General features: G+C 51.7%; 102 protein-coding genes and 2 riboswitches (1 of these 104 running past the window's edge). Of the genes, 57 read left to right on the plus strand and 45 right to left on the minus strand.

All coding sequences use genetic code 11. From position 1 onward, the window contains the following. The 6 genes from IAG03_RS14330 to srtB all read left to right on the plus strand — a co-directional run. Positions 1–1,278 (plus strand): GNAT family N-acetyltransferase (locus IAG03_RS14330; protein WP_346726087.1); only part of this gene is annotated, 1,278 nt, incomplete at its 5' end. Next, positions 1,275–1,793, plus strand: a complete 519-nt coding sequence (locus IAG03_RS01390) for an adenylate kinase (RefSeq protein ID WP_249317894.1) — start codon at positions 1,275–1,277, stop codon at positions 1,791–1,793. The genes IAG03_RS14330 and IAG03_RS01390, both read left to right, overlap by 4 nt. Before the next feature lie 134 nt (positions 1,794–1,927). Beyond that, positions 1,928–2,080: a hypothetical protein gene (locus tag IAG03_RS01395; RefSeq protein ID WP_249317895.1), complete on the plus strand. Its 153-nt coding sequence runs from the start codon at positions 1,928–1,930 to the stop codon at positions 2,078–2,080. A gap of 31 nt (positions 2,081–2,111) precedes the next feature. Further along, on the plus strand, positions 2,112–2,627 hold the full coding sequence (locus IAG03_RS01400; RefSeq protein ID WP_249317896.1) for a hypothetical protein: 516 nt from the start codon (positions 2,112–2,114) through the stop codon (positions 2,625–2,627). 420 nt (positions 2,628–3,047) lie between these two features. Continuing rightward, positions 3,048–4,349 (plus strand): Na+/H+ antiporter NhaC family protein, encoded by a 1,302-nt coding sequence (locus IAG03_RS01405; RefSeq protein ID WP_249317897.1) that lies wholly within the window; start codon positions 3,048–3,050, stop codon positions 4,347–4,349. An 80-nt stretch (positions 4,350–4,429) separates the two neighbouring features. After that, positions 4,430–5,254 (plus strand): class B sortase, encoded by an 825-nt coding sequence (gene srtB, locus IAG03_RS01410; RefSeq protein WP_249317898.1) that lies wholly within the window; start codon positions 4,430–4,432, stop codon positions 5,252–5,254. Between the two features lie 395 nt (positions 5,255–5,649). On the opposite strand, the gene IAG03_RS01415 is transcribed toward srtB, so the two are convergent. Both IAG03_RS01415 and IAG03_RS01420 read right to left on the minus strand, forming a co-directional pair. Then, positions 5,650–7,248 (minus strand): fibronectin type III domain-containing protein, encoded by a 1,599-nt coding sequence (locus IAG03_RS01415; RefSeq protein WP_249318141.1) that lies wholly within the window; start codon positions 7,246–7,248, stop codon positions 5,650–5,652. 53 nt (positions 7,249–7,301) lie between these two features. After that, a complete protein-coding gene (locus IAG03_RS01420; RefSeq protein WP_249317899.1) occupies positions 7,302–8,519 on the minus strand; it encodes a tRNA(Met) cytidine acetate ligase in 1,218 nt (405 codons plus the stop codon). Between the two features lie 143 nt (positions 8,520–8,662). Here IAG03_RS01420 and IAG03_RS01425 point away from each other — a divergent pair, with 143 nt between their 5' ends. After that, positions 8,663–9,961 (plus strand): acetate/propionate family kinase, encoded by a 1,299-nt coding sequence (locus IAG03_RS01425; protein WP_249317900.1) that lies wholly within the window; start codon positions 8,663–8,665, stop codon positions 9,959–9,961. 233 nt (positions 9,962–10,194) lie between these two features. On the opposite strand, the gene IAG03_RS14475 is transcribed toward IAG03_RS01425, so the two are convergent. The 5 genes from IAG03_RS14475 to IAG03_RS01450 all read right to left on the minus strand — a co-directional run bounded on the left by IAG03_RS14475 (position 10,195) and on the right by IAG03_RS01450 (position 13,298). Beyond that, entirely contained in the window at positions 10,195–10,362 is a 168-nt protein-coding gene (locus IAG03_RS14475; RefSeq protein WP_430472430.1) for a GNAT family N-acetyltransferase, read from the minus strand. Continuing rightward, positions 10,284–10,559, minus strand: a complete 276-nt coding sequence (locus tag IAG03_RS01435) for a GNAT family N-acetyltransferase (RefSeq protein ID WP_249317901.1) — start codon at positions 10,557–10,559, stop codon at positions 10,284–10,286. The genes IAG03_RS14475 and IAG03_RS01435 overlap by 79 nt, the downstream gene beginning before the upstream one ends. A 114-nt stretch (positions 10,560–10,673) precedes the next feature. Then, positions 10,674–12,194 (minus strand): glycosyltransferase family 39 protein, encoded by a 1,521-nt coding sequence (locus IAG03_RS01440; protein ID WP_249317902.1) that lies wholly within the window; start codon positions 12,192–12,194, stop codon positions 10,674–10,676. Between the two features lie 183 nt (positions 12,195–12,377). After that, positions 12,378–12,587, minus strand: a complete 210-nt coding sequence (locus IAG03_RS01445) for a DUF378 domain-containing protein (protein WP_249317903.1) — start codon at positions 12,585–12,587, stop codon at positions 12,378–12,380. 90 nt (positions 12,588–12,677) lie between these two features. Further along, a complete protein-coding gene (locus IAG03_RS01450) occupies positions 12,678–13,298 on the minus strand; it encodes a flavodoxin family protein (protein WP_249317904.1) in 621 nt (206 codons plus the stop codon). Positions 13,299–13,508: 210 nt separating this feature from the next. On the opposite strand from IAG03_RS01450, the gene gltX reads away from it, so the two are divergent. Both gltX and IAG03_RS01460 read left to right on the plus strand, forming a co-directional pair. Further along, entirely contained in the window at positions 13,509–14,966 is a 1,458-nt protein-coding gene (gene gltX / locus IAG03_RS01455; protein WP_249317905.1) for a glutamate--tRNA ligase, read from the plus strand. 19 nt (positions 14,967–14,985) lie between these two features. Then, positions 14,986–16,683 carry a glutamine--tRNA ligase/YqeY domain fusion protein gene (locus IAG03_RS01460; RefSeq protein ID WP_249317906.1) on the plus strand — a complete coding sequence of 566 codons (1,698 nt, stop codon included), beginning with the start codon at positions 14,986–14,988 and terminating at the stop codon, positions 16,681–16,683. 262 nt (positions 16,684–16,945) lie between these two features. Here the strand turns inward: IAG03_RS01460 and IAG03_RS01465 are convergent, their stop codons facing one another. Next, positions 16,946–17,557 (minus strand): uracil-DNA glycosylase, encoded by a 612-nt coding sequence (locus tag IAG03_RS01465; protein ID WP_430472424.1) that lies wholly within the window; start codon positions 17,555–17,557, stop codon positions 16,946–16,948. 126 nt (positions 17,558–17,683) lie between these two features. On the opposite strand from IAG03_RS01465, the gene pduL reads away from it, so the two are divergent. After that, entirely contained in the window at positions 17,684–18,259 is a 576-nt protein-coding gene (pduL, locus tag IAG03_RS01470; protein ID WP_346726088.1) for a phosphate propanoyltransferase, read from the plus strand. Positions 18,260–18,514: 255 nt separating this feature from the next. Here pduL and IAG03_RS01475 read toward each other — a convergent pair whose 3' ends face one another. The 8 genes from IAG03_RS01475 to IAG03_RS01510 form a co-directional block, all read right to left on the minus strand. Continuing rightward, positions 18,515–19,021 carry a hypothetical protein gene (locus tag IAG03_RS01475; protein ID WP_249317909.1) on the minus strand — a complete coding sequence of 169 codons (507 nt, stop codon included), beginning with the start codon at positions 19,019–19,021 and terminating at the stop codon, positions 18,515–18,517. Positions 19,022–19,115: 94 nt separating this feature from the next. Next, complete coding sequence (locus IAG03_RS01480) at positions 19,116–19,907, minus strand: amidohydrolase family protein (protein WP_249317910.1); 792 nt, start codon at positions 19,905–19,907, stop codon at positions 19,116–19,118. A 509-nt stretch (positions 19,908–20,416) separates the two neighbouring features. After that, a complete protein-coding gene (locus IAG03_RS01485; RefSeq protein ID WP_249317911.1) occupies positions 20,417–21,559 on the minus strand; it encodes a glycerate kinase family protein in 1,143 nt (380 codons plus the stop codon). Between the two features lie 236 nt (positions 21,560–21,795). Continuing rightward, entirely contained in the window at positions 21,796–22,041 is a 246-nt protein-coding gene (gene rpsR, locus IAG03_RS01490) for a 30S ribosomal protein S18 (RefSeq protein ID WP_249317912.1), read from the minus strand. 48 nt (positions 22,042–22,089) lie between these two features. After that, a complete protein-coding gene (locus tag IAG03_RS01495; RefSeq protein ID WP_249317913.1) occupies positions 22,090–22,539 on the minus strand; it encodes a single-stranded DNA-binding protein in 450 nt (149 codons plus the stop codon). Between the two features lie 53 nt (positions 22,540–22,592). Then, positions 22,593–22,976 carry a 30S ribosomal protein S6 gene (rpsF, locus tag IAG03_RS01500; RefSeq protein WP_249317914.1) on the minus strand — a complete coding sequence of 128 codons (384 nt, stop codon included), beginning with the start codon at positions 22,974–22,976 and terminating at the stop codon, positions 22,593–22,595. A 202-nt stretch (positions 22,977–23,178) separates the two neighbouring features. Further along, complete coding sequence (galU, locus tag IAG03_RS01505) at positions 23,179–24,057, minus strand: UTP--glucose-1-phosphate uridylyltransferase GalU (RefSeq protein WP_249317915.1); 879 nt, start codon at positions 24,055–24,057, stop codon at positions 23,179–23,181. Between the two features lie 24 nt (positions 24,058–24,081). After that, entirely contained in the window at positions 24,082–25,197 is a 1,116-nt protein-coding gene (locus IAG03_RS01510; RefSeq protein ID WP_249317916.1) for an RING finger protein, read from the minus strand. A 255-nt stretch (positions 25,198–25,452) separates the two neighbouring features. Here IAG03_RS01510 and prfB point away from each other — a divergent pair, with 255 nt between their 5' ends. Continuing rightward, positions 25,453–26,580, plus strand: a complete 1,128-nt coding sequence (gene prfB, locus IAG03_RS01515; RefSeq protein ID WP_249317917.1) for a peptide chain release factor 2 — start codon at positions 25,453–25,455, stop codon at positions 26,578–26,580. Between the two features lie 160 nt (positions 26,581–26,740). Here prfB and IAG03_RS01520 read toward each other — a convergent pair whose 3' ends face one another. Beyond that, entirely contained in the window at positions 26,741–28,099 is a 1,359-nt protein-coding gene (locus IAG03_RS01520) for an MATE family efflux transporter (protein WP_249317918.1), read from the minus strand. 150 nt (positions 28,100–28,249) lie between these two features. Beyond that, complete coding sequence (locus IAG03_RS01525; protein ID WP_249317919.1) at positions 28,250–28,918, minus strand: Crp/Fnr family transcriptional regulator; 669 nt, start codon at positions 28,916–28,918, stop codon at positions 28,250–28,252. Between the two features lie 99 nt (positions 28,919–29,017). Here IAG03_RS01525 and IAG03_RS01530 point away from each other — a divergent pair, with 99 nt between their 5' ends. The 15 genes from IAG03_RS01530 (at position 29,018) to IAG03_RS01600 (ending at position 43,443) form a co-directional block, all read left to right on the plus strand. Beyond that, positions 29,018–29,581 carry an ECF transporter S component family protein gene (locus IAG03_RS01530; protein ID WP_249317920.1) on the plus strand — a complete coding sequence of 188 codons (564 nt, stop codon included), beginning with the start codon at positions 29,018–29,020 and terminating at the stop codon, positions 29,579–29,581. 1,107 nt (positions 29,582–30,688) lie between these two features. Then, positions 30,689–30,886 carry a DUF951 domain-containing protein gene (locus tag IAG03_RS01535; RefSeq protein ID WP_249317921.1) on the plus strand — a complete coding sequence of 66 codons (198 nt, stop codon included), beginning with the start codon at positions 30,689–30,691 and terminating at the stop codon, positions 30,884–30,886. Positions 30,887–30,942: 56 nt separating this feature from the next. Continuing rightward, a complete protein-coding gene (prfA, locus tag IAG03_RS01540) occupies positions 30,943–32,031 on the plus strand; it encodes a peptide chain release factor 1 (protein ID WP_249318145.1) in 1,089 nt (362 codons plus the stop codon). Then, entirely contained in the window at positions 32,024–33,070 is a 1,047-nt protein-coding gene (locus IAG03_RS01545; RefSeq protein WP_249317922.1) for an L-threonylcarbamoyladenylate synthase, read from the plus strand. Before prfA ends, IAG03_RS01545 begins: the two co-directional genes overlap by 8 nt. Then, on the plus strand, positions 33,067–33,663 hold the full coding sequence (gene coaE / locus IAG03_RS01550) for a dephospho-CoA kinase (protein ID WP_249317923.1): 597 nt from the start codon (positions 33,067–33,069) through the stop codon (positions 33,661–33,663). The genes IAG03_RS01545 and coaE overlap by 4 nt, the downstream gene beginning before the upstream one ends. Then, positions 33,660–34,253, plus strand: coding sequence for a lytic transglycosylase domain-containing protein (locus IAG03_RS01555; protein WP_249317924.1), 594 nt, complete (start codon positions 33,660–33,662; stop codon positions 34,251–34,253). Before coaE ends, IAG03_RS01555 begins: the two co-directional genes overlap by 4 nt. A 12-nt stretch (positions 34,254–34,265) precedes the next feature. Beyond that, on the plus strand, positions 34,266–35,693 hold the full coding sequence (locus tag IAG03_RS01560; RefSeq protein WP_430472425.1) for an aminopeptidase: 1,428 nt from the start codon (positions 34,266–34,268) through the stop codon (positions 35,691–35,693). Further along, complete coding sequence (locus IAG03_RS01565) at positions 35,635–36,540, plus strand: M15 family metallopeptidase (protein ID WP_249317925.1); 906 nt, start codon at positions 35,635–35,637, stop codon at positions 36,538–36,540. The genes IAG03_RS01560 and IAG03_RS01565 overlap by 59 nt, the downstream gene beginning before the upstream one ends. Positions 36,541–36,626: 86 nt before the next feature. Next, positions 36,627–36,830, plus strand: a complete 204-nt coding sequence (gene rpmE, locus IAG03_RS01570) for a 50S ribosomal protein L31 (protein WP_249317926.1) — start codon at positions 36,627–36,629, stop codon at positions 36,828–36,830. 87 nt (positions 36,831–36,917) lie between these two features. Continuing rightward, a complete protein-coding gene (locus IAG03_RS01575) occupies positions 36,918–37,553 on the plus strand; it encodes a YigZ family protein (RefSeq protein WP_249317927.1) in 636 nt (211 codons plus the stop codon). 69 nt (positions 37,554–37,622) lie between these two features. Then, positions 37,623–38,609 (plus strand): deoxyguanosinetriphosphate triphosphohydrolase, encoded by a 987-nt coding sequence (locus tag IAG03_RS01580; protein WP_249317928.1) that lies wholly within the window; start codon positions 37,623–37,625, stop codon positions 38,607–38,609. A 37-nt stretch (positions 38,610–38,646) separates the two neighbouring features. Next, positions 38,647–40,413, plus strand: coding sequence for a DNA primase (dnaG, locus tag IAG03_RS01585; RefSeq protein ID WP_249317929.1), 1,767 nt, complete (start codon positions 38,647–38,649; stop codon positions 40,411–40,413). A gap of 12 nt (positions 40,414–40,425) precedes the next feature. Then, entirely contained in the window at positions 40,426–41,523 is a 1,098-nt protein-coding gene (gene rpoD / locus IAG03_RS01590; protein ID WP_249317930.1) for an RNA polymerase sigma factor RpoD, read from the plus strand. Between the two features lie 28 nt (positions 41,524–41,551). Next, positions 41,552–41,959: an RrF2 family transcriptional regulator gene (locus IAG03_RS01595; protein WP_249317931.1), complete on the plus strand. Its 408-nt coding sequence runs from the start codon at positions 41,552–41,554 to the stop codon at positions 41,957–41,959. A gap of 227 nt (positions 41,960–42,186) precedes the next feature. Then, the gene (locus tag IAG03_RS01600; RefSeq protein ID WP_249317932.1) at positions 42,187–43,443 is read left to right on the plus strand and encodes a chloride channel protein; all 1,257 of its coding nucleotides are present in this window, start codon (positions 42,187–42,189) and stop codon (positions 43,441–43,443) included. A gap of 449 nt (positions 43,444–43,892) precedes the next feature. Here the strand turns inward: IAG03_RS01600 and IAG03_RS01605 are convergent, their stop codons facing one another. Then, a complete protein-coding gene (locus tag IAG03_RS01605) occupies positions 43,893–45,806 on the minus strand; it encodes an elongation factor G (protein WP_249317933.1) in 1,914 nt (637 codons plus the stop codon). A 189-nt stretch (positions 45,807–45,995) separates the two neighbouring features. Between IAG03_RS01605 and IAG03_RS01610 the strand changes: the two genes are divergently transcribed. The 3 genes from IAG03_RS01610 to IAG03_RS01620 all read left to right on the plus strand — a co-directional run bounded on the left by IAG03_RS01610 (position 45,996) and on the right by IAG03_RS01620 (position 50,001). Next, positions 45,996–47,756, plus strand: coding sequence for a Na/Pi cotransporter family protein (locus IAG03_RS01610; protein ID WP_249317934.1), 1,761 nt, complete (start codon positions 45,996–45,998; stop codon positions 47,754–47,756). A gap of 225 nt (positions 47,757–47,981) precedes the next feature. Beyond that, positions 47,982–48,668, plus strand: a complete 687-nt coding sequence (locus IAG03_RS01615; protein WP_249317935.1) for a response regulator transcription factor — start codon at positions 47,982–47,984, stop codon at positions 48,666–48,668. Next, on the plus strand, positions 48,643–50,001 hold the full coding sequence (locus IAG03_RS01620) for a sensor histidine kinase (protein ID WP_249317936.1): 1,359 nt from the start codon (positions 48,643–48,645) through the stop codon (positions 49,999–50,001). Before IAG03_RS01615 ends, IAG03_RS01620 begins: the two co-directional genes overlap by 26 nt. A gap of 198 nt (positions 50,002–50,199) precedes the next feature. Here IAG03_RS01620 and IAG03_RS01625 read toward each other — a convergent pair whose 3' ends face one another. After that, entirely contained in the window at positions 50,200–51,144 is a 945-nt protein-coding gene (locus IAG03_RS01625) for an alpha/beta hydrolase (protein ID WP_249317937.1), read from the minus strand. Positions 51,145–51,396: 252 nt separating this feature from the next. On the opposite strand from IAG03_RS01625, the gene IAG03_RS01630 reads away from it, so the two are divergent. Further along, positions 51,397–55,473: an efflux RND transporter permease subunit gene (locus tag IAG03_RS01630; RefSeq protein WP_249317938.1), complete on the plus strand. Its 4,077-nt coding sequence runs from the start codon at positions 51,397–51,399 to the stop codon at positions 55,471–55,473. Positions 55,474–55,587: 114 nt separating this feature from the next. After that, positions 55,588–56,361: an SDR family oxidoreductase gene (locus IAG03_RS01635; RefSeq protein WP_249317939.1), complete on the plus strand. Its 774-nt coding sequence runs from the start codon at positions 55,588–55,590 to the stop codon at positions 56,359–56,361. A gap of 242 nt (positions 56,362–56,603) precedes the next feature. Here IAG03_RS01635 and gcvPB read toward each other — a convergent pair whose 3' ends face one another. From gcvPB to gcvT, 4 genes are read right to left on the minus strand one after another with little or no spacing between them, the layout of a single operon-like run. After that, positions 56,604–58,025, minus strand: coding sequence for an aminomethyl-transferring glycine dehydrogenase subunit GcvPB (gene gcvPB / locus IAG03_RS01640; RefSeq protein ID WP_249317940.1), 1,422 nt, complete (start codon positions 58,023–58,025; stop codon positions 56,604–56,606). A gap of 1 nt (position 58,026) precedes the next feature. Continuing rightward, positions 58,027–59,343 (minus strand): aminomethyl-transferring glycine dehydrogenase subunit GcvPA, encoded by a 1,317-nt coding sequence (gene gcvPA / locus IAG03_RS01645; protein ID WP_249317941.1) that lies wholly within the window; start codon positions 59,341–59,343, stop codon positions 58,027–58,029. A gap of 5 nt (positions 59,344–59,348) precedes the next feature. Next, positions 59,349–59,729, minus strand: coding sequence for a glycine cleavage system protein GcvH (gene gcvH / locus IAG03_RS01650; protein ID WP_249317942.1), 381 nt, complete (start codon positions 59,727–59,729; stop codon positions 59,349–59,351). A gap of 27 nt (positions 59,730–59,756) precedes the next feature. Beyond that, the gene (gene gcvT, locus IAG03_RS01655; protein ID WP_249317943.1) at positions 59,757–60,842 is read right to left on the minus strand and encodes a glycine cleavage system aminomethyltransferase GcvT; all 1,086 of its coding nucleotides are present in this window, start codon (positions 60,840–60,842) and stop codon (positions 59,757–59,759) included. A gap of 291 nt (positions 60,843–61,133) precedes the next feature. On the opposite strand from gcvT, the gene IAG03_RS01660 reads away from it, so the two are divergent. From IAG03_RS01660 to IAG03_RS01690, 7 genes are all read left to right on the plus strand, one after another. Next, the gene (locus tag IAG03_RS01660; protein WP_249317944.1) at positions 61,134–61,577 is read left to right on the plus strand and encodes an ACT domain-containing protein; all 444 of its coding nucleotides are present in this window, start codon (positions 61,134–61,136) and stop codon (positions 61,575–61,577) included. Positions 61,578–61,615: 38 nt separating this feature from the next. Beyond that, complete coding sequence (locus IAG03_RS01665; RefSeq protein WP_249317945.1) at positions 61,616–62,863, plus strand: homoserine dehydrogenase; 1,248 nt, start codon at positions 61,616–61,618, stop codon at positions 62,861–62,863. A 62-nt stretch (positions 62,864–62,925) separates the two neighbouring features. Beyond that, complete coding sequence (locus tag IAG03_RS01670; protein WP_249317946.1) at positions 62,926–64,149, plus strand: aspartate kinase; 1,224 nt, start codon at positions 62,926–62,928, stop codon at positions 64,147–64,149. A gap of 101 nt (positions 64,150–64,250) precedes the next feature. Then, the gene (locus tag IAG03_RS01675) at positions 64,251–64,436 is read left to right on the plus strand and encodes a hypothetical protein (RefSeq protein WP_249317947.1); all 186 of its coding nucleotides are present in this window, start codon (positions 64,251–64,253) and stop codon (positions 64,434–64,436) included. Positions 64,437–64,611: 175 nt separating this feature from the next. Then, positions 64,612–65,382, plus strand: a complete 771-nt coding sequence (locus IAG03_RS01680) for an SDR family oxidoreductase (protein ID WP_249317948.1) — start codon at positions 64,612–64,614, stop codon at positions 65,380–65,382. Positions 65,383–65,429: 47 nt separating this feature from the next. Then, positions 65,430–66,473 (plus strand): NAD(P)-dependent alcohol dehydrogenase, encoded by a 1,044-nt coding sequence (locus tag IAG03_RS01685; RefSeq protein WP_249317949.1) that lies wholly within the window; start codon positions 65,430–65,432, stop codon positions 66,471–66,473. Between the two features lie 313 nt (positions 66,474–66,786). After that, a complete protein-coding gene (locus tag IAG03_RS01690; RefSeq protein WP_249317950.1) occupies positions 66,787–67,518 on the plus strand; it encodes an HAD family hydrolase in 732 nt (243 codons plus the stop codon). Positions 67,519–67,887: 369 nt separating this feature from the next. Here IAG03_RS01690 and IAG03_RS01695 read toward each other — a convergent pair whose 3' ends face one another. Continuing rightward, a complete protein-coding gene (locus IAG03_RS01695) occupies positions 67,888–68,265 on the minus strand; it encodes a hypothetical protein (protein ID WP_249317951.1) in 378 nt (125 codons plus the stop codon). Between the two features lie 344 nt (positions 68,266–68,609). Between IAG03_RS01695 and rpoB the strand changes: the two genes are divergently transcribed. From rpoB to IAG03_RS01730, 7 genes are all read left to right on the plus strand, one after another. Next, entirely contained in the window at positions 68,610–72,311 is a 3,702-nt protein-coding gene (gene rpoB / locus IAG03_RS01700; RefSeq protein WP_249317952.1) for a DNA-directed RNA polymerase subunit beta, read from the plus strand. Between the two features lie 16 nt (positions 72,312–72,327). Then, positions 72,328–75,873 (plus strand): DNA-directed RNA polymerase subunit beta', encoded by a 3,546-nt coding sequence (gene rpoC / locus IAG03_RS01705; protein ID WP_249317953.1) that lies wholly within the window; start codon positions 72,328–72,330, stop codon positions 75,871–75,873. Between the two features lie 205 nt (positions 75,874–76,078). Next, positions 76,079–76,504 carry a 30S ribosomal protein S12 gene (gene rpsL, locus IAG03_RS01710; protein WP_249317954.1) on the plus strand — a complete coding sequence of 142 codons (426 nt, stop codon included), beginning with the start codon at positions 76,079–76,081 and terminating at the stop codon, positions 76,502–76,504. Positions 76,505–76,649: 145 nt separating this feature from the next. Beyond that, on the plus strand, positions 76,650–77,120 hold the full coding sequence (gene rpsG, locus IAG03_RS01715) for a 30S ribosomal protein S7 (protein WP_249318147.1): 471 nt from the start codon (positions 76,650–76,652) through the stop codon (positions 77,118–77,120). Positions 77,121–77,215: 95 nt separating this feature from the next. Further along, on the plus strand, positions 77,216–79,297 hold the full coding sequence (gene fusA, locus IAG03_RS01720; protein WP_249317955.1) for an elongation factor G: 2,082 nt from the start codon (positions 77,216–77,218) through the stop codon (positions 79,295–79,297). Between the two features lie 96 nt (positions 79,298–79,393). Then, positions 79,394–80,596, plus strand: coding sequence for an elongation factor Tu (tuf, locus tag IAG03_RS01725; RefSeq protein ID WP_249317956.1), 1,203 nt, complete (start codon positions 79,394–79,396; stop codon positions 80,594–80,596). Positions 80,597–80,829: 233 nt separating this feature from the next. Then, a complete protein-coding gene (locus IAG03_RS01730; RefSeq protein ID WP_249317957.1) occupies positions 80,830–82,020 on the plus strand; it encodes an IS256 family transposase in 1,191 nt (396 codons plus the stop codon). Positions 82,021–82,445: 425 nt separating this feature from the next. On the opposite strand, the gene IAG03_RS01735 is transcribed toward IAG03_RS01730, so the two are convergent. From IAG03_RS01735 to rbsK, 9 genes are all read right to left on the minus strand, one after another. Then, positions 82,446–83,285, minus strand: coding sequence for a carbohydrate ABC transporter permease (locus tag IAG03_RS01735; protein WP_249317958.1), 840 nt, complete (start codon positions 83,283–83,285; stop codon positions 82,446–82,448). 12 nt (positions 83,286–83,297) lie between these two features. After that, a complete protein-coding gene (locus IAG03_RS01740; protein ID WP_249317959.1) occupies positions 83,298–84,185 on the minus strand; it encodes a carbohydrate ABC transporter permease in 888 nt (295 codons plus the stop codon). 1 nt (position 84,186) lies between these two features. Beyond that, positions 84,187–85,128, minus strand: coding sequence for a carbohydrate kinase family protein (locus IAG03_RS01745; RefSeq protein WP_249317960.1), 942 nt, complete (start codon positions 85,126–85,128; stop codon positions 84,187–84,189). Continuing rightward, entirely contained in the window at positions 85,125–85,988 is an 864-nt protein-coding gene (locus IAG03_RS01750) for a class II fructose-bisphosphate aldolase (protein WP_249317961.1), read from the minus strand. Before IAG03_RS01750 ends, IAG03_RS01745 begins: the two co-directional genes overlap by 4 nt. A gap of 17 nt (positions 85,989–86,005) precedes the next feature. Beyond that, complete coding sequence (locus IAG03_RS01755; protein WP_249317962.1) at positions 86,006–86,860, minus strand: class II fructose-bisphosphate aldolase; 855 nt, start codon at positions 86,858–86,860, stop codon at positions 86,006–86,008. 18 nt (positions 86,861–86,878) lie between these two features. Continuing rightward, positions 86,879–88,384, minus strand: a complete 1,506-nt coding sequence (locus IAG03_RS01760; RefSeq protein WP_249317964.1) for a glycoside hydrolase family 32 protein — start codon at positions 88,382–88,384, stop codon at positions 86,879–86,881. Between the two features lie 56 nt (positions 88,385–88,440). Then, positions 88,441–89,955, minus strand: coding sequence for a glycoside hydrolase family 32 protein (locus tag IAG03_RS01765; protein ID WP_249317965.1), 1,515 nt, complete (start codon positions 89,953–89,955; stop codon positions 88,441–88,443). Positions 89,956–90,032: 77 nt separating this feature from the next. After that, positions 90,033–91,451, minus strand: coding sequence for an ABC transporter substrate-binding protein (locus IAG03_RS01770; RefSeq protein WP_249317967.1), 1,419 nt, complete (start codon positions 91,449–91,451; stop codon positions 90,033–90,035). 261 nt (positions 91,452–91,712) lie between these two features. Beyond that, a complete protein-coding gene (rbsK, locus tag IAG03_RS01775) occupies positions 91,713–92,639 on the minus strand; it encodes a ribokinase (RefSeq protein ID WP_249317968.1) in 927 nt (308 codons plus the stop codon). Positions 92,640–93,028: 389 nt separating this feature from the next. Between rbsK and IAG03_RS01780 the strand changes: the two genes are divergently transcribed. Beyond that, complete coding sequence (locus IAG03_RS01780; RefSeq protein WP_249317969.1) at positions 93,029–94,822, plus strand: cache domain-containing sensor histidine kinase; 1,794 nt, start codon at positions 93,029–93,031, stop codon at positions 94,820–94,822. A 2-nt stretch (positions 94,823–94,824) separates the two neighbouring features. Continuing rightward, positions 94,825–96,333, plus strand: a complete 1,509-nt coding sequence (locus IAG03_RS01785) for a response regulator transcription factor (RefSeq protein WP_249317971.1) — start codon at positions 94,825–94,827, stop codon at positions 96,331–96,333. Positions 96,334–96,475: 142 nt separating this feature from the next. On the opposite strand, the gene IAG03_RS01790 is transcribed toward IAG03_RS01785, so the two are convergent. The 5 genes from IAG03_RS01790 to IAG03_RS01810 all read right to left on the minus strand — a co-directional run bounded on the left by IAG03_RS01790 (position 96,476) and on the right by IAG03_RS01810 (position 100,238). Then, positions 96,476–97,102, minus strand: a complete 627-nt coding sequence (locus IAG03_RS01790) for a DUF47 domain-containing protein (protein WP_249317972.1) — start codon at positions 97,100–97,102, stop codon at positions 96,476–96,478. 18 nt (positions 97,103–97,120) lie between these two features. Beyond that, a complete protein-coding gene (locus IAG03_RS01795; RefSeq protein ID WP_249317974.1) occupies positions 97,121–98,173 on the minus strand; it encodes an inorganic phosphate transporter in 1,053 nt (350 codons plus the stop codon). A gap of 156 nt (positions 98,174–98,329) precedes the next feature. Then, entirely contained in the window at positions 98,330–98,983 is a 654-nt protein-coding gene (locus IAG03_RS01800) for an ECF transporter S component (protein WP_346726089.1), read from the minus strand. Positions 98,984–99,103: 120 nt separating this feature from the next. Continuing rightward, positions 99,104–99,220, minus strand: a riboswitch (FMN riboswitch). Positions 99,221–99,382: 162 nt separating this feature from the next. Beyond that, positions 99,383–99,919, minus strand: coding sequence for a hypothetical protein (locus IAG03_RS01805; RefSeq protein ID WP_249317976.1), 537 nt, complete (start codon positions 99,917–99,919; stop codon positions 99,383–99,385). Beyond that, positions 99,888–100,238, minus strand: coding sequence for a hypothetical protein (locus tag IAG03_RS01810; RefSeq protein WP_249317977.1), 351 nt, complete (start codon positions 100,236–100,238; stop codon positions 99,888–99,890). Before IAG03_RS01810 ends, IAG03_RS01805 begins: the two co-directional genes overlap by 32 nt. A 301-nt stretch (positions 100,239–100,539) precedes the next feature. Next, a riboswitch (SAM riboswitch) is annotated at positions 100,540–100,637 on the plus strand. 53 nt (positions 100,638–100,690) lie between these two features. Here IAG03_RS01810 and metK point away from each other — a divergent pair. From metK to IAG03_RS01860, 10 genes are all read left to right on the plus strand, one after another. Next, positions 100,691–101,881 (plus strand): methionine adenosyltransferase, encoded by a 1,191-nt coding sequence (metK, locus tag IAG03_RS01815; protein WP_249317978.1) that lies wholly within the window; start codon positions 100,691–100,693, stop codon positions 101,879–101,881. A 3-nt stretch (positions 101,882–101,884) separates the two neighbouring features. Beyond that, positions 101,885–102,340, plus strand: a complete 456-nt coding sequence (locus IAG03_RS01820; protein WP_249317979.1) for an S-ribosylhomocysteine lyase — start codon at positions 101,885–101,887, stop codon at positions 102,338–102,340. A 111-nt stretch (positions 102,341–102,451) separates the two neighbouring features. Next, positions 102,452–102,778: a glycosyltransferase family 2 protein gene (locus IAG03_RS01825; RefSeq protein WP_249317980.1), complete on the plus strand. Its 327-nt coding sequence runs from the start codon at positions 102,452–102,454 to the stop codon at positions 102,776–102,778. A gap of 80 nt (positions 102,779–102,858) precedes the next feature. After that, complete coding sequence (gene recD2, locus IAG03_RS01830) at positions 102,859–105,069, plus strand: SF1B family DNA helicase RecD2 (RefSeq protein WP_249317982.1); 2,211 nt, start codon at positions 102,859–102,861, stop codon at positions 105,067–105,069. Beyond that, complete coding sequence (locus IAG03_RS01835; protein WP_249317984.1) at positions 105,066–105,749, plus strand: ComF family protein; 684 nt, start codon at positions 105,066–105,068, stop codon at positions 105,747–105,749. The genes recD2 and IAG03_RS01835 overlap by 4 nt, the downstream gene beginning before the upstream one ends. A gap of 96 nt (positions 105,750–105,845) precedes the next feature. After that, positions 105,846–106,871, plus strand: coding sequence for a rod shape-determining protein MreB (mreB, locus tag IAG03_RS01840; RefSeq protein WP_249317986.1), 1,026 nt, complete (start codon positions 105,846–105,848; stop codon positions 106,869–106,871). A gap of 194 nt (positions 106,872–107,065) precedes the next feature. Beyond that, the gene (locus tag IAG03_RS01845; protein ID WP_249317988.1) at positions 107,066–107,695 is read left to right on the plus strand and encodes a TetR/AcrR family transcriptional regulator; all 630 of its coding nucleotides are present in this window, start codon (positions 107,066–107,068) and stop codon (positions 107,693–107,695) included. Between the two features lie 70 nt (positions 107,696–107,765). Next, positions 107,766–108,617 (plus strand): pyridoxamine kinase, encoded by an 852-nt coding sequence (locus IAG03_RS01850; RefSeq protein ID WP_249318149.1) that lies wholly within the window; start codon positions 107,766–107,768, stop codon positions 108,615–108,617. 226 nt (positions 108,618–108,843) lie between these two features. Further along, positions 108,844–109,773 carry a cysteine synthase A gene (gene cysK, locus IAG03_RS01855; RefSeq protein ID WP_249317990.1) on the plus strand — a complete coding sequence of 310 codons (930 nt, stop codon included), beginning with the start codon at positions 108,844–108,846 and terminating at the stop codon, positions 109,771–109,773. Then, entirely contained in the window at positions 109,773–110,276 is a 504-nt protein-coding gene (locus IAG03_RS01860; RefSeq protein ID WP_249317991.1) for a DNA-deoxyinosine glycosylase, read from the plus strand. The genes cysK and IAG03_RS01860 overlap by 1 nt, the downstream gene beginning before the upstream one ends. Positions 110,277–110,733: 457 nt before the next feature. Here the strand turns inward: IAG03_RS01860 and IAG03_RS01865 are convergent, their stop codons facing one another. The 6 genes from IAG03_RS01865 to IAG03_RS01890 form a co-directional block, all read right to left on the minus strand. Next, positions 110,734–111,450 (minus strand): SDR family NAD(P)-dependent oxidoreductase, encoded by a 717-nt coding sequence (locus tag IAG03_RS01865; protein WP_249317993.1) that lies wholly within the window; start codon positions 111,448–111,450, stop codon positions 110,734–110,736. Between the two features lie 31 nt (positions 111,451–111,481). Next, entirely contained in the window at positions 111,482–111,934 is a 453-nt protein-coding gene (locus IAG03_RS01870) for a VOC family protein (RefSeq protein WP_249317994.1), read from the minus strand. An 18-nt stretch (positions 111,935–111,952) separates the two neighbouring features. After that, positions 111,953–112,402, minus strand: a complete 450-nt coding sequence (locus IAG03_RS01875; protein ID WP_249317996.1) for a VOC family protein — start codon at positions 112,400–112,402, stop codon at positions 111,953–111,955. A gap of 241 nt (positions 112,403–112,643) precedes the next feature. After that, positions 112,644–113,360, minus strand: a complete 717-nt coding sequence (locus IAG03_RS01880) for a carbohydrate ABC transporter permease (protein ID WP_249317997.1) — start codon at positions 113,358–113,360, stop codon at positions 112,644–112,646. A 159-nt stretch (positions 113,361–113,519) separates the two neighbouring features. Further along, on the minus strand, positions 113,520–114,446 hold the full coding sequence (locus IAG03_RS01885; protein ID WP_249317999.1) for an ABC transporter permease subunit: 927 nt from the start codon (positions 114,444–114,446) through the stop codon (positions 113,520–113,522). 99 nt (positions 114,447–114,545) lie between these two features. After that, on the minus strand, positions 114,546–115,343 hold the 3' portion of the coding sequence (locus IAG03_RS01890) for an ABC transporter substrate-binding protein (RefSeq protein WP_249318000.1). 597 nt of this gene lie beyond the right edge of the window; the window shows 798 of its 1,395 coding nt (coding positions 598–1,395); its start codon lies beyond the right edge, outside the window; the stop codon is at positions 114,546–114,548.

A 115,343-nucleotide genomic window follows, 5' to 3' on the forward strand; every position in this document is an offset into this window, starting at 1 on the left:
AAAAAACGAATTGATGTTAATCTTATTTCAACATATTTTAACCGTGCCAATTTTGAAAAGTTTATAGATGAAGCAAAGGCAATGGAAAATATCGGAGATATAGGATTCTATTATCTAAACAAAAAAAGAGCCATCCGAGATGTAAAGGGTCTCGGGCAACAATTGCCCGCCAGCCTTTCCCGCGATAGCTTTAACATTATTATACGCAGGATCGATGAAAAAATCAACAGAAACAAATCCGAAAACTCCGTAGATTGGGAGCGCGAAATCATCGATTATGTAAATCAAAAGGTGCGGAACGGTCAGGATGTTTCTATCCCCATGACCGACGGAAGCGAACTTTTGATTACCGGCAGAACCGCATGGAAGCTGGGATATCGAAACGGAAAAAATGAAGGAAACCCAATTTCTGATAAGATTTATCTGGTAAAAGGAACTGCAGCCGGGGTAATTGATGAGATTGTACAGACCTCAAAATATCTTGGGGAAAAAGGCGTTCTAAAACCGCGAAAGAACGACTTTGCCCAAAACGGGTTTGAATATCGTTCTGCGTATTTCCGCGATTTGGATGGCGGGTATTACCAGTTGCAACTTTCAGTAGGTCTGAATGCGGAATCAAAAGAAGTGTATAACATAGGTGTAATAAAAAAGGTGCCATTCCCGGTAAACGGCTCAAAGGCCAGTACAGGAACAACACCTTACAGCCAAAGCATAACACAGAACGCAGCGGCTGTCAATACCAGTATATCCAAAAATGCAAAAAATGATACGCATGAAAAGAAATTCAGTCTCAATGACACCACAGATGCGAAGGGTGCGCAACTTATCTTACCTTATCGATACAGAACTTCTGACTGTGAGAAATTGGCAGAATTGTTTTATAATTCAGTCCACAGCGTCAATGCAAAGGATTATACAGAGGAACAGCGAAATGTCTGGGCAACAGGCAAAGTGGATTTTCAAGCATGGGATCAGTCTTTCCGGGAGCACAAAACGATAGTCGCCGTAGAAGGTGACGAAATCGTCGGCTTCGGGGATATGGACCATACCGGTTATTTGGATAGGTTGTTTGTTCATAAAGACCATCAGCGGGAAGGAATAGCATCTGCAATTTGCGATGAATTGGAATGTGCAGCGAATGGGAAACGAATTTTAACGCATGCTTCCATTACGGCAAGACCTTTCTTTGAGAAAAGGGGATACTCTGTAATAACAGAACAGCAGGTTGTTAGAAATGATGTTTCCTTGACAAATTATTTGATGGGGAAAGAATTATGATTGTGTTGATTACTGGTGCTTCTCATACGGGAAAAACCCTGTTGGCGCAAAAGCTTCTCGAAAAATACAAATATCCTTATTTATCAATAGACCATTTGAAAATGGGACTAATACGCAGCGGGAATACGAAACTTACACCAACGTGTGATGATATCGAACTGACAGAATACCTATGGCCGATTGTTCGAGAAATGATAAAAACTTCAATAGAAAATAGGCAAAATCGCATAATTGAAGGTTGTTATATTCCGTTAGATTGGAAAAAAGATTTTTCAAATGATGATCTTGAGAATATCAAATTCTTCTGTATTGTTATGAGTGAAAATTATATACGGGCACATTTTAACGATATAAAGCAATATGCAAGCGTTATAGAAAAACGAATGCATGATGAGGACTGCACTTTGAAAAATGTATTGGAAGAGAATGCACACACTTTAGCGCTCGCGCAAAAGAATAAAATAGACTATATTCTGATAGATCATGATTATAAGATAGATATTGATTTGCAGTGACAGTTTCCAGTTTTTCGCAATGTTTCAGCCGGGAAACACGGTGTCGAGATGATGATGCCCCTTGACAGGAAGCGTGTTGGATTTTTTCAATAAGGAAAGACGCCTGACGATTGTTTTGGGATGGGAGTTTGACTATGGATACGGTTCGATTTACCATTCAGCGAAAAGCCGCGTTTTCCGGAGCGTTCCTGCTGTATCGTATGAGCATCAACGGGCAGGATGTTGGTACAGTTCGGAATGGGAAAGAGATCACGGCAGATGTTCCCAGAGTAGCTGTTTATAGATAGGGCAGACGGCATTTTTTCGGAAAGAAATGCAATGCTATACGATTCTGGCAGGCAGAAGTATGAGCTTCTTCTGAAAAGAGCCGGCGGATGGCGTACCGAATCGTATAACGAATTCTATACGAAACAAAATTGTGAATGGGTACAGGTACCGTCCTTTCATTTTGATAAGATTTACAGCGCGATTTTTCAAAACAGGGTCGAGCTTCTTCCTCCGGATGCACAAGTGCTGGCTTTTTGTATGGAATTTGAGTATGAAATCCGGGATGGTCTGCAAGAGGTGCTTGCTTCGAGCAACCAATTTCATATGATAGAAGCGTTGCGCCAAATCGAAGCACAGCAATACGCGGATCTTCTCCTGCATATTATGCAGAATGATTTTCACAACGAGCAATTTCCTCTCAGCGATGAACAAATAGAGCGAATGCAGAATCAGATAGAAAAAGCAGATAAAGTGCTTTGGAACAACAAAAGTGCATATGATGTGTTTCATAAAGCGGTGGTCACGCGTTTGATCATGAGACTGGATTACGCGTCCTATATTTTTTAGTGTCAAAAGAAATTGGGCTGGGTTTTTGAACATCGGTGGTGTAAAAAACACAAAAAGGATGAAATTGCTTGTCAAAATCCAGAAAAAACACTATAATAAAAGACAATTCCCTTGATGCCATATCGAATGAAAAGCGATCTGGAACAACAAAAATGTGACGAAATCAAATCAGCATGCAAAATAGTGTGCAACGAAAATCCGATGAGCAGAATGTCCTGACCCGATAGAAAGAGAAATGCGGCAGTTTTCTATCGGGTGCTTTAGATTTTTACGCGCAGCGCAGAGCCTTTATCAGGTTACTGTGGGATTTGGCGGGTTCTTTGCAATTTTGCGGCGATGAACACAAGGCGCAGCCGCTGGGGACCGGACGGCAAGAACGCGATATCGCAAGAGGAATGACAAAAATTAGGAGGGGTATTCTTGGAGCAGAAACAAAAGGGGAACGCGTGGGCGCTTCTCCCAATTCTCGTCTTTTTGGTGATCTTTATTGGCAGCGGTGTGATTTTAAAGGATTTCTACAGCATGCCCGCGATTGTCGGATTTCTGATTGCTTTGTTTGTCGCATTTTTGCAGAACCGCAAACTGAAATTTGAAGAAAAATTCCGCGTTGTTGCGCGTGGAATCGGCGACGAAAACATCATTACCATGTGCATGATCTTTTTGGTGGCCGGCGGTTTTTCCGGCGCGGTAAAGGCAGCGGGCGGTGTGGAAAGTACGGTGAACCTCTGCCTTTCCATTTTGCCGTCGAATGTTGCGGTTATGGGATTGTTTTTGATTAGCTGCTTTATCTCGATCTCTATGGGAACCTCGGTCGGCACCATTGCGGCGCTTGCCTCGATTGCGGTTGGAATCAGTGAGAAGGCGGGCTTCCCGACTGCAATCTGCATCGCGGCAGTTGTCAGCGGCGCGATGTTCGGAGACAACCTTTCCATGATTTCGGACACTACGATTGCGGCTGTCCGGACACAGGGATGCCAGATGAAAGACAAATTTAAAGCCAACTTTTTAATTGTCCTTCCGGCGGCAGTAATCACCGCAGTGCTGTTCCTTGTTTTAACCATGCATGGAGATTATCAGGTCAGCGGAAATCTGGAATACAATCTTTTTAAAGTCCTTCCGTATATCATCGTTTTGGTCGGCGCATTGATTGGGTTTAATGTGTTCCTGGTTTTGATTGCAGGAATTGCGGCCTCCTTAATTGTAGGGGTTGCAACCGGGTCGATCCTCCCGGCTGAAATCTTTACCGCTGTCGGAAGCGGCGTTACAGAAATGTACGACATCACGGTCATTTCCATTACGGTTGCGGGAATTGTCGCGCTGGTGCGGGAGTATGGCGGAATCCAGTTTGTACTGCAGTTCATTAAATCAAAAATTCGGACCAATAAAGGCGGCCAGATCGGAATCGCGGCGCTTGCGTCCGTTGTAGATATGGCGACCGCGAACAATACCGTGGCCATCGTGATTGCCGGCCCGATCGCAAACGAAGTGCGCGAGGAATACGATATTTCTGCGGAGCGTTCCGCGTCGCTGCTTGATATTTTTACCTCTGTGTTCCAGGGGCTCATTCCGTATGGTGCGCAGCTGTTGTCTGCGGCAACGCTCACGGCGCTCACGCCGTTTGACATTATTCCGTACATGTTTTATCCGATGCTGATGGCGGTCAGCGCGCTGTGCTTCATTTTATTCGGAAAAGGCCGGAAGCAAAAAGCCGCAGCAAAATGAAAATTGTGGAAATCAGTATTGACAATTTTGAAAAATTGGCCTAAAGTGTAGATCATCAATCCGGGAAAGATGGAATGTTCATGGCAGGAAAACGGTTTGAAAAAAAGAAGCAGAGAAGAAAAGGCGGCAATGTTCTGCTGAATCTTCTGATTGTACTCTGTATTGGCGTGATGCTTTTTTGCGGGTACAAACTGGTGACTTCCTATTTGGAGTACAAAGTTGGAGACGACGCCTATGCGTCGATCACGGCCGGCGCTGTGAAAAAGAAACAAGCGGTTTCTCCAAACAGCGGCGAAAATTCAGCGTCGTCGGGGGATTCCGAACAGGATACTGATGAGCCTTTGGATGTCGATTTTAGCGTGCTGTCTGCGATGAATGCGGATGTAGCTGCCTGGATTTACAGCGCCGATACGGTGATTGATTATCCGGTCGTGCAGGGGTCCGATAATGTATATTACCTTGACCACATTTTCGACGGCACCTACAATAAACTGGGAACGCTTTTTGTGGATTGCCGGAATGCACCGGGGTTTTCAGACTGGAATACCATCATTTACGGACACAACATGAATAACGGCTCGATGTTTGCGAGCTTGACCAATTACACAAAACAGGCGTATTATGAGGCGCATCCGGAGATGTTTCTGGTGACGCCGGATGGTACGTTCCGATTGGAGCTTTTCAGCGGATACGTCACGCCGTCCGATTCCGACGCGTACACGTTTTCTTTTGCAGACGCGTCCGCATTTTCAGAATTTTTGGAGAACATTCGCGCACGCTCGGATTTTGACTCATCGGTGCCGGTAGAGGTCTCCGACCGGATCGTGACGCTGTCGACTTGCACCTATGATTTTGAGGATGCCCGGTACGTTGTGCACGGAAAGCTGGTGCCGGTGGCCGACTGAAACATTGCAGGTGCGCTTCCGGCGCTCTCGTTTTCGCTCGCTTTGGCAGAGCCCGGAAGCCCCAGAACCTGAAACGGGAATTATTGGAAAACCCGGTATCGCTTGGATGATGCCGGGTTTGTCTTTTTAAAAGCGCTTGATGAAAAGGCGGAAAATCCGGCTCGATGCCGAATTGCCGGTTTGCAACAGATCCTGCATTCGCGGCCATTTGAAGGAATTGCGCAGCAGACCAATCGATTGCCGGAAACAGAGAAATTTTTATGAGAAAGAAAGAGGCAGACATCCGGGTAGATTCCCAGATATCTGCCTCTTTTCTGTAAGAAGTTTTTTGATTTCTTGTTCGTATTCCAAAGACCCAAAACACAAAAATTACCTGTGGCCCTCCAAAGCATACATTAGTGATAACAGTTTTTACAGGCGGCAGTTTTTCCGGACTCGGAAACCAGTCCGTACAAAACGGTTTTGGAGTTCTTTAACGAACGGCAAATGGTTTTATGGTAGCAATTTCCTTTCTGCGTCCAATAAACCAGCTGCGCGGAAATTCCGGCCTTTTTATAGCTGCTCAGGACCTTTCCATTCTGGCAGTAGGCGCGGACAGTGTAGAGGTACTCGACACCGTTTTTCGCGGTTTTGTCGGTGTAGCTGGTCGTTGCCTGGCCGGAGACGTCCCGCAGTGTTTCCCAGCTTCCTCCGGCTATTTTACGATAAATGCGATAGCCCTGTGCGCCTGGCACCGCAGACCACTTAAGGACAATGTTGTTGGGCTTTTTGTTAGAGGAAACGCTGCGAAGCTTTGGCGCCGGGAACGGAAGCTTCATGTTGGCACCGGAGCTGGAATACCCGCTGTAAACCTTTTTCTGGCCAACTTTGCGGTAGGCCTTGACCGTATAGCTGTAGGACACACCCGGATCGCGGCGTTTGTCCGTATAAGACAGGGTTTTGCCGCCGGAGACAGAGCCGATTTTTTTCCAATCACCGGCGGCATTTTTCCGATAGATGAGATATCCGTTTGCGCCGGAAACCTGTTTCCAGGAAACTTTGATTGCAGTGTCGCCAGCTTTGGAAACGCTGACCTTCGGCGTCCCGAGCCGCGGTTTGGCAGAAGCTCCGGCGGCATGATAAGCGCCGGACAATTTTTTTCCGTCTATCGTGCGGTAGGCTTTTACCGTGTAGGTGTAAGAGGTTCCGCAATTGAGTCCGGAATCTGTATACGAGAGAGTCTTTCCGCCGGTAAGGGTGGCGATCTTTTTCCAATCACCGGCAGCGTTTTTCCGATAGACAAAATATCCGTTCGCGCCGGAAATCTGGTTCCAGCTGACTTTGATTTTATGATAGGAAGCGGATGCCGCTTTTGGAGACGGTGTTGCCGGGACAGGCTTTACAGAAACGCCGGTCTTGTTGTAGGCGCTGTAGAGATTGTCTGCATAGGCTTTTACAGTATATGTGTAAGAAACGCCGCAGGTAAGACCAGTATCGGTATAAGATGTTTGCGCTGCTGCAACTGTGGCAAGTTTTTTCCAATTGCCGGAAGCGTTTTTTCGGTAAATGAGATACCCGTCCGCGCCGGGGATTTTCTTCCAGCTGACTTTTACGCGGTTATAGGAGGCAGACGCCGCCTTGACAACGGGTGTCGCCAGACGGACTGTTACCGTGCAGGACGCCTGCGAATTCCCAGCAGCGGCGGTAATCACGGCAGTGCCCGGAGAAATGGCATCGATTCTGCCATCCGCATCAACCTCGGCAACTTCCGGATTGGAAGAAGACCAGACAATCGATTGCGCGGCGGAAGCCGGACTTACAGTGAGAACTGCTTGTTCGCGGACAAACAGCGAGAGCTTCGTATCAGAAAGCACAAGCGGTTCTGCGGGTTCTTCCGTTTCTGCAAGAAGGCTCGGTACAGCTTGCGCAGGATCGGCCTCCTCTGCAAAAACAGAAACAGGCAAGCTGGTCAGTGTGAACAGGAGAAGCATGCAGACCGATACGATAATTTTCACCTTTTTCAATCACAAATCCCCCAAAATTTCAAGCCGTTTCCACTACTGCCATTTTAGCGTATGGATGCCTGAAAATCAACAATCCGGACGCTGGTGCGCTGTTCTGTGCCGCAGGGCTGCAGCACCGGAGAAGCGAGCGCGTAGAGATCGGACGCCCGGCATTCTTCTTCAAAAACACGTGCAGCCTCGCCGTGCAAACGCGCTGCGTCCGTATAGCGTGTTAGAATCGGCAGCGAGGCAGTTTTTTTCAAAACGGAGAGCAGTTCCTGGCCGGTACGATTCATGGCAAGCAGGCGCAAATAGGGCGGAAATTTGGGCAGCGGCGTATGCAGTCCCAAAAAAGCGGAAAGCACCAGACGCCGGGCACGTGCGCGGGGATAGCGCTTGGTGGTGACAGCGTCATAGAGCGCAGAGAGCGAGGACGTTTTGCGGATGGCAGCATACAGACGGTTTTCAAGGCCTTCGCTGAGATCGGGCAGATGGGAAAGGGTTTCCCGGTCTGCACTGCGCAAAGTGGAAAGAATCGCGCATTCCAACCTGTCGAGGGTGGCGGGTGCGCGTCCTGCCCGGAGCTCCTGCAGAAGAATTTCCTCTGCAGGACTGGGGATGATGTCGTGAAGTTTATTACCTTTACAGAGTTCTTCTCGCAAAAGGGAAGAGGACCATCCGAAACAGGCGTCTTTTTGGTCGTGATTCGCTTGTTGCCGAAGAATAGAGAACGGTGTCAGATTCGCGTTTTGTTCTAGAATTGCCTTGCAATATTCAATTCCTAAAATATTATTTGCAGAATACAAAAGCGCTGCTGTTTCTTCTCCGCAAAGCCGCTGGATCGCTTCGGTGCGCGCTGAAGCAAAGGAAATCCCTTTACAGAGATTCATCTGCAATAGTTCGGAAAATTCCGGAGTTCGCAGGACCGCAGCAAGCCGGAAAAGACGTCCGGCGTCTCCGCACTCCGAGCCAAACCAGAGCTTGCAGGGAATTCCCAGCGCCGATAAGAGCGCAACCCCGCCGGACGCAAAGCGTTCCGCACCGGCTGCTGCCCAGGAAACCGGCAGTTCAAAAACAAGATCTGCGCCGCAGCGCACGGCAGTTTCGGCACGCGCCCACTTGTTGAGAATTGCAGCATCGCCGCGCTGCACAAAATTGCCGCTCATGATGCAGACAACCGGCGTGCCGCTGTTTTCCCGTGCAGCGGAAAGCAACGCGGCGTGGCCGTAGTGAAAGGGGTTATATTCGCAGATGATCCCGGAAAATGCCGTGTAATTCCCCATTTTTTCTGAAAACTCCTTGAATTTATATTTCGCTTGTATTATAATAATACAGCATTTTTTAGCAAGAAACAATCTATTCCGCAAACAGAAAAAAGGATTGTGCCGGGCTGCGAAACAAATGAATGTAGGAGGAAATTGCGAGAATGAAAATTCTGGTCATCAACGCGGGAAGCTCTTCTCTGAAATATCAGCTCATTGATATGTCAAACGAAGAGATGGTCGCAAAAGGAAACTGTGAACGAATTGGGATGGACGTCGGTGTATTTACCCACAAGACGGCGGATGGACGTTCGGAAAAACTCGAAGTTCGGATGAGCAATCACACAGAAGCGTTTATGCAGGTCAAAAAAGCGCTCTTGGACAGCAAGGTCGGCGTGATTCAGGACCTGAGCGAAGTTACGGCAATCGGCCACCGCATCGTGCAGGGCGGTTCGATGTTCAGCCGGTCGGTGCTGGTTGACGAAGATGTCATTGAGGGAATCGAAAGCCTGATTCCGCTTGCACCGCTGCACAACAGCGCGCATGTACAGGGAATTCGCGCCTGCCGTCAGGTTTTTGGCGAGGAAGTTCCGGAGGTCGTCGTGTTCGACACTGCGTTCCACTCCACCATGCCGCCTGAGGCTTATATGTTTGCCGTTCCGTATGAGTATTATGAGAAATACAAGATTCGCCGCTATGGCTTCCACGGGACCTCCCACCGGTATGTCAGCCAGCGCTGCGCAGAGATGATGGGCAAGCCGCTGAAGGATCTCAAGCTGATTACCTGCCATCTCGGCAACGGCTCTTCCATTACCGCGATCAAAGACGGCAAGGTTATCGATACCAGCATGGGCCTGACGCCGCTCGACGGCTTTATGATGGGAACCCGTACGGGAACCTTGGATCCCTCCGTTGTGACCTTTATTGCAGAAAAAGAGCATCTCTCTCCGAGCGAGATGGATCAGCTGCTCAATAAAAAGTCCGGTCTTCTGGGCATTTCCGGCGTTTCCAGCGATGACCGCGATATTTCCGATGCTGCAGAAGCAGGAAACAAGCGCGCAATCCTGGCACATAGCATGCTCGAATACCAGATTAAGAAATTTATCGGCGGGTATGTCGCTGCGCTGGACGGCTGCGATGCGATCGTCTTTACAGCAGGCCTTGGCGAGAATCAGCCGAAGCACCGTATCCGCGTCTGCAATGCGATGTCCTATCTGGGAATCAAGATCGATCCGGAGAAGAACGCAGAGCTCATGCACGGCAAAGAGGGCAAAATCTCGACGCCGGATTCAAAGGTCGATGTCTTTGTCATTCTGACAAACGAGGAACTCGTCATTGCGCGTGACACCAAAGACATTGTCGAAGTGCTCAACGCCAACAAAGAACAGATTGCCACGAAAAAGCGCGAGGATCTGGACGATGACGTGAAGGCGATTTTCTGGGATAAGCAGGAAAAAATGTAAGTCTGTCCCCTAAAAAGTTTAATTGCCGATTTATAGAAAAAGCTGGCGAATGATTCGCCAGCTTTTTTATATTTGGGATGCAGCTTGCAGAATGTCGGAAATCACGGCTTCCGGCAACGCTGTAATCGGAAGCGGCGGCTGCGGATCCGGCGCATACGGGGCGAGCGCCTTTTCAAACCAGGCGACATCACGCCAGGCGCCGCACTTGTATCCGGCGTGTCGGTAAATGCCGATCAGCGAAAGCCAAGCGCACGGTGAAGCCCTTCGCTCTTTTCGTTTGGCACCGTCACAACGCCATAGACGGTCCGAATGCCCTGCAACTTTAAAAGTGCAAACAGCGCGCGATAAAGCCGCTTACCGATGCCATGGGACAGGCAATTTTTTCTACATAAACCGATAATTCCGCATTCCACTGGTAGGCCTGGCGTTCCTGGGCACGATGCGCATAGGCATAGCCGAGAATTGCACCGTTTTCTTCCCAAATGAGATAAGGATATCCGCGCAGGATATCCGAAATACGGGCAGCAAATTCCGCTTCTGTTGGGAGTGTGTATTCAAAGGTGATGGCTGTATCCAGATACTGGCCGTAAATGCGCAAAAGCGCGCTGCTGTCGGCCGGAGTTGCAAAACGGAATCCTATTTTAGACGACCTCCTTTTTATGGTTTGTGTTGTGCTGGATGGATGCCCCCAAAATTGACAAAGGGCAAATGTTCACGCGGATACCTGGAAGCGTCGGATGCGGATTCGAGTGAAGTTCTGAAACCCGTCAGCAGCGCAGAGAAACAGAATCGGCATGAAATTCAAAAGATATTTGGGGTTTGCCTCCCAAAACAGGAAAAATAGAAAGACACCCATCCAGGTCAGATAGTGAACAGTCTGCAAAGCAATGGTACGCTTTCTGAGATGACGCAAAAGAGAATAGAGCGATAACCCCAGAATGGCAAAGAGAAAGATTTGACTGTAGGCACGGAACCACCGGTAATATTTTCCGGATTTCAAGAAAAATTGATGGAGCAACGTTTTTTCCGATTTTGCCGGGCTGCGGGAAAGGTAAATGCCGGAACGGTAGGTGCCGTCACTCCACTGGAAGGCCGATTTTTTCCAGAGATAACGAAGTGTCCCGCCAATACCGCGTTCCTGCAGACGGACTTTGATTTCCTGGATCGTCGCAGCTTCTTTCTGTTCATAATCGCCGCTTGCTTTGGTGAATTCCTCGTCCGCGCGATTCCACATCGGATCCTTGAGCCCCATCATGATCCAGTGTGTTTTCGGAAATTGATAGGTGTGCAGTTCCTCTTCGGTAAGCAGATTTTGGCTGTTTACCAGCGCCTTTGCACCGGAATAAAGCGTGAGAAACGCCAGCACCAGAAGCAGAGCCGGTTTCCAGAGCCGGCGCAGACCGGATGCCCAGAGCAGGTGCATGCCGATGGCAACGAGGAGAATCAAAATGGTCGGCCGCAGCAGCGCGCCGAAGCCGATTGCCGCACCGCAGCCGAGGGAAAGCTCGATTTTCCGCCGGGCGTTTGCCTGCTGCTGCGCGCAAACATAGAGATAGAGCGGCAGAACGGTAAACGGAAGCGAAAAGGTATCGAGATAAAAAAACGGGACATAGGTATAAAACGGGGGAAAGACCATGCAGAGCAGCGCCGAAAAGAGCGCCATGCGGTTGCCGAATAGGCGGCGCGCCAGAAGATATAAAAGAAGGATTCCGCAGTCCAGAAGAATGATATTGAGCGGGATCCCGGCATAGAGCGGAACCGTTCCGAAGAGCAGCTTGAAAACGCCGTAATAGGCTGTCAGAAGCAGAAGCGGAAAAAGCTGGTGCGGGTATTGCGCGAAGTACGGCCGGGCTTTGATCCCTTCTCCGGAAAGCAGCGAAAGCGCATTGTTGTGCATCGCGCGCAAGTCGTAATAGATCGCGGGATTGCCTTCCGGATTGCACCGAAGTTCCCAGCCGAGCACACATTGCAGCGCAAAGATGCAGAACAGAAAGATCGCGAAAAGCGAACGGTTCCATTCTTTTTGCGCAAGCGTATGAAACCATACGCTTTTGCGAAACTGCATGACCATAAGGGCGCACGCCGCTACCAACACAGCAGAAAAGCCGACCAGCAGCAGAGAGCTAGCCGGACGCTTTGTCAGCGAAACAGCGACCCGAAGAAGAACGAGAAAAAAGCATCCCGCAAATCCCCATAAAAAAAACCGGTAAGCACGTCCGAGTGTTTTTTGCATTATATTATAGAGACATCCTTTCTACATACAGGGAAACAAAACGCCTGCAAAACCGAATCTCTATCCATTATCAGGGAACTTGGGATGTTTATAATTCTATAAAGGAAACTATCCGGAAAAATCAAAAACAGCCGCATACAGTCCGGAGGACAAGCGGCTGTTTTTTTGAATCCATGGGTTTTGCTAATCGTTTTTTTCGATCATGCCATTTTTGCGGAATAGGAAGGACAGGCACCAAATTGCCGAAAGCCCAACCAGCGTATAAATAATCCGGCTTACAACAGCCGCCTGACCGCCACAAATCCACGCGACGATATCAAACTGGAAAATGCCGATGGAGCCCCAGTTGATGCCGCCGATTACGAGCAGGATCAAAGCAATGGTATCAAGCATGGTATTCCTCCTTTATTGAACTCCGAGCCTTGCTTTATTTTCTGCGGAGAAATCCCATTTATGCCTGTTTTATACATCAAAAAATAAAAATCAGCGAATAAAGCTCATTATTTCCTTTTCTTCCGGTTTGGGTCCCGGAAGCGTTTCTTTGCCGGCCTCTACAAGCTTTAGCGTCCAGGCCATGTTTTTTCCGAGCGTGCGCATCGTCTGCATGCCTTCAAGATCGAGACGCGCTTCTCCGGGCTTTCTGCCATGGACGACAGCCCAGTACTGTCCGGTGGGGAGAATCATTTCGCCGATGCTCAGGTACCAGTTCAGACCCTGCAGCGTTGCGGTGCCGCCGCTGCGGCGGACAACGGCAATCGATGCGCCGACCTTGTGCCGGAAGCTGCTGCCGCGCGTATAAAACACACGATCCAAAAAGGATTTCATGGTTCCGGCGATGCCCGCGTAATAAACCGGCGAAGCGAGCAGAATGCCGTCGGCTTGAGCCATCTTTTCGGCGGCCTCATTGACCGGGTCGTTGTCGAACACACATTTTCCGAGGGTATGGCATTGTTCGCAGGCGGTGCAGCCGTGAATGAGCTTGTGCCCGATATGCAGGATCTCGGTCTCAATTCCTTCTGCATGCAGCGCTTCTGCGGCGGCTTCCAGCGCGCAGGCTGTATTGCCGTTTGCATGAGGGCTTCCGTTAATCGCGAGAACTTTCATCAGAATTCCCAACCTTTCCGAACCGATTCAATGGATCGGGATTTTTTTTATTTTTATGATAGACTGTTTGTCGGGAAAAATCAATAGGCTTCTATTTTTATTTTATTGCATTTTTCCGATGATTATGAAAAATGAAGATTGATAAATTCTTTGTATTTGGTATAATAAAAGAATACTTGTACAGGAATGAACACGAGAGGAGAACATGGCATGGTACGGACCAGATTTGCGCCAAGCCCAACCGGCTTTATGCATGTCGGAAATTTACGCACGGCGCTCTATGAATATCTGATTGCGAAATCGCAAAACGGAAAGTTTATTTTGCGGATTGAAGATACGGATCGGGAACGTTTGGTGGAGGGCGCGGTAGACGTCATTTACCGGACGCTGGATCAAGTGGGACTCCAACACGACGAAGGTCCGGATGTCGGCGGCGACTTCGGCCCGTATATTCAGAGCGAGCGGAAAGGGCTCTATCGGGAATATGCAGAGAAGCTGGTTTCCATGGGAAAAGCCTACTACTGTTTCTGCACGAAGGAGCGGCTGGATTCTCTGCACAGCGAGGACGCATTCGGCGGATATGACCGGCACTGCCGGAATCTTTCTTTTGAGGAAGCACAAGCGCGCAAAGCGGCAGGGGAACCCTATGTCATCCGGCAAAAGATGCCGACAGAAGGCGCGACGGCGTTCCACGACGCAGTTTACGGAGATATTTCCATTGAAAACTGCGAATTGGAGGATCAGATTCTCCTGAAATCGGACGGATATCCGACCTATAACTTTGCAAATGTCGTGGACGACCACCTGATGCAGATCACACACGTTGTGCGCGGATGCGAGTATCTGACCTCAACGCCGAAATATAAACTTCTGTATGAGGCATTCGGATGGGAGATCCCGGTTTATGTGCATCTGCCGATGATCATGGGACGCAACGCGGACGGTACGGTCAGCAAACTCTCCAAGCGCCATGGATCGACCGGCTTTGCCGATCTCGTTGCGGACGGTTATCTGCCGGAGGCCATTGTCAACTATATTGCGCTTTTGGGATGGTGCCCGAAAGAGGAAAACCGAGAAATCTTCACGCTTGCTGAGCTGGCATCGGTATTTTCGATTGACGGAATCAGCAAATCGCCGGCAGTATTCGACTATGATAAGCTGACCTGGATGAACGGGGAATATCTCCGCGCCATGCAGCCGGAGGACTTTACCGCGAAGGCGATGCCGCAATACCGCAAGGTGTTTGCGGACAAGGCGGTCGATTGGGAGGTTCTGACGTCTATTTTGCAGCCTCGTGTGACGAAGCTCGAAGATATTCCGGAAATGATCGGGTTCCTCAGGACGCTGCCCGAATACCCGGCTGCATTTTTCATCAATAAAAAGAGCAAAACCAATTTGGAAAACGCCGGCACGATGCTGACGGCGGCAATCGCAGAATTGGAAACGCTGCAAACCTGGTCGGTGGAGGCAATCCACGATGCCCTGCTTGCGCTGGCACAGCGTTTGGAAGTGAAAAACGGAACGCTTTTGTGGCCGGTACGGATTGCAGCGGCCGGCATGCAGGTAACGCCCGGCGGCGCGATGGAAATTTTGGCGATTCTCGGGAAAGAAGAATCCCTGCAAAGGCTCCGCGCAGGACTGGAAAAACTCAGCGGAGCAGCTTCTTGAAAGGATAGGGAACAACACTATGGCAGACGAACTGAAAAACGGAACTCCCTGCGAGACAGAGGGAGAGGCACTGAATTTTATCGAGGAATTTGTCCGGGAGGATCTTGCACCCGGCGGACGTTTCGCCGGGAAAACTGTGCATACCCGGTTTCCGCCGGAGCCGAACGGCTACCTGCATATCGGACACTGCAAGGCGATCTGCATCGATTTTGGGACAGCTGAGCGATTTGACGGGATGTGCAACCTCCGAATGGACGATACCAACCCAACAAAGGAAGACGTCGAATATGTCGACGCCATCAAAGAAGATATCCGCTGGCTGGGATATACCTGGGACGATCGCTTCTTCTACGCGTCCGACTATTTTGATCAGACCTATGCGTTTGCAGTGGAGCTGATCAAAAAGGGCCTGGCTTATGTCTGTGAGCTCAAACCCGAGCAGATGCGTGAATACCGCGGTGATATCAATACACCGGCCAAAAGCCCGTACCGCGACCGCCCGATCGAGGAGAGCCTTGATTTGTTCGAGCGGATGAAGAACGGCGAATTCGAGGACGGCGCAATGACGCTGCGTGCAAAAATCGACCTGGCTTCCGGAAACTTTAATATGCGCGATCCGGTTATTTACCGGATTGTCCATCACCACCATCATCATGTCGGCGACAAGTGGTGTATTTATCCGATGTACGATTTTGCACACCCGATTCAGGATGCACTCGAAGGCATCACGCATTCCCTGTGCTCATTGGAATTTGAAGCGCACCGTCCGCTGTATAACTGGGTTGTAGAGCATATTTCCTGTGAAAACAAACCGCGCCAGATTGAATTTGCGCGGCTTGGAATCAACAATACCGTGATGAGCAAACGCCGTCTGCGTGCGCTGGTGGAAAACGGAAAAGTTTCCGGTTGGGACGATCCGCGGATGCCGACGCTGTGCGGACTGCGCCGACGCGGATATACGCCGGCTTCCATCCGCAATTTTATCGACCGGATCGGCGTTTCCAAAGTGAACAGCACGGTGGAGTACAGCTTCCTGGAGCATTGCCTGCGGGAAGATCTCAACCAAAATGCCAGCCGCGTGATGGCGGTAATGCATCCGTTGAAACTGATTATTACGAACTATCCGGAAGGAAAAACGGAGACATTCGAAGTGGAAAACAATCCGAACGACGCTTCCGCCGGAACCCGGACTGTGACATTTTCCCGGGAAATGTGGATTGAATCGGAAGACTTTGTCGAAACACCGTTCAAGGGATATTTCCGGCTCTTCCCGGGCAATGAGGTTCGCCTCAAAACGGCCTATATCGTGAAATGCACCGGCTGCAAAAAAGATGCGGACGGAAACGTGACCGAGGTTTACGCGGAGTACGATCCGGAATCCCGCGGCGGAAACGCAGCAGACGGCCGAAAAATCAAGGCGACGATCCATTGGGTCAACGCGCAGGATTGCCTGGATGCGGAAATTCGGCTTTACGGCAACCTCTTTACAGTGGCGGAGCCGGAATCGGATGCTTTCATGGAATACCTGAATCCCGATTCTCTGGAGGTCCTCTCCGGCTGCAGGCTGGAAAAATCTCTGGAAACAGCAAAGCCGGGTGAATCCTTCCAGTTTATGCGGCAGGGATATTTCTGCGTGGATAATCGCGACAGTACGCCCGGACATCTGGTGTTTAACCGCTCGGTTTCTCTGAAAGACGGCTTTAAAGCGAAAAAATAAGGGACGTTTACACCGGGATTTTCAAAAAAAATAACAACACCCCGCAGCAGGCGTTTGCGCCGCTTGCGGGGTGCTGTTTGCGTGCGTTTCGGAACTGCTTTCCGAATAGGTGCTTTTGGAAAACGCTTCTTTCAAAAAACGGAAGAACGCGTCTTTTAAACGCGTCTTGTGTTCGGTACGCCGAAAGCGCCAGCGCTGAAAAAAGGGGGCAAAGTACTCTGCCGCAACCTCCCCATCCGTTACGCCGAGAACGCAAAAACCTTTAAGCATCCGTGCCGGATGCCGGTTCGGATGGGTATTCTTTGGCGATATCCAGCTGCATGCGATCGATTTTTTCCCGAAGCTTTAAAAAATCCTCAAAGGCAGCAGGCTTTTGGTTTGGATTTCGAAGCAGCGCGGCCGGGTGAAAAGTCGCCATCATCAGAAGATTGCCCTTTTTAAAAAAGACGCCGTGTTCTTTTGTGACGCGGATATCCGGCTTAATGAGCTTCATGGCGGCGACTCTTCCGAGACAGACAATGATTTGCGGATTTAAAAGCTTCACCTGATTGCGCAGCCAATCGATGCAGGCTTCCTGTTCTTCCGGAAGCGGATCCCGGTTTTTGGGCGGCCGGCATTTGACCATGTTGGCGATGTAGATGTTTTTCTTCCGGTCGAGGTCTACTGCGGCTAGAATTTTATCGAGCAGCATGCCGCCGCGTCCGACAAACGGCTCCCCTTGCAGATCCTCATTTTCTCCGGGGCCTTCCCCGATAAACAGGACTTTGGCGTCCCGGCAGCCGGTTCCGAACACCACCTGATGGCGGCCTTCGCACAGTCCGCATTTTCGGCATGCCAGACATGCCGTTTCCAGTTCATTCCAAGTAGCAAACACGGGCATTCCCTCACAATCTATGACATGTCTTTTTATTGTAGCATATGTTACCGGATTTTTCACGGATTTTTGTTGAAAAAAAGTCGTTATGGGAGTAAAATAAAAACAGAACATAAGAGTCAGGAGATGTTGAATTTGAAAGTTATGGTTGAAACGTCCGCACGTCACCTCCATCTGTCGCAGGCAGATCTGGAGACGCTGTTTGGAGCAGGTGCAGAGTTGACGGTTAAGAAGGAATTGTCCCAGCCGGGTCAGTTTGCTTGCAACGAAAAAGTAGAAGTTGTCGGCCCGAAGGGTTCTCTTAAAATGTCCGTTCTCGGTCCGGTCCGGAAAGAGACGCAGGTTGAAATTGCACTGACAGATGCCCGCAAAATCGGTATTTCTGCGCCGATCCGGGAGTCCGGAGATATTGCAGGAACCCCGGGATGTAAGCTCGTTGGCCCGAAGGGCGAAGTGGAAATTCCCTGCGGCGTGATTGCTGCAAAGCGTCATATCCACTTTACGCCGGCTGAGGCTGCAGAGGCTGGCGTTTCCGATAAGCAGATTGTCTCTGTAAAAGTCGATTACAATGACCGTGCACTCATCTTTGGGGATGTCGTGGTTCGTGTGAGCCCGTCTTACGCGGCTGCGATGCATATCGATACCGACGAGTCCAATGCTGCGGCGCTGCCGGGTACGGTTGACGGCGAGATCATTCTGTAACAGACCAATTTCTTAAAAGAAGAAAATCGGCTGCACCCGAATACGGTGCAGCCGATTTTTTAATGATTTTATGCCGAATCTATAGAGCCGAAGCTGCGTGAGAAAGCAGGTTTTTGTCTGCAAATGGACACATAAGCCTAAATGAAGTGGTTTTTTACCACAGAAACGTTGCAGGAGATTGTTTTGTGAGACAGAACGCGTCTTTGTTTCACAAAGCAACCCGGCGTGATTTCAGCGCAGACCGCGATAAGCAGGCTATGCCGGCGTTACATAAAAGGAATAGCTGGCGTTGCCCTCCGGCCATTCGGCAGAGAGCTCATAGACATATCCCTCTCCGTTAGCGGGAAGCGTGAGCGTGTTTCCATCCATCGCAAGTGCAGAGGCATCCTGTTCATACCGTTCTGCGTTTCCACGGCATCGATCCGGCCAGCACCGAATGGAATAATTCGTAGGAGTGGTTGAGAACACAATCTGAAGTTGCGTCAGTCCATCCTCCTGCAGAATCTTCGTGGCGGAATCGAGCGGATGCGCGCCGCAGGCAATACCGCCGGTGCGGGTGCCGTCTGCATTTTCATAATACCACTCGTAATTCCCGGAGGAGATGATCGTTTCCGTTTTCTGTCCGTCTATAACGTATTGCAGCTGCAGAACCGGCGGTTCTTTTAGGGTAACGTTGGCCTGCTGTTGTTTCGGCATGCATCCGAATCCGGTCAAAAGCAGCACAAGCATGAGAACCAAGGGTGCGAAAGCCCGTTTTTGCATAACATTCGCTCCGATCCAATTTTTTCCGAAAACAGTGTTTCGCTTCCGGTTACATGAAATACCCCGATGCGGATGGGAAATGTTGCAGACAAATTTATTTTATTTTCAGCAGACGATAGGCGTTTTTCCAGTATATGGCCTCTTTTTCCTCGGTAGAAAGCGAAGTCTGTTCGATAAAGGCGACGCCGTCATTTGACCGGCTCCAGGGACAATCGCTTCCAAACAGAACGCGGTCGATTCCATGCAGGCGAACCATCCGCTCGAATTGTTCGGGCGTCAGAAAGGTGTGCGCCATAGCGGTGTCAATATAAAGATTTTTTCCGAGCAGGAATGCCTCTGCCTCCTCCGGCGCGTTTAAACCGCCCATATGCGCGGCGATTATGGTTAAATTCGGAAAGCGCTCTAAAAGATGCGCAATCCGTTCGGAACGCGAAAGCGGATGCTGCGGGTCGATCGGATCCGGTCCGGTGTGGAACAGAACCGGAAGCCCGCACTTTTCGGCTTCCTCCAGAAGCGGATCCATGCAGGCATCGTCGGCAGGAACCCCTTGATAGTCCGGATGAAATTTTAGCCCATGCAGCCCGAGAGACGCGACCCGGCGGATTTCTTCCACCGCATGCGGATCCTTCGGGTGGACGCTGCCGAAACTGTAGAGGCCGTCCCCTTGTATGCTTGCGGCGAAATTGTTAACCGTTTCCTGCTGCCCGGGTTTTACGGCAATGTGCATCACCGCAGCGCCGGTAACACCCCACTGCTGAAAGGCTGCACGAGTACCGGATACCGTGCCGTCCGTAAACGGATTGGCGCCGAATGTTGCCGCCAGCTTGGGAAGCGCTTTGGGCGCAAGCTGATCCGGGAATAGATGTGTGTGAAAGTCAAATAACATGCAAAGATTCCTTCCTTGAATTTTTTTATCGCGCGGCGCAGGCGCTTTGGCCGCGAGATACAAGCCTCTTAGACGCCCAATCTGGCCGCAGACCGGCGAATCATGCGCTCCGGTTTTCTGCGGCAAAACCCCAGCGGGCTTGTGCCTTTTTGGCTCTTTTGCTCTTTTTGTCTTGGCGGGCGTCAGTCTGCCTGCGTTTTAAAAATCTAAATCATGCGAAAATTTATCGCTGACAGGTGTAAATTCAGAAATGGCAATATGGCTCCGCAGGCAATCTCTGCGGCAAAAGGTTTGATACACAGTATGGGCGTATTTCGATCCGCCAAAGTCCTTCCTTGTCAATCGATGATAGGATGACCGTTTTAAAAGCAAATCACACATGGAAAGCGAAAAAGATTGGAACGAAAAAAAGAGTAAGCCGGCGACGTGCAGGATGGAAATCCCTCTGGCAAGCAGCAGAATAAAATGGCGGTTCGCTGCAAAGGCGCGCCGGGTTCCGAAAAACGTTTTCAAGGCTTGGCCGGCAGAACGTGAAGAAAGCGGATCAGGTTGGTCATCGTATCGGCAAGATCCTGTTTTGCGCGCAGCTTTGCCTCCGGACGGGGAATTGCAACCCGGTTAATGCTGAAAATTCCGCTGACGCCCATTTGATAGGCCGCGTCTATGCCGTCCCCGATATCTCCGACCACCGCGGCAAGTGGGATCCCGGCCTTTTTTGTGCGTTTCGCAACTCCGATGACGACCTTTCCGCGAAGGCTCTGTGCGTCCATCCTGCCTTCTCCGGAAAAAACGAGATCCGTTCCGGGAAGAAGATCGTCAAAATGGACGGTATCCAAAACCGTTTCGATGCCCATTTGCAGTTTCGCATTCCAGAAAGCCGCTGCGCCGAATCCCATGCCGCCAGCCGCACCTGCACCGGGCAAATCGGAAAGCGATTTGCCGAAATCGCGTGCTGTAAGCGCTGCGAGATGGGAAAGGCCGCGGTCGAGCAGGGAAACCATTTTCGGCGTCGCACCTTTTTGCGGACCAAATACCGCCGAAGCGCCGGTGGGCCCGCAAAGCGGATTGTCAATATCGCACATTGCGATGACTTCTGCGTTTTTTAGCTCCGGAAGCATGTGGGATGCGTCGATGGCCTGGATATTCAGCAGCGTGCCGCCGGTCGGAAGAAACGGACAGCCGTTCTGATCCAGAAACCGGACGCCCAGTGCGGCTGCAGCACCGGTTCCGCCGTCGTTTGTTGCACTGCCGCCAAGCCCGAGGATGATCTTTTTGCAGCCGTGCTTTAATGCATGACAAATGAGCTCTCCGACGCCGTAGGTGGTCGCCCGGCACGGATCCCGGCGATCCCGGATAAGCGGCAACCCGGCGCAGGCCGCCATTTCGAGAATGGCCGTGCGGCCGTGATCGATTACGCCGTAAAACGCTTCGGTTTCTTCAAACAGCGGGCCTTTGACCCGGACAATGCGTTTTTCTCCGCCGACTGCGGTCAGAAAGGCATCGACCGTTCCTTCTCCGCCGTCTGCAATGGGAATTGCGTGAATTTCCGCGTCAGCTTCTATGCTCCGGATGGCGCGCTCCATGATCTGACAGATTTCTGTAGAAGACATGGTGCCCTTAAACGAATCCGGAACCAAAATATATTTTTTCATATCGATAGCTCCTGAAATAATTATGCCGATCAAGTCTCTATGCGCAAGTATACGCAATGAAAGGGGGAAAGTCAAGCAAGGTCCGGCTTGTGCAAACAACAAGGTGTTTGCACCGTGTGCAGAGCGGGCCGTGCAAAAAAGAAATTCGCTTGCTTGTGTTTCTTACAGGCGCACCTTTTCTGTCAATAAAAAAACGGACGCATATCGCGTCCGTTTTTGAGCCTTTTTTTGAAAACTCAGTCGCTGCTGAAGGGCAACAGCGCAAGATGCCGTGCACGTTTGATGGCAACGGTCAGTTCGCGCTGATGATGCGCGCAAGTACCGGTCACTCTGCGGGGCAGAATTTTTGCTCTTTCAGAAATGAAACGGCGCAGCTTGGCGACGTCTTTGTAATCAATCAGGTCGACGCGGTCTACGCAGAAGCTGCATACCTTCCTGCGGCCCTTACGGCCACCGCGGCGGTCAGGTCTGTTATCAGCCATGGCAATTTGCCTCCTTTTCAAAATTTTCCATAGAAGGAATCAGGACGATTAAAACGGTAAGTCGTCATCCATCGGAAGTTCCTCAAAATCATCGGTGTTTCCGCTTGCATAAGCGGGTGCAGGTTCGCTGATCTGAGGACGGGGCGCATATCCGCCTGCCGGAGCGCCGCCATCGCTGCGCTTGGAATCGGCAAAGCTGACATTGTCCGCAAGAATTTCAAACGCCTTGCGTTTGTTGCCATCCTTATCCGTATAGGAGCGGGTCTGGATGGAACCCTGCACCGCCATCATCTGGCCTTTCCGGAAGTATCTGCAAATGAACTCTGCAGTCGAACGCCACGCGACAATATCAATAAAGTCCGTCTGGCGATCCGCGCCGGACTTCACATAGGAACGGTCAACCGCCAGCGTGAAGCTGGTAACAGCGACGTTGCTGGGCGTATGGCGCAGTTCCGGATCCGCTACAAGGCGGCCCATCAGTACAGAAACATTCAGCATCGTAACACCTCTCTTTTACACCAATCTCTTCTGGGAATATGCGGAAAATCGTCTTATTCCGCTGCTTCCGGCGCTTCTTCGCTAGCCTGCGCTGCTTCTGCTGCAGGAGCTTTTTCCTCAGCCTTCTGGGGCTTGAGTTTACGCTCGTCCTTTTTGATAATCAGAGAGCGGAGAATGCCGTCGGTGATTTTGTAGATACGGTCGAGTTCTGCTGTGAACTCAGGGTTGCTCTGGAAGTTGATGAGCGTGTAATACCCTTCCGCCTGCTTCGCGATCGGGTAGGCCAGGCGACGCTTGCCCCACTCGTCAACGCTTTCAACGGTACCGTGAGCTGCGATCAGATCCTTGAACTTCGTGACAAGAGCGGCAATGCCTTCTTCACCCTGGTTCATGGAAACGATAAAGACGGTTTCATAGGAATGTTTTACTTCTGCCATTTACGTTGCACCTCCTTTTGGACGTTTGGCCCCGCGACAAGCGCGGAGCAAGGATATTAGACCGCAAAAAACCGCAGTCTGTCCTTATTATAACAAACAAACTGCGGTTCGTCAAGAATTCTGCAGGAATATTTTCCTGGATTTGTGCGGAATTTGCGCTTTTTGGCAGTGCCTTTTCGCGCCTTTTTTAGCATTGTGTTTCTTACAGGTTTTTTACAAGTTCTTTGAGGTAATTTCGGAAATCTGCGCTGATTTGCGGATGCGCAAGCGCAGTTTCGACGCTTGCCTGCATGATGCCGAGCTTATTTCCCATATCATACCGCCGGCCTTCAAAGTCGACCGCGATCATTCCGTCCGTGCGGGAAAGCGTTTTCATGGCGTCGGTCAGCTGGATTTCGCCTGCGGCGCCGGGTTTGGTCTCGTCGAGAATTTGAAAAATTTTCGGCGGCAAAATGCATCTTCCCAGGATCGAAAACAGGGAGAGAATCTGTTCCGGCTTCGGCTTTTCAACCATATCGGTACATTTGTAGTAGTTCCCGTGAATGGGGCTGACCTTCAGAGAGCTGTATTTCTGGATCGCCTTTTCCGAAACCTCTTTGACGCCGACCACGCCGAGTCCAAACTCTTCATACGCTTTCATAAGCTGTCCGCATACCGGAGTTTTGGAGAGAATGACATCGTCCCCGTAAAGTACGGCAAACGGTTCGTCTCCGACAAAGGACCGCGCGCAGTTTACCGCATGCCCGAGGCCGCGGATTTCCTTCTGGCGGATAAAACAGATATTGGCAAGATTGGAAATCCGGATGATGTCCTCAAGCATCTCCGCTTTTTCAGGTCCGCCGGCCATCAGATGCTCTTCGAGTTCCGGCGTGCGGTCAAAGTGATCTTCAATCAGGCCTTTTCCGCGGCTTGTAATGATCAGAATATCCGTAATGCCCGATGCGGCCGCTTCCTCCACAATATACTGAATCGCAGGCTTGTCCACAATCGGAAGCATTTCTTTCGGCATGGTTTTGGTGGCCGGAAGAACGCGGGTTCCGAGTCCGGCAGCTGGGATGATGGCTTTGGTAATTTTTTTCATATACGCCTCCTTGGCATCGGTTCGTCAGCCAAAATTGATGAATTTCGGAAGATTGGTAATAATCATAAAGCACACAAACATGCACACCGCAATGGGGACGTTGACGCCGCCTTTTGCGGCAAGTCTCTCTTTATACTCCCCAGATTCTGCAGATCCATCCGACTTTGTGCGCCGAACAGTGGAAACACAGTGCTGATAGTAAAGCTTGTTGGCCTTTAGGCCGCAGAACACCATCAGGGCGATGCGCAGTGCGCTGAGCAAAAAGGTAACGGGGATCACCCAAGGCATTTCTTGCAAAAGCTGGAGATATGCCTGCATCTGCTGCTCATAAGTAAAGGAAGCGGTGACGTCGATGCCGAGGTTTCCGAAAATCTCCAAAAGGTGCGGCTGGATGTACAGCGTAAGCCAGCTGGAGGCGATCATCAGAACGAACATCAGTGCAGTTAAAATGGCGCCAAGCTTATATTGTTTGCGGTAGAGAAACCAGCCGCCGGTAAAAAGAAACGCACAAAAGTGAAAGCGCGTGCGGCCGAAGGTCTTCAGCGACCGGAATGCCGGCATATAGTACACGCTGTTGTTTTGGACAACCTGTGCAAGTTCCCCGGCTGTAACGCCGTCTTCGATCGGCTCGTCTTCCTGATAGCCGCCCATCGGATCTACCGGAAACGGCATCTGTCCCATGTTGTTGCCGGAAGGCGGCGGATATCCGCCCGGATTGCCAGCCGGCGGCCAGGAATTTTGCGTGTAATACGGCGGCGGTGTTTGGGGCGGCTGCGGCGGATACGGCGGCCTTTGCTGTTCCGGGCCGTAGCGCGGCGGCATATTGTCGTATTGCGCCGGATTCCCGGAGAGGGAGTGGCCGCAGTAATCGCAGAACAGCGCGCTGTGTGCATTCATCCGACCGCAGTTTGCACAGCGCCGATCTTTGGGTTCCTGACGGACATCCGGCGCTTCAGGCGGATCCATTTTTGGCGGCTGCCAGGCCTCGCCGGTTCCGTGCTGGTCAGAAAAAACGCAGTGGCCGGCCTGCTCGTAGCAGGTGCGATGATAGGGCGCGCCGCATTCCGGACACACGACAATATCGTCGTGTTCACAGAAGGGGACGCCGCATACAGGACATTTGATCCCGGTATAATCCATATTGATCCTCCGTTTCACACTGTGAAGACGGCGCGAAATGGTCGCTGCCGTTTCGATTCGCAGATTATTTTTCCATTGTACATGGTTTTCCAAAAAACTGCAAGAAGCGAATCAGGAAGTTTTAATCCTGTTTACAATTTTGCGGGATCTCCTCCCGAATTTTACAGGAACAAAGGATTTTCTTTACATTCGGCAGAAAATCTTTTATAATACTAATCGTAGATTTGGTATCTGTTAGGAAAGGCGGACTTTAGATTGCTGCAGTTTGAAGAATTAAAGCAGACTCTTTTGAATGAAGAGGACGCCCTGTCGGATCTCGCGGATGCGATGGGCATTACAAAGTTGAAAGAAGAGGTTGCACGCCTGGAGGAACAGGCGGCAAGCCCTGATTTTTGGAATGACATGCAGGCTTCCCAGAAAATCCTTCAAAAAACCAGCGCCCTGAAAAATAAGATTTCCGCATATGAAGCGCTCAAGTCCAAATACGAGGACGCGCTGGCGCTGATTGAGCTCGGGGACGAAGCAGAGGATCTTTCTGTTTTGGATGAGGCCAAAGCGGAATGCGACGGGTTCCAGAAAAAGCTTGAGGAAATGCGCCTGATGACGCTGCTCACCGGAGAGTATGACGCGAAAAATGCAATTTTGACCTTCCATGCAGGCGCTGGCGGCACAGAGGCACAGGACTGGGCCGAGATGCTTTACCGGATGTACAACCGCTGGGGGGAGCGGCACGGCTATAAGGTGCAGACGCTCGATTATCTGGACGGCGAAGAGGCCGGACTGAAAAGTGCAACACTTCTAATCGAAGGCGAGAATGCGTATGGTTTCCTCAAAAGCGAGGCCGGCGTACACCGTCTGGTGCGCGTTTCGCCGTTTGATGCTTCCGGACGCCGCCATACGTCGTTTGCGTCTCTTGAGGTAATGCCTGAAATTGACGACGACGCAAATGTGGAACTCAATCCGGATGATATCAAGATGGATGTTTACCGTGCGAGCGGAGCCGGCGGGCAGAAGGTCAATAAGACTTCCTCTGCGGTTCGCCTGACGCATATTCCGACCGGAATCGTCGTGGCCTGCCAGGTGGAGCGCAGTCAGCACCAGAACAAGGAAGTGGCCATGAAGATGCTCATTTCCAAGCTGGTGGAAATCAAAGAGCGCGAACATCTTGAAAAAATTTCCGATATCAAAGGCGAACAGAAAGAGATTGCCTGGGGCAGCCAGATCCGTTCCTATGTCTTTATGCCGTATACACTTGCGAAAGACCATCGCACCGGCTATGAGATGGGCAATATCAATGCCGTTATGGACGGCGATCTCGACGGCTTTATCAATGCCTATCTCAAGGCGCAAAGCCTCGGCGCGCTGGGCGAGAATATCGAATAAACAAGTAAGTAAAGCGCAATGACGGCTGTTGAATGCGCAGTGTGTGTTTTGAGATGTTTTGAGATGTAATTCATATTAAAAAAGCAAAGAAAAAGGCGGATGCACAGTCCAGAAAGGGCTTATGCATCTGCCTCTTTTTGCGCCGGAATGAGAACCAGGTTTACATCGCAGACCGAATTTGGCGAATAAAGCGAATGGCAAACGGAATGCAGCAGAGAAACGTGAAGACATCCGAGACGGGCTGTGTCAGCTGAAGACCGGGAAGTCCCCACATTGTGGGAAGTAAGAAAATCAGCGGCAAGAAGAAAATGCCTTGCCGAAGAGCGGAGAGCAGCGTGGAGGTCCAGGCCTTTCCGATAGACTGAAAGGTCATGTTGCAGGTGACGTTCAGGGCGAGAAGCGGACAGGCAAGACATTGATACCGCAGTGCGCGTGAGCCGATTTCGATCACTTCGGTGTCGCCGGGCAGAAAGGCGGCCAAAAGCTGCGGCGCGGCGAGAAATCCGGCAGCAGAAAGCACGAAAAGAATGCCAAACCCAACCGTCAGCACGACGAAAAACGCTTCCCGGACACGCGCGTATTTTTTGGCGCCGTAATTGTAGCCGACAACCGGCTGGTAACCCTGGCCGTAGCCGAGTGCGACAGAGAAAATCAGCATAAAAATTTTTCCGACAACCGACATGGCAGCCACGGCGGCGTCGCCGTAGATTGCGGCAGTCCGGTTGAGCGCAACGGTCGAGATGCTGGCAAGACCCTGCCGGCAAAAGGAGGGCAGGCCGTTTTTCAGAATGGAAAGATAATCCCGGGCATGCATGGAAACGCTTCGCAGAGAAAGCCGGGTCGAAGTACGTTTGCGCAAAAAGGAAGAGAGCAGAATACAGAAACTGACGCACTGGCTGAGCGCTGTCGCAAGGGCGGCGCCGCGAATTCCAAGCGCAAAGACAAAGATGAAAACCGGATCAAGAAAGAGATTCAAAATTCCGCCGGTTGCAATTCCGACCATAGCGAACCGCGCGCGGCCCTCTGCGCGCAGAAGGTTGTTTAAAACAAAGGAGGCCATCATGACCGGCGCGAAAAACAGAATATAGACGGCATAATCCCGGGCATAGGGAAAAATGGTTTTTGTTGCGCCGAGGAGAGAGATGAGCGGGTCGAGAAGGCAGAGCCCGCCGGCCGCAATCAAAATGCCGGCAAGCAAAGAGGAGAAAAATCCGGAAGAGGCAATGCGGGAAGCTTCTTCCGTTTTTTGTGCGCCAAGCAGGCGGGAAATCAGGCTGCCGGAGCCCATCCCCAGCGTGAATCCTACGGCCTGGATGACCGCCATCAGCGAAAATACAATGCCGACAGCACCGGAGGCCTGCCTGCCGAGTTTTGAGACAAAATAGGTGTCTCCCATATTGTACACGGATGTCACCAGCATGCTGATGATGGTAGGAATCGCTAAAGCTGTGATCAGGCGGAGCACTGGTGTTTCCGTCATTTTTCGGTATTGTGCGTCCTGTCCTTTGAGAATTTGCAAATGATCGCATCCTTTTGTCAACGAACCGAGAGTATCCGCAATCAGGGTTCGCGCAATAATAAATTATAGAAATCAGCCGCTGGGCTTCTCCTGTCAGAATGGGCCTGCGGCGGAAAAATAAAACAAGATGAAAGGTATATTGGTGGAAAGTTATGATTTCCTTTCGGAATCATGGGACGACGTCAGTTTAAAACTGTTTTTATAAAAATCGACGAGGCCTTCCTGCTTCATCTGGGAAAGTTCCCGCGAAAGCGCGCTGCGATCTGCGTTCAGATACGCTGCGAGCGACGCCCGGTCGAGCGGAATGCTGAAGGTAAGGCTGTGCTGACGTTCCGCTTCGGCGTGTAAATACTGCAGGATTTTTTCCCGTAGGGTCTGTGCAGTCAAGCAGCGGATCCGGTCGAAAAGAGCGGCATATTGCCGTGCGGTCAAGGAAGCAAAGTTTTGCGAAAACAGAAGGCGGGTTTCCAGCGGAATTGCCTGTGTATGCAGGAGCGTGTCTGCGGAAAAAACCAAAAGTGTAAGCTCTGTGCAGGCGAGAATCTGCATTTGAGGGGGCGCACTTTGCTGCGGAAAGACCGAGAGCAGATCGCCCGGAGAAAACTGCGCGTAAATTCGATCCCGATGCGTCTCCGTGGTCTGGGTCGCCACGGCATATCCCTGCAAAAGCAGACAAAGCGACGCCGGACGGCTCTCAAAATGGAAAGCCGTCTGCCCACGCGGAACGGTCACAAGCCGCGCATCCGTCTGCTCCAGCAAACGGCTGATGGTTTGCGAATCGAATCCTGTAAAAAGCGTTTGATTTTCTAAAATAGGCATCCAATTTTTCATAACTGCTTTCGTTGCGTACGCAACACACCTCTATACAAGAATATACTATAATAGGGAAGCAAAATCAAGAGGATAGGGGCTATAAAAATGAAAAACAGGAAAACGGCCTTTTGGATTACAAAGACCGGAATTTTTATTGCACTGCTGGTTGTAGTGCAGTATTTTACGCAGTCCATGCCGCAGCTTGTGACCGGTTCTGCGGTCAATTTGATTCTGGCTGCAGCCGTGCTGCTCAGCGGATATTCGTCCGGCGTAGCGGTTGCCGCGTTGTCTCCGATATTTGCATTTTTTCTGGGAATTCCGGCATTTCTTCAGCTGGTGCCGTTTATCATGGTCGCAAATATTTTCTGGGTTTCGGCATGGTACTGGATTGCCGGCAGAAAGTCGATTGGCAGCGGACAACGTTATCTTTGGTTTGTTGCCGCACTGATTGTTGGCGCAGTGGGAAAGGCGGCGCTTCTGTATTTTGGAGTTGTAAAGCTTGCGGTTCCGTACTTGCTTCCCGCTATCGAGCCGAAAAAGGCACAGATGCTCTGCACAATGTTTTCCTTGCCGCAGTTGTTGACCGCAGGAATCGGCGGTGCGTTGACGGTCATTCTGGTTCCGGCGGTGCAAAAAGCGCTGCAAAAGAGCCGGACTGCGCGCGGCTGATGCAGCATGGTTTTCCAGATTGTGCAGGGACGATGCAAAACGTTAACAGAAAAATCATAGCTATTAAAGGGGAAAGGTGTTATAATAACCTCAAGCTAGGCTGTGCTGCCGCACAGCGGCAGTTTCACTGCCAGCGCAAAGCCCTGTGCTTTGCGAGCTGAGAACATTTTGCCTTCGGCATAATAACCGCAAGCTAGGCTGTGCTGTCGCACAGCGGCAGTTTTACTGCCAACGCAAAGCCCAGTGCTTTGCGAGCTGAGAACATTTTGCCTTTGGCATAATAACCGCAAGCTAGGCTGTGCTGCCGCACAGCGGCAGTTTCACTGCCAGCGCAAAGCCCTGTGCTTTGCGAGCTGAGAACATTTTGCCTTCGGCATAATAACCGCAGCCAACCTGTGCTGCCGCACAGCGGCAGTTTTACTGCCAGCGCAAAGCCCAGTGCTTTGCGAGCTGAGAACATTTTGCCTTCGGCATAATAACCGCAAGCTAGGCTGTGCTGCCGCACAGCGGCAGTTTCACTGCCAGCGCAAAGCCCTGTGCTTTGCGAGCTGAGAACATTTTGCCTTTGGCATAATAACCGCAAGCTAGGCTGTGCTGCCGCACAGCGGCAGTTTCACTGCCAGCGCAAAGCCCTGTGCTTTGCGAGCTGAGAACATTTTGCCTTCGGCATAATAACCGCAGCCAACCTGTGCTGCCGCACAGCGGCAGTTTTACTGCCAGCGCAAAGCCCAGTGCTTTGCGAGCTGAGAACATTTTGCCTTCGGCATAATAACCGCAAGCTAGGCTGTGCTGCCGCACAGCGGCAGTTTCACTGCCAGCGCAAAGCCCTGTGCTTTGCGAGCTGAGAACATTTTGCCTTTGGCATAATAACCGCAAGCTAGGCTGTGCTGCCGCACAGCGGCAGTTTCACTGCCAGCGCAAAGCCCTGTGCTTTGCGAGCTGAGAACATTTTGCCTTCGGCATAATAACCGCAAGCTAGGCTGTGCTGCCGCACAGCGGCAGTTTTACTGCCAGCGCAAAGCCCCGTGCTTTGCAAACTGGTGCATAAAGCAATCGCGTGGGCGCTCCCGCGGATTGCCCGATTTTGATAGAATGGAGGACGGCGGCATGGATGTACGTCCAGGGGATCTCCTGCAGATGAAAAAAGAACATCCCTGTGGAAGCAAGACCTTTTTGGTTTTGCGCGCGGGAATGGATTTTAAAATCCGGTGCACAGGTTGCGGGCATGAAGTGATGCTGCCGCGCCTGAAATGCGAAAAGAATATCCGGAAGATCATTCGGGAAGCACCGGAAAAAGAACAATAGCACGCCTTCTGCTCCTAATATTATTTTGATATTTTTTATAGAAGGACGGAATGAGCATGTTTGAAAATTTGAGCGTTTTTGAGCAACGCTGCCAGGATATCGACGAGCGGATTTGCGACCCTGCGGTTATTGCGGACCGGAAACAATATGCAGAGCTGCAGCGTGAGCGGAAAAACCTGATGCCCATCGTAGAAAAATACCGCGAATACACAGAGACGCAGGCGCAGCTGGATGAAGCGAAATCCCTTTTGCAGGAAGGCGGTCTTGACCGGGAACTGCGTGAACTGGCAGAAGAACAGCTTTCAGAAGCGCGGGATGCGCTTGAAACCATCACGGAAGAACTGAAAATTTTGCTTTTGCCGAAGGATCCGAACGACGACCGGAACGTGATTATGGAAATCCGGGCGGGTGCCGGCGGAGAAGAGGCGGCGCTGTTTGCTTCCGTGCTGTTTCGGATGTATGCGATGTACGCGGAGCTCAAGGGCTGGAAAACGGAATTCCTCAGCGCCAACGAGACAGAACTCGGCGGCTATAAAGAAATCAGCTTTGCCATCAATGGGGAAGGGGCATATTCCCGTTTAAAGTACGAGAGCGGCGTCCACCGGGTGCAGCGCGTTCCGGAAACAGAGACGCAAGGGAGAATTCACACCTCGACCTGTACTGTGGCGGTCCTTCCGGAAGCGGATGATGTGGAAATTGAAATTAATCCGAAAGACCTTGCCATCGATACCTTCCGCTCCAGCGGCGCAGGCGGACAGCATGTCAACAAAACCTCCTCTGCGATCCGCATTACCCATCTTCCGACCGGAATGGTGGTGGAATGCCAGGATGAACGCAGTCAGTTTAAAAATAAAGATAAAGCCATGAAAATTCTCCGTTCCCGCCTGTTTGAGCAGAAACAGCAGGAGCAGGACGCACAGGTCGCTGCGGAACGGCGCAGCCAGGTTGGAACCGGGGATCGTTCCGAGCGGATCCGGACCTATAATTATCCGCAGGGGCGCATGAGCGACCACCGGATTGGGCTGACACTTTACCGGCTGGAGGATCTTCTCAACGGCAATATCGATGAAGTTTTGGATGCATTGATTGCAGCGGACAGAGCGGCAAAAATGCAGGAGCGGATCGGAGAAGAACAAAATGGGTAATAAAGAACAATACGAGCGCCGGGAGACGCTTCTTTTGCATTCCGGAGAGCCGGGTGCAGTCGAGACAGCGGGCCGGCTTCTGCGCGCGGGCGGATTGGTCGCCATTCCGACAGAAACCGTTTACGGCCTTGCTGCGAACACGTTCTCTCCGGATGCGGTCGCTGCGATTTTTCGTGCCAAGGGACGCCCGGCGGATAACCCGCTGATTGTACATATTGCGCAGTTTGAAACACTCGGCGAACTTGTGACGGAAATTCCGCCGCAGGCTAAGATGCTTGCCGATGCGTTTTGGCCCGGTCCGCTGACCATGATTTTGCCCAAAAAAGACCGGGTTCCGGAGATTGTCAGCGCGGGGCTCTCAACCGTTGCCGTGCGGTTTCCTTCGCATCCCGATGCCCACGCGATTATTCAGGCGTCCGGCGTGCCGCTTGCAGCGCCGAGTGCGAACCGTTCCGGCAGCCCGAGTCCGACGACGGCGCAGCATGTCCTCGACGACATGGACGGCAGAATCGACGCCATTTTTGACGGCGGTCCGTGCGAGGTGGGGCTGGAATCCACTGTGATTTCGCTTGCAGGATCTGTGCCATGCCTATTGCGGCCCGGCGGGGTCACGCTGGAAATGCTAAGGGAAGTCCTGGGGGAAGTTCGCATGGATGAGGCAGTGTTAAAGCCGCTGAAAAAAGGCGTGGCAGCGGCTTCGCCCGGCATGAAATACAAGCATTATGCACCGCGCGCGCGGGTAGTAATTCTGGACGGCGCATTTGAGGCGTATAAAGACTATGTCAACTCGCATAATGAAGAAGGTACGGTAGCGCTGTGCTTCTCCGGTGAAGAAAAGGCGCTCTGCGTTCCGGCGTTGACGCTCGGCGGCGAAACAGACGGCGTTCAGCAGGCACACCGGCTGTTTGACGCGCTGCGGGAGACGGATCGGATTGGCGCCAAGCTGGTATTTGCCCGTTGCCCTTCAAAGGCCGGTGTCGGGCTTGCCGTGTATAACCGATTGATCCGAGCGGCGGGATTCGAGGTGCGGAAGCTGTGAGAACCCCCATTATTTTAGGCCTGACCGGGCCGACCGGCGCGGGGAAATCGACCGTTGCATCCTGCTTTTCCTCGTGCGGCTGTCTGGTAATTGATTGCGATCGGCTGGCGCGTGAAGTGACGGATACCGGTTGCCTTTCAGAACTAACAGAAGCGTTTGGAGCAGAGATTCTCGATGAGAACGGTTGTCTGAATCGAAAGGCGCTTGCGCAAAAGGCGTTTTCCGATCCGGCGAAAACCGCGCTTCTCAACGAAATCACGCATCCGGCAATCCGAAGAAAGCTGTTGGAGAAGATTCAGGCAGTGCGCGGACAGTATCCGGCGGTCGTCATTGACGCGCCTTTGCTCTTTGAAGCGGGCGTTGACCGGCTTTGTGATAAGATTCTTGCGGTGATTGCGCCGCCTGAAGAGCGCCTGCGCCGGATTATGCTGCGGGACGGAATCGAGGAACCCTTGGCTCGGATGCGGATGTGCCGGCAGCATGAGGATGCGTTTTACACGTCGCGTGCCGATGTGGTTCTCGATGGAACTGCGGTCGATACCGAAGCGCAGGTACGGGCCATTCTGAAAAACTGGACAGGTGATCTGTTTTGAGATATCAACAGCGAAAACAAAAGCGCGTGGGTTCTGTTTTGCTGAAGGTTGTGTTGGCTCTGGGAATCGCCTTTTTACTGGTCTATTACGGCCTCTCTGCACTCATGCGCGAACTCTATCCGGTGCGGTATCCGGAAATTGTACAGAGCGCATCGGAGGAAACCGGCCTTTCGGAAGCGCTGATTTATGCAGTTATCAAGACGGAGAGCGGATTTGATCCTTCGGCGGAGTCGCATGCAGGCGCGAAGGGGCTGATGCAGATGATTCCCGATACCTTTTCCTGGATTCAGCAAAAACATGACGGCAACGTACAGTTTGAAGAAGACGCGCTTTTGGATCCGGAAACCAATATTCGCTACGGCTGCCGGGTGCTGCGCGAGATGATGGATTGGTTCGGGGACGTCGATACGGCGCTGTGCGCTTATAACGCCGGAGCCGGTACCGTGCAGCGCTGGCTGAGCGACCCGGCGTATTCTTCCGATGGAAAAACGCTCGATAAAATTCCCTATCCGGAGACTGCGCGGTATGTAGAAAAGATCAATCAAAATCGAAAGATTTATGAAAAACTATATGATTTTGAAATCGAATAGGAGGAACTCGCAATGATGGAAGAAAAAAAAGAAGAAAAGACCCTGGCGGAGCAGCTTTCAGAAAAACTGATGATTCGCCGCAAGAACGGATTTATGCGTGTGACGGATGAAGTAATCGACACAGCGGATGCATTCTGCGAAGGCTACAAATCGTTCCTGGATGCAGCCAAAACAGAGCGCGAAGCAGTCAAGACTACGGTGCAGATGGCGCAGGAAGCCGGCTTTACGGAATTCGATCCGGCAAAGACCTATGCCCCCGGCGACAAGGTGTATTATAACAACCGTGAAAAAGCGTTGATCCTGGCAGTGATCGGAAAAGAAGGCTGCAAAAACGGCGTGCGGATTTCTGCGGCGCACATTGACGCGCCGCGGCTGGACTTAAAGCCGATTCCGCTTTACGAGACGTCGGATCTGGTGCTGCTGAAAACGCACTATTACGGCGGAATCAAGAAATACCAGTGGACAGCAACACCGCTTTCCATGCATGGAAGAATCGTCCGCCGCGACGGCAAGCGGATCGACGTCTGCATCGGCGAACAGCCGGGCGAGCCGCAATTCTGCATTACAGACCTGCTGCCGCATCTTTCGCAGGAGCAGTCGCAGAAAACGCTTGGCAAGGCCATCACGGGAGAAGATCTCAATGTTTTGACCGGCAGCCGTCCGATTCGGACAGACTGCGGCGAGATGCTCTTTAAACTCAACATCCTGAAGCTGCTCAATGAGAAATACGGAATTGTGGAAGAAGATTTGATGTCTGCGGAAATCGAATTTGTTCCGGCGGTAAAAGCGGTGGATATCGGCCTTGACCGCAGCATGATCGGTGCATACGGCCACGATGACCGCGTGTGCGCATATCCGGCAATTCGTGCGATTTTGGATTGCGGTGTGCCGGAGCAGACCGTGCTGACCGTGCTTGCCGATAAAGAAGAAACCGGCAGCGACGGCAACACCGGTCTGAATTCTTCCTTTATGCGGTATTTTATCGCGGATCTTGCGCAGGCAGAAGGCCTTGAAGTGCGCCATGTCCTTTCGAAATCCAAATGCCTCTCGGCAGACGTTACGGCGGCATATGACCCGACCTATGCTTCGGCTTATGAAGCGGGAAATGCCTGCTATGTCAATAACGGCGTCGGCATGAGCAAATACACAGGGGCCCGCGGAAAGTCCGGCACATCGGATGCTTCGGCGGAATTTGTCGGAGAAATCCGCGCCCTCTTTGACAAGAACGAGGTGCTCTGGCAGATCGGCGAGATGGGCAGGGTGGATCTCGGCGGCGGCGGAACGGTTGCGCTGTATGTCGCAAATCTGGATGTCGACGTCGTAGATGTCGGCGTGCCGGTGCTCTCGATGCATGCTCCGTTTGAGGTGGTGTCGAAACTCGATGTTTACATGGCTTACAAAGCGGTTAAAGTCTTCTTCAGCGATGCACCGCAGGCGTAAAGCGGTCCGAAGAAAATGTGCGCCGGTCATCAACGCCATTCCGCCGGAACGAATCAAAAAGGTTCGGGATAAACCGGAATGGAAGAAGATGCACGAAGTCCGTGCAATCCGGGCGGGAATGCTGGCGACAATCCTGGCAATTGCGGCGGTTCTGGTGATCGGTGTGATTGTTGTTTTAAACATGGTCAAAAAGGCTGACAATCTCGAATGGGCATGGCTCAATGAATTTCTGGGAAAAACAGCGTCGTCGGAAAGTTCGGCAGTTTCGGAGCGCACAGAAGAGAGCGTGCCGGAAGAACCGGAAGATTTCCGGCTGCTGCTGGTTAACACGGAGCATCCATACACGGAAACGCCGGAGCTGACGGACTTTGAGGGCGTAAAGGTTGATAAGCGGATTACAGAGGATCTTTCCGCGATGCTGTCTGCAGCGAAAAAAGACGGCGTTTCCCTTTCGGTGCTCTCCGGTTATGTCAGCGTAGAAGACCAGGAAGCGGTTTATCAACAAAAATTGCAGGAATTGATGGATGCGGGCAGTACGCGCGTCAGCGCGGAAACAAAGGCTGCAGCGCTCAAGGGCGGGTGCAGCGAATATCATACCGGTCTGACGGTGCGGCTGGCATCGCCGGATGAAACAGGTGTTTTTTCGGAAAGCGCGGCGTACCGCTGGCTGCTGCAAAACAGCGTGCAGTACGGATTTGTGTTCCGCTATCCGGAGAACAAAACGCGGCAAACCGGCGCGGAATTTGATCCGCAGGCGCTGCGGTATGTCGGGAAAGACCACGCGACGCGCATGCGGCAGATGGAGATGTGTCTCGAAGAATATGTCGATTATCTTTCTTCCCGATAAATCTGCAAAAAACACTTGATTTTTTTGAAACGATATGATAAAATCGATACGTTGACCATGCAATTCCGGTAAAAGAGGTGACAAGAATGAAAAAAGGTATCCATCCCGAGTATAAAAAGACAACGATAACGTGTGCCTGCGGCAATGTGATCGAAACCAGTTCTACGAAAGAGAACATCCGCGTTGAAATATGCTCCAAGTGCCATCCGTTTTTCACCGGTAAGCAAAAGCTGGTAGATACGAGCGGACGCGTCGATATGTTCAAAAAGCGTTACGGTATCACCGAATAAGGGTATTCAGCTTCTGATTGTCTTTTCTGGGCGGCGCAGGATTTGCGTCGCCCTGTTTATTTTCATGAAGAAAGGCGGGCGGCTTCCTTGTACAAAACAGTACCGTGTGCGGCAAGCGCAGAATTTGTCGAACGGCGTTCGCGATTTCTCGGCTATATCCGGCCTGTGACCACGCAGGAAGCAGCCGATGCATTTGTCGAGGAAATCCGCTCCATGCACCGGACGGCGACCCATCACGTCTATGCCTATGTACTTCGCGAAGGACAGTTTCAGCGCTATTCCGACGACGGAGAACCACAGGGAACTGCCGGAATCCCGGTTCTGAATGTGCTGCTGAAAAACGGCGTGACCGATACTGCGGTTGTTGTGGTGCGGTATTTCGGCGGTGTGCTTCTCGGCGCAGGCGGCCTTGTGCGCGCGTATTCGGCGGGTGCGGCAGCGGCGCTTCGGGAGGCAGGGATCGTCGCCATGACACCCTGCACGGAATTTACACTTTCCTGCAGCTATAACCAGTACGGGCGTGTTTCGGCGCTGGTTCCGGAATGCGGCGGTGTGATTGAGCATACAGACTTTGCTGGAGACGTGACGCTGCGGTGTTATCTGCGGCCGGAGGCGTTTCCTCATTTTCAGCGAACGCTTGCGGATGCAACAAACGGACAGGTTAGTCCGGTTGTATTTGGGGAGAAATTTGTCGCGTTTCCTGTGGAAGCCGAAAATAATTAAAAAACGTGCAGGAAATCATTTGCTTTTTGCGTATATAATAGGTTAGAGGATGCAAGGAGGGATGTTCGCTTGAATATACGGCAACGGACAGAAGAGCGGGAGGCGCAAATTTTGTCGCCTTATGCGGCGCTTGCCCGGAATTCCAAAGGCAGGGAACGCGCAGAGGAGCCGTGCGAATTACGGACCGATTACCAGCGGGACCGGGATCGGATTATTCACTGCAAATCATTCCGGCGGCTCAAACATAAAACCCAGGTATTCCTTTCCCCGGAAGGAGATCATTTCCGTACGCGGCTGACGCATACGCTGGAGGTTTCGCAGATTGCGCGGACCATGGCCTGCGCGCTGGAACTCAATGAAGATCTTACAGAAGCAATCTCTCTGGGACATGATCTCGGCCATACGCCGTTCGGCCACGCGGGAGAGCGTGCGCTTAACGGAATTTATGGCTTCAAGCACTACGAGCAGAGTGTCCGGGTTGTGGAAAAGCTGGAAAAGAACGGCGAAGGCCTGAACCTGACCTGGGAGGTGCGCGACGGGATTCTCTGTCACACCAGCGGTACCCAGGCACAGACGCTCGAAGGGCGGCTTGTGCGGGTTGCGGACCGGATTGCCTATATCAATCACGATATTGACGATGCCATCCGGGCCAATGTCCTTTCGGAAGAGGACATTCCGAAGGAAATCGTGAAGGTGCTCGGAGAGCGGCGGACCGTGCGGATTGACACCTTGGTCAAATCCGTTGTCCGCAACAGCGGTGCAGATATTGCAATGGATCCCGAAGTAAAAGGCGCATTTGACGAGCTGCACGATTTTATGTATCGAAAGGTATATCTCAATCCCTATGTCAAAGGGGAAGAGCGGAAGGTGCCGATGCTGATCGGCTCTCTGTTTGAACATCTCAAGCGGACCGGCGAAATTCCGGAGGATCTCAAACATATCGCACAGACAGAGGGCATGGAACGCGCAGTGTGCGATTACATTGCCGGAATGACCGACCATTTTGCAATCTCGCTCTTTAAAACCATTTTTATTCCAAAAGGCTGGACCCCGTAACAGGGCAAAACTGCAAGGAAGAAGGGAGGCGGCGGATATGCCGTTACCGGAACTGTTTTTGCAGGAACTCAAGGCGCGCAGCGACATTGTGGATGTGGTGTCTTCCTATGTGAATCTTCGCCGCCGGGGCAGAAACATGGTGGGCTTGTGCCCGTTTCACAGCGAAAAGACACCCTCGTTTAACCTTTATCCCGAAAACGGATCGTTTTACTGTTTTGGGTGCGGTGCGGGCGGCGATGTGATCACGTTTATTCGCCGGATTGAAAATCTCGATTATATGGAAGCGGTCCGGTTCCTTGCGCAGCGCGCGGGTTTGGAGGTGCCGGAACACCAGGCGGATGACGGCATGGCCAAAATACGCGCCCGGATCCTGGAAATCAACCGGGAGACCGCACGGTTTTACCATGCGGTACTGGCGTCTGCGGAAGGCGCCGCCGGAATGCGGTATTTGCGGGATCGCGCGCTGATGCCGCATACGATCCGCCATTTCGGACTGGGATATGCGCCGGATTCCCGGTTTGCGCTTTGTGACCATCTGACCAAACGTGGATACCGGAACGACGAACTGATCCGGGCAAATGTCGCAGTCGGAACACGGAGTGGACGGGTGATGGATCGCTTTTTTGCCCGCGTGATGTTCCCGATTATTGATCTGCGGGGCAACGTGATCGCTTTTGGCGGCAGAATTCTCACAAATGAGAAACCCAAATATCTCAACACCTCGGATACGCCCGTCTTTAAAAAGAGCGGCTCGCTGTTTGCCATGAATTTCGCGAAAAACAGCGGCGCTGAACAACTCATACTTGCGGAAGGGTATATGGATGTGATTGCGCTGCATCAGGCTGGCTTTTCGAATGCCGTCGCGACGCTGGGGACGGCTTTGACGCCGGAACAGGCGCGGCTGATGGCACGGTATACAAAAAAAGTAGCGGTTTGCTACGATTCCGACGAGGCCGGGCAAAAGGCGGCAGCGCGGTCGATTGCCATTCTGCGCAGCGCGGGGCTGCTCGTAAAGATCGTCGCCATACCCGGAAATAAAGACCCGGATGAGTTTATCAAGGCGCACGGTGCGGACGGTCCGTCCCGATTTAAAAAATTACTTGCGTCGAGCGGCAACGACGTCGAATACCAACTCGGAAAATTGCGGGGGACGCATGATGTGACGATGGCAGAAGGCCGGGTGGCGTATCTCGGCGAGGCCACGTCGGTTCTTGCGGCGCTGGAAAACCGGATTGAGCGCGAGGTTTATGCCGGCAGGCTTGCCGAGGAAACCGGCGTAGACAAGCGGACAATTCTTTCTCAGGCGGAAAAACAGCGAAAACGCAGCGACGCGGCAAAGCAGAAGCGGGAGTTCCGGGAATTTACGACGGTGCTTTCGGCGGTGCAGGATGATATCAACCCGGAAAAGCATCTGCATCTGCGCGCGGCAAATGCGGAAGAGGCACTCATTTCCTATGTTTTTTCGAATCAGGATGATGCCCCGCGCGTTTTTTCGGCGCTTCCGCCGGAAAAATTTTGTACATCGTTTAACCGTCGTGTATATCAGGTTATAATGGGTAAAATGAATGATGGCAAGGCTTTAAGCCTTACAGATATATCGGAAGGATTTTCGGTAGGGGAAATCGGCGCAATTGCGCGGATCCTTGCCAAATACAGTGAGGTCCCATGCGGCAGAGCGGATGCAGATGCAGATATTGCGGTCATTTCCGAGGAATCGGAAAAACTGAGTGCAGAGGCGGTGCAGGCAGCATCTCCGGAAGCCATTCAGGACTATCTTGCACGTTTGCGGGACAGCAAAAAATAGGAGGTAACAACTATGGCAGCAACGCCGGACAAAAAAACGGTGATTCGGGATTTGATTGAACTCGGAAAATCGAAAGGGCAGCTGAGCACCAAGGAAATTCTGGACGCGCTCGGAGAGCTGGATTTCGAACCGGAGCAGATTGAGAAATTCTATGATACCCTGGAATCTCAGGGCGTCGAAATTATAGAAGATTTCGCGGACATCCCGATGGAGGATATCGAATTTACGCCGGTAACCGGAGACGGCGACGATATGGAAATGTCGCTGAGCACCGAAGGCATCGCGATCGACGACCCGGTAAAGGTGTATCTGAAAGAAATCGGCCGGGTGCCGCTTTTGACGCCGGAAGAGGAAATCGACCTTGCAATCCGGATTTCCAATGGCGATGAGGCTGCGAAAAAACGGCTTTCCGAGGCGAACCTCCGTCTGGTGGTCAGCATTGCAAAGCGCTATCTCGGGCGCGGAATGCAGTTCCTCGATTTGATTCAGGAAGGAAATCTCGGTCTGATTAAAGCTGTGGAAAAATTTGACTATACCAAGGGCTTTAAGTTTTCCACATATGCGACCTGGTGGATTCGGCAGGCGATTACCCGTGCAATTGCGGATCAGGCCCGTACGATCCGAATTCCGGTGCATATGGTGGAAACGATCAATAAGGTGAAAAAAGTATCGAGCCAGCTGCTGCATGTTAACGGTCATGAACCCTCTGCAGAAGAGATTTCGCAAGAGCTGGATATGCCGGTAGACAAGGTGCGGGAGATTATGCGTGTTGCCCAGGAACCGGTTTCGCTGGAAACACCGATCGGTGAGGAAGAGGACAGCCATCTTGGGGACTTTATTCCCGATGACGATGCGCCGGCTCCGGCAGACGCCGCTTCACATACCCTTTTGAAGGAACAGCTCTCTGAGGTGCTCGACACGCTGACGCCTCGTGAGGAGAAGGTGCTGCGTCTCCGGTTTGGCCTGGAAGACGGCCGTTCCCGGACGCTGGAAGAGGTCGGCAAAGAATTTAACGTTACCCGTGAGCGAATCCGCCAGATTGAAGCCAAGGCGCTGCGGAAGCTCCGCCATCCGAGCCGGAGCAAAAAGCTGAAAGATTTTCTCGATTAAAAAAGTCCCCTTAAAGGAGGCGCGGAAAATGCATATGACGCTGGAGGCCGATTATGCGGTACGGATTGTGGAATTGCTTGCCGCGTCCGGAAAAAAGATCGACGCGGGAAGCATCGCGGAAAAAACGCATGTCCCGCTCCGGTTTTGTCTCAAAATTTTACGAAAATTGGTGGAGGACGGCCTGATTACCTCCTATAAAGGCGCACATGGCGGTTATGAGCTTGCCCGCAGTCCTGGCGATATCACATTGCGCCAGGTGATTGAATCGGTAGAGGGACCTTATGTGCTCAACCGATGCCAAAAAGGGGAATATGACTGTTCGCATACTGCGTGCCGGTTTCACCAGATTTACGCAGAGATTACGGAACTGGTGCGTGCCAAACTCGACTCCTGTACATTTGCGGAAGCGGTTCCGCACGACCGGTCTTCCACATAACGACCTTTTGCGGCCTGTCTGCGTCGTACACGGAAAAACGTGCGGCCGCTGTGTGGGCGCGGTGCGAAACAGGTCACTTCTTGAAAACAGATGGTTTGATTTTCAGGACCGGCGCTGTGAAAGGCGGCCGGTCCCGATTTTGTGCCACCGCTAACGGGCGGATGCAGAAAAAATAAAAACTGCGGCCGGACAAATGCAAATGCCCCAAGCGAATGAGGAGAACATGGATGAACAAGATCAAAGAATGCATGAAGCGGGCAGCGCGGTATCTGCTCGCCTTTCTCAAATGGAGTGCCGTGTCCGTTGCGATCGGCTTCGTCGGCGGCGGAATCGGCGCCCTGTTTCACAGGGCAGTGGAAACGGCGACGCGCGTGCGTGCGGAAAATGATTGGCTGCTTTTTTTACTTCCGGTTGCCGGTTTGATCATTGTGGGCATGTATCGGCTCTCGAAACTTTCAAGCGGTACGGGGACGAATGAGGTGTTTGAATCGATTCGTACAAATCAGCGGGTTCCGCTGATTCTGACGCCGCTGATCTTCCTCAGTACGGTCCTTACGCATCTGTTTGGCGGTTCGGCCGGACGGGAAGGCGCGGCGCTGCAAATTGGCGGAAGCATCGGCTTTCAGTGCGGCGCCTGGCTACAGTTCGGTGAAAAAGACCGCCACATTGCGACGCTTTGCGGTATGAGCGCTGTGTTTTCGGCGCTGTTCGGAACGCCCTTGACAGCCACGGTGTTTTCCATTGAGGTAATCAGCGTCGGTGTATTTTATTATGCTGCTTTTGTCCCCTGCATTCTGGCTGCGCTTGTTGCCTATGGCGTGGCGCAGCTTTTCGGCGCGGGCGGCGTCTCATTTTCTCTTACCGCGGTACCGGCGCTTTCGATTCCCGCATTCTTTCAGGTGATTGTTCTCGGCGCACTTTGCGCGTTGGTGAGTATTGGATTCTGCCTGGTGATGAAAAAGACGCGGGTTTATTTGGCGCGCTGGATTCCGAACGAATATCTGCGCGCACTGGCTGGCGGCGCTGCAGTTGTCGCGCTGACCCTGATTTGCGGCACCCGGGACTACAACGGCGCCGGGATGGAGATCATCACAAAAGCCATTGCGGGCTCTGCCCGGCCGGAAGCGTTTGCGCTGAAGCTCCTTTTTACGGCGATTACCTTGGCGGCCGGACTAAAAGGCGGAGAGATTGTTCCGACCCTGTTTGTCGGTGCGACATTTGGCTGTACGGCTGGCGCGCTGCTCGGAATGGATCCCGGTTTTGGCGCGGCGGTTGGGATGGTTGCAATGTTTTGCGGCGTGACGAATACCCCGATTTCTTCCATTTTGCTCAGCATTGAGCTGTTCGGTATCGGCGGCCTCCCGTTTTTTGCGGTGGCTTCCGGCGTCAGTTATATGCTTTCCGGGTATTTTGGAATTTACAGCAGTCAAAAAATCCTCTACTCCAAAATTAAGGATGAATTTATCAATACGCATGCGGTTTGAGATATGCGGGAAGTTTTGCTGCCAGATTTTGTGTAAAGCATTTTTCTTGCAGAACGGTGCCGAATCCGGCAGAATTCGGGTGGAATTTTTGCCTGGAAGCTAGATTTTGAGATCAAACCGCAGATCGATACAAAATCTCGGTAAGCCCGAAGAAAAAATTGAAAAGTATAAAACCTTTACAAATAAGAAACGCCGGCGTATCTCCGTGGAGATGCGCCGGCGTTTCTTAATGGATTCGAAAAGTGAATTGAAAAGAGGAAAAATTTCGCTGCATTGCAGGAAACTCGACGGACAACATGTTTTTACCACCGCAAGGAGCAGATTACACAATCTGAATTTTTAGCTATTCTGCGGCAACGAAAGGATTGCAGAGAAGAAGCGCCGCAAAAGCGGATACGCCGGATCGCAAGTCTGGGCCGGCAGAAGAGCCGCCGGGACAAACTGCCGGTTTAGGGATACGAAATCATGTACCGCTCTGCCTCCCGCCAGCTAACCGGGAACCCGGCGCCATGGGAACAAAAAACAGAATCGGCAGGGTTTTCGATATCTCGATCCGGATCGTATGACGAAGCGGTTAAAACATCCGCTTCATTGTGACAGGGCGCATATCCGCTTGCAAAAAGACGAAGCGTGCCTTTTCCGCGTGTCAGGACAGCCAGATCCTGCGCGTAGTTCATCATGGTTGCAACCGGTGCGGTCCCGGTAATGACTGCACGGACGCCGTCCGCAGACGCCGGAGGATCAAACGTTCCGTGCATCCGCTGAATATCCGTGAGCACACGGCCGGCGGTTTCCAGCGGAACGTCGATCGAGAACCGATAGAGCGGCTCCAGAAGAAAACAATCTGCACGGCGCAATGCTTGACGGATTGCCCGATAAACGGCTTCCCGAAAATCTCCGCCCTCGGTATGTTTTAAGTGTGCGCGCCCAAATACGAGCGTGATTTGGACATCATCCAGCGGCGCACCGGTCAGAACGCCGCGATGTACCTTTTCAAAAACATGCGTTTCGATCAGACGCTGCCAATTCAGCGCAAGAACATCAGTCGGGCATTCGCTCCGAAAGGAAATCCCGCTGCCAGTCGGCATGGGATCGAGCCGGAGGTGGACTTCAGCATAATGCCGCAGCGGCTCAAAATGTCCGTATCCCATGACAGGGTGCCGAATGGACTCGCGATAGGCGACACGGCACGGACCAAAGGTGATGGGATATCCAAACCGGTCGTGCACCAGCTCCGGTAACACGGCAAGCTGAACAGCTCCCATAATATGTACGCGGACTTCTCCGTTTTCCCATTCGGCCTGCAGGAGCGGATCTTCATCGCTGAGCAGCAGAAAATCATGCAGAACGGTCTGCGGCGGGATGTTGGGCGGCGCCTGTACCCCGGCGATCAGGGCAGGTGTGCAGACAGGCGAGGGGAGTGCTTCCTCGGTGCCGATTCCCATACCGGGCTTTGTGTGCGTAAGACCGGTAACCGCGCAGAGTATGCCGGTTTGCGCAGCCGTGGCAGTGGTATATTTTGCCCCCTGATAAAAGCGGATTTCATTAATTTTTTCTCCCTGAAGCACCTCTTTTACAGAGAGCGTTCCGCCGGTGATTTTTAAAAAAGTCAGACGCTGTCCTTTTTCGTCATGTGCAATTTTATAGACACGCGCGCGCAGGTCGGCGCTTTCTGCAGATGTTTCAGCAAGAAGCTTTGGAAGCAGCGCAAGCAGCCGGTCCACGCCGTCTCCGGAAAGCGCCGCGCCGGAAAGACAGGGAAAGCAGGCGCGTGCAGCAAATAGCCGCTGCAAAGCGGCCAGGCAGTCGGCGTCAGACGGTATCCCATTCAGAAAGAATTCCAAAAATGCTTCATCGCGTTCGGCAAGTGCCTCTTTTGCGGATTCGCAGAATCCCTGATCGAAATCCAGAAGATCTTCTGAAAATCGCTTCCGAAGTTCTGCAAACACCCGCGTCCGGTCGGCGCCGGCGCGGTCGGTTTTATTGAGAAAAATCAGCGTCGGGATCTGATAAGCCTTTAAAAGCTGCCAGAGCGTTTCGGTATGGCTTTGTATGCCTTCGACACAGCTGACAACCAAAATGGCAAAATCCAAAACCGAAAGCGTACGTTCCATTTCTCCGGAAAAATCAACGTGTCCCGGGGTATCCAGCAGGAAAAACTGTCCGCCCTCCCAGGAAAAAGAGGCATAGTCGGAAAAAATCGTGATTCCGCGTTCGCGTTCCACGCGGTTGGTATCGAGCAGCGTATTGCCATTGTCTACACGCCCGAGTGCGCGGGTCGCGCCGGCGTGATAAAGAAGCTGTTCCGACAAGGTTGTTTTTCCGGCGTCCACGTGTGCGAAAATACCAAAAACCTGATTCATGTGTTCACCTTCCCACCAAGCATTGTAGCGGCCGCAAAGAAACTTGTCAATGCGGCGCCGGGTTGAAATTTTACATGAATTTTACAGAATGGCTTTGTTATATTTTACGAACAGGCCGTATTGTTAAATCTGTAATGAAAAAGAGTGAAAAACGACGAGGATCGGATTGAAGGAGAAAGGAAGAACAAAATGGACTTATTTTCGGTATTTTCCCTGTTTGGAGGACTTGCATTTTTCCTGTATGGAATGCATGCCATGACGGCTGGCCTGGAAAAGCTGGCCGGCGGAAAATTGGAACGCACCCTCAAAAAAATGACATCGAATCCATTTAAAAGTATTTTACTTGGTGCGGGAATCACAATTGCCATCCAATCCTCTTCGGCGCTGACCGTCATGCTGGTGGGACTTGTGAATTCCGGGATTATGCAGCTTGGGCAGACGGTCGGCGTCATTATGGGTTCCAATATCGGCACCACGCTGACTGCCTGGATTCTGAGCCTTTCCGGCATTCAAAGCGATAATTTCTTTTTACGGCTGCTAAAACCGGAGTCCTTTGCGCCGGTATTTGCGCTGATCGGAATTGTCATGATGCTGGCGGCCAGAAGCGCAAAGAGAAAAGACCTCGGAAACATTCTGGTGGGCTTTTCGGTTTTGATGTTCGGCATGCAGGTCATGGGCGATGCGGTTAGCCCGCTTGCAGATATGCCGGAATTCGCAAGCATCCTGACGATGTTTTCCAATCCGCTGCTTGGCGTTTTGACCGGTGCGGTCTTTACCGGTGTGATTCAAAGCTCCGCAGCTTCTGTCGGCATTTTGCAGGCGCTTTCTCTGACCGGCGGAATCAGCTATGAGATGGCGATTCCGATCATCATGGGTCAGAACATCGGCACCTGTGTCACGGCGCTGCTTTCCAGTATCGGCGTCAACCGGAATGCCAAACGGGTTGCAGCGGTTCATATCTGTTTTAACATTATTGGCACTGTGGTGCTTTTGAGCCTCTACTATTTGATTGACTGGATCTGCGGCGGCTTCTCTTTTGCAAAAGAAGCGATCAACCCTGCCGGGATTGCGGGCATTCACAGTATCTTTAATATTCTGACCACAATCCTTCTGCTGCCGTGCGCGAAGCTTCTGGAGAAATTGGCTTGTCTGATGGTACCGAATAAGGACAACCGCGAAGAAAAATATTCACTCCTGGAAGAACGCTTTTTGCAGACGCCGGCTTTTGCAGTAGAGCAGAGCCACACCGTTACCGTGGAAATGGCTGACCTTGCTTGGGAAGCGTTCCGTCTGGCGCTGCAGGAAATCAATCAGTATGATGAAAAAACCGCCCAGAGAATCGAAGAGCTGGAAACAGAAATCGACCAGTATGAGGATAAACTCGGCACCTATCTTGTCAAGCTGAGCAGTCAGAGCCTTTCGTTAGAGGACAGCAAAGAGATTTCCAAATTGCTGCATTCGATCGGGAATTTCGAGCGGATCGGCGATCATGCGGTGAATTTGCTGGATTCTGCAAAGGAGATGCATGAGAAGAAAATCGGCTTTACAGAAGATGCCAAAAAGGAAATGGAAGTTCTGTTCCAAGCGGTCGAGGAGATTGTGCGGATTGCCATTGAGGCGTTTGAGCGCAATGATTTGAATTTGGCAGAAAAAGTCGAGCCTCTGGAGCAGGTGGTGGATAAGCTGAAGCTGAAACTCAGCAGCAGACATATCGAGCGTCTGCAGGAAGGGAAATGTACGATTGAGATGGGATTTGTGCATGCGGATATTCTGCTGAATCTGGAACGGATTGCGGACCATTGCTCCAATATTGCGGTTTGTCTGATTCAGACGAATGAAGGCACATTCGATACACACGAATATCTCCATGCGGTAAAGGACTCCGAAACTTCGGCGTTTATGGAGGACTACGAGATGTACAAGGCAAAGTACGCATTGCCGCAAGCGTAACCGAATTCGCGACTGATTAGAATTTCTAGATCGAAGGCTTTTGCACAGGCCTTCGATCTCTGTTTTCCGGCGGAATCCATTGAACCGCGCACAGACCCATGCTATAATAACAAAAAAGCTGTTATGCATAGGGCGCCCGGCAGCGGCGCCGCTGCTTGAAAAACGATGCGTTGTTTTGAAAGCATAACAGCCTGTATTCGGGCACATGCGGCGGGGGAATGAGACATGATTTATATTGTAGAGGATGACGTCAACATCCGGCAGATGGAAAGCTACGCGCTGAAAAACAGCGGATACGAGGTCGCGGGTTTCGGGGAAGGCGGAAGCTTTTTTGCAGCTTGTGCGGAGACGGTTCCGGAACTGGTGATTCTCGATCTGATGCTTCCCGGAGAGGATGGCCTGACGATTTTGCGGCGGATTCGGGCAGATGCGGAACTGAAAGCGGTTCCGGTGATTATTATTACTGCAAAGGATACCGAACTCGATGCCGTGCGCGGTCTCGACACCGGCGCAGACGATTATGTCACGAAACCGTTTGGCATTATGGAGTTTATTTCCCGTGTCAAGGCAATGCTCCGCCGGGTACCGGCCAAAGAGGAGGCTGCGTCCCAATATATCTGTGGCGGAATCGTGCTTGACGATCAGAAACATCTGGTTTCGGTGGACGGGGAACCCTGTGAATTGACCTTTAAAGAATACGAATTGCTGAAATACCTGATGATTAACGCCGGGCTGGTATTATCCCGGGAAAAAATAATGGATCGTGTGTGGGGAATAAACTTTGAAGGCGGCAGCCGGACAGTCGATATGCATATCAAAACGCTGCGCCAGAAACTCGGAGAAACGGGTTCCATGATTCGCACGATCAGAAATGTGGGTTATAAAATTGAGGAAAGAACGCTCGATAAGTAAACAGATCAGCCGCCGGCTGATTGCAATTGCGATTTTTTCGATGGTGCTGACCGGCGCGGTGATTGCGTTCATTATGCACTGTGCATTTGACGCGCAAATTAAGCATGATATCCGCCTGTATGCCAAGGCGCTGGCATCGGCGTATACGCAAAATGACGGCCGGTTGTCTTTGCCGGATTTTGAAACGGAGGAGGTCCGCATCACGCTGCTTTCCCCGACCGGAGAGGTTCTGTTTGAGAGCAGTGCGGATACCAGTAAGATGGAAAATCACCTGACCCGTCCTGAAGTGCGCAAGGCGCTGGAGGAGGGAGAGGGAGAGGCGACCCGAATTTCAGGAACGCTCGGCAGACAGACCTATTACTACGCGCTTGTGCTGAAAGACGGCAACATTCTGCGGCTTTCCATGTGGTCTGCGAGAATGCTTTCGGCCTATCGGAAGCTCATTCCGGTGACGGTCTTTGTCCTGCTGGTTCTGCTTGGAATTTCAGCGCTTTTGTCGATGCTGATGACCAAGCAGCTGGTTCGTCCGATTACCGCGATGGCGGACGACGTTGAGCATATGGATGAAAATATGCCTTATACTGAACTTGCCCCGCTTGTAGAAGCGGTGATGGAAGAACAGCAGCGAAAAGAAGAAAACGAAACGATCCGCCAGCAGTTTACGGCGAATGTTTCCCATGAACTGAAAACCCCGCTGACCTCCATTTCGGGATATGCGGAAATGATTGAAACCGGAATTGCCCAGAAAGAGGACATTCCGGAATTTGCCGGAAAAATTCACCACGAAGCGGGACGGCTAATTACGCTGATTTCCGATATTATCAAACTTTCCGAACTGGATGAGCCGAGCAATGACCGCGACTTTGAAGAAGTGGATCTCTCTGCAGTGGTGGAGAAGAGCGCAGGGTACCTCAAATTCCATGCAGAACAGGCGGGTGTGCGCCTTGTGCTGACGGCCCCGAAGTGTATGGTCTGGGGAAACGAGGGCATGCTGGAAGAACTGGTTTATAACCTGATGGACAATGCGATCCGGTATAATCATCCGGGCGGCGATGTGCGGGTTTCCGTGCAAAAGGAACCGGACGGTGCGGCGCTTCTTTCTGTGGTGGACACGGGAATTGGAATTCCCAAAGAGCATCAAAGCCGGGTGTTTGAGCGGTTCTACCGTGTAGATAAAAGCCGTTCCAAGGAAAGCGGCGGAACCGGACTGGGGCTTGCCATTGTCAAGCACGTTGCCGAACAGCATGGCGCAAAACTCTCTCTGGAGAGCGAATGGCAGCAGGGTACCGCAATCACGGTTCGGTTTGAAGCGCATCCGGAATGTGCGCTGTAAAGCCGGGGAGACCGAATAAACGAACGCACCTTTTTCGAAAGGGACCAAAAGATTGTTTTGCGAAAAACTAGTCCAGCAACACGCAAAGTGCATACACAAAAGCTCCGCATCGGGACGGCCTTATCCCCATGCGGAGCTTTTTGATTCTCTTTATCATTCTGAAAATCGGAAAATGCCATCGCGTTTTAATCGTACCGGCTACATTTTATTGGGCTGAACCCCCAACTTTTGATCGAGAAAAGCAAGCAGATCGCGCTGTACTTCGTCGCGATTGCACTCATTGAGCAGCTCATGACGCGCGCCCTCATAGAGCTTGAGCGTGACGTCCCGATGACCGGCATCCAGCAGACGCTGATAATAGAATCGCGGACCGGCGCCGTATTTGCCGACGCTGTCCGCTGCACCGGCAGTGATCAGAATTGGGATCTCGGGGATGGTTTTCGGCCAGTTGCGGCTGCCGAATTCGTGCAGTGCCTCAAGCAGTTCTCCGTAGGCGGAAGCAGAAAATGCTTCCCCGCGCAGCGGATCCTCCACAAACTTGCGGACCTCCGCCTCGTCGCGCGAGAGCCAGCTGTTTCGCTGCATGGGATCCGATGCGCATTTTCCCATATCCGCCTCTGACGCGCGAATCAAAAACTGCGACCGCTTTGTCGGACCCGCAAGTGCAGACGTGATCCGGGCTACCAGACGTCCAAACCCGCCAAGCGGATTTTGGGCAGGTGTTCCCATCAAAATTAGCAGTGCAAGATTCGGATCACGCGCTGGATAAATGGCCGCAGCGATACTGCCCATGCTGTGACCGAACAGAATATGGGGAAGCCCCGGATGTTCTTGGTCGGCATATTGATAGAGGGTTTTCATATCCTCTAAAAGAAAGGAAAACCCGCCCTTTTTCAAAGAAAACGTACCGCGATGCCCAAAGTCGCTGTTGCCGTGTCCGATATGGTCGTTGGCATATACGATATAGCCGTCTTCGACCAGCAGACGGGCAAACCGGTCGTACCGGCCGCTGTGTTCGTTCATGCCGTGGGCAATTTGAATGATCGCTTTTGGTGAAATGCAGGGAGCGTCCCATCGTCTGGAAAACAGATCTCCTTCTCCGCAGGCGGACGGGCGCCGAAATTCCGTAACACGAACCTCCATAAAAGACGCCTCACTTTCTAAAAAAAGAATCGATTGTGCCGATTTTTTTATAGTATACCACGGATTTTGCATCGATCACAATAGAAATCTCCAGAAAAGACGCGTTTGCGTACGGAACCTTTACACAGTTGTGAAAAAATTGCCGAGTAACCGGGAAAATCAAAAAATGTTCATAAACGCGTGATAAAATATTTTTGATTTGGCTTTTAAAAAATCAGCATCTCATATCATCTGGAAAGGAATTCTCCGCCTATGTTTGCAAAGTTCAGTGTCAAAAGACCATTTACCGTTCTCGTCGGCGTTATTTTGGTAATTGTTCTGGGCGTGGTTTCATTTATGAAAATGACCCCGGATCTTTTGCCGTCGATCGATTTGCCGTACGTTGTGGTCATGACCACCTATCCGGGCGCGACGCCGGAAGAGGTCGAACAGACGGTGACGAAGCCGATTGAGCAGTCTATGGCAGTGGTGGAGAACGTCAAAACCATCACATCAACTTCCAGTGAAAACTATTCGATTGTCATGATGGAATTTTCCGAAGATGCCGATATGAACGCGGTTACGACGGATATCCGGGAAGGCCTTGATCGAATTTCCGGCGCCTGGGAGGAAACTATCGGCACACCGTATATCCTGAAGATTAATCCGAACATGATTCCGGTAACAGTTGCGGCAGTGGACTATGACGGAAAGACCGGGGCGGAACTTTCAAAATTCGTGGAAGAGACGGCGCTGCCCAAGTTGGAGGGTGTTGAAGGGGTCGCAAGTGTTTCCACCAGCGGGCTGATTGAAGAATCCGTCCACGTTTTGCTGGACCAGGATAAGATCGATGCTGTCAACCGTAAGGTCCGCAGGGCTGTGACTTCACAGTTTACCGATGCGGAAAAGGAGCTTGACGACGCACAGCAGAAGTTAAACGACGGCGTTTCCCAAGCGGAAAGCGGAAAATCGGAGATCACCGCCGGATATGACGCGCTGCAGACCGCGCAGACGGAACTGACAGAAAAACTCAGCGAGGCCAAACGGCAGCTGGACGATAAAAAAACAGAGCTTTTGGAAGCGCAGATCAAGCTTAACAACGCGATGCAGCTTTGCACAGTGGAAAAAGAGACGCTCGTTAAGTCTGTGCAGCAGCTGACGGAGCTGCAGACGTCAATGACGGCGCTGAAGTCGGAGTTTTCGCAGATGCAGGAAGAGTGGACGGCGCTCGCAGAGATTCAGGCGCAGCTTACCGCGCTTGAAAGCGCGCGGCAGGCAATGATTGATGCCAGCTGTGCGGCGGACCCGTCTCTGACGCCGGAAGAGGCAGAAGCACAGCTGCGGGAGAATTCCGAGGCATTTCAGGAGATCGAAGCACAGCTTGCAAAACAGGATCAGGCGCTGGCATCCTATGGCTTAACCAGGGAGACGCTGGATGCGCGCATGAAGGCGCTGCAATCGCAGATGGACGACACAGAACTGGCAATTGCCGCAACGCTGGAGATCCTCGAACAGCTCGGTGTGAAAGAGGACGCACTCGATAGTGTGATTGCCGGGCTGAATGACCAGCTTGCCCAGGTGGAAAAACAGCTGGAAGAACTGCAAACGGCCTCTGATCAGCTTGCGGCCGGAAAATTGACGGTTTCGCAGGCCTTGCAGCAGATTGACACCCAGGAATCCAGCGCGAACTATGAGATGAACCAAAATCTGACCAAAATGATTGTCGGCGACCAGATGTTGGAAGCAACGCTCAGCCAGCTGGAATCTGCACAGCAGGAGCTTGACGCTTCCAAAGAAACGTTTGAGAAAACAAAAGTGGATGCGCTCGAAAAGGCAGACATTACAGACAAAATTACGCTGTCTTCGATTTCTGCAATCCTGACTGCGCAGAATTTCTCAATGCCGGCCGGCTATGTCGCCGAGGACGGCGTGGACTATCTGGTGCGGGTGGGCGACAAAATTGAGGATCTGGACGCACTGCAAAATCTCGTGCTGTTTGATTTGGGAATTGACGGCCTGGAGCCGATTCGGCTTTCAGATGTTGCAGAGGTGTTTTTGACCGATAACGCCGATTCCTCATATGCGAAGATCAACGGCGAAGACGGCGTGCTGCTCTCTTTTTCCAAGCAGTCCGGCTACGCCACGGCGGAGGCTTCCGGAAAAATTCTTGCGAAATTTGAAGAACTCAGCAAACAGTATGAAGGCCTGCATTTTACCACGCTGATGGATCAGGGCGACTATATCCATATTGTGGTCAACTCTGTTCTGGACAATCTGCTGATCGGCGCACTGCTGGCGATTTTGATTCTGGCGCTGTTTTTGAAGGACATCCGGCCGACGTTTATTGTTGCGTGTTCGGTTCCGATCAGCGTAACATTTGCCATTGTCCTGATGTATTTTTCGGGCGTGACCCTGAATATGATTTCCCTCGCGGGTCTTGCAGTCGGCGTCGGAATGCTGGTGGATAACTCAATTGTGGTCATCGAAAATATTTATCGCCTGCGGCGGATGGGCGTATCGCTGACCAAAGCGTCTATTTCCGGAGCCGTACAGGTCGCGGCGGCGGTAACCGCTTCTACGCTCACAACGATCTGCGTATTTTTCCCGATCGTCTTTATTGAAGGGCTGACGCGCCAATTGTTTACCGATATGGCGCTGACAATTGCCTATTCGCTGCTTGCAAGCCTGGCCGTTTCTCTGACGCTTGTGCCGGCGATGTCCACGGGACTTCTGCAAAAGACCTCGGAACGTCAAAACAAGCTCTTTAACCGGACACAATCCGGGTATAGGAAAGGCGTCGCATTTGCGCTGCGCCATCGGGCCGCGGTATTGCTGCTGGCGGTGGTGCTGCTGGCGGGCAGCGTAGTGCTTGCGCTGCAAAAAGGATTTTCCTATATGCCGGAAATGGACGGGACAGAAATCATGGTCAGCGTCCAGATGCCGGAAGAAGCAACCTTTGCAGATTTGACAGAGACATCGGACGCAATTGCGGAAAAGATTTATGCGATGGACGAGGTCGATACGGTCGGCGCGATGCTCAGCAGCGGTATGAGCAGTATGCTGGGTATGAATATGGACAGCGCGGCGGGAGATTCCGGCGCCGTGACCATGTATGCACTGCTCAAAGACAGCCGCAAGGTTTCTGCCTCTGCGGTTGCGCGGAAAATCGAAGCGCTCAGCGCGGATTTTGACTGCGAGATTACAGCGAGCGGCTCCTCTACCATGTCGAACTACTCGACCATGATGGGCGGCTCTGGCGTGACCATTCAGCTTTACGGGGAGAATCTCGATGATCTGCAGAAAACGGCCAAGGAAGTGGCAGGAAAACTGGAAGGCGTCGAAGGAATTCGATCCGTTGAGAACGGAATCGGTGAGACGACACCCGAACTGCGGATTTCTGTCGATAAGGAAAAGGCAATTCGCGAAGGGCTTACCGTTGCACAGGTTTATGCCAGCTTTTCTGCGGCCATGCAGGAAAAGACAACGGCAACCGTGCTTTCTGACAGCGATTATGAGGTTCTTGTGATTTCCGGCGCCGCACAGGATTTGACGCCGGAGGATATCCGAAAATTCACTTTCTCTGCGACGACGGCGGACGGTTCCACCAAAGAAGTGAACATTTCGGATATCGCAACCATTGCTGAGACCGAAACGCTTGCCTCCATTTCCCGTTCGGAACAGCGCCGGTATCTGACGGTTTCTGCAGAAATTGACGACGGATACAACGTGACGCTTGTGACACAGGCGGCCGAAAAGGCGCTGGCAGATTACAAGCCGGCCGACGGAATTACGGTGGAATTTGCCGGAGAAAACGAGACGATTATGAGCGCGCTTTCTGATTTGCTTCTCATGTTGCTTCTGGGTGTGGTGATCGTCTACCTGATTATGGTTGCGCAGTTCCAGTCGCTGCTCTCTCCGATGATTGTCATGTTTACGATTCCGCTGGCCTTTACAGGCGGACTTTTTGCGCTGTTGATCTGCGGATCGGAAATCAGCGTGGTCGCCATGATCGGATTTGTGATGCTGGTCGGCGTCATTGTCAATAACGGTATTGTGCTCGTGGACTGCATCAACCAGCTTCGCGAACAGGGGATGGAAAAGCGCGAGGCCATCATCGAGGCAGGATATATCCGGCTCCGTCCGGTTTTGATGACAGCGCTGACAACGATTCTTGCGATGGTTCCGCTTGCAGCCGGAATCGGAACGGGCGCATCTATGATGCAGCCGGTTGCAATCGTGTGTATCGGCGGTTTGGTTTACGCGACCTTCATGACCATGTTTGTTGTCCCGGTAATGTATGATTTCCTTAGCCGCAAAAAAATGCGGATCGTAAAAAAAGCAGATTTGTAGGTTACAAATCAATAAATAATCCTTTACTTTCCAAATATTTTACGCTAGAATGATGGTGCATTTTTGATGTGCAAAGGGCACATGGAGGATTCATATCAAAAGGAGGACAAAGAAATGGGTGTTTTGGAACGGTTTTCCATGCAGGGAAAAAAAGTAGTCGTCACTGGCGGCGCACAGGGAATCGGCAGAGCCGGAGCGGAAGCAATGGCGGAAGCCGGAGCAGAGGTCGGCATTTTTGATTTGAATTTGGAGATTGCAGAAAAAACAGCCAAGGAAATTGAAGAAGCATACGGACACAAGGCAAAGGCGTACCGCTGCGATGTTACGGACGAGGATGCCGTAATTGCAACCTTTGCTGCGTTTGTCGCAGATTTTGGAACACTCGACGGCGTCTTTAACAATGCCGGAATCTGCATTCACAAGAATGCGGAAGAGGTTTCCAAAGCAGAATGGTGCAAGGTCCTGGACGTCAACCTCAACGGTATTTTTGTGGTGGCGCGCGAGGCGGCACGTTTGTTCCTGAAGGAAGGAAAAAAGGGGTCCATCGTGAACACGGCTTCTATGTCCGGCACGATCGTCAATGTTCCGCAGCGTCAGGCATCCTACAATGCTTCAAAGGCTGCCGTTGCGCACCTGACAAAGAGCCTTGCAGTCGAGTGGGCCGAAAAGGGCATTCGCGTCAACTGCATCAGTCCCGGATATATCTATACGGAGCTTGTGGAAAAGCTGGATCCGGGTCTGCGGAAAACCTGGCTCGATATGATTCCGGTACACCGTATGGGTACGCCGGATGAGCTCGCCTGCGGAATCCTCTATCTGATGAGCGATGCTTCTACATATACCACCGGTACCGACCTCATTATGGACGGCGGGTTTACCAGCATCTGAGTCTGGATTTCTTCCCGGAATCGGGTGTGGAGCCTGGATAAAGAACATTCTAGGAAACTTTTCGAGAAAAGTTTCCTAGAACCTTCAAAAGCTTTCATGAAAAATCCCGTACTACCCTGCGAACGCAGGGCGGTACGGGATTTTTTGTAAAAGTTCTTGAGGATTTTTAAGGAACTTCTTTCAAGAAGTTCCTTAAAACGTGCTTCACGCAGCCTCACACCCGATCCCGGGAAGAAATTCGGCTAAAATGCATACCGTAAGACAGGCTTGCGGGCGGCAAGGGTTTCGTCCGGACGGCGGATCGGCGTGGTCTGCGGTGCGCGATGCAGCGCATCGGGATCGGTATGCGCCAGCTGATAAAGCGACTGGAAGACTGCGGCAGCAGCGTCTAGGGTTTCTCTGGATTCGGTTTCGGTCGGTTCGAGCATCAGCGCCTCGTGGACGATCAGGGGGAAATACATGGTTGGCGGATGCATGCCGTGATCCAAAAGACCCTTTGCAATATCCATGGCAGAGACACCGGTTTGCTTTTTCAGGCTTTCGAGCGTGAGAACAAACTCATGCATACAGGTGGTGTCAAAAGCCAGATCATAGTTTTCAGACAGCTTTTTCATTAGATAGTTGGCATTGAGCACCGCATTTTCAGCGGCTTCCCGAACACCTTCTGCGCCGAGCGTCATCAGATATGCCAGCGCCCGAACGACGACGAGGAAATTCCCATAGAACGAACGGACTTTCCCGACGCTTTGCGGCCGGTCGTAGTCAAAGGAAGCGTCTGCCAAAACCGGCTTCGGAAGGAACGGCGCAAGAAATGCCTTGCATCCGACGGCGCCGCTTCCCGGACCGCCGCCGCCATGCGGGGTAGAAAAGGTTTTGTGCAGATTCAGATGCACCACATCGAATCCCATGTCGCCGGGCCGCACAACGCCCATCACGGCGTTGAGGTTGGCGCCGTCATAGTAATTCAGTCCGCCGACTTCATGGACAATTCGCGTGATTTCCAGAATGTTTTTATCAAACAGGCCGACGGTGTTCGGATTGGTGAGCATGAGTCCGGCGGTATCCGGGCCGACCGCTGCGCGCAGCGCGTCGAGGTCAAGACATCCATCCGGACCGGAGGGCAGATTGACAATTTCAAACCCGTTCATCACTGCGGACGCCGGGTTGGTTCCGTGTGCGGAATCGGGAATCAGGATTTTCCGGCGGGCAGTATCTCCCCGGGAACGATGATACGCCTTGATCAGCAGAATTCCTGTGAACTCTCCGTGCGCACCGGCGGCAGGCTGGAAGGTCATGTGATTCATGCCGGTAATTTCCGTCAGATAGGCTTCTGCAAGCGAAAGCACACGCAGGCAACCTTTGGCAGTGCTTTCCGGCTGCAGCGGATGAATTCCGGTGAATCCGGGAAGCGCGCTCAGGTCCTCGTGGAGTTTCGGATTGTATTTCATCGTGCAGGAACCGAGCGGATAGAACCCGCAGTTTACGCCGTAGGTTCGTTTGGCGAGCGCAGAATAGTGACGCGAGAGATCGTTTTCCGAAATTTCAGGAAGACGAAGTGCGGTTTGACGCAGATTTTCCGGATCCGGCAAGCACTCCGGAACGTCGCACGGGGGCAAGAGAGAAAGTCCTCTGCCGGGTACGCTTTTTTCAAAAATCAGGTCCATTTCAGCAGCTCACCTCCTTTAGAATGGATACAAGCAGATCGATCTCTTCCTTGGTATTCATTTCTGTTACGCACCAAAGGAGAGAGCCGTCTGCAAGCGGCAGTCCGCCGAGAATTCCGTGGTTTTCGAGTTGTTTGAGCAGAGCCTCTGCCGGAACAGGGCAGGCTGTGACGAATTCGTGGAAGAAATCGCCGGAATGTTTTCTCGAGAAGCCGGGCAGCGCGGTGATGGCAGACGCAGCATAATGTGCTTTGGAATAGCACTGTATTGCGGTTTGCCGCATGCCTGCCGGGCCCATTGCACTCAGATAAACAGAAGCGGTCAGCGCACAGAGCGCTTCGTTTGAACAGATGCTGCTGCTGGCTTTTTCGCGTTTGATGTGCTGCTCACGCGCCTGCAGCGTCAGGACAAATGCGCGGTTCCCGTCGGCATCAACGGTTTCTCCGACAATTCGGCCGGGAAGCTTGCGCATCAAACTGCTTTTTGCCGCCATAAATCCGAGATACGGACCGCCGAACGAAAGCGGCAGCCCGAGCGGCTGGCCTTCTCCGACGGCGATATCTGCGCCCGCTTCTCCGGGCGTTTTGAGCAGCGGCAGTGCTGTCGGGTTGCAGGAAAGAATCATGAGCGCGCCGGATGCATGCGTCTTTTGGGTAACTGCTTCCGCCAGCTCGATTTGTCCGTAATAGTTCGGCTGCTGCAGAAGCACGCAGGAGACGTCGTCGCCCAGCGCCTCTTCCAGCGCATTTAAATCGGTGCGTCCGTCCAGCTCCGGAATGAGCGCAAGCGGTGTGTCCGAGGCAAAACAGTAGGTGCGGACTGTTTCGATGAGATCAGGATGACACGCTGCAGAGAGCAGGACACGGGTGCGCTTTTTGGTGCGGCACATGGCGACGGCTTCCGCCGCAGCGGTAGAACCGTCGTAGACGGACGCGTTCGAAACATCCATTCCGGTCAGTTCGCAAATCATGGTCTGATATTCAAAAATGGACTGCAAAACGCCCTGGCTGATTTCCGCCTGGTAAGGCGTATAGGCGGTCAGGAACTCTTCTTTTGCAGGAATTTGCCGGACAACGGCAGGAATATAATGGCAGTAAGCGCCGGCTCCGCGGAAAATATGCGGAAACACCCGGTTCTCTGCGGCCAGCGCTTCCATCGCTCTGCGGGTTTCCAGTTCGCTTTTTCCTTTCGGAAGCTGCAGCGCGTCGAGCATGAGCGCGCCGGGAACATCATGATACAGTTCCCGCATGGAAGAAAACCCGAGTGTGCCGAGCATTTCCTGCTGTTCCTCCGGCGTGGAGATCACATAACGGCCCATTCGGTTTAGTCCTCCTTTTGCAGAAACGCTTCATACTCAGCAGGGGAAAGGAAGGATTCCTTATCGGTGATGTCTTTGATTTCACAGATCCAGGCTGCATAGGGATCTTCATTGAGAAGCTCCGGCGAATCCGCAAGCGCGTCGTTGACGGCGCAGATGGTTCCGGTTACCGGGCTATAGATATCGGAAACGGCTTTGACAGACTCAACGTCGCAGAACGATTCGCCGGCTGTAACGGGATCGCCGTCTTCCGGCAGGTTCAGAAAAACGATATCGCCGAGCGATTCCTGTGCATGATCGGTGATGCCGATTTTCGCTTTTCCGTCTTCCAGTTTGACCCATTCGTGGCTTTCCGTGTAGAGAAGGTTCTCCAGAATTTTACTCATTGCGCTTTTCCTCCGTAATCGATATTTTTATTTTTTTCGTTTATAAAAGGGAAGAGCTACAGTCTCTGCAGCAATCCGGCGGCCGCGGACATCCACTTCTACCGTGTGTCCGGGCTCTGCATAGGCAGTGTTAAGAAGCGCCATGCCGACGGCTGCCTTTAAGTAGGGGCAGAAGGTGCCGGACGTGATCTGTCCGATCCTGGTTTCTCCGTCATAGACTGCGCAGCCCTCCCGCGCAATCCCGCGTCCGGTGATTCTAATGCCGATCCGTCCGCGCTGGGGTGTCTGGGCAAGCAGCGCTTCCTTGCCGATGAATTCCGGCTTTTCAAGCTTGACAAAATAGGAAAGGCCGGTTTCCAGCGGCGTAACCGTTTCGTCCATCTCGTGCCCGTAAAGCGGCATGGCGGCTTCGAGCCGCAATGTGTCGCGCGCGCCGAGCGCACAGGGGATCAGCCCGTCGCCGGCTCCGGCGGAAAGAAGTGCATTCCAAAGCGCAGGGGCGGACTCCGGCGCACAGTAAAGCTCAAAGCCATCCTCTCCGGTATAACCGGTACGGGAAACCAGACAGGGAATCCCCGCAACAGAAAGGCGTTCTATGAAGGTGTAGTATTTTTGCGGCAGCGGATCCGAGACAAGCCGCTGGAGAATTTGCTGCGCAAGCGGCCCCTGCAGCGCCAGCTGGGCGATGCTGTCGGAACGATCCTCGAGAGAAGCGTCTCCGCAGAGATGGTTCTGCATCCAGCAAAAATCTTTGTGTCGGTTTGCAGCGTTGACGACGATGAAATATCCGTTTTCCCGGATCCGGTAAACGAGAAGATCGTCGAGAATGCCGCCGGTTTCGTTGCACAGCGGACTGTAGCGCACTGCGCCATCCTGAAGCGTTGTGTAATTGTTGCACAGAAGATGGTTTAATGTGTTCAGCGCGTCCGATCCGGAAAGAAAAAATTCTCCCATATGGGAGACATCAAAGAGGCCGGCCTTTTCCCGCACTGCCATGTGTTCGGCGATAATTCCGCTTTTTTCGTACTGTACCGGCAGGAGATATCCGGCGAACGGCACCATTTTTCCGCCTGCAGCAAGGTGGCAGTCGTAAAGAGGCGTTTTAAGCTCCATGCAATTCATCCTTTCTGAATTTGTTGTTTCCTTGTATCCACATTCTAACAGGAAATGCTCGGCTTCGCAATGTGAAATCAGAAGAAAGCATTGCGAAAAAGTCATCCTGAAAATGAGAAATTTGAAAATCAAACATTGCAAAACATGGTGCAGAAATTTTGAATTTGTGAAAGATGAATGGTTTCCGCAAAAAGGCAGGGGGAAAGATCGTGTATTCCCCTCTTGCCAGAACGCAAAAAACGTGGTAAACTTGTTCATGCACGTAGGACAGAAGTGTATGGGTGGTGGACAATGGAACGTAAACAGTACTTTTTGGTCGATGCGGACGCACTGCCAGAGATCTTTACACATGTGGTGACAGCCAAACGATTGCTTGCTGACGGAAAGGCGGCCAGTACCTCGGAGGCGGCCCGAATGGCGGGAATTTCCCGGGGTGCGTTTTATAAGTACCGGGATGCGGTATTTCCGTATACGAGCGTTGTAGAACGATCGATCCTCACGGTACAAGCGATGCTTGCCGATCAGCCGGGGGTTCTGATGGCGTTTGTTTCGGCCTTTTATGATATGGGAGCCAACATTCTGACAATCAATCAAAATATTCCGGCGGGCGGAAATGCTGTTGTTTCAATTTCCGCACGGACGGATTCCATGCCGGAGCCGGTGGAGACGTTAATTGAACGGTTGAAAGCAATCCGCGGTGTCCGGTCGGTAGACAGTATTTCCAATCAGGTTTAACAAGGTTTTTCAGGAATCAGAAACGGAGGAAACGGCATATGGTAAAAATAGCGATTATGGGGCATGGCGTAGTAGGTTCCGGTGTAGCGGAAGTGCTGTGCAGCCACGCCGATAATATTGCCAAACGGGCAAAAGAAGAGATTGAGATCAAATATATTCTGGATCTTCGGGACTTCCCGGACAGCCCGCTGTGCGACCGGTTTATCAAGGATTTTTCCATCATTGAAGCGGACCCGGAGGTTCGCATTGTAGTCGAAACCATGGGTGGACTGCATCCTGCATACGACTTTGTCAAACGCTGTTTGCTGGCGGGAAAAAGCGTGGTGACGTCAAATAAGGAACTGGTTGCGGCAAAAGGCGCAGAACTGCTTGCGATTGCGCAGAAAAAGAATCTGAACTTCCTGTTTGAGGCCAGCGTCGGCGGCGGCATTCCGATCATCCGTCCGATGAGCCAGTGCCTCGCGGCAAACGACGTCATTGAAATTGCCGGAATCCTCAATGGAACTACCAACTTTATTTTGACCAAAATGATCCACGACTCGATGGACTTTTCCGATGCGCTGGCGCTTGCGCAGAAACTCGGCTATGCTGAGCGCAACCCGGCGGCGGATATTGAAGGGCAGGATGCCTGCCGGAAAATCTGCATTCTCGCATCGCTTGCATACGGACGCCATGTTTATCCGGATCAGGTTCACACCGAGGGCATTACCGGCGTCACACTCGCGGATGTCGAATATGCCGACGCTTGGGGCGGCGTTATTAAGCTGATCGGCCGCGTGAAACGTGCGCAGCAGGAGAAACTCTCCATGATTGTTTGCCCGATGCTGCTTTCAAGAGAAAGCCAGCTTGCCAACGTGGATGATGTTTTTAACGGCATTATGGTGCGCGGCGATTCCACCGGAGACGTTGTCTTTTACGGAAAAGGCGCTGGAAAGCTGCCGACCGCGAGCGCTGTTGTGGCAGATGTGATCGACTGTGTCAAACATTTCCGCGCGCGGAAATACCTTTTCTGGGAAGAGGGAAAAGAAGGATATGTCGGAAACTATCTGGACGATTCGACCTCGATGCTGATTCGGCTGCGCGCAGAAAATGCTGCGCTTGCCGCAGAAAATACGGAGGCCATCTTTGAAGGCGCACAGCGGCTTTACCGCAAACAGGCGCCGAAAGAAGAACTGGCATACATTGTTCCGGAGATGCCGGAGCGCGAGATCCGCAAGAAATTGGAACGCCTTGAAAAATTGGGGATTTCCGTCCCGTCGGCGATCCGGGTTGCGAATGATCTTTAAGATGAAAACCGGAATTTGCAGATTGGCCGGTATTACGGCAATTGATTTTGGAGGAAATGGGTATGGGCTTAATTGTACAAAAATTCGGCGGCAGCTCTGTTGCGAACGCGGAACGGGTCATGAATGTTGCGGATATCGTAACCAGCACCTATAAAGAGGGCAATGACGTCGTGGTGGTGGTTTCTGCACAGGGCGATACGACAGACGACCTGATTGCCAAAGCAGAGGAAATCAATCCCGGCGCGTCCAAGCGGGAAATGGATATGCTTCTGACGGCTGGCGAGCAGATTTCGGCTTCCCTGCTTGCGATGGCAATCGAAAAGCTGGGCTATCCGGTGGTTTCGCTGCTTGGCTGGCAGGCTGGCTTTTTGACCTCATCGGCTTACAGTTCCGCGCGAATCAAAACGCTGCGTCCGGAACGAATCCGGAAAGAACTCGATAAAAAGCACATTGTCGTGGTGACCGGCTTCCAGGGGGTCAACCGCTACAACGATATGACGACCCTCGGCCGCGGCGGCTCCGATACCAGCGCAGTTGCCATTGCGGCGGTGATGCGTGCGGATCGCTGTCAGATTTTTACCGACGTCGAAGGCGTTTACACGGCGGATCCGCGAAAGGTTCCCGGCGCCAGAAAACTGGATGCCATTACCTATGATGAAATGCTGGAACTTGCGACGCTCGGCGCGCAGGTGCTGAATAACCGCTCTGTAGAAATGGCGAAGAAATATGGGGTAGAGCTGGAAGTCATCTCCAGCCTGACCCGTGCGAAGGGCACAATTGTGAAGGAGGACTGCAAAATGGAAAAAATGCTGATCAGCGGAGTTGCCAAGGACGATAAAGTCGCAAGATTTTCAATTATCGGGGTACCGGATCGTCCGGGCCTCGCGTTTAAGATTTTCTCAAAACTCGGTGCGAAAAACGTCAACGTCGATATCATTCTGCAGTCGATTGGCCGCAATGGAACAAAGGATATCAGCTTTACGGTTGCAAAAGAGCATATGCAGACAACGCTGGATATCCTCACGCCGTATGTCGAGCAGCTCGGTGCGACGAGTCTTGTTTATGACGATCAGGTTGCGAAGGTTTCGATTGTCGGCGCAGGCATGGAGTCTCATCCGGGCGTTGCGGCGCAGATGTTTGAAGCGTTGTTTGAGTCCAATATCAATATCCGCATGATTTCCACGAGCGAAATCAAAATCTCTGTGCTGATCGATATCGCGGACGCCGACCGCGCCGTGACGGCGATCCACAGCAAATTCTTTACACCCGATGTTGTCGGCCAGTAATTTTTAAAATATTCATCAAAAAAATACCAGAAAAACACACCCCTGCAGTTTGGTATTCCCGGGTTTTTTCCGCGAACACTAAGCTGCGGGGGTGATTTTTTATGATGGATGCAAATGGATACGGAATCGGCATTTTAGCCGGTCTCGGTTTGCAGCAGGAGGGAATTTATTCCGATTTCTTTTCGCTTCCGGAGGAAATCCGTGCGGAAATTGAGCGGCACCGGGACGAAATTCAGTCTCCGGAAGATCTGCACCGGATTGCGGAAGAAGCACGGCTGCGCAGATAATCCCGATTTTGAGTTTGCAGGACGAAAACAGGCCGTTTTCGTCCTGCCTGTGTTTTACCTAGAAGTTGAAAAGCGGAGATTCGAAATCTTGACTTTTACACAGCGAAACGATATACTGATTATTGGTGAATTTTACGCGATCAATGCAATTCTGAACAATTAAGGAGAGAAAACGATGAGCAGTTATCTGGAAGAAATGTTCAGTCTGAAGGGTAAAACCGCAATCGTAACCGGTGGCGGACGCGGAATCGGACAGGTCGTGGCCTGCGGTCTTGCGAAAGCAGGTGCGGAGGTCGCAATTTTTGTACGGACCAAATATGAAGAGACGGTACAGATGATTACGGAAGCAGGCGGAAAGGCATACGGCCTGCAGGTCGATGTGACCGACGAAGCGCAAGTCGACGCCGCGATGGCGGAAGTGTTGCGCCGTTCCGGTTCGATTGACATTGTTTTTAATAATGCCGGAATCTGTATCCATGAAGATACCTTTAAGGCGACTATCGATCAGTGGCGCGAAGTGATCGATATCAATTTGACCGGCGAATATATTATGGCGCGTGCGGCGGCAAAAATCATGCAGGAGAGAGGCATTCACGGCAGCATCATCAATATGGCCTCGATGTCCGGCTCGATTGTCAATATCCCGCAGTGGCAGGCGTCCTATAACGCCTCAAAAGCAGGCGTCATCCACATGACCCGTTCGCTTGCAGTGGAGTGGACGCAGTACGGAATTCGCGTCAACAGCCTCAGCCCCGGATACATTGCGACGCCGATGTCGGTTGACACGCCGCAGGAGCTGAGGGACGCTTGGATGCCGCTTATTCCGATGCACCGGATGGGCAAGCCGGAAGAGCTGATTCCGGCAGTGCTGTATCTTGCAAGCGACGCTTCCGGATATACGTCCGGCGCCGACGTTATTGTCGACGGTGCATATAGTTGTCTGTAATCTTACGGTTTTGATCGTGAATTTGAGAGATTACATAGGAGGAGAAAATGGAAGGAATGATGAAAGTAGCAGTCATGACCGGAATCGGTAAAATGGGCTGGGAAGAGCGCCCGATTCCGAAGCCTGCTGACGATGAGGTTCTCGTGAAGATCGAGTACGTCGGTGTTTGCGGATCGGATCTGCATTATTACGAAACCGGCGCAATCGGCGATTTTGTCGTCGAACCGCCGTTCGTTCTCGGTCACGAAGCGGCCGGTACGGTTGTGGAAGTCGGCAAATCGGTCAGCCATCTGAAAATTGGCGACCGGGTTGCAATGGAGCCGGGAAAAACCTGCGGCCACTGCGAATTTTGCCGCAAGGGTCTTTATAATCTTTGCCCGGACGTCGTATTCTTTGCAACGCCGCCGGTAGACGGCGTTTTCCAGGAGTATGCGGCGCATGAAGCGGATCTGTGCTTCAAGCTTCCGGAAAATGTGGATACCATGCAGGGCGCGCTGATTGAACCGCTGGCAGTTGGATTCCATGCGGCAAATCAGGGCGGCGCGCATATCGGCCAGACTGCCGTGGTGATGGGCGCCGGATGTATCGGCCTGATGACGCTTTTGGCGCTGAAATCCATGGGCCTTACCGAAATCTACGTTGTGGATATCATGCCGAAGCGTTTGGAAAAAGCGCTGGAGCTCGGTGCAAAGGGCATCATCAACGGACGCGAAAAGGATGCCGTGAAAGAAATCCTTGCGCTGACAGAGGGGAAAGGCTGCGATCTGGCAATCGAAACTGCCGGTACGGAGATCACCACAAAACAGTGCATCGCGATGACTAAAAAAGGTGCGACGATCGTTCTCGTTGGTTACAGCGCATCCGGTCATATGGATCTGCCGGTCAGCGATATGCTCAACAAAGAGCTGGAGATCAAGACGGTGTTCCGGTATCGCCATATTTACCCGATGGCAATCGAAGCAGCTTCCAGCGGTGCAATTGATCTGAAGGGTGCCGTTACCAATGTCTTTGACTTTAAGGACGTTGGCGAAGCGATGGACCTCTGCGTCAAGAACAAGGCGGATATTGTCAAGGCCGTCATCAAAATGTAAGAACCCACGGACAGGGCGCGCAGATGCGCGCCCTGTTTTTAAAATCACGCAGCGTGTAAGGCGGCGTTTGCAGAGCGCCCCTGGGCGTCTTGGCAGGGATCACGAAGCGGGGCGCTGTCCTTTAGGCTTGCATATCAAATGGCAGCAGTCCGGCTGCGGCGCGGCCTTGTACAGGCAAAATCAAATTCGGGTGGATTCTGGATCATGAAGAATGCACAGAGAGCGGTGAAATACGGCTTCGGTGATTTTCGAAAAAACGGACAGCTCATAAAAAGAGAGCGGCGGGAAAGCAAAAGAACAGGAGAGAGACAGCATGCAGATTCGCGGGATCATCTTCGACTTTAACGGAACCATGTTTTTCGACACGGAAAAACAGGAGGAAACCTGGCGCAAAATGCTCAAAGAGGTTACCGGACGGGATGTCACCGATCGGGAATTGAAAGAACATATGCACGGCCGGCGGAATAAGGATATTTTCGAGTATTTTCTGGGAAAGCCGCTTACAGAGGAAGAAGCGGACCGGCTGGTATCGCGCAAAGAGGCGATGTACCGTGCGATGTGTGTGGAAGATCTTGCGCACTTCTGCTTTGTGGACGGCTTGACAGAACTGCTGGATGAATTGAAGGCATGCGGAATTCAGCGCACAATTGCGACAGGATCGGAGCAGGAAAACGTCGACTTCTTTGAAGAATATCTGCATCTGCACAACTGGTTTGATCTGGACAAAATTGTCTGTACGGACGGTTCTTTTGCCTGCAAGCCGGCACCGGATATTTACGAAATTGCCGCGCAAAAAATCGGCGTTCCGGTTGCGGAATGCATCGTGGTCGAAGATTCGATTTCCGGCATTCTTTCTGCTAAAGCTGCACATGCCGCAAAGGTGATCGGAATTGTCTCTGCGCAGACGGAAGAAGAACTGCTTGCCATCGGCGCGGATGCAGTCATCCGGGATTTTTATGGTTTCTCCCGTTTTTTGGACGAGTCGGACTGCGCAGATGCTTCCGCAGGCAGTGCTGCCGGCGTTACGACCGCTGCGAATCCATAATTTCCCAAAATAGAAATGGTTCGTGGATCTTCTAAGCCAAAGGACACTTTCGGGTGTTTGTGAAAAGGAATGCCCCGCTATGGCGCAATCGATTTACGGAGTCTGTTCGCGCTGCACTTGTTTCTGGTTTTGGCAGTACGTTTTGGTGCAGCAAAAACCGGACAGCCTGGTTGATCTGGAAAAATGTCGGTATTCTTCTGAAAATAACGAATTTTGTCTTGACAGAACGGGAAGCCTTCTGCAGGAAAACTCTATCTCTATAAAGAAAAGCGCTCTGCATTTGCAGAGCGCTTTTTAGCTGTACGTCCATAATAGTCTCCGGAACCATACCGCACGAAGGCCGAAAATTTTGAAAAACGGCGGAGTCTATCAGGCGAGCTGGGAAAGGAGCTGCCCCCACAGACCGATCAGCGCCGACCGATAAAGAAATCCGGCCGCTGCGGAAAGCGCAAGCACAATAACGCCGAGAATCAGCGCAGCGCGCGCATGGTTTTTGCGGTTTTCATTTTTACAGCCGCCGCAAGCCCAGATAAGACAGATGATCCATCCGACAAGCGGAATGGCAAACAAGAGCATATTTCCGATAAAGCCGCCGATTCCAAGAGGTGCAAACCGGCTGCTTTTGGGCGGTGGAACATCGTAGACTGGGGACGCATAAGCCGGCGTCGGATCGGTGTAGCAAGACGCACCCGAAGCGGAATTTTGCGGTGTGGCCGCAATGTCATTTCTGAAGCGTTCTTCTGTCATGGGGAAGGCCTCCTGCCAAAAAAGAATGATACAAAAAGAAAAATCGGGCGTTCATTTCTGCATATCCAGAAAGAAATTGGCCGATTTTCAAATAAAGTATTGACAAATCATAGCAAATATCATATAATGATAAACTGCCCCATCATAGGAAAGGGTTCCCTTTCCTATAACCACATATAGTGTAGCATAAACCTTTCAGAAAAGCAAGAGTATCTTAAAAATATGCGGAAATGACGCAGATTTTGTGGGGTTCTATGAACCACTTTTGCGGCAGATGGGCGGACGGTTTATCAGAACAGAATGCCGGGCAACCGGCAAATATATGAATTGGAGTGATTGAGCCTATGGTAAATGTCAAACCAGTGCAGTTGGGCAAAAATACCCGGATGAGTTTTGCTCGAATTGATGAAGTTCTCGACATGCCAAACCTGATTGAAGTCCAGAAAAGTTCGTATCGATGGTTTCTCGACGAGGGGCTCAAGGAAGTATTTCAGGATGTTTCCGGCATTACGGATTATACCGGAAACCTGGTGTTGGATTTTATTGATTACAGACTGGATGATACTCCAAATTACAGCGTTGCAGAGTGCAAAGAGCGCGATGCGACCTATGCGACTGCGCTTCGGGTTCAGACTCGTCTGCTCAATAAAGAGAGCGGCGAGATTAAAGAATCCGAAGTGTTTATGGGCGATTTTCCCCTGATGACGGAAAGCGGCACATTTGTGATTAACGGCGCAGAGCGCGTCATTGTCTCTCAGCTTGTCCGTTCGCCCGGCGTTTACTATAAAATGGAATACGACAAGACGGGCAAAGAGCTCTTCAGCGCGACGGTAATTCCGAACCGCGGCGCATGGCTGGAATATGAAAATGATGCCAACGATGTCTTTTATGTCCGAATCGATAAAAACCGTAAAATTCCGGTAACGGTTTTTATTCGTGCACTCGGACTCGGCACCGATGAGGAAATTCACGAGTATTTCGGTGATGACGACCGCATCAACGCGACCATCGAAAAGGATCCCTGCAAAAATACAGAGGAGGCGCTTTTTGAGGTTTACCGCAAACTGCGTCCTTCTGAGCCGCCGACCATTGAAAGCGCACAGTCCCATATCAACGGATTGTTCTTTGACGCGCGCCGGTATGACCTTTCCAGAGTTGGCCGCTATAAATACAATAAGAAGCTGAATCTTGCAGGCCGGATTACCGGGCAGGAACTGACCCGCCCGATTGCAAACCCGCTGACCGGCGAAGTGATGGCAGAAGCCGGCGAAGTGATTTCCCGCGAAAAAGCGAAGGAAATTGACGATGCAGGCGTTTCCACTGCATTTGTTCTCGTTGGCGAGCGCGAAGTGAAGGTCGTTTCCAACGGCATGGTCGACATCAATGACTTTGTCGGCTTTGATGCAAAAACAGAGTGCGGCATCAACGAGCGCGTGCGCTTCTCGGTTTTGGCTGAAATTTTGGATGCCTGTGAGGATGACGATGCACTGCGCGAGATGATCCGTACCCGTGCGGACGAACTCGTGCCGAAGCACATCATCATCGACGATATCTTTTCTTCTATTAACTATATGAATTGCCTCGCGGTTGGTCTCGGCACCACCGACGACATCGACCACCTCGGCAACCGCCGGATCCGTTCGGTCGGCGAGCTGCTGCAGAATCAGTTCCGGATTGGTTTTTCCCGTTTGGAGCGCGTAATCCGGGAACGTATGACCCTGCAGGCGCAGGATTTGGATGCGCTGACGCCGCATTCGCTCATTAACATCCGTCCGGTTGTGGCGGCGATTAAGGAGTTCTTCGGATCTTCTCCGCTGTCGCAGTTCATGGATCAGACAAACCCGCTTGCAGAACTGACGCACAAGCGCCGTCTTTCCGCACTCGGCCCGGGCGGACTTTCCCGTGACCGCGCCGGATTCGAAGTGCGTGACGTTCACTATAGCCACTACGGCCGGATGTGCCCGATTGAGACGCCGGAAGGCCCGAACATCGGTCTGATTTCCTACCTTGCTACATTCGCACGGATCAACGAATACGGCTTTATCGAAGCGCCGTTCCGCCGTGTGGATAAGGAAACCGGGATTGTCACCGACGAGGTCGTTTATATGACGGCGGACGTCGAGGACGAATATATTGTCGCGCAGGCAAACGAGCCGCTCGATGAAAACCACCGCTTCAAAAACGCAAAGGTCAACGCCCGGTATCGTGACGGCTTCCTGGAGACAGAATCGTCGCGTGCGGACTTTATGGATGTCTCTCCGCGAATGGTTGTTTCGGTTGCAACGGCAATGATTCCGTTCCTTGAGAACGATGACGCCAACCGTGCATTGATGGGCTCGAACATGCAGCGTCAGGCAGTGCCGCTGCTCAAAACAGAATCTCCGATCGTCGGAACCGGTATGGAATACAAGGCTGGTGTGGACTCCGGCGTCTGCGTACTCGCGAAACGTCCGGGCATTGTGCAGAGTGTCAGCGCCGACGAGGTAACGGTGCTGGCTGATAACGGCACCACCGACGTCTATACCATTACCAAGTTTATGCGTTCCAACCAGAGCACATGCATCAACCAGATTCCGGTTGTAGAACGCGGACAGGTGCTCAAAGAGGGCGACGTCATTGCGGACGGCCCGGCCATCAAAAACGGCGAAATCAGCCTTGGCAAAAATGCCCTCATCGGCTTTATGACCTGGGAAGGCTACAACTACGAGGATGCCGTTCTGATTAACGAAAAAATTGTACGGGACGATGTTTACACCTCCATCCATATGGAAGAGTACGAGATTGAATCCCGCGATACCAAACTGGGACCCGAGGAAATCACGCGCGATATCCCGAACGTGAACGAAGACCTCCTGCGCGACCTGGACGAAAACGGTATTATCCGGATCGGCGCGGATGTCCGTGCGGGCGATATCCTGGTCGGAAAAGTTACCCCGAAGGGTGAAACCGAACTGACTGCGGAAGAACGCCTCCTGCGTGCAATCTTCGGCGAAAAGGCGCGCGAAGTCCGTGACACATCTCTGCGTGTACCGCACGGCGAGTACGGCACCGTGGTCGATGTTAAGGTCTTTACCCGTGAAAACAGCCACGACGAGCTCAGCCCGGGCGTCAATAAGGTTGTCCGCTGCTATATTGCCCAGAAACGAAAGATTTCCGTCGGCGATAAAATGGCGGGCCGTCATGGAAACAAGGGTGTTGTGTCGAGAATCCTGCCGGAAGAGGAAATGCCGTTCCTGCCGGATGGCACACCGCTCGATATCGTGCTCAATCCGCTCGGCGTTCCGTCCCGTATGAATATCGGACAGGTGCTGGAAGTGCATCTCGGTATGGCGGCGAAGGCGCTCGGTTGGAAGATCATGACGCCGGTCTTTGACGGCGCACATGAAGATGATATCCGGGAATGCTTCCGCAAGGCTGGTATGCGTGAGGACGGTAAGTTTATCCTCCGCGACGGCCGTACAGGCGAATATTTCGATAACCCGGTAACCGTCGGTTACATGTATTATCTCAAACTCCATCACCTGGTTGATGATAAAATCCACGCACGTTCCACTGGTCCGTATTCGCTTGTTACGCAGCAGCCGCTCGGCGGTAAGGCGCAGTTCGGCGGCCAGCGTTTCGGTGAGATGGAAGTCTGGGCGCTTGAAGCTTACGGCGCGGCATATACTCTGCAGGAAATCCTGACTGTGAAGTCCGACGATGTGGTCGGCCGTGTCAAGACGTATGAGTCGATTGTGAAGGGTCAGAACATTCCGAAGCCGGGTGTACCGGAGTCCTTTAAGGTGCTGATCAAAGAGCTGCAGTCTCTGGGACTGGATGTCAAGGTTCTCGACAAGAATGCGGAAGAGATTGATCTCAAGCGCAACTTCGACGACGACGATATCAACTTCACGCAGGCGGAAGACCTCTTTGACGAGCCGGGTATTGCGGATAATCTGGACGGCTATTCCCTTGAAGGCGACGACGTCTTTGAAGCGGATGACGAGGAAGACGACGACCTTTTTGATATGGACGACGATTTCGACGACGACAAAACAGAAGACTGAACGGGGGAGTGCACGTATGGAATTTAACGAGTTTGAATCGATCAAGATCGGACTTGCTTCACCGGATAAAATCCGCGAATGGTCCCATGGCGAAGTCAAAAAGCCGGAAACCATTAACTACCGCACGTTAAAGCCAGAGCGCGACGGCCTCTTCTGCGAACGCATTTTTGGACCGCAGAAGGACTGGGAGTGCCACTGCGGCAAGTATAAAAGAATCCGCTACAAGGGCAAAGTCTGCGACCGCTGCGGCGTAGAAGTGACGCGCGCAAAGGTTCGCCGTGAGCGGATGGGCCATATTGAACTAGCGGCTCCGGTCTCTCACATCTGGTATTTCAAGGGCATCCCCTCCCGGATGGGCCTTGTGCTGGATGTTTCTCCGCGGATGCTGGAAAAGGTGCTCTATTTTGCCCTTTATATCGTTCTGGATCCCGGTAATGTGCGGGAATTGCAGAAAAAGCAGCTCCTGACAGAAAAAGAATACCGCGATATGCGTGAAAAATATGAGGATGATTTCGAGGCGGCAATGGGCGCGGAAGCGATCAAACGTCTGCTCGAAGAAATTGACCTCGACGAGGTTTCCGAAGAACTGAAAGCGGAACTGGCAGGCGCTTCCGGTCAGAAGCGAGTCCGGATTCTGAAGCGTCTGGAAGTAATTGAGGCATTCCGGATTTCCGGAAACCGTCCGGAATGGATGATTCTCGATGTGGTTCCGGTTATTCCACCGGATATCCGTCCAATGGTACAGCTCGACGGCGGTCGTTTTGCGACCTCCGACCTCAATGATCTGTATCGCCGCGTGATTAACCGCAACAACCGTCTGAAGCGTTTGCTCGAACTTGGCGCGCCGGACATCATCGTCCGCAACGAGAAGAGAATGCTGCAGGAAGCGGTCGATGCGCTCATTGATAACGGCCGCCGCGGCCGCCCGGTGACCGGCCCGAACAACCGGCCGCTCAAATCGCTTTCGGATATGCTCAAGGGAAAACAGGGGCGGTTCCGTCAGAACCTGCTCGGCAAACGTGTCGACTACTCCGGCCGTTCCGTTATCGTTGTCGGTCCGGAACTGAAAATGTACCAGTGCGGCTTGCCGAAAGAGATGGCGCTGGAGCTCTTTAAGCCCTTTGTCATGAAGCGCCTGGTTGAAACCGGCGCGGTCGGCAACATCAAAGCTGCCCGTAAGGCAGTGGAACGCGCAAAGCCGGAAGTTTGGGATGCGCTGGAAATTGTCATCAAGAACCATCCGGTTCTTCTCAACCGTGCACCGACGCTGCACCGTCTGGGTATCCAGGCATTTGAGCCGGTTCTCGTAGAGGGCCGCGCGCTCAAGCTGCATCCGCTCGCCTGTACGGCTTATAACGCGGACTTCGACGGCGACCAGATGGCGGTCCATGTGCCGCTCTCCGCAGAGGCACAGGCTGAAGCGCGCTTCCTGATGCTTGCAGCCGGAAACCTGCTCAAACCCTCTGACGGACGTCCGGTTACGGTTCCGACGCAGGATATGGTTCTCGGTTCCTACTATCTGACGCTCGACAAAGACGGAGAACCGGGCGAAGGCAAGGTGTTCCGCGACGTCGATGAAGTGTTGATGGCTTATGACACCAAGGTGATCAGCCTGCACGCAAAAATCAAGGTGCGCCGTACGCTGGAAGTGGACGGCGAAATGCGGACCGGAATTGTCGATACTACGGCCGGCCGGATCATTTTCAACCGTCCGATTCCGCAGGATCTCGGATTTGTGGATCGCACCAATCCGGAGGATGCCCTGAAATTTGAAATCGACTTCCTGGTCAATAAAAAGAAGCTCGGAAATATTATCGATCGCTGCATTAAGGTGCACGGAACAGCCCGGACCTCTGAGGTGCTCGACAATATTAAGGCGCAGGGATACCGGTATTCCACCATCGGCGCCATCACGGTTGCGGTTTGCGATGCAACCATTCCGCAGGAAAAGAAATCGATTATTTCCGCTGCGGAACAGGTGATTGATACCGTTACCGACGATTTCCGGAACGGCTTGCTCTCCGAAGAGGAACGCAAGAATGCGGTGCTCCGTACCTGGGAAAAAGCAACAAACGATGTTACGACGGCTCTGCAGAACGGCCTTGACCGGTATAATCCCATCTACATGATGGCGGACTCCGGCGCCCGTGGTTCCATGAGCCAGATTCGTCAGCTTGCCGGTATGCGCGGACTGATCGCCAATACCTCCGGTACGGTTATTGAAATTCCGATTCGTGCGAATTACCGTGAAGGCTTGAACATTCTTGAATACTTCATTTCTTCTCGTGGCGCGCGGAAAGGCCTTGCCGATACCGCACTGCGGACCGCAGACTCCGGATATCTGACCCGCCGTCTGGTCGATGTTTCGCAGGATGTCATCATTCGTGAAGACGACTGCGGTGCAACGGACGGCCTGACCGTCTTTGATATCAGCGAAGGCAACGGCCTCATCGAATCGCTGCATGAGCGCCTGATCGGACGGTATCTCACAGAAGATTTTGTCGACGAAGCGACCGGCGAGGTTCTCGTTTCCAAAGATAAGATGATGGATGACAGCGATGCCGATATCATTGTCGGCCACGACGTCAAACGGATTAAAATCCGGTCGATCCTCAACTGCAAGGCGCGCCACGGCGTCTGCAAAAAGTGCTACGGCATGAACCTTGCAAATGGTCAGCCGGTAACGGTCGGCGAAGCGGTTGGTATTATTGCTGCACAGTCGATCGGTGAGCCGGGCACACAGCTGACGATGCGTACGTTCCACACCGGCGGTGTCGCGAGTGCGGAAGATATTACACAGGGTCTGCCGCGTGTTGAAGAATTGTTCGAAGGCCGTAAGCCGAAGCACCTTGCCATCATCAGTGAGATTGCAGGCACGGTTTCCTTTGAAGAAATCAAGAAGAACACCCATGTTGTGGTGACGGATAACGAGACCGGCGACCGCCGCTCGTACCTCATTCCGTTCGGATCCCGGATCAGCGTCAAGGAAGGCGATATGATCCAGGCTGGCGATCGGATTACCGAAGGTTCGGTCAACCCGCATGATATCCTGGCAATCAGCGGCACGCACGCCGTACAGGATTACCTCATTCAGGAAGTACAGTGTGTATACCGGATGCAGGGTGTTGATATCAACGATAAGCACATCGAAGTGATCGTTCGCCAGATGATGAAGAAGGTCAAAATCGATGATGCGGGCGATACGCCGCTGCTGCCGAGTTCTCTGACCGAAAAGAGCGAGTTTGAGGCGGAGAACGAGCTGATCCGTGAGCGGATTGCAAACGGAGAAGAGGGCCTCAGAGAGGCTACCTGCACGCCGGTGCTGTTGGGTATTACCAAGGCGTCCCTCGCGACGGAATCCTTCCTCTCGGCGGCTTCCTTCCAGGAGACGACAAGAGTTTTGACCGATGCCGCGATCAAAGGCAAGACCGATCCGCTGATTGGCCTGAAGGAAAACGTCATCATCGGAAAACTGGTTCCTGCTGGAACCGGAATGGCTTGTTACAGCAATGTCGGAATCGAGGAAGACGAAAAAGAAACCTTGACAAACGACGCTGTTTGAGTTTATAATTAATCCTTGTGCGATGCGGTTTTATGCAGATTAACAGGAAGTTTAATCTGCATAAAATTCCGCGTATATTTTGATGCTGTTTGGGCATTCTAATGTCCGTTTAGCATATGTCTGTAGGCACTTGCGGTTTGAAGTGATTTGGCTGCAAAAAAGTACAGGCTGTCTTGAGAAAAAATAAAAAAAGAGGAGGTGTCATATGCCAACATTTAACCAGTTAGTCCGTGCCGGCCGTGAGGTCAGTGAGAAGAAGGCGAAAGCGCCTGCGCTGCTGAAGGGATGGAACTCTAAAAAGAGAGTTTCGATCGATCAGGATTCCCCGCAAAAGCGTGGTGTCTGCACGTCTGTTAAGACTGCTACCCCGAAAAAGCCGAACTCTGCGCTGCGTAAAATCGCGAGAGTGCGTCTCTCCAACGGAATCGAAGTTTCTGCTTATATTCCTGGAGTCGGCCACAATCTGCAGGAGCACAGCGTCGTGATGATTCGTGGAGGCCGTGTTAAGGATTTGCCTGGTGTGCGTTACCACATCATCCGCGGTACTCTTGATGCTCAGGGTGTTGCAAAGCGCATGCAGGCTCGCTCTAAGTACGGTGCGAAACGTCCGAAGGCAGGCGCGAAAAAGTAATCGCCTAACCCCATGACAGAAAACTGATTGGCTAGAGGTATCCCGCGCGCTGTTGCGCTGCGGATTTATATAGAGCCTCGCTTGCCAACGGGAGTTTGTCGCTTTCGAGTACCTATGATATCATTCTTATGAAGGAGGGAAGATGATGCCAAGAAGAGGCAATGTTGCGAAGCGTGACGTTTTGCCGGATCCGCTCTACAATTCCAAACTGGTAACCCGTCTGATCAACAATATCATGATCGACGGCAAGAAGGGCGTTTCCCAGAAAATTGTGTATGATGCATTTGATATCATCCGCGAAAAGACTGGAAAAGACCCGCTGGAAGTGTTTGAGCAGGCCATGGAGAACGTGATGCCGTCGCTTGAAGTCAAAGCACGCCGTGTCGGCGGTGCAACTTACCAGGTGCCGATGGAGGTTCGCCCGGAGAGAAGACAGACTCTGGGTCTGCGCTGGGTGACCACCTATTCCCGTGCCAGAAACGAGCGCACCATGAAAGAACGTCTTGCAGGCGAGATCATGGACGCTGTGAACGGTACTGGCGGTGCTGCGAAAAAGCGTGACGATACGCACAAGATGGCAGAAGCAAACAGAGCGTTTGCACACTACAGATGGTAAGCAACAACTAGCATTCTTTCCGTTTTGCCCTGCTGTTTTTTTAGCAGGACAGAACGAATATGATACTGGATTTTATCGGACTAAAGGAGGAAACTATGCCAAGGCAGGTTTCACTAGAATTGACAAGAAATATCGGCATCATGGCCCATATCGATGCCGGTAAAACCACCACAACGGAGCGTATCCTCTATTACACCGGAATCAACCATAAGATCGGCGAAACACATGATGGCGCGGCGACTATGGACTGGATGGCCCAGGAACAGGAAAGAGGCATTACGATCACATCGGCGGCTACAACCTGTTTCTGGAAGAATCATAGAATCAACATCATAGACACCCCGGGTCACGTGGACTTTACCGTAGAAGTGGAGCGTTCCCTCCGTGTTCTTGATGGTTCAGTTACGGTGTTCTGTGCCAAGGGCGGTGTTGAACCCCAGTCTGAAACCGTATGGCGTCAGGCAGAGGAATACAAAGTTCCCCGTATGGCCTATGTAAATAAAATGGACATTATGGGCGCCGATTTCTACCGCGTTGTGCAGATGATGCGCGATCGCCTGAAATGTAATGCGGTACCGATCCAGCTTCCGATCGGCAGTGAGGAAACCTTTAGTGGAATCATTGACCTGGTCGAAATGAAGGCGGACGTGTATTATGACGAAATGGGCAAGGACATGAAGGTTGAGCCGATTCCGGACGATATGCTGGAACTCGCTGAAAAATATCACACCGAGCTCATCGAGTTCGTTGCCGAACAGGATGACGAGCTGATGGAGAAATACTTCTCCGGCGAAGAGCTCTCGGTTGAAGAAATCAAGCGTGTGATCCGCAAAGCGACCATCGATAATAAGATGGTTCCGGTTGTTTGCGGTACCTCTTACCGGAATAAGGGCGTTCAGAAACTTCTGGATGCGATCGTGGACTTCATGCCCGCGCCGACGGATGTCCCGGATATCAAGGGTGTGAACCCGGATACCGGAGAAGACGATGTTCGTCATTCTTCTGATGAAGAGCCGTTCTCTGCGCTTGCGTTTAAAATCGCAACAGACCCCTTTGTTGGAAAGCTGTGCTTCTTCCGCGTGTATTCCGGTACGATCAATGCCGGCGCGACGGTTTATAACTCCACAAAGGACAACAAAGAGCGCATCGGACGAATTCTGCAGATGCACGCGAACCACAGACAGGATATCGAAACGGTTTACGCCGGTGATATCGCGGCGGCGGTCGGCCTGAAAAATACGACGACCGGCGACACGCTCTGTGATGAACGCCATCCGATCATTCTGGAGTCCATGGAATTCCCGGATCCGGTTATCCGTGTTGCGATTGAACCGCGCACCCGTGCCGGCCAGGAGAAGATGGGGATTGCGCTTGCAAAACTCGCAGAAGAAGATCCGACCTTCAAGGCGTATACCGACGAAGAGACGGGTCAGACCATTATCGCCGGTATGGGCGAGCTTCACCTTGAGATTATCGTAGACCGTTTGCTGCGCGAATTTAAGGTAGAAGCGAATGTCGGTAAGCCGCAGGTTGCCTATAAGGAAACCATCCGCAAGCCTGCCGATGTTGATATGAAATATTCGAGACAGTCCGGCGGCCGCGGCCAGTACGGTCATGTCAAGATTAAAATTGAGCCGAATCCTGATAAGGGATATGAGTTTGTCAACGCGGTTGTCGGCGGTGCGATTCCGAAGGAATACATCCCGGCGGTCGATCAGGGTATCCAGGGTGCAATGCTCTCCGGTACACTGGCTGGTTACAACGTAGTCGATGTGAAAGTTACCCTTTACGACGGCTCGTTCCACGAGGTTGACTCCTCTGAAATGGCCTTTAAGATTGCTGGTTCCATGGCCTTTAAAGAGGCAATGCGCAAGGCGGATCCGGTTCTCCTGGAACCGATCATGAAGGTTGTAGTTATCGTTCCGGATGAATACATGGGCGATATTATCGGCGACCTGAACTCCCGCCGCGGTATGATCCTCGGCATGGATGCGCTTCCGGGTGCACAGCAGATTAATTCTCGGGTTCCGCTTTCTGAAATGTTCGGTTATGCGACCGATATGCGTTCCAAAACGCAGGGCCGCGGCCAGTACACCATGGAACCGTTCAGCTATGCGGAAGTTCCAAAGAGCGTATCGGAAAACATTATTTCTTCGCGCGGAAAAAAGAGTGAATAATGTTTTCATAAATACTTGCTTTTTGGCTGAATAGCTGATAAAATTTAGGTAGTTTCCATTGAAATTATTATTTTCAAAATAAAAGGAGGATTTCCAATGGCAAAGGCAAAATTCGAAAGAAATAAGCCGCACGTAAACATCGGTACGATTGGTCACGTTGACCATGGTAAGACGACTCTTACAGCGGCCATCACAAAGGTTCTTAACTTCATGGGTGACGCTGCGTTTGTTGACTATGCAAACATCGATAAGGCTCCGGAAGAGAGAGCGCGTGGTATCACAATCAACACCGCTCACGTTGAGTATGAGACTGAAAAGCGTCACTATGCACACGTTGACTGCCCGGGCCATGCTGACTATGTTAAGAACATGATCACCGGTGCTGCGCAGATGGACGGCGCAATCCTCGTTGTTTCCGCTGCTGACGGCCCGATGCCGCAGACTCGTGAGCACATCCTGCTTGCTCGTCAGGTTGGCGTTCCGTATATCGTTGTTTTCATGAACAAAGTTGACCAGGTTGACGATCCTGAGCTTCTCGAGCTCGTCGAAATGGAAATCCGTGACCTCCTCAATGAATATGAGTTCCCGGGCGATGAGACCCCGATCATCAAGGGTTCTGCTCTTGTTGCGCTCGAGTCTACTTCCACGGATCCGGATGCACCGGAGTACAAGTGCATTCACGAACTGATGGATGCTGTTGATGAGTTCATTCCGACTCCGGAACGTAAGGCTGACCTGCCGTTCCTGATGCCGGTTGAAGACGTCTTCACGATCACTGGACGCGGCACCGTTGCGACTGGTAGAGTGGAACGCGGACAACTCAGACTCTCCGAAGAAGTTGAGATCGTTGGTCTCACTGATGAGAAGAGAAAGGTCGTTGTTACCGGCATCGAAATGTTCCGCAAGCTCCTCGATTATGCTGAGGCTGGCGATAACATCGGTGTTCTGCTCCGCGGCGTGCAGAGAAAAGAGATCGAGCGTGGACAGGTTCTCGCAAAGCCGGGCACCATTCATCCGCACACGAAATTCCGTGGCCAGGTTTACGTTCTGACCAAAGATGAAGGCGGCCGTCATACTCCGTTCTTCAACAACTATCGTCCGCAGTTCTTCTTCCGTACAACCGACGTTACGGGCATCATCAAGCTGCCGGAAGGCACCGAGATGTGCATGCCTGGTGATAACGTTGTCATGGACGTTGAACTCATCACCCCGATCGCAATCGAAGAAGGTCTCCGTTTCGCTATCCGTGAAGGCGGCCGTACGGTTGGTTCCGGTGTTGTTACCGCTCTGGGTGAATAAGTTCTGAAATGAAAAGATCCGACACAGCTTTTGCTGTATCGGATCTTTTTTTGTGGTTCGCAAAGGAAACCACCGGTTAGGCGGGTGAAGGTATTTCATAGAAAAGCATTTTTTAAGTATCGCGCGAAGCAAGTTGAGAATAGCAGGTACTGTCAAGATTTATGCGCAAAAAGGTTTGCAGGCTCTGGTAGAATGAAGTCACAACACAAACATTCGAAAGGAGACAGCAAACAATGTCCGAGAAAATTGTACAGCTAAATGAGGAACTAGTTAGGGGGCAGATCAAAGAATTGATCCGCAGCAGCGCGGAAGAAACCCTGAACGAGCTGCTGGAAAAGGAGGCGGAGTTCCTGACGCAGGCGGCCCGCTGCGAGCGCAGCGAGGACCGTCAGGGTTATCGCAGCGGCCGCTATGACCGGAACCTCACTACGACCTCCGGCGATGTCACGCTCCATATGCCGCGGCTCAAGGGCGTATCCTTCGAGACGGCCATCATCGAGCGGTATCGCCGCCGGGAGAGCAGCGTGGAGGAGGCCCTCATTGAAATGTACCTGGCAGGCATTTCCGTGCGCCGTGTGGAGGACATCACCGAAGCCCTGCGGGCCAGCAAGGTCTCGCCTGCCACCGTCAGCGAGCTGAACAAGAAAGCCTACGTCCACATTGAGGACTGGCGGAACCGGCCTTTGCAGGGCGGACGCTATCCATATGTCTACGTAGATGGTATTTACCTGCGTCGCAACTGGGGCGGAGAATACGAAAATGTCGCCATTCCGGCGGCAATTGCCGTGAATGAGGACGGGTTTCGTGAGGTTCCGGGCGCTGCCGAGGGGATGAAAGAGGACAAGGCCAGCTGGGTCAGCTTCTTGCAGCGGCTGCGCGGGCGCGGTTTGGACGGCGTAAAGCTCATCGTCGGCGACAAGTACATGGGGATGCTGGAGGCCGCGGGCGAAGTATTCCCAGATGCCAAATACCAGCGCTGCACCGTGCATTTCTACCGCAATGTTTTCTCTGTTGTGCCAAAATCAAAGGTCAAAATTGCAGCGAAAATGCTCAAGGCGATCCGCGCCCAGGAGAGCAAGAAAGCCTCCCGCGAGAAGGCAAGAGCTGTCGTTGCCGAACTGAGAGCGATGAAGCTGAAGGAAGCCGCCAAGAAGGTCGAAGACGGCATCGAGGAGACGCTGACCTGCTGTGATTTTCCCAGCGAGCACTGGACGCGTATCCGCACCAACAATGTGATCGAACGGCTGAACCGTGAGATCCGCCGCAGGACACGTGCGGCGGGAACTTTCCCTGATGGGAACTCTGCGCTGATGCTGGTCTGTGCAAGGCTGCGTCATGTGGCGGGAACGCATTGGGGCAACAAGAAGTACATGAATATGAAGCATCTGGAGGCGGCTTTGAACGACGTCCCTATTGCCGGCTGACTTCATTCAGCCAGAGTCTGCAAACCTTTTTGCGCATAATTCTTGACAGTACCTTGTAATAAAGGAAAATAAGGCTCGAAAACGTCTGATAAATATATCATACTATAATTATAATATCAACAGAGCTTATAGTGCAGATGCAAGGCGGAAGGCGGTTCCATTAATGATAAATTTGTGCAGGATTATGCGTATAGGCCGCTGCATGTACCATATGTCAGGCCAGCGGTTAGGACACAACTTTATCATACCGCACAGTCCTCCTGCGACTTTCGTTTCGCCCGGATATTGGATGCAGTTTACTATAAGATAATGGAAATGCATGCGACTTTATTGATTTAAAAATGGCAGACACGCAAAAGTGTCTGCCATTTTTAAATCGAATATTGGGTAGAAATGGATCTGCATGGGAAAAAGGAAAGTGAATTTTATTCTTTCACCGCGCCGGCGACCATGCCCTCAATAATGCTTTTATTGAAAATAAAGTAAACAATCAGCAGCGGCAAAAGCGTCATACTGACTGCGGCAAAAGTGGCGCCCCAATCAACTTTTCCGTAGAACCCGACAAAATCTTTCAGTCCGACCGGAATGGTCTTTTTTGACTGATCGAGAATAAATGTATTTGCAAAAATGAATTCATTCCAGACAGAAATGAAGTTGACAGTCGCGACTGTCATGATGGTGTTTTTGGAGAGCGGGAAATAGATCTTGAAAAAGGTCCGGGGAACATTTGCACCATCAATAATTGCCGCTTCAAACATGCCGTTTGGGATGTATTTGAAGAATGCCGTGAAGAGATAGATCGAAATGGGCAGACAAAAGCCAATCTGCGGAAGAATCAGGGAAACCCAGGTGCTCAGGATGCCGACATTTTTGTAAATGATAAACAGCGGAATCAGCGTGATGTGAATGGGGATCGTAATACCCGCGAGAAAATACCCGAGCACAATGCCATTGCCTTTGAAACGGAGTTTTTCAATTGCAAATCCTGCAAATGCACTGAACAGAATGACACAGGCCATGGTGATGACGGTTACGATGATACTGTTTCGAAAATAGGAAAGAAGATCGGATTTTGCAAATGCATTGATGTAATTTTCCAGAAAAATCGGCTTGGGAAGGGAAAATGGGCTGCGGTTCTGGACGTCTTCCGGCGACTTAAAGCTGGTGATGATCATCCAAATCACGGGATAGATCTGATAAATCAGAATCAGAATGAGGACAAGATAAAACACAATGCGAACCGGGGAAATCTTTTTTTGCTTCATCGTTTTACCTCCTCACCCTTTTCGTTTGTCGAGCAGTGCAGAAATTTTCCGGATGAGCCAAACCGCAAGCAGGCTTTCAACTGCTAGGAAAACCGCAACCGCACTGCCGTATCCATATTTCGTACTGGTAAACGCCATTTTGTACATGTACGTTGCAACCAGCTCGGAGGCATTGCTCGGGCCGCCGGAGGTCGCAATAAAGATGATATCAAACGCTTTCAGGCATCCATTGACGCACATGACAAGCGAGACGACAAAGACATCTTTCATTAGGGGGAGACGGATCTTCCAGAACATTTTCCACGGGGAAGCGCCGTCAATGGTCGCGGATTCGATGATATCATTGGAGATCGCAATCAGGCCGGAGTAAATAATGACCATAAAGAGCGCCATGTGCCAGTAGCATTCAATGACCGAAACACCGGCCAGTGCAGTATCGACATTTCCAATCCAGGGTCGGCGAAGATTGCCGAGGCCGACAAGTTCCAAAAGTTCGTTGACCACACCGTTCGGGTCGATGTTGTAAAATTTGGACCAGATTTTTGCGACCGCAACGCTGGAGAGAATAACCGGGGTAAAATAGAGCGTTTTAAAAACTTCCCGGCCTTTTCCCACATAGCAGAGAAAGACCGCGACAACAACGCCGACAAAGAGTTGTCCGAACACATTGATCGCTACAAAGATCAGGTTGTTTACGACGCTTTTGATAAAATAGGTATCTGAAAATAGTGCCTTAAAATTGTCCAGCCCGACAAACTGCATGGCCGACACGCCGTTCCAGGAATAAAAACTGTACACGACAGACCAGATGATCGGCACAAAGACCGTGGCAGTGAATACAAGCAGAGCGGGAAGCAGAAAGACGCAAATCCAGCGTTTGTCTCGAAGCATTTTTTCCATATCAGGACCTCCTTTCCGCCGGAGCGGAGTTGATGACTTGCAGAAGCTGTTCCAAGGATTCTAAATTTCCGGAGGAACCGATTTTTCCGACGCAGACGGTACCGGCAGCGTTTCCAAACTGGGCAGCATGTATAAAATCCATTCCACGGCTGTAAGCAGCTAAAAATCCGGAAACAAAAGCGTCGCCTGCACCGGTTGTGTCGACAACCCTTCCGGGGTAGGTGGGAAGACACCCTTCAAATTCACGGCAGGAAAGATAAGCGCCTGCTTTTCCCATTTTAATGGCTAGAACCGGGATGCCGAGTTTGTGGAAATAAGCGGCGATTTGCTGCGGCTCTTCATATCCGGAAAGGCTCTGTGCCTCATGGAGACTCGGCAGGAAGAGGTCTAATTGCGAGAGAACCGACTTCATGCGTTCTTTTAGCGCACCAGAGGGATTTCCGGTGACATCCATTGCGAGTTTTACACCGTGTGCCTTGGCGCGCCGAAAAAGTGTGCGCATACCGTCTCCATCCAGTCCCGGCAAATCGCAGGCGCTGCCGATATAGAGAAGATCATGCGCTAAAAGCAATTCGTCGGAAATGTTTTCTTCTGTGAGAAAATGACTGGCGCCGCGCTGCACGATGAAATTGCGTTCTCCATCCTCATGAATGAGAATTGCCGTTACAGAGGAAGCGCCCGGAAGCGTTTGAATGTAGGATGAAGAAATTCCGAGCTGCCCGGCGTATTCGAGCATCAGCGGCGCAAAGCGGTCGGTGCCGACTGCACTGACAAATGTGGGGGATGCCCCCAGTGCCTGTAAGTTGGAGGCAACGTTAAAAGCATCGCCTCCAACGGCAACTTTGATGAAATTTGCGGGTGTGGCATCGACAGCAAGGGCGTTTTCCGTAACCGGGCTGATGGAAATATCGCAGACCATGAGTCCGACACATAAAATTCTCATAGGCACTCCTTTTGTCCGAGCTTGTGATCCGGATCAAACAGGCGAATTTTTTCCAGCGCCAGGGCTCTTCCGGAAAGCATCCCTTCCCGGAACAGGGAAAAGACATTGTACTTGAAACCGGGGACTTCCTGAACTTGTTTCAGCGTTTTTCCAAACGCCGCGATAAATTCTGTGCAAATATTGACCTTTGCAATTCCGGAGCGAATCGCCGCCTGGACCTTATCCTCCGGTGTGCCGGAACCGCCGTGCAGCACCAATGGGACGGAAACTTGCGCACGGATTTTTTGAAGCAGCGGAATATCGATTTTCGGTGTGCTGGTATAGAATCCGTGTGCCGTTCCAATTGAAACGGCGAGTGCATCAATGCCGGTCCGCTGTGTAAATTCGGCAGCCTGGATCGGATCGGTTCCGGCGTTGATGCCCTTACAGCTGCCTTCTTCACCGGCAAGACGGCCGAGTTCTGCTTCGACAGACGCACCGTAAGGCGCAGCTGTTTCCACCACTTTTTTTGTCAGAGCAACATTTTCTTCAAAGGGCATTGCGGAAGCATCAATCATGACCGAAGTGAATCCGGTTTCAAGTGCAGCGACAATTTCCTTGTAGCTTTCGGAGTGGTCAAGGTGAAGCGCTACGGGCAGATCCGTATGTTCCGCCGCCATGGAGGCGAGACGGAACGCGTTGCCAAACCCATTCATATAGTCTCGTTCGAAGTGACCGACTTGCAAAATTACCGGCGCACCGTACTGTTTCGCCGCCTCAATGACCGCCAAAGCGGAGTCATAAGACCAAAACTCAAATGCACCGACCGCATAGCCGGCGTGTTGTGCCTTTTGCAGCAGTTCTTTCATGGGAACCAGCATGACGGTTTGCCTCCTTTTTAAGCTTTTCCGTTTGCCATGCAAACACGGATCCAGCCTTTGACGACTTCTTTTACTTTTGGGTAAACCGCCTTCATGACGTCGAGCGTATAAGGGTTTTCGCCCACGCGGTTGAGTTCAGCACGCAGGTTGTTCATATAGGTGCAGTGAATGATCGTACCGACATTCACCTTGTTGATTCCCTCTTTGATGGCGCGCTGGATGTCCTCTTTTGGAATGCCGGTGCCGCCATGCAGTACAAGGGGCGTATCAATTGCTGCATTGATCTGCGCCAGGCGTTCGAAATTCAGCTCCGGTTTGCCCTGATAAAATCCGTGTGCCGATCCGATGCCGACTGCAAGGGAATCGACATGCGTTGCTTCGACAAGCGCTTTGGCGTCTTCTACTGCTGCGAGGAAATCGCCGCCTTTAAAATCGCCTTCAATGCCTTTTCCTTTGATTTTTCCAATTTCCGCTTCGACATGGACATGGTTTTCCTTTGCGTAGTCCATAACCTCGCGCACCATTGCGATGTTGGTTTCGAGGTCGTACTTTGAAGCATCGATCATGACGGAAGGATATCCTTCGTCGATGCAGTCCTTGCACATTTCGGTTTTGAAGGAATGGTCCAAATGCAGAATGACAGGCGCTTTTGCCTGCTTCATTGCGGCAAGACCAAATCCGGCACAGATCGCCGGGCTGAGCTCTGCAACGACCAGCGGATTGGAAGCAATCATAATCGGAGCCTCTTCTTCTTCGGCTGCTTCTACGATGGCCTTAAAATCCCAGATGTCCGAGAAATTAAAAGCCGGAATGGCATATCCTTTGGCGTCTGCATCGCGCAGAAGCTTTCTGAGCGTATCGCCGTTGTTCATGGTTTGTAATCTCCTTTTTTATGCGTCTTGCATGCCCCAGGTGCGCAGGGATTCCACATGCGCGCTGCCGCCTTCCGCAAAAATGCAGAGGCCGCGGCTTTCTTCGGGGGTATAGATACAGCTACTCATCACGGTGCGGTTTCCATCTGTAAAAATTTCGACACTGGTGCTGTCGAGGAACATCCGGACTGTCAGCTTATCTTTGGCTGCGGATTCCAGGACACATTTCCGGACGACGGCAGCTTTGTTTCCGCTTCTTGTGCGGTCAAAGATCAGCTCACCGTGCTTCATGTCAAATTTGACGAGCGTTTCATGCGCTTTGCTGCTGCGCAGCGCAAACCCGATGACCTCTGCGTCGGTCTGCGTCAGATCAAATTCTGCGAAAACTTCGCCGTGTATGCCATCTCCCATGGGGAAGGATTCGCGCGCAGTTACATCGAAATTGTACCGAATCCATGGCGATTCCCGCAGCGTAAGCAGCGCAGGAAGCGGATCAAACTTCAGCTTCCCGTCATGACAGACGGAAATGGTGCGCGGAATGGAAATACTGCCGGTAAAGCCGCGCTCCTGGGTATCATATTCATAACCGAGCATGTCGGGCCTTGCGTAATCGTTGCCGCAGTACCACGGGTGAGCCGGCCAGCATTCCATCCAGCCGAGAATGATGGTACGGCCGGAGTCGTCACGCAAAATCTGCGGTGCATAATAGTCGAACCCCCAGTCGATTTCGCCGACGGTCTGCGGTTTGAATTTGTAGGTTTTGTAGTCGAAATCGCCCACGAGATACATGGCCTTGCGGTTTTCAAGCTTGAGCGGTGCGAAAATCAAAACCCATTTGCCGTCAACTTCAAAGAAATTCGGGCATTCCGGCATGGGACCGTATTCTCCAACGCTTTCCCAAATGACGCCGAGATATTCCCATTCTGTGAGCGTCGTAGACCGGTAAAGCAGAACTTTGCCAAATTTTCCATCTGTAGCGCCGAGAGTCATGTAGAAATATTTTCCACGTCGCCAGACTTTCGGATCACGGCAATCCTTTTGGACAAGACCATCCGGAACGTTCCGCAGAACTGGGTTGTGTTCATATTTTTCAAAATGGATTCCATCCTTGGATATGGCAAGTGCCTGGGTCTCGCCAAACGCGTCTGAATGGGCGGTATACAGGACTTTTAGCGTCCCATCGTCGTCAATACCGCTGCCGGTAAAAATTCCGCCTATAGTTTCGCAAAGCTCGTAAGACTCACTGGGTGCCAGCGCCTCCGGCAGACGTTCCCAATGTACCATATCCCGGCTTCTGGCGTGCGCCCAGTACAATTCTTCCGGACGGCCGCTGAAGGGGTAATGTTCACAAAACAGGTGATACCAGCCGTCAATCTGCACCATTCCAGCCGGATCGTTGATCCATCCGGCGTAGGGCGCAAAGTGGAATCGCTGGCGAAAAGGGTCTTTGGCAATGGTGTCTTTTACGGAATCGATATAGGCGTTGGCTTTGGCGAGTTCTTCCTGAAAATTCTTTTTTTCCATTAAAATCCCCCTCTATGAAAAGGGGGATGAACGTCATCCCCCATGAGATCGTCATTTTAGTCGTGAACCTTCTTCATTCCCCAGGTGCGCAGTGCTTCGACATGCGCTTTGCCGCCTTTGGCGTACACGAAAAGATCTTTGCTGTCAATCGGAGAATAGATGCAGTTGCTCATCACGGTACGGTTTCCGTCTGTGAAGATTTCGACGCTGGTACTGTCGAGGAACATCCGGACTGTCAGCTTATCGTTTGCCGCGGATTCGAGGACGCATTTGCGCACAACAGCCGATTTGTTTCCGCTTCTTGTGCGGTCGAAGATCAGTTCGCCGTGCTTTAGGTCGAATTCGACAAGCGTTTCGTGTTCGTTGCTGCTGCGCAGCGCAAACCCGATGACTTCTGCGTTGGTCTGGGTCAAATCAAAATCGACAAAGATTTCGCCGTGGACGTTGTCGCCCATCGGGAATGCTTCCCGCTCCGTGACGTCGAAGTTGTAGCGGATCCAGGGGTCCTTCCGCAGCTGCAGCAGCTCCGGAACCGGATCAAATTTGAGCTTGCCGTCGTGGCAGACAGAGACTGTCCGGGGCGTGGAGATGCTGCCGCAGAAGCCGATTTCAGCGCAGTCATAAAGGTAGCCGTGCGGATACTGTCCGCAGGCTTTGTTTCCGAGATACCAGGGATGGAACGACCAGGATTCCATCCAGGCAAGCATCAGCGTGCGGCCGGAATCGTCTGTAAAGACCTGCGGTGCATAATAATCAAGCCCCCAGTCCACTTCACCAACGGTCTGCGGTTTGAATTTGCAGGTTTTGTAGTCGAAATCGCCCACAAGATACATAGCTTTGCGGTTTTCAAGCTCCAGCGGTGCGAAAATCAAAACCCATTTGCCGTCAACCTCAAAGAAGTTCGGGCATTCCGGCATGGTGCCGTATTCTCCGACACTCTCCCAGATAAAGTTGACAAACTCCCAGTTCTTCAGATCCGGAGAACGGTAAAGCCCAACTTTTCCGAATTTTCCGGCGGTGGTGCCGCAGGAAAGGTACCAGTCTTTTCCGTGACGCCACACTTTGGTATCGCGGAAGTCGGCCTGCCGCATGCCCGGCGGATATTGTGAGAGAATCGGGTTCTGCGGGTCTTTTTCAAAATGAATGCCATCCTTTGTGGTGGCAAGGCATTGTACCTGGCCATATTGTTCGGTGCAGCCGGTGTAAATGACCTTGTATTCGCCGTTGTCATCCACAGCGCAGCAGGTGTAAACGCCGCCGATTTTATCCGGATAATCATAGGGCTCGCTGGGCGCAAAGGCTTCCGGAAGCTGTTCCCAATGAATGAGGTCGCGGCTGCGTGCATGGGAGAGGTACATCATGCCCCATGCGCCGCTGAACGGATAGTGCTGGCAGAACATATGGTACCAGCCATCGATCTGCACAAGGCCGCAGGGGTCATTGATCCATCCGGCGATTGGAGAATAATGATAATCCTGACGCCAGGGGTGTTTGTAAATTTCATCCTTTACGCGCTCCATATAGGCGTCGGCTTCTTTTAATGCCTCCACATGGTCTCTTTTGTTGTTCATTGCAATCCCTCCGTTGTGTTTGATGGGACATAGGAGACGCCCGGAAAGGGCATCTCCTGAATCCGTTGCCTGGTTTTCTAATCGTTTCCTTTTGCGAGCAATTCCTCAGCAGCATCGTCAAACCAATCGGCCGCATTCTGTGCAACAGAATCGTCCACGCGCTGGCAGAACTCTTCCGGCGTGATTTCATGCAGTGCAAGCGCGACGGCGTTCGGTCCGTTATTGGTATTGGTGGTCGGATCAAATTCGAGGTCATACAGACGAATGACGCCTTCCGTATGGGCCATGTCGTCCGCGATTTTGTCAATCAGGTACTGCGAATGCTCGGTCGTGCCGACAGGGTTCTCATATCCGGTGCAGCAGGAAAATTCGTACTGGGACTGGTATTCACCAAAATGTTCTGCATAATAGAGCACGAGCTGTTCGGTTTCAGAATCCCACTTCTTATCGGAGAAGCACATCGGCGTACCGCCAGCGACGTTGATCTGATTGGCGGAGGTTTTACCGTCGCGCATTTCGGGCATCGTGAAGTAGTCGATGCAGCCTTTCATGTCGTCGGAGAGGTTATCGTCGAGCATCGCGGCCATTTCCCAGGAACCGATGTAGTAAACTGCGGTTTGGCCGGTGGTAAAGAGTTCCTGCGCTTCTGCAAGGTCAGCGGAGCCAAAGTTCGGATGGAAATAGTTGCCGAGTTCGTACAGGAATTTAGCTGCGCGCAGGCCCGGTTCTTCGGAATACTTCCGAATGCCTCTTGCGCAGTCGAGCAGATACTGGTTGCCTTCGAGGCGGAAGGTCGTCCATTCGAGCACACGGAGCATGGTCCAGCTCTCTGCACCGGAGATGGACATTGGGGTGTAGCCGGCTTTCTGCAGCTTCTCCAGAACCTGCGGGAGGTCTTCGAGGTACTCAGGCGGCTCTACGCCGGCATCCTCAAAGTACTTGGTGTTGTACCAGAACATTTCGATGGTATTCTGCGACGGCAGACCCATCAGGACGCCGTTGGAGAATTTGCACCAATCGAACGCGCCTGCATAGAAGTGATCGGCCAGATTGTTTTCCTCTGCAAACTGGGTCAAATCTTTCAGAACGCCTTCTTTGTAAAGCTGTGTGGTGTACGGATCCGGATCTTCATCGAACATATCCGGCGCATCATCTGCGGCGATCAGCGTTTTGATCTTTTGCAGATAGGTGGGGCGGTCTGCGATGTAGTTCTGTGTCCAGGAGACATTCGGGTTGACTTCTTCCTTGTATTTTTCCAGGACATAGGTGAACGCTTTGAAGGACGGGAGATCCTCCGAGCGGACGGTGTAGATATCCCAGTGCTTTTCCTGTCCGCCTTCCTGGACAGAGCCGCTGCTTTCGGAGCTGTTTTCCGAAGTGCTGTCTGCGCTGCTGGAGCTGGGTTCGGACGAGGGAGTGCTGCTGCCTGCACACGCCGCCAGCGTGAAGATGAGTGCAACCGCGAGGAGCAGTGCCAGAGCCTTTTTTGCTTTCATGAACTAGTTTCCTCCTTGTGTAATTTTTATTTGTCAGCACAGTGCCGTCATTCGCCGAGAAAGGAAACCGCGGGCATGGGAATCGCCAGACCGGCATGCAGAGTGAAAGTGTTATTTTCGAACCTGGGACAATCTGCTTTTAGGTGCGCTTGTTTTGCGTTTCCCAAATGCCGTGGATTTTCAGCGAGCCCCGGCTTTGGCTGCCGCAAATCAGGTTTCCTTTTTTGGAAGTGGTTGGACATCTGCGCCAGAACAGCTTGTTTAGAGAGACGCTTGGAACTGCAGAACTTCTTGAAAAGAGGGAATCGAACTTTGTGCGCCTTTCCGAGAAACGGAAATTGTTGCGGCGGCATTTGCAAAGCAGATGGCTTCTTCTGGACTGCGTCCATTTGCCAGCATGACGGCAAATGCACCGTTAAAGGTATCGCCGGCGGCGGTGGTGTCGAGAGCCGGCCCTTCCGGCGGCAGAAACTGCCGTTCTGTTTGCCTATTACAGAGGAACGCGCCCCGTTTTCTAAGCGTGACGAGGACGTTCTGTACGCCTTTTTGCAGGAGGCGGCTGCATCCTGTTCGGACATCGTCCAAACTGTCGGGGTTAAGATCAGAACCGGCAAGCTTGACGAGCTCAGTTTCGTTCGGCGTGATGTAATCGAGCAGCGGGAAAATTTCCTCCGGAAATTTTTCCGGTACCGGCGCAGGATTCAGAATGGTGCAGTTTCCACAAGTCTTGGCGGCTTGTAAAGCGTAGAGGACGCTTTCGAGCGGGATTTCCATCTGAATCAGAAGAATTTTGCAATCATGAAAAAGTGCTGCATGTTGTTTTAAATAGGGAAGATCACAGCAGAAATTGGCACCGGATGTCACAACAATTTGGTTTTCACCGGCGTCGCTGACAAAGACCATCGCATTTCCGGTGGGACAATCTAAGCAGCGCCGCATACAGGAAGCGTCGATGCCGGAGCTGCACATGCTTTCGATGAGCGTTTCCCCGAAAGCATCCATGCCAACCGCGCTGAGAAATACGCCGTCTCCGCCGAGTTTTCCGACGGCATACGCCTGATTTCCGCCTTTTCCGCCGGGGATGTTTTCAAGGCTTTGGCTTAAAAGAGTTTCTCCGGGTTTGGGAAGCTGATGCACCCGGATCCTGAAATCCATATTGGAGCTTCCGATGACGAGGATTTTTTTCATGAGGTAAATTCCTCCCTCTTCTTATGGATTAAAACGGTAAGCGTAAAGCAATTTGGAACTTCTTTTTTGTGCGCATACACGGCAAGCCGTTCGGAAGTTTTATTTTTCGCAGATAGTATAACATATATAAAATTACGCGGTAAATTACAATATTTTTTGTTTTTGGTTGGGATTTTTAGATGTTTTTTCGAGAAATCGGAATGTATAAAGATTTCACACAATATCTATAAATATTTGAATTTCACAAGAAATTTTATTTTGATAAGGTTGAAATACACAAGAACGCTTTTGCAAATTAGATAACTTTATGTATAAAAAATAAAATTTCAGCTTGGTGTGTATTCCAGCGCATGGTATAATCAAGAAAGTGAAAAAGGGGGAACGAAATTTTGAAAACGCTGCGGAAAATGCTTCAGAAAAATCGGATCATGCACACCATATCCGGGAAATTCATGGTGCTTTCCGCGCTGCTGGCATTTGTTCCGCTGTTTGTAACGGTGTTTTTTTACTGGAACAGCTACCGCAGCGCAACGCAGAAGAATATTCAGGATATTACAGAAAATATCATGATTATGACCAGCAGCCACATTAACTACATTACGCAGGATATCGAAGATACCTCCAATTTGATATTGACTTCCCAGGATGTACAGGACGCGCTCTCAAATCCAATTTATGATAAGAATGGGAACCCTTATACCATGGCAAAATACAATGAGGTCAATAATCTATTGGTTAACCTAATCAACAATAAAACCTACTGCAGCGCCGTTTATGTCGGGAACAGCGAAGTGTCGATTTCCCGGGAAAAGAAGCGGGCTTCTATGAAGATCGATTCCGTTTATCAGGAAACGCCAAAGCCGGAATGGTTTCAGACGACAGAAGCCATGTATGGCAAAGGGTGCTGGTTTAACGCTGCGAACTGGGATTGCTTTGGGGAAACCGGATTGATTTTTGCCAGAACCGCACGCCATCTGTACCGGGTATATCCAATCGGTCTCATTGTGATTGCACTTGATAAATCGGTTCTGGATGGAATGGTGCTTGATATGCAGTCCTCTCTGCCGATGGGCATTATTTTACATAAGGACGGGGAGGTCCTGTATTCCTTCGACAATTTTTCAGATGAAAGTGCGATGCTCAATGTGGATCAAATTTTCGAATCTTCTGAAAACCGGTTTTATACGGATGAAAAGAATCGGCACTACTACATTGCAAATGCCGTTTGCTCAAATGCCGGCTGGAACCTGACTGTCATTACCGATTGCGAACGCTATGATGTCAGTCAGAAAAATATGTTTTTGACCTGCCTTTCCCTGATGTGCGCCACGCTTTTGTTTATGCTGTTCTGCTCGATGCTGATTACAAATTCCATCACCAACCAGGTGACCAAGCTGCGCAACTATGTGGATCAGCTGAAAATGCACCAAAAAGTGGAGACCATCACCTTTAATGAAAATGACGAGATTGGCATGATCGGTAATGAATTTATGAATGTTGTCGCCGAAAACAATAAGCTGATGAAAAAGCTTTACGCCGCAAAATTCCGGGAAAAAGAAGCAGAGCTGATTTCTCTGCAGGCGCAGATTAATCCGCATTTCCTTTACAATACGCTGGATACGATTTTCTGGATGGCGACGGACGCACAGCAGGAACAGATTGCGGATATTGCGGTTTCTCTGTCGCAGCTTTTTCGGCTGAGCCTGAATAAGGGGGAGCAGATTACGACAGTCCGTTCGGAAATTGAGCTGATTAAGCGGTATCTGGCAATTCAAAATATCCGGTATGACAACCGGTTTACGGTCGTGTACCATATTGCGGAGCCGCTTTACATTTGCCGGATTATCAAGTTTATGATTCAGCCGATTGTGGAAAACGCGATTTATCATGGGCTTGAAAAAAAGGACGGAAAAGGCTTAATTGAAATTTCTATTTTTGAAAAGCGTGATTTTCTCTATATTGTGGTTCGGGACGACGGTGTGGGGTTCGACAGTGAAAAATCGGATATTCTCAATTCCGGATACGCAATCCGGAATATTCAAAAACGAATCCGCCTTTATTACGGTGAGGACTGCGGTTTGTCGATTGCCTCCAAAGCAGGTTGTGGATGTACGGTAACCATTCAAATTCGTCCGGATATTGTGACGGACAGTTGCGACAACGCAGATGAAAAAGGGGAATGAGGATGTATCGCTTGTTTATTGCTGATGATGAAAAAAGTGTGATTACGGGATTGCAGCGGAATATCAAATGGGAACAGCTTGGGATCCGGATTTGCGGAACCGCGCTTAGCGGATCGGAAGCGTTTTCACAGATTCAGAAGCTCAATCCGGATTTTGCGCTGCTGGATATTCGGATGCCGGAGATGACAGGCCTCGAGATCATTGAGCGGCTTAAGGGCAAAGTCGATACGCTGTTTTTGGTGTTTTCGGGATATGATGAATTCGACTATGTAAAAGAGGCCATGGATCTGGATGTTGTAGGGTATTTGCTCAAGCCTTCGCGCCTGACCGATATTGAGAAGGCGTTTGTCAAGGCAATTGAGCGCAGGCACAATCTGAGCCTGATTGACCGGTATTATGATCTTTCGCATAACCAGCAGGATCAGATGGAGGTGGATCCGGATTTCAGCGATTTTATGCAGCTGTTTCCGGGGCTGCGGCTGTACGCGGCGTTTTTTTGTATTCGTGTCAGCTTTCCGCGCAGGGACTTTTTAAGTGCATATTTTACGACGCGAAAAGCGCTCCTGGCGATTCGTTCGGACTTCTACCAGATATTTCCGTTTCAAATGAACGGCGGAATCGGCCTGATCGTTGCATTTTTATCGGCAGATGCTTTGGGAGAACGGCAGAAAGAGGCGATTTCTGCGATTGAATCGGCTTTGAACGAACAGGAATTGCAGGTGTATTTTGGAATCGGCTCCACGGCCTTTTTGCCCTCGGAAATCAGCGGCTCTATGAAAAAAGCGACGGTGATGATGACCTATTCCATGTTTTCGGAGGAATCCGGAAACTGGACGCGTCTTTCCGGGCAAAACGACGAGGCTGTTTCAGAGAAAATTCGGGAATTTACAGGAAAAATCGTTGATGTGCAGAATGATCTGGATTTAAAGGAGGAGATCTCGAATCTGTTACATGCGCTGATGAATGGAAATTTATCGGTCGAGCAAATTAAATGGATCTGTGCCGACATGATTCATGATATTCACCACAGAATTTTGAACGAGCACAATATTGAACTAAACAAGGTGATCCTGCAGGATGACTTTGCCCAAAATTTCTTTTCCTGCACCAAAATGGAAGCGTTGCAGGAACAGCTTTACGGGGTGCTGCTCTCAATCCGGGAATATATCGATGTTTACCAGCAGGGCAGAAAAAGTGTCATCATCAACCAGATGAAACAGTATATCCAGTCCAATCTTGACAAGCGGCTTTCTCTGGAAGACTTGGAAGCGGAGTTCTACCTCAATACATCGTATATCAGCTATATTTTTAAAAAAGAAACCGGCACGAATCTTTTTACCTACATTACGGATTTGCGGATTGCAAAAGCGCAGAATCTGCTGCGGAATACCAATATGAAGATTGCGGATATTGCACTGCAGTCCGGGTATCATGATCAGCGGTACTTTTGCCAGGTTTTCAAGCAGAAGTGCGGCGTTACCGCTTCGGAATATCGGGAACTGCGGCCGTAAAACCAAAAATCCCTATTGAACCCACAGACGAATCGTTTGACACTGCGGGTTCAATGGGAATTTTTTATGTCGAATCACGATTTTTTTAACGGCGTGTTTGTCCGTAGCACAGAGAAAAGGGCGTTTTCTGAGCCGGACGCATTCAGGTGTTTTTCATAATCACGCTTTCCACAACGTCGGCTGCGTGTTCACAGGCATCGCAGCAGCGCTCAAAGCGCCCGAAAATTTCCGTCCAGACAAGGACTTTCAGCGGATCCTTCTCATCTTCGTAAAGAGTGCGGACTGCACGCATATAGAGCGCGTCGCCTTGCTCCTCCAGCGTATTGATTTCGATGATGTGCTTCAGAAGGGAAGCCGATCCCCGAAAATGCCGGAATTCCTGCATGATCGCTTCCAGCGTGCGGCAGCATTCCGAAATGAGCGCAGTAAACGCGGGCGCATCCGGATGCAGGGTTTGTACATTGAAAATATAAAGCCCGATTACAATATCCTCCACCCGGTCGGTTACTTCATCAATTTCATGAGAAAGTGCAGCGATATCCTCGCGCTCGATCGGTGTGAGAAATTCTTTGTGGAGACGGTCTGTCAGATGATGTTTTTCCATATCGGCCTGATGTTCAATCTCATGTATCTGCTGCATGTGTGCATGGAGCGACTCTGGCTGATAGGTGTCGATCACCGCAGACAGTTTTGCAGACGCCGCGCAGCAAAAGCCGACAGCCGTCACGAATGCCTCAAAATAATCGGAATCCTTTGTACGCATTTTCATGGAAGATCCTCCTGCTTTTTAAAAAATGGCAATAAAAAATTTCGCCATGAGATACCCGATCAGGCCACATCCCGGAAAGGTCAAAACCCAGGTGAGGACCATCTCTTTGACAATGCTCCAGTTGACGTTGGAAAGACGTTTTGCAGCGCCGACACCCATGATTGCGGTCGTTTTGGTGTGCGTAGTGCTGACGGGAATACCGGTCAGCGAAGACAGCAGCAGACAGCCTGCACCGGCAAGATCTGCAGAGAACCCTTCGTATTTTTCCAGTTTGACCATATCCATGCCGACGGATTTGATGATCCGGTAGCCGCCGATCGAGGTGCCGAGCCCCATGACGGCGGAACACAGCAGCATCAGCCAGACCGGAATCGTAAAGGTTGTTACAGTATCCGTTCCCTGGGCAAGAAAAATCCCGAGCATAAAAACGCCCATAAATTTTTGACCGTCCTGTGCGCCGTGCATGAAAGCCATCGCGGCACCGCCTGCGACTTGTGCACCGCCGAAAAAGCGGGTCGTTTTCCGGCGATCCATACGCCTGCAAAAAAACGCGGTCAGTTTTACGCAAAGCCAGCCCATGAAAAATCCCAGCAGGGTCGAAAGAACCAGGCCGTAAAGGACTTTCATCCACTCCCGCCCGTTGATGCCGGAAAGGCCGTTGTGCAGTGCGATGGCAGACCCGGAAAGCCCGGCAATCAATGCGTGGCTTTCGCTTGTTGGAATGCCGAATGCCCATGCGGCCGTCGCCCAGGTGACAATCGCAAAAAGCGCAGCGCAAAGTGCGACAAGCGCCGTGTGGGGATCCCCACGGAAATCGACCATGTTGTAGATGGTTTCCGCCACGGTGGCGTTGACGGCGGTCATAAATAGGACGCCGAGAAAATTAAAAACAGCCGCCATGAGAATTGCGGACCGCACGGAAATGGAACGGGTCGATACGCAGGTCGCAATGGCGTTCGGCGCATCAGTCCATCCGTTTACCAGAATCACGCCGAGCGTCAAGAGTACGGTGATCAGAAGGGCCGGACTGTGCATCAGCTGCGAAAGAAAATCAGAAAATTCGATGGTCATGACAGATTCCTTCCCGCGATGGATTTTGGGATGAGAAGCAGCGGCCGGACTTTTGGTGTGTAAGCAGGCTTGTCCCAAGTCCCATTCTAGTTTACACAAAAAAAGAGCGGAAAAACCGCGAAAGCAGTCTTTCCGCAAAAAATCAATGCGTGAAATTTAAATTTTACCCTGCATGACCAGAATGAGAAGAACGCAGGTTACAAGGAGAAGAAAGCAGAACAGGACAACGCCTGGCCGAAACTTTCCTTTTGGGGCATCTTCCTCCGGCTTAGGAAGCAGGTTCGCTTTGCGCAGCGCAGAAACGACCGGCTTATAAAGCAGCATGGTGAAGGCGGCATTCAAGCCGCCCTTGAGCAGATTGAACGGCAGAAACGCGGGAATAAGCAGTTCGGCAACGGCCTGACGCGGATATCCCATATAGAGCGGGGTGATGAGATAGTTCCACAAAAGCATCACCAAAGTCATGAATAGGGTTCCGGCGGCAAGACCGATGGCAGCACCGCCGAGGGTACGCTTGCGCTTATAAATCAGTGCAGCTGTGCAGGAAAAAGCGCAGGTTGAGAGAATGTTCATTATGCAGCCGATGATGCCGGTGTCACTGACGGTAAACATCTCCACAATCGAAACGAGAAAAGAAATCAGAAACGAAGAAAGCGGTCCAAACAGAAATCCGCCGATGGTGATGACGACGTCTTTTGGCTCGTATTTGAGAAACAGAACGACTGGAATGCGGATCACCGCCATCACGAGAAAGGCAAGCGCACACAGCATCGCAACAATACATAGTTTTTTGGTTTTTTGACTCATCATGAAAAATCCCTCCGTGTCATGCGTGTGGCTCCAAAACAGGGGCAACACAAGAATAGCACCTGAACGGTTTCCCTTCAGGTGCTGACAAATCAGGTGCACGGATCAAATCCAATGATTTCTGCACGCCTTCTTCCATCCAGACTATACTGTCGGTTTTGGAATTGCACCAAATCGTACGCTTTCGCGTTCGCGGACTATACCGCCGGTCGGGAATTACACCCTGCCCTGAAGACTTTGTATTCAGATGACAATTTTATTATAGAAAGCTTTATGCGTGTTGTCAACAAGAAGTTGCAGTCTTTTTCCGGTAAAGCGTGTAGGACTACAATGAAAAAATCACCGGATTTTGCAAGTGTAGGTTTGTCAAACAAATTAGACAGCGAACTCGGAGGGAGAGAGTCAGCGGAGGGGTCTCATGGGTAAGTTGTTAGAGTGACGATTGTGAACGGCAAGCTGCTTTGTGAAATCATCCAGAGAATAGAAAGCGTGGCAGGAGTAAAAACGTTTCTGATCCTCGCGGCGGTTGCGCTCGACCTTGCCGTTGTGGCGCGGGGCATACGGGCGAATGCGCTTGTGGCAAACGCCCAGCTCAGCGGCAGTCTTTTTCAAACAGCGTCGGTAAGTCGCGATTGCTGCCAGAAAAGCGGTTCGTAAACTCAAAGCCGTTGTCCGTCTGAACACACTCCGCCTTGATGCCGCGGCGCGCATATACCACACTTTCAGTCTGCGCAGGAAATCCGCCGAGGAATAGGTAGACTGCTCCGGATAGGCGGCGAGGAAACGCAGGCGTGTGAACTCGTCAATGGCGGTGTACTGGAACAGCCGAAGCTCCGGATTCGCAATGCACTTACGCGGCACGACCTTCACGTCGACCTGAACACGCTCGCCGGGATAGGTCATCTGCTCATACGGCTTGGGCTTGTTTGCGCATGACACGGAACAGACTTTCCGGACAGCGTGTATAGCCGCGCTGCCGCAGGCGGTGGCAAAGTTCGATCATGCCCAGGGTCGGGTTCCTGCGGCGCATGCCGCGGATGAGCTTCCGTTCGGCCTCCGTGTGCTGATTCGGATGACTGTGCGGCCGCCTAGACTGCCAGGCCAGGGACGCCGCACTTCCGTCCCAGCGCTGCTTCCAGAAGTAGATGTACGACCGGCTCTTGTTGTACTTCCGACTGGCGCGGCTGACGCCGTATTTCTCCGCGTACTTCATTAGGAATTGCCGATATGCCATGTCTTGTGTTATACTCTTTTTCATGAGGGATATGGTCTCCTTTCAGCGAGTTGTGGTGTGACAACTTAACTTTAACTCATGAGCCCCTATCTCTCATACCTTTTTTATTCAATTGTCCAATATGTATTGTAGTCCTACAATGAAAAAATCACCGGATTTTGCAAGACAGTTGACAAGCTATCAGTTTATGGTATAATAAAATTGTCGAAATTTTTGTTGCGGTGAGCCGGACAAAGCTGCCGTGCTGCGAAAAGACACAGGCAGAAATCACGGGAAAGCGCTTTGGGCTGGATTTACCGGGAAACGATCTTTACAATTTCATAAAAACTTATCAAGAGTGGCGGAGGGAACAGGCCCTGTGATGCCCGGCAACCTGCAATTTGCAAGGTGCCAAATCCTGCGGTAGAAACCGAAAGATGAGTCGTTGACGCCGTCCGGTTTTGCCGGGCGGCGATTTTTTTCAGGAGGCGAAAAGAATGTCAAAATTCCTTTTTACATCAGAATCTGTTACGGAAGGACATCCGGATAAAGTTTGCGATCAGATTTCGGATGCTGTGTTGGATGCAATTTTGGAGAAGGATCCAATGGCACACGTTGCCTGCGAGGTAACGGCGACGACCGGCGTGATCCATGTGATGGGAGAAATTTCCACAGAATGCTATGTCGATATTCCTGCGGTTGTGCGCAATGTTGTGCGCGAAATCGGTTATGACGATCCGCGCTGCGGGTTTGACGGGAATACCTGCGGCGTGATTACATCGATTGATATGCAGTCCCCGGATATTGCGATGGGGGTCAATGAGTCTTTTGAAGCGCGATCCGGCTCTACGGACGCGGACGACTTGGCCGGCGCCGGAGACCAGGGAATGATGTTCGGCTACGCCTGCGATGAGACGCCGGAATTGATGCCGCTGCCGATTTCCCTTGCACACCGCCTTGCAAAGCGGATGGCGGAGGTCCGTAAGGACGGAACGCTGCCGTATCTGCGTCCGGACGGAAAAACGCAGGTAACGGTGGAATATGAAGATGGGCTTCCCAAACGGATCGACTCTGTGGTGCTTTCGACACAGCATGATGCCGAGGTTTCTCTGGAGACGATTCGCCGGGATTTGATCCGCCTGGTCGCAGAGCCGATTCTGGACAAGAAGCTTCTCGATGCCGATACAAAATATTATGTAAATCCGACCGGCCGGTTTGTCGTCGGCGGCCCTGTTGGAGACAGCGGCCTGACCGGCCGGAAGATCATTGTCGATACCTACGGCGGTTTTGGCCGTCACGGCGGCGGCGCGTTTTCCGGCAAAGACCCGACAAAGGTTGACCGCTCTGCGGCCTATGCAGCGCGGCATGTCGCAAAAAACCTGGTGGCAGCAGGACTTGCCAAACGCTGTGAGGTGCAGCTTGCCTATGCGATCGGCGTCGCGCATCCGCTTTCTGTGATGGTGGATACCTTCGGCACGTCGGAATATGATGCGGAAACGCTCGCGAAGGCCGTAACGAAAGTATTCGATCTGCGTCCGGCGGCAATTATCCGCAATCTGGATCTGCGCCGGCCGATTTACCGTTCGCTTGCAGCGTACGGCCATATGGGCCGTGAAGAGCTGCATGTTGCATGGGAGAAGACGGACAAGACGGATGCGCTGCTGGCAGCGGTGCGAAAAGGGGAATAACGAATGGACAAGATTGCAAGTTTCCAGGTGAACCACAATACCCTGCATCGGGGTATTTACGTTTCCCGCGTGGATGGCGATGTTGTGACCTATGATCTTCGGATGCGGGAACCGAATTGTCCGCCGTTTCTTCAGAATGCGGCCCTGCATACCATCGAGCATCTCTTTGCGACCTTTGCGCGCAATTCGGAATACCGGGACAGTGTAATTTATTTCGGGCCAATGGGCTGCCGCACCGGGTGCTATTTTTTGCTTCGCGATACAGTTTCCCGGGAAGAAGCGGTTGCGCTGATCAAAGACGTTTTTCAGAAAATTGCGGCCTATACCGGAGAAATTCCGGGTTGTGCGCCGGAAGAATGCGGAAATTATCTCGAACATGATCTTGCGGGCGCAGTTCGGGAAGCACGGGAATTTTCTTCTGTGATTGCGGACTGGGATGCATCAAAATTAACGTATTGATGGGAACGTCTGGCCCTTTGCTGTTTGCAGAGGGCCTGCTTCTTTTTAAAGGCGGACGGTCATTTTGTTTTCTTTTGCATAACATGGTAAAAGGAAGCGGGGTGAACCGGTATGCTGGAAATCATCGGAACCATACTGCTCTTGCTGTTTGCCGTTTTGGGAATGGCAGAAACCGGCCGGATTTTGATGGCGTTTCTGCTGCGTCCAAAGAAAAAAGGCAAGGTTTCGGTTGAGGTGCGTTTTTGCGGACACAACGAAGAGGCGGAATACATTCTGCGCAGCGCGATTGCGCGGATGCGCTGGATGGGCGGCCGGGAAGAAAAGGAGATTCTGTGCATCGACGAGGGCATGGATCCCGAAACGCGAAAAGTTTGCGAAATTCTTGCGCGGCGGTATCCGATCGTACATATTTGCCGGAAAGAAGCCGACGGTAAATAGACGAGGACCGCGTAAAAGTGCGAACAGAAGGCCGTTTTCCGTCCTGGATCAGGAACGGCAGGAAGAAACAGGGGAATGCAATGGAAGAACATGCACGCTATCAGATGACCGGCTCAGTGGAAGAGCTGATCTTCCGAAATGAAAAAAACGGATATACGGTCGCAGAGCTTGCAGTGGGAGACGAACTCTACACGGTCATCGGGACGATGCCCGGTGTCCGTGTAGGGGAAACCATTACCGTGACAGGCGTCTGGACGCGGCATCCGAATTTCGGGGAGCAGTTCAAAGCGGATTCTGTAAAACGGGAACGCCCGGAAACTGCAGAAGCAATTTTAAAATATCTCAGCTCCGGCGCGGTCAAGGGCGTCGGAGCCAAAACGGCAGAAAAAATTGTCGCACTGTTCGGCGCGGACGCATTGCGGGTCATGGAGGAGGAGCCTCTGCGCCTGTGCCAGATCAAAGGGATAACCCGCGCCAAAGCGCAGAGCATCAGCACTGAGCTGCAGCGGGACAGCGGTTTGCGGGAAATGATGGTTTCTCTCGGGCGGTATGGAATTCATCCCAATGAGGCGGTGAAAATCTGGAAGCTTTACGGCAGTTCCTATGCAAGCCGCATGCAGGAGGATCCGTATTGTTTGTGCGAAGGCGGAATCGGGATCGATTTTCTTCGTGCGGATGAGATTGCAGCGATGATGGACAAGCCGCAGGAGGATCTGCACCGTGTGCGTGCAGGGCTGCTTTATGTTTTGCGCCATAATGCGGGAAACGGACACACCTGCCTGCCTGCACAGAAGCTGACCGCAACCGCGGCACGGCTCCTTGGTGTGGAAGAAACGCTGACAGCCGTGACGCTGGAGGAACTCAAAAACACGCAGACCGTTGTTTCTGCGGTATTTGCAGAAACGGAATATATCTACACCATGCCGCTGTTTAAGGCGGAATCCTATATTGCACACCGGCTTCGGATGCATGTGCGCTACCCGGCAAGATCCATTTCCGGAATTGAAAACCATATTCGTGCGGTGGAAACGCGCACCGGGCTTTCCTATGCGCCGCAGCAAAAGGAGGCGATCCGGGAAGCGCTTGGAAAGGGCCTTTTGCTGCTGACCGGCGGACCGGGTACCGGAAAAACGACAACGCTGCAAGCGATGATTTCCATTTTGAAGGAAAAAGGGGAAACGGTTCTTTTGGCGGCGCCGACCGGACGGGCTGCCAAACGGATGAGCGAGCTGACCGGAGAGGAAGCGAAAACAATCCACCGGCTGCTGCAGGTGGAATGGGATGCAGACGACCGGCCGACCTTTGCCAAAAACGAGAAAAACCTGCTGGAGTGCGACGCGCTGGTGATCGATGAGCTCTCTATGGTGGACGTTCTGCTGTTTGAAAGCCTGCTTCGCGCGGTGCCGCTTGGATGCCGGTTAATTTTGGTTGGGGATCAGGATCAGCTGCCTTCTGTCGGTCCCGGAAATATTGCAGGCGATCTGCTAACAGCCGGAATTTTGCCGACGGTACAGCTGACGGAAGTGTTCCGACAGGCGATGGAAAGCCTGATTGTCACGAATGCCCACCGCATCGTGCAGGGCGAGATGCCGGTGCTGAATGTAAAAGATCGGGACTTCTTTTTCCTGCCCATGCGTACAGCGGGCGGAATCACGGAATTGATTCTGGAACTTTGTGAAAAGCGGCTTCCGGGACGGTATGGGTTTTCACCGCTCTGGGATATCCAGGTGCTTTCTCCGAGCCGAAAAGGAGACTTGGGTACGCAAGAACTGAACCGCCGGCTGCAGGCGGTTTTGAATCCGGCATCTCCGGAAAAAAAGGAAGTGCAGGCCGGCGGGACTCTTCTGCGCGAAGGGGACAAGGTGATTCAAATCCGAAATAACTACCAGCAGCCCTGGGTACGGACGGATGAAACCTCCGGCGAAGGCGTTTTTAACGGCGATATCGGTGTAGTTCTGGAGATTGACCGACGCGGCGGAACCGTGACGGTGCAGATGGATGATAAACTGGTGCCGTATGATTTTGAATTGCTCTCCGAACTGGAACTTGCCTATGCGCTGACGGTACATAAAAGCCAGGGCAGTGAATTCAGCGCGGTGGTGATGCCGATGTATCCCGGACCGAAACAGCTTGCGTACCGGAATTTACTATATACGGCCATTACGCGCGCAAAGTCGCTTTTGATTTTGGCTGGGCAGGAACAGGTCGTGGCCAATATGGTGGAAAACGACCGGAAAACCCGCCGGTATACCGGACTTTCGTACATGCTGTGCGGAGGTGAGGGCAAATGAACTGGAAAAAGATTTTCCGCGCTCTTTTGGCGCTGCTGTACCCGCCGCGCTGCATGTTTTGCGGAAAGCGGGTTTCGTCTGAGCTGCAGGCCTGTCCGGACTGTGAAAAGGAAGTCTTTCCCGATCCTGTTTTCTTTCAGCTGCCCATGCACAGGCAAGTTGTATACGGAATGGCCCCCGGTACCTATCAGGGCGGCTTGAGGAGGGCGCTGATCCAGTTTAAGTTTTATGGCCGGCGAGAATATGCGCCGTATTTTGCGGACAAAATGGCAGAAGCAGTTCAAAAAAGCGGGTTTTTGGACCGTGTTTCGGTTGTAACGGACGTTCCGCTGTCGCGGAAACGGCTTCTTTCGCGCGGGTACAATCAATCAGCGCTGCTTGCAAAATCGATTGCGAAAAAGCTGGGGCTGCCTTATGAAGAAACGCTCGAAAAAATCCGGGACAATCTTCCGCAGCATCAACTCGGCGTGGAGGACCGGCGAAAAAATGTCCGACAGGTTTATCATCTGCGGGATCGGGCGTCGGTAGACGGAAAGCGGTATCTGCTGGTCGATGACATTGTCACGACCGGTGAAACGCTTTCAGAATGCACCCGGACGCTCTTTTCCGGCGGTGCGGCAGGCGTCGTCTGTTTGGCCACCGCAAAGGCGGGGAAAAAGCCGCATCGGATTTCAGAATAGGGATTGTAAAATTGCTGTCAATGTTATATAATTATTCTGAGAAGTCGCATGAAACCGGGCAAAAAAGGCGCAAAGGCAGACTGGAAGTGATCGTTCGTGTTAGGTTCGGATATGGCGGTTGACCTGGGGACGTCAACCATTAAAATTTATCTTGACGGCAAAGGGGTCGTCGTGAATGAACCCGCAATTGTCGTGCATAATACCGTGAATGATGAAATTGTCGCTATCGGACATGAAGCATTTGCCATGCTGGGAAAAACATCGGATAAGCTGGAAGTGATCAACCCGCTGTCCAACGGTGTTATTTCCGATTTTGGAATGGCACAGGTGATTTTGAATCATTATTTAAAGCAGCTCAATTTAAATAAAGTCTTTATGCCGCGGGTTGTTGTTTCGGTTCCCTGCGGTGTGACAGAGGTCGAAAAACGGGCGGTGGTGGACGCAATCAACAGTTGCGGCGTCCGAAAGATCAGCCTGCTTGAAGAACCGATTGCCGCTGCGCTCGGCGCGGGTGTCGATATCGGGACACCGCGGGGCTGTATGGTTGTCGATATCGGCGGCGGTACAACCAATATTGGTGTCATTTCTCTGTGCGATATCGCGGTTTCCACCTCGATGCGGATTGCAGGGGATACCTTTGACGACAGCATCATCCGGTACGTCCGGCGGAAATATAATCTGGTCATCGGCAAACGGACGGCGGAGGAAATCAAGGTGGCGGTCGGCTGCGCGTATCCGCGCAAAGAGCTGATTCGGCACTGTGTAAAAGGCCGCAACGCGCTGACGGGTCTTCCGCAGTGGGCGGATCTTTCCTGTGATGAGATGCTGGAGGCAATGATTACGCCCGCGATGCGGATTGTCCGGGCGATTCAGTCCATTTTGGAACAGACGCCGCCGGAGCTCATCGGGGACATCTATGCAGACGGCATTATTCTGACTGGCGGATCGGCGGAAATCTATGGTTTGGATGTTCTGATTGCGAAAAAAACGCGGGTGCCGGTTGTGGTTGCGGAAGATCCCGTAACCTGTGTGGTTCGCGGTGCGGGCAAGGCAATTCAGTTTTTGGATTCGCCGGAGGATCATGGCTACGGTTCTCTAAACCCGCTTACGGATGCATATTGATTCGCGCAGAGTCCTTCTATGAAAGAAAAATGCCTGCCGTCTTTCAGGCGGACGGGCATTCTTGTTTCTATTGAGAGGCATTTCGGGGACGGCAAACTGCAAAATGCGGAGACCCCTGAATGGGGTTTCAGTTTGGCTGTGTCCCTATATCAAGTTGGGATGGAATACTTTATACAAATCGGCAGGAGGCGAACATGGACAGATTTTTTGACGAAATTGATATGCGGATCATTATGGTGTCCAAGGAACTGTTCTTACAGCAGGGCATTGCGCAGACGGAGATGAAGGTGATTGCCGAACGCTCCGGAATCAGCCGCAGAACACTTTACCGCAGATTTTCCAGTAAGGACAGTATTGCGCTCTATGTGACGTCGGAGGTCATCCGTGAGCTCAATGCGCTCCCGCCGCGGGATTCGTTTGATAAAGAAAAAAACGGGTTTGAAAAGTATGCGGCCTGTATGCGAATTACCTGTCAAAATTATATTTCCAATATGGAAAAAATCCGTTTGCTGGACGAATTTGACCAGCGCTTTGTTGGGCCGTATCCACAGGACGGCGCTGCTGAAGATTTTGTCAAATACAATCAAAAAGGGGAAACCTCCCGATATATCAAGATGGACTTTTTTACGGAAGGAATTGCAGACGGCTCGATCCGCCCGTTTGAAAATGTCGATTTTATGTGCCGGTGCATCGATCATGAGCTGATTGCGATTTGTGAACGCATTCTGCCGCGTGAACATCATTTTATTCGGGAACATGGGTATTCCGAAGAATTTATTTGGCAGACCTTTGATATGATTTTAAATTATATTCAGGCAAAATAGGCGCTTCTCCTTTTTAGAGAGGTTTTACGAAGAACTTAGAGTTTATAGACCGGAGGAACTTCGCGTTTTGATACAGAAAAACAGACAAAAGCGCGCGCTGGCCATTCACGATATCTCCTGTATCGGGCGATGCTCCATCACCGTTGCGCTGCCCATCCTTTCTGCAGCCGGGATCAACACGGGCGTCCTGCCGACGGCTGTGCTTTCTACACACACCGGCGGATTTTCGGGGTATACTTACCGGGATCTGACCGAGGATCTTGCGCCGATTGCGGCGCACTGGAAGTCGTTGGGACTTTCTTTTGACGCGCTGTATAGCGGGTTTCTCGGCTCATATCAGCAGATTGACCGGATTGCGGAGCTGTTCCGCGCATTCCGGACAAAGGACAATTTGATTTTGGTCGATCCGGTTATGGGGGATAACGGCGCATTTTATGCTGTCTATTCGGAACGGATGGCACAGGAGATGCGAAAACTCTGTGCGATGGCGGACCTAATTGTGCCGAATTGTACGGAAGCGGCATTTCTGCTTGATCGGCCTTACCATGTTCCGTGTACCGAAGCGGAAACGCGGGAGCTGCTTTTGGCGCTGACGGAACTGGGGGCGCCGTGTGTCGTTTTGACCGGCGTATCGCTGCAGGCGGGCCGTTTGGGGGCGGCTTGCTACGATAAGAGAATAGACCGTTTTGTTTATACGGATGCTCCTTATGTGGAAGGCTTTTTTCACGGCACAGGAGATCTGTTTTCCAGCGCATTGCTTGCGGCGCTTTTAAACGATTTCTCTTTGGAAAAAGCCCTTTCGGTTGCAGTACGCTATACGCACCGTTGCATTGAATATACGGTGGAGGAAGGACAAGAAGCGCGGTTTGGGCCATGCTTTGAACGCGCGACGCCGTTCCTTTTGGAATTATTACAAAAATAGGAAAAGACCGTCCTTTGCGCGCTGCCTCTTGGCGGCGGACAGGCGGCTTTTTGTGTTTTGACTGCGATTTTCGGAATAAAACCAGTATTTAACAGGATGCTTGCCGGAAAATCTTGACTTTAACCGGCGAGCATGATAAGTTTGTACGGTGCCCTGCTGTCGCAAGGGGGAAGGACAGGGCATAGACTGAGAATAGGAACATTTGTCAACGCAGGGGGACATATAAATGATTTACAATCATGTATTGGAAGCAATTGGACACACACCGCTGATCCGCCTGGGCCGGATGGTAAAGCCCGGATCAGCACAAATTTTGGTAAAATATGAGGGACTGAATGTCGGAGGCTCCATTAAGACCCGAACCGCGCTGAATATGATTGAAGAAGGAGAAAAAGCCGGCCGGATCCACCCGGATACCGTGATTGTGGAGCCGACCAGCGGAAATCAGGGAATCGGTCTTGCGCTGGTGGGTGCGATCCGCGGATATAAGACGATCATTATTATGCCGGACTCGGTCAGCCCGGAGCGCCGCAGGCTTGTCGAACACTACGGCGCAGAGGTTCGTCTGGTTCATGACGACGGCAACATCGGCGACTGCATTGCGCGCTGCCGTGCGCTGGCGGATGAACTTGCGGCGAACGATCCGCACGTATATGTTCCGGAGCAGTTTTCCAACCCGGCAAACCCGCAGGTTCACCGGCTGCATACGGCGTTGGAAATTCTGGAACAGGCAGCCTGCCCGATTGACGGATTCTGTTCCGGGGTCGGAACCGGCGGGACGATTTCCGGTGTCGGCGAGGTCTTAAAGGCGCATAACCCCAAGACGGTGATTTGGGCAGTGGAACCGGAGCATGCGGCCATTCTGGCGGGCGGCAATATCGGCACGCACCTGCAGATGGGAATTGGAGATGGACTGATTCCGGATAATCTCAACCAGTCGATTTATGACAAGGTTTATATTGTAACAGATGAAGAAGCCATCCAGACAGCCAAGGACTTGGCACGGCTGGAAGGCCTGATGTGCGGTATTTCCAGCGGAACCAACGTGGCGGCTGCCTTAAAATTGGCAGAAGTTCTGGGAGAAGGAAAAACCGTTGTCACGATTCTGCCGGATACTGCCGAGCGCTATTTCAGCACGCCGCTGTTTGAAGACTGATGGAATACACGCGGGTTATTCACCCGCTTGCACCGATTTTTGACCGGAATTCCCGGGTGCTGCTGTTAGGCTCTATGCCGTCTCCGAAATCTCGAGAACTGGGATTTTACTATGCACATCCGCAAAATCGGTTTTGGCGGGTTCTTTCCGGTGTTTTTCAGGAGGAAATCCGGGCGGATACCGCCTCGCGTACGGCGTTTTTGCTCCGGCACGGAATTGCGCTTTGGGATGTTCTGCACGATTGTGAAATTGCAGGCGCCGGGGACCAGTCGATCCGCATTCCACAGGCCAATGACCTTTTGCCGATTTTGCAGCAGACAGAAATCCGTTCGGTTTTTACAACCGGCTCCAAAGCGGGACAGCTTTATGAAAGACTCTGCTTTCCGCAGACCGGCATTCACGCAAGGGTGCTGCCTTCGACCAGTCCGGCAAACTGCCGGTATTCGTTGGAGGCGCTGATTTCTGCCTACAGGGCCCTTTTGGAAGATGGAGAGACTTGCTGATTTGCCCGGTGGTGCAAACTTGCACGCAGCAAACACTTTTTAGGTCAATGACAGCAGGTCGATGGGATCGCCGAAAATTGTGACAGACCATTTTGCAGTCCTTTTGCAAACCAGGCAGAAAACGCTTTCTGAAACGATTCCGTTCGTACCGTTTGGGTTTTGTGACCGGCGGTTTGGTTAGCGGTTTTATTTTTTGACTTCGGCGGGGCTTGGTTGGCGGCCGTTTTTGAAAACGGGGGCAGGAACGCGCAGCGGTTCAGCACGCAGCTTTGAAAATTTGGCAGAGAAGAGAGAACCGACCTTGCGGCGGACAATCGCTTTTTCGGCAGACTCGCATGGGAATCTTCCTGTCTTGAATAAAAAACGCAAAAATAAAAAGCAAAAATCCGCAACGGCCGGAAGAAAGTGGCACGCTTACGGGTTTTTGCTTTTTTGTATGTTTATGGGTTTCGAAAGATTACCAGGGCAGAGGTTTGCGGGTGTGTTCCATATAAGTGATGTTGTCCGGGAAATTCGGCGCATCAAGCGCGATGGCGACAATATCCTCGGCACTTTTTTCCGGAGAAACCGAAAGATCTGTCATTTGCGCGGCAAGTGCGCCGCCCATCACGGTGCGCATCCAGCCCGGATGCAGGTTGACCACTTTGACCTGCCGTTCGGCAAGCTCGTTGGAAAGAATTTTTGCGCCCATGTTCATCGCGGCTTTGGACATGCAGTATGCATATTCCTGTTTCCGCTCGCTGGCGCCAACACTGCCTGCTTCGGAAGAAATATTGATGATGACGGAACCGGGATGAAATGCGTCCCAGAGTCCTTTGCAGACACGGAGCGCACCGACCGCATTGATGTTGTACATGTCCAGAAAGGTATCCATATTGGTTTCCCTGAGCGGAACTTTGTCCTCGAACCGGTAGATGCCGGCAATGTTATAGAGAAGATCAATCTGGTTTGCCTGCTTAAAAAATGCTTTGCAGGCGGCCTCAACCGATTCCGTAGAGCCGATGTCACAGGCCGTAACCGTGATCTGCTCCGGATGTGCGTCTGCAAGTGTCTGCAATTCATCCGTGATCCGGTAATCCTGCGCAAAAATCCGGTCGCCCATAGAAAGATGCCGCTGCAGGACGCAAAATCCGAGACCGCGTCCGCATCCGGAAATAAAAACTGTTTTGTTCAAGTTGTAGCCTCCGTTTAAAAATGACTGGAATTTAGTCGTTCTCCAAAAATTCCAGAATGATTTTCAGGCTGCCGAGTGCGTCAAGATAGGCATATCGCCCGCCGGTATATTCTCCCTTTTGCAGGACGGAAAATCCGAGCTTTTCACAAGCTTCCAGATTACCGGCCATGTTTTTGACGCCGAACGAAATGTGATGCAGCCCTTCACCGTCACGGTCGAGACATTCGCGCCAGATAGACGGCGTATCGTCTGCCGGCTGGATGATTTCGACCTGAATGTTTTCAAAATCAAAAAATGCCTGATATAAAAGCCCCTCGCAGGGTTTTCCGCGATAAACGGCCTGCGATTTTTCGTATCCGGGAGAAACTTCGATTTCCGGGACCGGTACCTGTAGGAAGTCGGCCCATTTTTTCGCAGTGGCACGAACGTCGTGCGACAGAATGCCGATCTGGATCACCCGACTTCCATCCATTTTGGGTTCCATGTTGTTTCCCTCCTGATTTTAGTCATTCTCTAAGAATTCCGTGATCATTTTCAGATCGCCGATCGAATTGAGATACGCGTACCGTCCGCCGGTATATTCGCCCTTTTGCTGGAGACCCCATCCGCCGTCTTCGCATTTCTTGACATTTTCGGCCATATTTTTGACACCGAACGCGAGATGATGCAGGCCTTCGCCGTCGCGGTCAAGACACTCGCGCCAGATGGAAGGTTCCTCGTCCGGCTGAATGAATTCAATCTGGATGTTTTCAAAATTGATGAATGCCTGATAGCATCTTCCGTAGCAGGGCTTTCCGTAATATTCCGCAGCGGTTTTGTCATAACCGTCGGAATGGAAAACCTCCGGAACCGGAATCCCTAAAAATTTCGCCCACTTTTCTGCGGTGTCCTGGATATTGTGCGTCAAAATCCCGATTTGCATGACCCGTGTTGTGTCCAATTTTGCCTCCATGTTGTTTCCTCCTAAATATGAAATAAAGTTATACATACAGCCGGCTGAAAAGATGACCTGAGCCGGCAGCCCCAGCAAGAAGTTCTGAACAACTGCATTATATACCACATCTGACGCGCTTGTAAACAGATCCTTTTAAAATAATGAGAAAAGAATAGAATGACGTTCAAAAAATATATGGAGTATTTACTGAAATTGGAATGTAAAATTGGAAAAATCAGTGACGCGCGCGTAACTGCATTTATCCTTTTACAGCGCCTGCAGTCATGCCCTCAATCAGATACCGCTGTGCGAACAAAAGGAAGATGAGCGTCGGAATGGTTGCGATGGTGGAGGCCGCCATCAAAAGCGACCAGTCGGCACCATTTTGCTGGACGAATTTTTGCAGACCGACTGTCATCGTCATCGCCTGGTCCTTGCGCAGGAAAATGCTGGCGAGGGTGTATTCGTTCCAGGAATTGATAAAGGTGAAAATCCCGACGGTTGCAACGCCCGGAAGGGAAACCGGGATGACAACCTTGAGATAAGCGGTAAACTGTGTGCAGCCGTCTACCATGGCGGCCTGCTCGAGTTCTGCCGGGATCGAGTCGAAAAAGCCTTTGAGCATCCAGATGGAAAACGCCAGGTTCATGGTGACATAGCTGATGATGACAGAGCCCATCGTGTTGATAAGATTGAGCTTGTTAAACAGCACGTAAAGCGGCATGAGCAGCAGCATAGTCGGGAACATCTGCAAGAGCAGCAGTAAAATGGAGTAAAAGCTGAAATACCGGCCGCGGAAGCGCGCAATCGCATAGCCCGCCAGAGCGGCAATTACGATGCAGGTGACGGTGACGACGATTGCAACGATGGCGCTGTTGAGCATATTCCGGCCAAAAGTGGTTTTGGTCAGGACCTTTACGAAGGACTCCACACTGAAATCCGACCATTTTTCCGGAAACAATCCCTTGGTTGTCAATGCGGCCTCCGACGTTTTAAGTGAAATTCCAAGCATGGACAAAAAAGGCAGGCTGGTACAAAAAATAATACAGATCAGCACGATATGCGTCAGGGCATCTCCGATGTATTTTTTTCGAAGAGATCTTTTTTCGCGATTCAAAATACAAGCACTCCTTTCTTATCCGTTTTCCCGGTTCTTTTGAATTTTGAGATAGATGAGGCTGATGACGAGCAGGACAACGAGCATCAGCGTCGCAATTGCGGACGCGTAACCGATTTTGCTGCGGAAAAACGCCGTGAAATAGGTCAAAATGGGGAGCGTGTACGTTGCATCATTCGGTCCGCCGTTGGTGAGCAGATAGATATTTTCGAAGTTATTGAAGGTCCAGATGAGCTGCAAAATGATACAGACGGTGCTGACGCCGCGGATCATGGGCATGGTAATATGGAAAAAGGATTTCCAAAAGCCGGCGCCGTCAATGTAGGCGGATTCATATAAATCCTTCGGAATGCTTTGCAGCCCGGCGAGGACAACGATCAGCATAAATGGGAACGAGCGCCAGACACTCGTGAAAATGACTGTAATCTGGGCGATCTTCGGCTCTGCGATAAAGAGAATAGGCTTTGAAATCAGCCCGATTTTTTGCAGGACATTGTTGATAAAGCCGATCTGGTCATTTAAAAGCCAGAGCCAGTTGATCGCCGCAATCGACGGCGCGACGACCCAGGGCAAAAGCACCAGCGTCCGATAGATTCCACGGCCTTTGATATCCCGTTTTAGGAGCATGGCCAAAAACAGGCCGAAAACATAGGCGAGTAAAACGACGGCGATGGTATAAACGAAAGAATAGAACAGGACGCTGTGAAATTCGTTGTCTGAAAAGAGTAGCTCTTTAAAATTATCAAACCCGACAAATTTTCGCTTCTTGGGCTTCATTAGGTTATAGCTTTCAAAGCTCAGGGAAATTCCCTGAATCAGCGGGTAGAAGCTGATGGCCAGAATCAGAATGCTGGATGGAATGGTAAGAAAATAGCCCAGACGCTTGCTTTCGAGCCTGGCAGCTTTGCGTTTACCGGTTCCCCGGCTGCTTTCGGAACGCTGCACCGATGTTCATCTCCTTTTTTAAAGCAGACCGCCGGACAGAACGCGATCTTCTATCCGGCGGCCGGGTCTCAAATGCGCGATTCAGGAGGTCGCGGCAAGTTAATCGTCTGCATATTCGTCGAGTACTTTTTGAATTTCCGCGTCGTATTTTTCGGCAACTGCCACCGGGTCTTCACCGGTCATGATTTCACGCGCAGGACTGCCGTAAGTTTGCTCGCCCTCGAGCTGAGAGAACTGCGGATACAGCGTTGCGACCGGGTAGATCATCGAAAACGCGGAAGAGACGCAGTTATTGTAGATGTCAACCTTTAACTGGTTTTCGGTGTAATAGGAATCCGAATAGTATGAGGAACGCGCCGGGAAATTGCCCTGCTTGCCTTCTGTAAAGACGATGAGGTTGTTTTCGGTCCACCATTTGATGAAGGCGCGCGCCGCGTCCGGATTTTCGCTCTGCGCAAATCCCATGATGCCGTTCGGGCAGACAATGTACTCACCTTTTTTGGCGCTCGGACCGGTCAGCGGAGGAAGAATGCCCGTTACCTTTGCAAGCTCTGTGCCGTCGACAATATTTGGTGCAGCACCGCCCCAGATAACGCATTCTCCGGACATATAAAGCTTTTGGACGTCGGCATCTGCATAGCCCGGAGCGCCGCGGGAAGCCAGCTCTTCATCGTAGAGCAGCTTAAAGAAGTTCAGAACCTCAAGCCCCTCCTTGCTGGAGAAATTCGGCTTCAGATCCGCTGTGACAAAGCCGGTTTCGTTGGAAGCAAGGAATACGGACATGATGTGGTTGCAGGTGGAATCCTGGCAGGCAAAGGCCATCGGGATTTTATCCGGAAATGTTTCTTTAATGGTTCGCAGGGTGTCGGCAAATTCATCCCAGGTGGTCGGAAGCTC

Source organism: Yeguia hominis (assembly GCF_014384705.1).
GTDB lineage: Bacteria > Bacillota > Clostridia > Oscillospirales > Acutalibacteraceae > Yeguia > Yeguia hominis.

Excerpts from the sequence above, each read along its gene's own strand:
- IAG03_RS01675 (WP_249317947.1), top strand. The coding sequence starts at position 64,251 with ATGATGGATGCAAATGGATACGGAATCGGCATTTTAGCCGGTCTCGGT.
- IAG03_RS01480 (WP_249317910.1), bottom strand. The coding sequence starts at position 19,907 with ATGTTATTTGACTTTCACACACATCTATTCCCGGATCAGCTTGCGCCC.
- IAG03_RS01400 (WP_249317896.1), top strand. The coding sequence starts at position 2,112 with ATGCTATACGATTCTGGCAGGCAGAAGTATGAGCTTCTTCTGAAAAGA.
- IAG03_RS01690 (WP_249317950.1), top strand. The coding sequence starts at position 66,787 with ATGCAGATTCGCGGGATCATCTTCGACTTTAACGGAACCATGTTTTTC.
- IAG03_RS01425 (WP_249317900.1), top strand. The coding sequence starts at position 8,663 with ATGAAAATTCTGGTCATCAACGCGGGAAGCTCTTCTCTGAAATATCAG.
- galU (WP_249317915.1), bottom strand. The coding sequence starts at position 24,057 with ATGAAAAAAATTACCAAAGCCATCATCCCAGCTGCCGGACTCGGAACC.
- IAG03_RS01460 (WP_249317906.1), top strand. The coding sequence starts at position 14,986 with ATGGCAGACGAACTGAAAAACGGAACTCCCTGCGAGACAGAGGGAGAG.
- fusA (WP_249317955.1), top strand. The coding sequence starts at position 77,216 with ATGCCAAGGCAGGTTTCACTAGAATTGACAAGAAATATCGGCATCATG.
- IAG03_RS01450 (WP_249317904.1), bottom strand. The coding sequence starts at position 13,298 with ATGAAAGTTCTCGCGATTAACGGAAGCCCTCATGCAAACGGCAATACA.
- IAG03_RS01845 (WP_249317988.1), top strand. The coding sequence starts at position 107,066 with ATGGACAGATTTTTTGACGAAATTGATATGCGGATCATTATGGTGTCC.
- prfA (WP_249318145.1), top strand. The coding sequence starts at position 30,943 with ATGTTTGAAAATTTGAGCGTTTTTGAGCAACGCTGCCAGGATATCGAC.
- rpoD (WP_249317930.1), top strand. The coding sequence starts at position 40,426 with ATGGCAGCAACGCCGGACAAAAAAACGGTGATTCGGGATTTGATTGAA.
- pduL (WP_346726088.1), top strand. The coding sequence starts at position 17,684 with ATGTTGAATTTGAAAGTTATGGTTGAAACGTCCGCACGTCACCTCCAT.
- IAG03_RS01535 (WP_249317921.1), top strand. The coding sequence starts at position 30,689 with ATGGATGTACGTCCAGGGGATCTCCTGCAGATGAAAAAAGAACATCCC.
- rpsG (WP_249318147.1), top strand. The coding sequence starts at position 76,650 with ATGCCAAGAAGAGGCAATGTTGCGAAGCGTGACGTTTTGCCGGATCCG.
- IAG03_RS01800 (WP_346726089.1), bottom strand. The coding sequence starts at position 98,983 with ATGATGAGTCAAAAAACCAAAAAACTATGTATTGTTGCGATGCTGTGT.
- IAG03_RS01860 (WP_249317991.1), top strand. The coding sequence starts at position 109,773 with ATGGAATACACGCGGGTTATTCACCCGCTTGCACCGATTTTTGACCGG.
- IAG03_RS01870 (WP_249317994.1), bottom strand. The coding sequence starts at position 111,934 with ATGGAACCCAAAATGGATGGAAGTCGGGTGATCCAGATCGGCATTCTG.
- gcvPA (WP_249317941.1), bottom strand. The coding sequence starts at position 59,343 with ATGGGCCGTTATGTGATCTCCACGCCGGAGGAACAGCAGGAAATGCTC.
- IAG03_RS01875 (WP_249317996.1), bottom strand. The coding sequence starts at position 112,402 with ATGGAGGCAAAATTGGACACAACACGGGTCATGCAAATCGGGATTTTG.
- IAG03_RS01810 (WP_249317977.1), bottom strand. The coding sequence starts at position 100,238 with ATGAAAAAGAGTATAACACAAGACATGGCATATCGGCAATTCCTAATG.
- IAG03_RS01530 (WP_249317920.1), top strand. The coding sequence starts at position 29,018 with ATGAAAAACAGGAAAACGGCCTTTTGGATTACAAAGACCGGAATTTTT.
- recD2 (WP_249317982.1), top strand. The coding sequence starts at position 102,859 with ATGGAAGAACATGCACGCTATCAGATGACCGGCTCAGTGGAAGAGCTG.
- IAG03_RS01525 (WP_249317919.1), bottom strand. The coding sequence starts at position 28,918 with ATGCCTATTTTAGAAAATCAAACGCTTTTTACAGGATTCGATTCGCAA.
- IAG03_RS01475 (WP_249317909.1), bottom strand. The coding sequence starts at position 19,021 with ATGCAAAAACGGGCTTTCGCACCCTTGGTTCTCATGCTTGTGCTGCTT.
- IAG03_RS01730 (WP_249317957.1), top strand. The coding sequence starts at position 80,830 with ATGTCCGAGAAAATTGTACAGCTAAATGAGGAACTAGTTAGGGGGCAG.
- IAG03_RS01770 (WP_249317967.1), bottom strand. The coding sequence starts at position 91,451 with ATGAAAGCAAAAAAGGCTCTGGCACTGCTCCTCGCGGTTGCACTCATC.
- IAG03_RS01735 (WP_249317958.1), bottom strand. The coding sequence starts at position 83,285 with ATGAAGCAAAAAAAGATTTCCCCGGTTCGCATTGTGTTTTATCTTGTC.
- IAG03_RS01625 (WP_249317937.1), bottom strand. The coding sequence starts at position 51,144 with ATGGAGGTTCGTGTTACGGAATTTCGGCGCCCGTCCGCCTGCGGAGAA.
- IAG03_RS01565 (WP_249317925.1), top strand. The coding sequence starts at position 35,635 with ATGTTTACATGGCTTACAAAGCGGTTAAAGTCTTCTTCAGCGATGCAC.
- IAG03_RS01395 (WP_249317895.1), top strand. The coding sequence starts at position 1,928 with ATGGATACGGTTCGATTTACCATTCAGCGAAAAGCCGCGTTTTCCGGA.
- IAG03_RS01600 (WP_249317932.1), top strand. The coding sequence starts at position 42,187 with ATGAACAAGATCAAAGAATGCATGAAGCGGGCAGCGCGGTATCTGCTC.
- IAG03_RS01495 (WP_249317913.1), bottom strand. The coding sequence starts at position 22,539 with ATGCTGAATGTTTCTGTACTGATGGGCCGCCTTGTAGCGGATCCGGAA.
- rpoC (WP_249317953.1), top strand. The coding sequence starts at position 72,328 with ATGGAATTTAACGAGTTTGAATCGATCAAGATCGGACTTGCTTCACCG.
- IAG03_RS01835 (WP_249317984.1), top strand. The coding sequence starts at position 105,066 with ATGAACTGGAAAAAGATTTTCCGCGCTCTTTTGGCGCTGCTGTACCCG.
- IAG03_RS01680 (WP_249317948.1), top strand. The coding sequence starts at position 64,612 with ATGAGCAGTTATCTGGAAGAAATGTTCAGTCTGAAGGGTAAAACCGCA.
- cysK (WP_249317990.1), top strand. The coding sequence starts at position 108,844 with ATGATTTACAATCATGTATTGGAAGCAATTGGACACACACCGCTGATC.
- rpmE (WP_249317926.1), top strand. The coding sequence starts at position 36,627 with ATGAAAAAAGGTATCCATCCCGAGTATAAAAAGACAACGATAACGTGT.
- gcvH (WP_249317942.1), bottom strand. The coding sequence starts at position 59,729 with ATGAGTAAAATTCTGGAGAACCTTCTCTACACGGAAAGCCACGAATGG.
- IAG03_RS01390 (WP_249317894.1), top strand. The coding sequence starts at position 1,275 with ATGATTGTGTTGATTACTGGTGCTTCTCATACGGGAAAAACCCTGTTG.
- IAG03_RS01445 (WP_249317903.1), bottom strand. The coding sequence starts at position 12,587 with ATGCTTGATACCATTGCTTTGATCCTGCTCGTAATCGGCGGCATCAAC.
- tuf (WP_249317956.1), top strand. The coding sequence starts at position 79,394 with ATGGCAAAGGCAAAATTCGAAAGAAATAAGCCGCACGTAAACATCGGT.
- IAG03_RS01605 (WP_249317933.1), bottom strand. The coding sequence starts at position 45,806 with ATGAATCAGGTTTTTGGTATTTTCGCACACGTGGACGCCGGAAAAACA.
- metK (WP_249317978.1), top strand. The coding sequence starts at position 100,691 with ATGTCAAAATTCCTTTTTACATCAGAATCTGTTACGGAAGGACATCCG.
- IAG03_RS01545 (WP_249317922.1), top strand. The coding sequence starts at position 32,024 with ATGGGTAATAAAGAACAATACGAGCGCCGGGAGACGCTTCTTTTGCAT.
- IAG03_RS01610 (WP_249317934.1), top strand. The coding sequence starts at position 45,996 with ATGGACTTATTTTCGGTATTTTCCCTGTTTGGAGGACTTGCATTTTTC.
- rpsF (WP_249317914.1), bottom strand. The coding sequence starts at position 22,976 with ATGGCAGAAGTAAAACATTCCTATGAAACCGTCTTTATCGTTTCCATG.
- IAG03_RS01745 (WP_249317960.1), bottom strand. The coding sequence starts at position 85,128 with ATGAGAATTTTATGTGTCGGACTCATGGTCTGCGATATTTCCATCAGC.
- IAG03_RS01665 (WP_249317945.1), top strand. The coding sequence starts at position 61,616 with ATGGTAAAAATAGCGATTATGGGGCATGGCGTAGTAGGTTCCGGTGTA.
- srtB (WP_249317898.1), top strand. The coding sequence starts at position 4,430 with ATGGCAGGAAAACGGTTTGAAAAAAAGAAGCAGAGAAGAAAAGGCGGC.
- IAG03_RS01670 (WP_249317946.1), top strand. The coding sequence starts at position 62,926 with ATGGGCTTAATTGTACAAAAATTCGGCGGCAGCTCTGTTGCGAACGCG.
- rbsK (WP_249317968.1), bottom strand. The coding sequence starts at position 92,639 with ATGAAAAAAATCCTCGTCATCGGAAGCTCCAATATGGATTTCAGGATC.
- IAG03_RS01765 (WP_249317965.1), bottom strand. The coding sequence starts at position 89,955 with ATGAACAACAAAAGAGACCATGTGGAGGCATTAAAAGAAGCCGACGCC.
- IAG03_RS01560 (WP_430472425.1), top strand. The coding sequence starts at position 34,266 with ATGATGGAAGAAAAAAAAGAAGAAAAGACCCTGGCGGAGCAGCTTTCA.
- gcvT (WP_249317943.1), bottom strand. The coding sequence starts at position 60,842 with ATGGAGCTTAAAACGCCTCTTTACGACTGCCACCTTGCTGCAGGCGGA.
- IAG03_RS01685 (WP_249317949.1), top strand. The coding sequence starts at position 65,430 with ATGGAAGGAATGATGAAAGTAGCAGTCATGACCGGAATCGGTAAAATG.
- rpsR (WP_249317912.1), bottom strand. The coding sequence starts at position 22,041 with ATGGCTGATAACAGACCTGACCGCCGCGGTGGCCGTAAGGGCCGCAGG.
- IAG03_RS01630 (WP_249317938.1), top strand. The coding sequence starts at position 51,397 with ATGTTTGCAAAGTTCAGTGTCAAAAGACCATTTACCGTTCTCGTCGGC.
- IAG03_RS01755 (WP_249317962.1), bottom strand. The coding sequence starts at position 86,860 with ATGAACAACGGCGATACGCTCAGAAAGCTTCTGCGCGATGCAGACGCC.
- IAG03_RS01635 (WP_249317939.1), top strand. The coding sequence starts at position 55,588 with ATGGGTGTTTTGGAACGGTTTTCCATGCAGGGAAAAAAAGTAGTCGTC.
- IAG03_RS01740 (WP_249317959.1), bottom strand. The coding sequence starts at position 84,185 with ATGGAAAAAATGCTTCGAGACAAACGCTGGATTTGCGTCTTTCTGCTT.
- IAG03_RS01695 (WP_249317951.1), bottom strand. The coding sequence starts at position 68,265 with ATGACAGAAGAACGCTTCAGAAATGACATTGCGGCCACACCGCAAAAT.
- IAG03_RS01595 (WP_249317931.1), top strand. The coding sequence starts at position 41,552 with ATGCATATGACGCTGGAGGCCGATTATGCGGTACGGATTGTGGAATTG.
- IAG03_RS01760 (WP_249317964.1), bottom strand. The coding sequence starts at position 88,384 with ATGGAAAAAAAGAATTTTCAGGAAGAACTCGCCAAAGCCAACGCCTAT.
- IAG03_RS01440 (WP_249317902.1), bottom strand. The coding sequence starts at position 12,194 with ATGCAAAAAACACTCGGACGTGCTTACCGGTTTTTTTTATGGGGATTT.
- IAG03_RS01660 (WP_249317944.1), top strand. The coding sequence starts at position 61,134 with ATGGAACGTAAACAGTACTTTTTGGTCGATGCGGACGCACTGCCAGAG.
- IAG03_RS01615 (WP_249317935.1), top strand. The coding sequence starts at position 47,982 with ATGATTTATATTGTAGAGGATGACGTCAACATCCGGCAGATGGAAAGC.
- rpsL (WP_249317954.1), top strand. The coding sequence starts at position 76,079 with ATGCCAACATTTAACCAGTTAGTCCGTGCCGGCCGTGAGGTCAGTGAG.
- IAG03_RS01510 (WP_249317916.1), bottom strand. The coding sequence starts at position 25,197 with ATGGATTATACCGGGATCAAATGTCCTGTATGCGGCGTCCCCTTCTGT.
- gltX (WP_249317905.1), top strand. The coding sequence starts at position 13,509 with ATGGTACGGACCAGATTTGCGCCAAGCCCAACCGGCTTTATGCATGTC.
- IAG03_RS01790 (WP_249317972.1), bottom strand. The coding sequence starts at position 97,102 with ATGAAAATGCGTACAAAGGATTCCGATTATTTTGAGGCATTCGTGACG.
- IAG03_RS01825 (WP_249317980.1), top strand. The coding sequence starts at position 102,452 with ATGCTGGAAATCATCGGAACCATACTGCTCTTGCTGTTTGCCGTTTTG.
- IAG03_RS01420 (WP_249317899.1), bottom strand. The coding sequence starts at position 8,519 with ATGGGGAATTACACGGCATTTTCCGGGATCATCTGCGAATATAACCCC.
- IAG03_RS01485 (WP_249317911.1), bottom strand. The coding sequence starts at position 21,559 with ATGAAAAAATATATTTTGGTTCCGGATTCGTTTAAGGGCACCATGTCT.
- rpoB (WP_249317952.1), top strand. The coding sequence starts at position 68,610 with ATGGTAAATGTCAAACCAGTGCAGTTGGGCAAAAATACCCGGATGAGT.
- IAG03_RS01750 (WP_249317961.1), bottom strand. The coding sequence starts at position 85,988 with ATGCTGGTTCCCATGAAAGAACTGCTGCAAAAGGCACAACACGCCGGC.
- IAG03_RS01795 (WP_249317974.1), bottom strand. The coding sequence starts at position 98,173 with ATGACCATCGAATTTTCTGATTTTCTTTCGCAGCTGATGCACAGTCCG.
- dnaG (WP_249317929.1), top strand. The coding sequence starts at position 38,647 with ATGCCGTTACCGGAACTGTTTTTGCAGGAACTCAAGGCGCGCAGCGAC.
- IAG03_RS01820 (WP_249317979.1), top strand. The coding sequence starts at position 101,885 with ATGGACAAGATTGCAAGTTTCCAGGTGAACCACAATACCCTGCATCGG.
- gcvPB (WP_249317940.1), bottom strand. The coding sequence starts at position 58,025 with ATGGACCTGATTTTTGAAAAAAGCGTACCCGGCAGAGGACTTTCTCTC.
- IAG03_RS01785 (WP_249317971.1), top strand. The coding sequence starts at position 94,825 with ATGTATCGCTTGTTTATTGCTGATGATGAAAAAAGTGTGATTACGGGA.